Raw genomic sequence first — 111,045 nt, forward strand, 5'->3', positions numbered from 1 at the left:
GGCGGCGGCTGCCGCGGTCGGCGGAGCGATAACCTTTGGAGATCGCTCGATGCCTAATATTCAATAGATAGTTATCGTTGGCTGCGCCAAACTTCTGTCCGTGGCAGCACCTGTGCCGCCTTACGAAAAGCCTGGATCCCACAGGCGTGCGAATCACAAGGAGACAGAATGGACAACCGGTGGACGGCCGTGCTGGTGGAGAAATTCGGCCACAGCTTCAGCACTTACGAACTGGCGGGCGGTGAGCGCCGCTTCAGCGTGCAGTTGCCGGACTATCCCCATGAATTCGTGGTGGACCGCGAGCGCCTGTGCGGCTACGTCGGCCACTATGGCGTGCAGACCTTCGCGCATGCCGGTGACGGCGGCGCCGCGGTGATCGCGGTCGACCTGCTGCGCGGCGCGGTCGGGGCGCGGCTCGATTGCTCACCCTATCACCGCATCCATGGCCTGCAGATCGACCGGCAAGGGCGCGTCTATGCGCTGAGCGAGCGCGACAATATGCTGCTGGTGTTCGAGGCGCCGCTGGAGCGCACGGTGCCGGACCGTGCCGTGCCGGCGGGCGGCGTGAAAAGCCATCTGTTCGTGTTGTCGGCCGATGGCGAGCGGGCCTACGTGACCAACCTGCTGTCGCATACCGTGACGCTGGTGCACCCCTACGATGCCAGCCGAGCACCGCGCGCGGCCAACGCCGGCAGGCGCCCCGAAGGCTGCTGCCTGAGCCGTGACGAAGCAGCGCTCTACGTCGCCAGCCGTGACGATCACACTCTCACCCGGCTGGACGCCCGCACGATGGAAGCGGTGCGTACGGTGCCGACCGGCGAGGACCCCACCCGCATCTACTGGTCGCCGGACGACCGCCTGTTCGTGCTCAACTACGGCGAGCGCAGCATCCGCATTTTCGACCCCGACACGCTCGCCGAAACCGGTCGGGTCGATACCGGCGCGAAGCCGATCGCGCTCGCCTTCCACCCGGCTGACCCGAGCCGCGCCTATGTCGCGCTCAACGACCACACCGTCGGCCAGCTTGACCTGCCTGGCCTGACCCTGCGCCATGCCTTCACCACCGGCAAGGAACCGGACGGCCTTGCCATCCTGGCTTTGCCACCGCGGTAGCACCCAGTCGTTTCAACCGACAAGGCCGCGAAGGCAGCGCAGATGCCGGCGGCCGATACCCAGAAATCAGTACGGAGACAGACTATGAAAGGCTTGGACCAAGCCGGCGCCGGCACGTCCGTCGCCATCGATGCGACACCCGTCACCGGTGCCGCCGGCATTCCCGCCCAGCGCTGGTGGCGCATCATCCCGCCGATCCTGATGGTCTGCATCGTCTCGTACATGGATCGCGTCAATATCGCCTTCGCGATGCCGGGCGGGATGGGCGATGCGCTCGGGATCGGCGCCAGCATGGCCGGCTTGGCCGGCGGCATTTTCTTTGTCGGCTATCTCTTCCTGCAGATTCCCGGCGGCAAGCTCGCCGTGCGCGGCAGCGGTCGCAATTTCATCGCCTGGTCGATGCTGGCCTGGGCCGCCATTTCCGTGCTGACCGGACTGGTGCGCAACGAGGCTGAACTGCTGATTCTGCGCTTTACACTGGGCGTGGCCGAGGGCGGCATGCTGCCGGTGGTGCTGACCATGGTCGGCAACTGGTTTCCCGACCACGAACGCGGACGCGCCAACGCCCTGGTGATTCTGTTCGTGCCGATCGCCGGCATCATCACCGCGCCGCTGTCGGGCCTGGTGATCGCGGCGCTCGACTGGCGCTGGCTGTTTATCGTGGAAGGCCTGATTTCGCTGGCCTGCCTCGGGGTGTGGTGGAAACTGGCCTGTGACCGGCCGGAGCAGGCGCGCTGGATTTCAGCCGAAGAGAAGGCTTATCTGCTGGCCCGCCTGCGCGAGGAAGAGCAACAGGCAGCCGCCGCTGGCGCGGACGTGGGGCAGGGCGCGGGCGGCACGCGGGCGGTGTTGGCGCACATCCTGTCGCAGGACGTGATCTGGCGGCTGATCGCCGTCAATTTTCTCTACCAGATGGGGATCTACGGCTACACGCTGTGGCTGCCCACCATCCTGAAGGGCCTGACCGGAGGCGGCATGGGGCAGGTCGGCATGCTGGCCGTGCTGCCGTATCTGGGCACCATGGCCGGCATCCTCGCGATCTCCTCGCTGTCCGACCGCACCGGCCGGCGCAAGGCCTTCGTGGTCTGGCCGCTGCTGGGTTTCGCCGCCTGCCTGGCCGGTTCGGTGTGGTGGCACGACAATACCTGGCTGTCCTATGGCCTGCTGGTCGGCAGCGGCTTCTTCCTGCAGTCCGCCGCGGGGGTGTTCTGGACCCTGCCACCGCGGCTGCTGGCCGCCGAGCACGCGGGTGTGGCGCGGGGCGTGATCAATGCGCTGGGCAACCTGGGCGGATTCTGCGGTCCCTATGCGGCGGGCGTGCTGATCGAGCGCGTCGGCGCTGGCGCCGGTGTCTACCTGCTGGTCGCCGCGCTGGTGCTGGCCAGTGCCCTGGCCGCAACCTTGCCGGGGCGGTGCCGATGAACCGGGGAGCAAACGGCGCGCTGCCCCCAGGGCTGGCCATCGTCGACGCCCACCACCACCTGTGGCAACTCGGGCACGGCCGCTATCCCTGGCTGCAGGAGGAATACCGGCCGCAGGCTTTCTTTCTCGGCGATTACCAGGCCCTGCGCAGCGATTACCTGGAGGCGCAGTACGCGCATGACACCAGCGCCGTCACCGTACTGGCCACCGTGCATGTAGAGGCCGAACGCGACCGCCGCGAAGCCGTCGACGAGACCGCGTGGCTGCACCGCCAGGCCTGGCGCCCCGGCATGGCTGCAGCGGTGGTGGCCTACGCGCCGTTCGGGACTCCCGGGTGCGCCGAACTGCTGGCGCGCCAGGCGCGCTTCGCGCGGGTCAGGGGGATTCGATGCAAACCGCTGACAGCGGCGGCGCCGGGCGAGTCGGTGGCCGGGCGCTCCGGGTCGATGCAGGACCAGGACTGGCTGGATGACCTGGCGCGGCTGGAACGCCATGGCCTGTCGTGGGACTTGCGGGTACCGTTCTGGCATTTGCGCGAGGCGGCCAAGGTGGCGGCCGCCTTGCCGGGCGTGCCCATCGCGCTCAATCACGCGGGCCTGCCACTGGATCGTTCGGAGGAGGGCCTGACTTGCTGGCGCGCTGGCATGCAGGCGCTGGCTGCCTGTGCCAATGTGTCGGTCAAGCTCTCGGAGTTCGGGCTGGCCGGCGGGCGCTGGGATGCGCAAGGCAACCGCCGCATCGTGCGCGAGGTGCTGGCGATCTTCGGACATGAGCGGGCGATGTTCGGCAGCAACCTGCCGGTCTCGGGCCTGAGCGCGGACTTCGGCACGATCCTCGGCACGGTGTGCGAGGCGCTGCCGGATGCCGTGGCCAGGCAGCGTGTGCTGGCTGGGAATGCGGCGAGGTTCTATCGGATCAGTGTTCCAAATCCCCCCGAACTTGCATAGGCAAACGTGCTCTCCCCCACGCACTAGAAAGGGAAGATTGGTTCAAGTGCTCCAAAGCCGCCCGAGCTGGCCCAAGGAAGGTGTTCTCCCTCTCCCCTCAGGGCCTCAGGGGGAAGGGCCGGGGAGAGGGGTGGGCTAGCAAGGAACCACATCAAGCGAAGCCAATGGTGTTAACCCACCGCCTTCAGCCTTTGACCCCCCTCCACTCTCCCCCGGCCCCTACCCCGCAAGCGTCGCAAGCGGGAGGGGAGCAAAACTGCCGCAATCACAAGCATGCTATAAGTCCCAATCTTCGCCGAAGCCCCGGCCACCATGCCAGACCTCCCCGCCACCCTCTCCAGCGCCGCCACCCTGCGCAAACGCCTGCATATGCGGCATCTGCGCCTGGCCCTGGCCCTGGCCGAGCACCGCTCGCTGCGGCGTGCCGCCGCACAGATGGCACTGTCCCAGCCAGCCGTCACCAAGGCATTGCACGAGCTCGAGAGCGTGGTCGGCACGCTGCTGTTCACGCGCCATGCGCGCGGCATCGAGCCGACGGTATTCGGCGAGGCGCTGATCCGCTATGCGCGCGTGGTGCTGGCCGACCTGGATGCCCTGCATGATGAATTTGCCGCCATTGCCGCGGGCGAGGTGGGCAAGGTGCGGCTCGGCTCGATCCTGGCCCCGGTGCCTTCGGTGCTGTCCGGCGTCATCAACGCGCTCAAGGCGCGCTATCCGCATTTGCATATCGTGATGCAGGTCGATACCAGCGACGTGCTGGTACAGGCGCTGCGGCAGGATGCGCTGGACGTGGTGATCGGACGCATCCCCGAGGGTACGGTGGCCGACGATCTCGACTTCGAGCCACTGTTCGAGGAGTCGCTGGCCATCGTGGCGCGTGCCGGCCATCCGCAGGCAGGCAAGCGCAGCGTCAAGCTGGCTTCCCTGGCTGGCTATCCCTGGATCGTCCCGCCAGCGGCCGTGCCGATGTGGCAGATCATCGACCAGACCTTCCGCGACAACCGCGTGCCGCTGCCGGAGGACATCATCGAGACCTCGTCGATCATGGGCACGCTGCCGCTGCTGGCGGACAGCGACCGCATTGCCGTCGTGCCGGGTGCCATCGCGGACTACTTCGGTTCGCTCGGCGCGCTGGCGGTGCTGCCGGTGCCGATGCGCGGGCGGCTGGTGCCCTATGGGATCGTGGTGCGCCGGCGCCGTGCCGCCACGCCGGCCATGCGCCTGCTGATCGAGGCAGTGCGCGCGGCGCGGCCGGGCAATCCGCATGCGGTGGCTGAATCGGAGGCATTACCTGCGAGGTAATGGTCATTCGCCCCGGCGCATGCTGTAATGCAGCCATGGAAACGCTGACCCCCGCTTCCGAAGCCGCCCTCGACTTCCCCGGCCTGCTGCGCTACTGGCGCGGCAAGCGCGGCTACAGCCAGCTGGCGCTGTCGCTGGCCGCCGGGGTGTCGCAGCGCCACATCTCCTTCCTGGAATCCGGCCGCGCCCGTCCCAGCCGCGAAATGGTGCTGGCGCTGGCCGACCGGCTCGGCGTGCCGCTGCGCCAGCGCAACCGGCTGCTGCTGGCCAGCGGCTTTGCCCCGGCCTACAGCGAACACGCGCTGGCCTCGCCGCCGCTGCAGATGGTGCAGCAGGCGATCGCGCTGATCCTGTCCAAGCAGGAGCCGTACCCGGCCGTGGTGCTGGACCGGTTCTGGAACCTGGTGGACGCCAACGGGGCCTACCGGCGCATGCTCGATACGCTGCTCGACGGCCGCGCGCCGGCGTCGCTGTCGGACGAGGAAAGCGCCGGGCGGCGGCGCATCAACCTGATGCTGACCGTGTTCGATCCCGAGGGCCTGTGGCCGGTGATCGAGAATTCCCGCCAGGTCGGCCGCTACCTGTTGCGGCGCGTCTGGCAGGAGTTGCAGGTGCAGGCCCACGACCAGACCGCGCGCGAGATCTTCCGGCGCATCGCCGCCTGGCATCCCGACATGGTGGGCCCGGGCGGTGTGCTGCTGCCCGAAGACGACGGCGCCGAGGGCCCGCCGCCGCCGGTGCTGCCGGTGGTGCTGCACGCCGGCGCGTTCCGCGCGTCGCTGTTCTCGACGCTGACCACGCTCGGCATTCCGCAGGACATCACGCTGCAGGAACTGCGCATCGAATGCTTCTTTCCGGCGGACGACGGCACGCGCGCCCTGTTTGAAACGTTGGCCGAGGCGGACCGTCCCGCCGTCAGAAGCGGTAGCGCAGGTAGATGACGTGGAAGGTGGTGCCGGGATTGGGCTCCTTGATCCCGGCATTGGACAGGTGCTGGTAGCGGTAGCCCGCGGTAAAGCGGCGGTCCTTGCCGACCGTCACGCCGACGCCGGCATATTCCGAGAACTGGAAGGCCGTGGAGATGACGTGGTCGTCCGAGGTGCGCGTGCCGGTCAGCAGGCGCGGCCCGACCGACAGTTCCAGGAATGGCACCCAGTCGTGGCGCCACCACGCGATGCGCACTACCGGCGAGGCGCCGAACTCCCACAGGTCATGCGGGTTGTGGTCGCTGTTGCTGAACCAGCGCGCGACATTGACTTCCCATTGCAGGTCAACCTGCCAGCCCTGCGGATTGCCCCAGGCCCAGCCTGAATCCCACAGCAGGGCGACCTCGGCCTTCTGTACATCATGGTCATTGTCGAAACCGTAATTCAGCTGCACGGCCGGCGCGGCGCGGGCAGCAGTGCCCAGGCACAAGGGCAGGGCTACCAGCGCCGCGAGGGCCGCGTGGCGCGCCCGGCGTCGCGGCAGCCATCCGGGATGCGCACGCGGGGATGGCGTGGGGTCATAGGAGGAACAACTCGCATGGCGGTCTGGCCTGGCTTCTTGATCTTGTCGGAGCATGGGAAGCACGGAGAAACGATGCTGCGTGGTTGTCAGGCGTGGCATGGGCTGGCCTGCCACCATGGGCGCCGGATGGACATGCTCGGCCGCCTTGACTTATTTGTAGTACACGGGGACGCGCATTGCAGCGCAGAGGGGGTGCTGCGGAGAGCAAATAAAAAAATACAATCGTGCTAACATTCGCGGGCCGGTGCCGGCCGCAGGGCCGCACCGGCACGTTACGTCTTCAGGGCGGGGTGAAAGTCCCCACCGGCGGTATGCCGCGGTGCGCAATGCGTGCCCGGCGAGCCCGCGAGCGCTCGCACTCCCGTGCGAGGTCAGCAGACCTGGTGAGAGGCCAGGGCCGACGGTCATAGTCCGGATGAAAGAAGATGGGCGGAGCTTGCCCGCGTGGCCTGGCGCTTTTGCCCTGGCCCGCGGCCTTGCCGTTGCCTTGCGCCGCGCGCGCAGGGCGGGGCTGTCTGCGCACGTGCCGTGCGCAGCGTGGCAACTCTGTCGACCCTTCCCCTGGAACGCCCAAATGATGCTGAACAAGGAGCGTTTCAATGCCTGGCCATTCCACTGAAGTTGTCGATCCCGATGTGTCCGCGGCCTTTGCCGCCGATACCGATACGCGGGCGCTTGCCGAGCGCATCGCGCAGGCGCTCGACGCAATGCGCGAAGGCCGTCCCGTCGTGCTGCTCGACGATGACGACCGCGAGAACGAGGCTGACCTGATCCTCGCCGCCGAGCGCCTCACCCCCGCCAACATGGCGATGATGATCCGCGAATGCAGCGGCATCGTGTGCCTGTGCCTGACCCCGGACAAGGTGCGCCAGCTGGGCCTGCGGCCCATGGTCGAGCATAACCGCAGCCAGTATGGCACGGCCTTCACGGTCTCGATCGAGGCGCGCGAGGGCGTCAGCACCGGCGTCAGCGCCGCCGACCGCATCACCACCATTCGCGCCGCCATTGCCGAAGACGCGGGCACCGACGCAGTGGTCAGCCCTGGCCACGTGTTCCCGCTGGTGGCACGCGAGCGCGGCGTGCTGGAGCGCCGCGGCCATACCGAGGGTTCGGTCGACCTGGCGCGCATGGCGGGCCTGTCGCCGGCCGCGGTGCTGTGCGAGCTGATGAACCCGGACGGCACCATGGCGCGCCGGCCCGAGGCGCTGGCCTTCGCCGAGATGTACCGGCTGCCGGTGCTGACCATCGAGGACCTGGTGGCCTGGCGGCAGTTGCACGGCTGATGATGGTGTGTCCGCCGCGCGTTCCGGTCTGAAAACGTATCGGGATGTGTCGGAATGCGGCACCCGTGTGCGACAATGCGGATCGCTTTTCCCGTCAATACGAGGGCAATTCCATGACGTTCCGCGTTTTTGGGTACGCAGCCACGCTCGCTGGCTGCGTGCTCGGGCTGGCTGCACCGCTGGCGCATGCCGAAGGCAGCGCCGCCTCCCGCCCGGCCGCTGCCGCCGGGCTGTACGAGTGCCAGGTGCCTGGCGCCGGCACCGTGTTCCGCTCCACCCCCAGGGAAGGCTGCCGCCTGGTGGTGGCGCCCGATCCCGGCGCGCCTGACCCGCAGCGCTGGATTCCGCTGATGGGTGCCAACGGCGTGATCTCCTATTTCGACCAGTCCGCCGTGCGCCGCCAGGGCACGGAGGTGGGCGTGGTGGTGATGCGCAATTCCCCGTCGGGCGTGATCCGCACCGCCAGCGGCGAGCCGATCCGCTCGTCGCTCAAGCGCATGGTGCTGAACTGCGCCAACTCGATGTTCGCGGTGGTCGAGCAGACGCTGTACAGCAAGCGCTTTGCCCGCGGCGACTCGCTCTATACGATCCGCGCGCCGCAGTACGGTACCTTCCAGCCGCCCGGGCCGGGCACCATCGCCGGCGAGCTGCTGCGGCGGCTGTGCCGCTGAGCCGCTGAGCCGGGCAGCGATTCACGGCACACAAGCACATCGTCTCAGGGTTTGTCCCGGTCAACCGCGTACAAACCATCCTCGTTGATGCTGATGACAGGGCGCAGACCAGGGCGCCCCGGTCATTGCAGGCATTCCCACACGCAGGGGCTCACGAGGAGACCGAAATGAAGAAGTGGATCGTCATGCTGTCGATGGCAATGTTTGGCGCGGGCGCGATGGCGCAGACGCCGGCAACCCCCGCAACGCCCGCCACGCCCGCCACGCCGGCAGCCCCGGCGGCGACCAAGGCTGCGCCGGCCAAGGCCGACAGCGGCAAGGCCAAGGCCAAGAAGACCAGCGCCAAGAAAAAGAAGAGCCACGCACCCACCACCAAGGACCCGATGGCGAAGAAAGGCGCCTGAGCGCCGCTGCCACACTGGCGGCGGGCGCACGGCTCCCCGGCAAGCGGGGACGCAAGCGGCGCCCCGCCGCCATGCCGCCACGCATCGATGGCGGGCCGGGCCGGCCGGTCCTGGCACCGCTGCGCGGATGACAGCCTTGTGGCACGCAATGCGTGCCGTCCGGGGGGAAAGGCAGGGCGTGTCAGGCGGATCAGAACGGAGGCTTCGGCCTCCTTTTTTTTCGTCTGCCGCACGCAGCGCCCCTGCCGCGCCGGCTTTGCGCGTGCGCCTGCCCACACTATGCTTGCGGGCATCGTGCCAGGCATGGCGTGTGGCCGTCGCGCTGGCAAGGCGAACTCGGACGGGAGCGTTTATGGCAGCGCTTGCAGCATGGCGGCGGTGGCAGCGGACGGCGGCAGCCTGGGTGGCCGGACTGGCCTGGCTGGTTTGCATGGGCTGGACGCATGCCAGCGTGGCGGCGGCGCCAGCCTCAGTGCCTGGCGCAGCGCCGGCGGCGATTGTCGTACACACCGGCGACGCGGCCGAGTTGCGGCTGATGGACCGGCTGGTCGCCACACTGCGGGCCAACGTCGCGGGCGCCAACCCGGCCGCGCGCGTGGCGCGGGCGCAGCAGGCGTTCGACGAACTCTCCAAAGCCGAACTTGCGCTGCCGTCCGGCCAGGTCAGCGGCACCTTGGGCGATGCCCCGATGATCGCGTTCCGGCAGGGCGACCGGCTGCTGTTCGTGCTCACCGCGCAGGACCTGTCCCCGGAAGACAACCTCATGCTGGAAGCCGCCGCCACGCGTGCCGCGGCCGGGCTGCGCCAGGCCGTCGAGGCGCGGCGCGCGCACCTGCACTGGCCCAACCTCTTGCGCGGCGCCGCGCTGAGCGCGCTGGGGCTGGCGGTGCTCGTCGCACTAGCGTGGGGCGTGGGGCGTGCGGGCATCGCGCTGCGTACCCGGGTGCAGGCGGCCCTGCAGCGGCACCTGGAACAGCGCACCGGCGGGGAGTTTGACTGGACCGGCGCGCTCTACCATTTGATCGCCCGCATCGTGCAGATCCTGACCATCGGCCTGGTGCTGGCGCTCGCCTTTGTCTGGCTGGACTTCGCGCTGGAGCAGTTCCTGCTGACGCAGCCGATGGGCGACCGCATGGGCGCGTTTATCGTCGGGCTGCTGTCGCGCATCGCCCTGTCGATGGTGGCGGCGGTGCCGGGCCTGGTCACGGTGGTGGTTATCCTGCTGATCACGCGCGCGGTGCAGCGGCCGGTGTCGAATATCTTCAAGGCCGTGCAGAAGGGCCAGATCACCGTGCCCGGCATGCACCCCGAAACCACAGGTGCGACGCGACGGGTGGCGGCCGTGGTGATCTGGGCGCTGGGCTTTACCTTTGCCTACCCGTATATCCCCGGCTCGGAGAGCGATGTGTTCAAGGGGCTGTCGGTGCTGCTCGGCTTTATGGTGACGCTGGGATCGGCCAATGTGGTCAACCAGCTGTTGAGCGGCATGGTGGTGGTTTACTCGCGCGCGCTGCGGCGCGGCGACATGGTGAGCATCGGCGAGACCGTCGGCACCGTGGCTTCGCTCGATGCGTTGTCGGTGAAAGTCATCAACCTGCGCAATGAAGAAGTGACCCTGCCCTATGCGGTGGTGGTCGGCAGCGCCATCCACAACTACACACGCCACGGCAGCGTGCGCGACCCGCATGCGCACGAGGGCTGGCAGGCGGCGATGATCTCGACCTCGGTCACCATCGGCTATGACACGCCGTGGCGGCAGGTCCATGCCATGCTGCTCGCGGCCGCCGCCGAGGCCACGCACGTGGCGCCGTCGCCCACGCCGTATGTACTGCAGCGCGGGCTGTCGGACTTTCACGTCGAGTACGAACTGTTCGCCGCGCTGGACCAACCGCGTAACCGCTTCTTCGCGCTGTCGGCGCTGCATGCGGCGATCCAGGACCAGTTCAATGCGCACGGCGTGCAGATCATGTCGCCGCATTTCATGGCGCAGCCGGAACAGACGGTCTATGTGCCGGAGGCCAAGTGGTACGAGCCGCCGGGCGCGTCGGACATCGATCCGGCGGCGCATCCGCACCGGTCACCGTCGCAGCCGGCATGAGCCATGCGCCGCGACACACCGGATCAGCGCGGCTCAGTCACCGACGTGCCGTGACTTCCATTGCCCGCTGGGCTGCTTGCAGAACCAGCCGTTCCAGTGTTCCTCGGCGCTGCCGCGCTTGAGGTCGGACTTCACGCGCCGGCAGGGCTGGCCCTTGTCGGTCTTGCTTTCGATGGGCGTGATGGTGCCGTCGATCTGCTGGCGCCGGCCCGCGGCCGGATAGGTCCACTCGACGGCCTGGCCGTCGGCGGTATCGTTCAGCGCCTTGCGCACCGACTTGGCAAACGACGTGCCTTCCTTTTCGTTCATCGTGCCGATGATGGTGCCGCTCAGGTAGTTGTCGAAGTACGCCTGCGCGGGCGCGGCCATGGCGAGCAGCAGGGTGGCGCCCAGCGCGCCGGCGATGGCGGCACGCAGGGCAGGGCGTGCGGTACGTTGTGTGGGCCGTGGCAGCATGACGATTCCTCTATGGCTTCGTGGTGGCGTTCGGGTGGCATTGTAAGCGCAATGCTGCCGACGACGGCAGCCACGGCGGGCAACGCTGCGGCGGCGAGCGCGCATGCCGCGTCGCGCGGTTGACACATGCAAGGCCCTGACCTAGCGTTGATTGTTGCCCCGACGCTTGCCGCCCCTCACGCGCCGCAACTGCTGCCGCTGCGCCCCTACCTATATAGCCATGGCAAGCGCTATCCCTGCGAGAGGAGATCCCATGAAGCTGCGCTATCTCACCATCGGCCTGGCGCTTGCCTGCGCCTTCGGCACGCTGCACGCCCAGACCGCGGGCAAGACCGACAAGTTCAATCCCTACACCGACGGAGCCAAGCAGGACAAATTCAGCCCATACTCTGATGGCGCAAAAAGTGACAACGTGACCTCGCTGAACCCGGGCGCGCGACCTGATCAACTGGAGCCGATCCAGGACGGCGCGCAGAAGTCCTTTGACTCCTACAGCCAGGGCGGCATGAAGAGCGGCAAGTTTGATACGTACTCCGACGGCGCCAGGAGTGGCAAGTTCGATACGTATTCGGAAGGGGCCAAGAAGTAACACTGTATTAAAGGGTCCGCCGGCCGGCGGACCCGGATATCCAGCGGATACCGATGGGCCGGCAAGCATTGTCTACGCCGGGGTGGGTGGCCGTGTGACCCCGGCGCCCGCAAAGCCTTGCCTGGAGCGGCTTCCGGGCAACCTGGCGAACATTTTGTTTCAAACCTTGCGTGATCGAAACGTGACTTTGGCGTCTCGAATTGTTATGGTTTATTGCGCATCGCAACAAACCGGACACACTGCCTCACGGGCCGATCGCTTCGTCTCCGGGCCACGCCACTTCGCGCCGGGCCCGTCTCTTGCTGTGCCGTCCTTCGTTCCGACCGCCGATGCCGGTCATCCCGATTCAACCGCTCACCCTGGCATACATGTCACCGACCGCCACGCCACACTTGTCCGCAACGCTATTTCCGCCCGCCCGCGCGCTCACCGCCGGCCCGGGCGCTCGCCGCCGCGCGCAGCGCGCAGGCTTGCGGATTGCGGCATGGCTTGGCGGCGGCGCGCTGGCGCTGTGTGCCATGGCCGCGCATGCGTTCGACTTCGACACCGTGGCGGCGCGCGCGCGCCAGCTGGCGGCATCGCCATACAAGGCGCCGCCGCAAAACCTGCCGCGCGAGTTGCGCGAGCTGTCCTACGAACGCTACCGCGAAATCGAATACAAGCCCGAACGTTTCGCCTGGCGCGGCACGCGCTCGCCGTTCGAGCTGTCGTTCTTCCACGAGGGCATGGTGTTCGACCAGCCCGTGCGTATCCATGAAGTGGTGGGCAACAGCGTGCGCGAGTTCCGCTTCGACCCCTCTGCGTTCAACTACGGCCCGCACAAGGTCGATGCCGCCAAGCTCAAGACGCTGGGCTTCGCAGGCTTCCGCATCCTCTATCCGCTCAACGGCAAGCGCAAGGACGAGCTGGCGTCGTTCCTCGGCGCGAGCTATTTCCGCGCGCTCGGCAAGGACCAGTGGTATGGGCTGTCTGCGCGTGGCCTGGCGGTGGACACCGCGCTCAATTCGGGCGAGGAGTTCCCGCGCTTCGTCGAATACTGGATCGAACGCCCCGCGGCCAACACCAAGGAGATCACGATCTACGCGCTGATGGATTCGCGCCGCATGAGCGGCGCGTACCGCTTCACCATCAAGCCCGGCGAGGAGACCGCGATGGAGGTCAAGTCGCGCCTGTTCCTGCGCGAGAACGTGACCAAGCTGGGCCTGGCGCCGCTGACCAGCATGTACCTGTATGGCGAGAACCAGCCGTCGCCGGCGCAGGATTTCCGGCCCGAGGTGCATGACTCGGATGGCCTGTCGATCCACCTGGGCACGGGCGAATGGGTGTGGCGCCCGCTGGTCAACCCCAAGCGGCTGCTGGTCACATCCTTCGCGGCGACCAACCCTCAGGGCTTCGGGCTGATGCAGCGCGACCGCAGCTTCAGCAATTACCAGGAACTCGGCGCGTGGTACGAGCGCCGGCCCAGCGGCTGGGTGCAGCCGCGCGGCAACTGGGGCTCGGGCCGTGTGGAGCTGGTGCTGATCCCGACGCCGGACGAGACCAACGACAACATCGTCGCTTACTGGGTGCCGGACAACCCGCCCAAGCCGAAGCAACCCTTCGACTACGAATACCGGCTGCTGTGGCAGAAGGACGGCGAACAACAGCCGCCGCTGTCGTGGGTGACCCAAACCCGCCTGGGCCAGGGCCAGACCCGCAACAAGGAGGACATGAGCTTTTCGCTGGTGGTGGACTTCGAAGGCCCGTCCTTCCGCAGGCTGCCGGCTGACGTTCGCATCGACCCGGTGGTTTCGGCCGATGCCAACGGTGAACTATTGAAGACGTCGGTACAACGCAATGAGGCGACCGGCGGCTGGCGCATGACCATGGTGATGCGCCGCAAGGACGAAACCAAGCCGGTAGAGTTGCGCGGCTATCTTCGCAACGGCAATACAACCCTATCCGAGACGTGGAGCTACATCTTACCCCCCGGCTAAAGCAGCGACCGGCCCAGGCGGCGGCATGCGAGCGCTATGTCGACCGCCTGCCCGTATCGCCTGAAGTGCGCAGCGAACTGCTGGCAGACGGCCCGAGCGCCGCGGCCACGCCTGCTGCACCCCTCACACCCGTGGCATCCGGTGCCCCCGTGATATCCGTCACTCCGGACGGCCGCGACGCGCAGGACGCGATCGCGCGCCTGCAGTCGCGCCTCGCCGCCAAGGACGCGCCGGCCGCGCAGGGCGGCAGCGCCTACGCCTCCGTCGGCCGCCGTTTCGCGATGGCATACGGCAATCCGCAGGTAGGCGGCGAATCGCTGCTGCAGCGGCGCGAAGACGGCACCGTCAAGGTCGACACCGGCCCCGAGCCCGAGCGCAGCTCGATGGTGCCGCGCCAGTGGCCGCCGCATATCGTCACCGGCTGGCTGCGCAATACCTGGCGCCGCATGCTGGGCCGCCCGCCGGTGCCCGAGACCTGGGACACCCTGCACGACGGCCCCGATGCCGAAGGCAAGTGGCACCCGGCGGGCTCGCACCGCCGCTGGTTCCTGCTGGGCCTGGTCGTGATCCAGACCGTGCTGGCCACGTACTTCATGACCAGCGTGCTGCCGTACCACGGCGCCGACCCGCTCGAGATCGCGATCCTGGGGCTGTTCGCCGTCCTGTTCTCGTGGGTGTCGGCCGGTTTCTGGACGGCCATGATGGGCTTCCTGGTGCTGGCCAAGGGCGGCGACCGCCACCTGATCTCGCGCTCGGCCGCGCCTGACGGGCCGCTCGCGCCGGAGGCGCGCACCGCGGTCATCATGCCGATCTGCAATGAGGACGTGACCCGCGTGTTCGCGGGCTTGCGCGCCACCTATGAATCGATGGCGCGCACCAGCCACCTGGCCAACTTCGATTTCATCGTGCTGTCGGACAGCGGCAACCCCGACCTGCGCACCGCCGAGCACGATGCCTGGATGGAGCTTTGCCGCGCCGTCGGCGGCTTCGGCCGCATCTTCTACCGCTGGCGCCGCCACCGCGTGAAGCGCAAGACCGGCAACGTGGCCGACTTCTGCCGCCGCTGGGGCAGCAAGTACCGCTACATGGTGGTGCTCGATGCGGACAGCGTGATGAACGGCGACTGCCTGGCCACGCTGGTGCGGCTGATGGAAGCCAACCCCGGCGCCGGCATCATCCAGACCGCGCCGCTGGCGGTGGGCCGCGAAACGCTCTATGCGCGCGTGCAGCAGTTCGCCACGCGCGTGTACGGGCCGCTGTTTACCGCGGGGCTGCACTACTGGCAGCTCGGTGAATCGCACTACTGGGGCCACAACGCCATCATCCGCGTCAAGCCGTTCATCGAGCATTGCGCGCTGGCGCCGCTGCCGGGCCGTGGCCCGCTCTCGGGCGAGATCCTGTCGCACGACTTCGTCGAAGCCGCGCTGATGCGCCGTGCGGGGTGGGGCGTGTGGATCGCCTACGACCTGGAAGGCTCGTACGAAGAACTGCCGCCGAACCTGCTGGACGAGGTCAAGCGCGACCGCCGCTGGTGCCAGGGCAACCTGATGAACTTCCGACTGTGGCTCAAGCAGGGCTTCCACGTGGTGCACCGCGCGGTGTTCCTGACCGGCATCATGGCCTACCTGTCGGCGCCGCTGTGGCTGCTGTTCCTGCTGCTGTCCACCGCGATGCTGGCCAAGCACGCGCTGGTGCCGCCGGAGTACTTCACGCAGCAGTACCAGTTGTTCCCGACCTGGCCCGAGTGGCATCCCGAAAAGGCGCTGGCGCTGTTCTCCGCCACCGCGACGCTGCTGTTCCTGCCCAAGCTGGCCAGCGTGGTGCTGCTGATGAAGCAGGCGCGGCGCTACGGCGGCGCGGTGCAGCTGTTCGCCAGCATGCTGATCGAGGTGCTGCTGTCCGCGCTGCTGGCGCCCACGCGCATGCTGTTCCATACCAAGTTCGTGATCGCCGCGTACAGCGGATGGGGTATCTCGTGGAAGTCGCCGCCGCGTGAAGACGCGGAGACGTCCTGGGGCGAGGCCTTCCGCCGCCATGGCTGGCATACCGCGCTGGGGCTGGCATGGGGTGGCCTGGTGTACTGGCTGAACCCGTCCTACGTGCTGTGGCTGCTGCCGATCGTCGGCTCGCTGGCACTGTCGATCCCGTTGTCGGTGATGCTGTCGCGGGTGTCGTTCGGACGTGCCTCGCGCAATGCGGGGCTATTCATGATCCCCGAGGAGACGCTGGTCCCGCGCGAGATCGTCGAGACCCAGCAGCATGTTGAAAATGCCGCGGAAACGCCGGACTTTGTCGATGCCGTGGTCGACCCGGTCACCAACGCACTGATGTGCGCGACCGCCACGCCGCGCACCATCCAGCCGGATTCGGCACGGATGCGCCACGAGGGGCTGGTCGTTCATGCGCTGACCCATGGGCCGCGCGCGCTGACCCCGGCGCAGAAACATCTGCTGCTGGGCAACCCGTTCGCGCTGGCGCGCCTGCATGAACTGGTGTGGGGCTCGCCGCTGGCCGATGCCGGCTGGAAGGACACGCGCGTGCTGATGCGCCGCGCGGCCAACGTGCTGCCGCTGCGTCCGCGCGCGGCCTGAGGCGCGCAGCCAAAAGCGGCAAAAAGCAGCAAGAAGCAGCAGAAACGACAACGGCCCGCGTGAAAGCGGGCCGTTGTCGTTGGCTGCAACCAAATCTCCTGTTGCAACCGATTCTTGTTTATCGTGTCAGCGCAGCGCGGCGGTGCAGATCGGCGAGTTGATATAGACGTCGCCCACGCGGCGCTCGCCCCGGTCCTTGCGCGTCATATAGCGGAACATCAGGCTGACGCCGAGCTTGGTCAGGATTTCCACGTCGCGGTTTGCGCAGATATTGCGCTGCAGCGGCGCGGCGTAATTGACCTCGAAGCTGGCCAGGTCCAGCATCGGCCCGCGATAGTTGGTGAGTTCGAGCTGGAACAGCACGTGCTTGCCCGGCACCGACTGGCAGCGGCGCAGGCGCGTTTCGCCGTCGATCTCGATCGGCAGCGCATCGTTGAGCTGGCGGCAGGCGCGCGCTAGCACGTTGTCCGGGCGCGTGGTGTTGCGCAGTAGTTCGGGCACGCCCGCGGCGCCGGTGTTCTGGCCGGTGGCCGCGCCCTTGAGCATGCGCGACAAGGCGTCGGCTTCATCGATCACTGGGGCGACCGGCGCCGAGGCGGCGGCGTTGCGCGTCAGTGCCGGCGCGGCCGTGGCCATCAATGGCACGGGCAGCACCCACAGCAGCGCAGCCGCGAGTGCGGCCGGGCCAAGCGAAGCGGAAAGCGGCGTTTGTCGTATTCTCATGCAGGCTAACGTTGCCGGGACCGGTACTGTCGTCCGTCTCTGCGTGGCCGCCGGCGCTCTGGCGATCTCTCTCGCGCCGACAGGCTCGCATTGTACTCTCCACCCCGGCGGGCGTGAAAGGTACGGCACACTGCGAGGACGTCCGGATTGCATCGGGAGCGCGCATTTGCTGCATGCATGCAAGCGATTGCCTGACATCACTATCCAACAAAAATGCCAGGCATGCCATCTTCATCGAAGCCGGCGTTGGCGTGGCGTTGCCATGGTGCGCGACCGAGCTTTCCGGCGCTCAACGCCAATTTTCCTGAACGACAGTTTCAAACCGCAGCACGCCCGAGACGCAGCCTTTTCGTTATGCTGTGCAACAATTGCCCCTTTGCACGCGTTGCACGGGCCGGCTGCTTCGCAAGCAGGCCGGCCGCGCGTGACCACCGCCGTTCCCGGATGCCTTCCATGTCTCGTTCCCCGAGCGCTGCCTCGCCGGCGCGTTTTCCCGCCTGGCTGCTGATCTGCGGCTCGCTGATGGCGATCGCGCCGCTGTCGATCGACATGTACCTGCCCAGCTTCCCGTCGCTGGCCGGCGATCTCGGCGTGGACATCGGCCGGGTGCAGCTCACGCTTGGCACCTTCCTGGTGGGGCTGGCGCTGGGGCAGGCGTTCTACGGGCCATTCAGCGACCGTTTCGGGCGCAAGCCACCGCTTTATGTCGGGCTGGGCCTCTATGTGGTGGCCGCCATCGGCTGCGCGCTGGCGCGCAGCGTGGAGTCGCTGATGCTGTGGCGCTTCCTGCAAGCGCTGGGCGGCTGCGCGGGCATGGTGATGGCGCGCGCGGTGATCCGCGACCGGCTCGAGGCGCATGAATCCGCGCGTGCGTTCTCGTCGCTGATGCTGGTGATGGGGCTGGCGCCGATCCTCGCGCCGATCGTCGGCGGGGCGATCCTGACGGCGTCGGGCTGGCGCACGATCTTCTGGGTATTGGCGGCGGCCGGGACCATGATCCTGCTCCTGGTGCACTGGCGCATGGAGGAATCGCTGGACCACAGCCGCGCGGCGCCGCTGCGGCTCGGCACTGTGGCCAGGAGCTACGCCGAGTTGCTGCGCGACCGGGAATTCCTGGGCTATTCGCTGTCAGCCGGCTTCGGCTCGGCGGGCATGTTCGCCTATATCTCCGGCTCGCCGTTCGTGCTGATCGAGCTGCATGGCATCGCGGCGTCGCACTACGGCTTTGTGTTCGGCGCCAATGCGCTGGGGCTGATCGCGATGTCGCAGCTCAATGGCCGGCTGGTGCGCGGCCGCTCGCTCGACCATGTGCTAGGGCGCGCGCTGCTGGGGGCCTGCGCGGCAGGCGTCGGGCTGGCCGTCGCTGCGCTTGCGGGGGTGGCCGTGCTGCCGGTACTGCTGGCCGGCTTTTTCGTCTTTATCGCGGCCCTGGGTTGCGTCACCCCGAATGCGTCTGCGCTGGCGCTGGCGCACCAGGGCCATCGCGCCGGCACGGCCTCGGCGCTGATGGGCACGCTGCAGTTTTCACTGGGCACGCTGGGCGGGGCGGCCGTCAGCGTGTGGCGTGACGGCACCGCGCTGCCGCTGGCGGTGGTGATGGCGGTATGCGGCATCGGCGCGGTGCTGATGCGGCACTACGGCCGCTCCGGCACGCGCTGATGCCGCGCGCCGATGTCGGCTGGCCTCAGGCCGCCGCGGCCTGCTGCACCACCACCATGTGCGCCGGCATGGGCGCGGCATAGCCGGCCTGGCCGAAGCATTCGCGGATGACGCGGTTGGAGTCGAAATAGACCTGCCAGTAGTGGTCGTTGTGGCAGTAGGGGCGTACCGCCAGTACCGGGCCGACCAGCGTGAACTCCAGGATTTCCACGTCGACCGGGGGCTCGGCCAGCACGTTGGGGATCTGCGCGATACGCTCCTTCAGCAGTGCCACCGCCTCGGCCACGTCGGTGCTCCCCGCCAGCTGCGCTTTCAGGTCCACGCGCCGGAACGCATTGGCCGTGAAGTTCTGGATGTTGTCGCTGAAGATCTTGTTGTTGCCGACCACGGTCTGGACGTTGTCGGGCGTGTCCAGCGAGGTCGCGAACAAGCCGATCTCGCGCACCGTGCCGGTGACGCCGCCGATGGTGACGAAGTCGCCGACCTTGAACGGCCGCAGCACCACCAGGAACGCACCCGCCGCGAAATTTGACATCAGGCCCGACCAGGCCATGCCGATGGCCACGCCGGCGGCGGCAATCAGTGCGGCAAAGGTGGTGGTCTGGATGCCAAAGTAGCCGAGGATGCCGATCACCAGCACCACATTCAGCGTCACGGTGACAATCGAGCCGACATAGCGCAGCAGCGTCGGATCGACCTTCTGTTTGCCGAGCGAGTTCTGCACCAGGCGCACGACAAAATGGATCAGCCATCGGCCGATCATCCAGAAGGCGAGGGCGGCCAGGATCTTGACCCCGAACTGCGTGGCATAGGCGACAACCAGGGTCTTGAGGTTGTCCAGCGTAGTGGCTTCCATCGGCGTTTCCTTTCGGTTTGGGGAGTCCGCCCGGCTGCCGGTGGCAACATCCGTACCGATTCAGCCGGCAACTGGGTGCAAGCAAGGGTGCAAGCAACGGGGTGCAAGCCCTGCGCGCTGACGCGGCGCAATACGAGGGCACGGCAATTATTGGGACGCCGTGCGGGGAAGTGCAAGCAAATAATTGTGAAGGCAAGCTGCGTTCGGGCAGCTTGCCTGTCTGAATCTGGCCGTCCCGCCGGGATTACCAGTTGGTTTCACGCTCCGGCGTCGCGGAAATCCGGTGCAGCGTCAGGTCCGCGCCGTTGAATTCGCCCTCGGCATCGAGCCGGATGCCCACCAGCTTCTTCAGCGTGCCGTATACCAGCGTTCCGCCGGCCAGCGCAATCGCGATGCCAAGCACGGTACCGATCGCCTGCGCGCCCAGCGACACGCCGCCCAGCCCGCCCAGCGCCTTCGCGCCGAAAATGCCCGCGGCGATGCCGCCCCAGGCGCCGCACAGGCCGTGCAGCGGCCACACGCCCAGCACGTCATCGATATGCCATTTGTTCTGCGCGAGCGTGAACAGGTAGACAAAGAGCGCGCCGGCCACACCGCCGGTGATCAGCGCCCCCAGCGGGTGCATCAGGTCCGAGCCCGCGCACACGGCCACCAGCCCGGCCAGCGGGCCGTTGTAGGCAAAGCCGGGATCGTTGCGCCCGGCCGCCCAGGCCGCCAGCGTGCCGCCGGCCATCGCCATCAGTGAATTGATTGCGACCAGGCCGCTGATCTTGTCGACCGTCTGCGCGCTCATCACGTTGAAGCCGAACCAGCCCACCGCCAGCACCCAGGCGCCCAGCGCCAGGAAGGGGATGTTCGACGGCGGATGGGCGCTGATGCGGCCATCCTTCTGGTAGCGCCCGCGCCGTGCGCCCAGCAGCAGCACCGCGGGCAGCGCGATCCAGCCGCCCACCGCATGCACGACCACCGAGCCGGCAAAGTCATGGAACGGCGCGCCGGTCACGCGCGTGATCCAGTCCTGGATGCCGTAGCGCTGGTTCCAGGCAATGCCCTCGAAGAAGGGATAGACAAAACCCACCAGCACAAAGGTGGCGACCAATTGCGGATTGAAGCGCGAACGCTCGGCAATACCGCCCGAGATAATCGCCGGAATGGCCGCGGCAAATGTCGCCAGGAAAAAGAACTTGACCAGTTCGTAACCGCTTTTCTGGGCCAGCGTTTCTGCGCCGGCCATGAATTGCACACCGTAGGCGATGGTGTAGCCGATAAAAAAATAGGCGATCGTCGAAACCGCAAAATCCACCAGAATCTTCACCAGCGCATTGACCTGGTTCTTCTTGCGCACCGTACCCAGTTCGAGGAAGGCAAAGCCGGCGTGCATGGCCAGCACCATGATGGCGCCAAGTAGTATAAACATGGCGTCGGTGCCAGTCTTCCAGTTGTCCATAGTCACCTCATGCTCAAAATGGGAGCGTGGGTATGCAAAAAGCATTCCAGCTTTAGCTGCATCCTGGTGCTCGTTGCACCTTCCTGAGTAAAACCGCACCGGAATGCCGCGTGGCGAGCTTGCGGGGGCGGGGTGAAAATCGGAAGCGGCTGGTCGGCGGGGCGGGGAATGCGCCAGAATGGAGCCTTGGTGCGAGGTCTGGCTGATCCGTTGTGGTGCAGTGCCCCAAGAGTGGGCAAATGTTCCATCGCGGGTAGGGACGGCCGTGGCAGTCGCAGCCGAGATTCCCGGGCAAATGCTGCAGCCCGGGAAATCGCGCCGCTGGCAAGCGGAAAAAGAGTGGGAAATTGCCCGCTAACCGGCCTCAATCAAGGATTTGCGGGTTTTTTCGTTGCATTGGTGCCACTGGGGATTGCTCAACGCGCGAAGGGCAGATTAGACTGCGCCGATCGATGGCTTGCCGCCAGGCCAGCTCATCGGTGACGACGACCAACAAGGGAAATCAGCCATGAATAAAGGTGAACTGGTATCGGCCATCGCCGCGGAAGCAGAACTGAGCAATGCCGCTGCCGAGCGTGCGCTCAACGCAGCGCTGGACAGTATCAAGAAGGCAGTGGCCAAGGGTGACTCGGTGACGCTGGTAGGCTTCGGCAGCTTCAGCGCCGGCAAGCGTGCCGCCCGCACCGGCCGCAACCCGCGTACCGGCGAAACCATCAAGATCCCGGCCGCCAAGACGGTCAAGTTCTCTGCCGGACAGGGTTTCAAGGACGCCGTGAACAAGAAAAAGTAAGCGGTCTGCGTCCACAGCTAGAAAAGCGGCCTGGCAGGCCGCTTTTTCTTTTGGGGCCGCCCGGACACACCAGTGCCGCTGCGCTCGGGTTAAACTGCCGGCGCGCCCGGGTCGTCGCCAGTGCCGCCCCGGCCATCCAGCCCCCGCAATCCCCGACTCCGCATCATGAACGACCAGTCCCACCAGCTTTCCATGACCGTGCTGATGACGCCGGACATGGCCAATTTCTCCGGTAACGTCCACGGCGGCACCATCCTCAAGTACCTGGACATGGTCGCCTACGCCTGCGCCAGCCGCTACGCCGGGCGCTACGTGGTGACCCTGTCGGTCGACCAGGTGGTGTTCCGCCAGCCCATCCACGTGGGCGAACTGGTGACCTTCCTGGCCTCGGTCAACTACACCGGCCGCAGCTCGATGGAGATCGGCATCAAGGTGGTGACCGAGAACATCCGCAGCAAGCTGGTGCGGCATACCAACAGCTGCTACTTCACCATGGTGGCCGTGGACGACAACGGCACGCCCGCGGAGGTGCCGCCGCTGGAGCCGCGCGATGAGGTGGAGCGCCAGCGCTTTGCCGCCGCACAGCAGCGCCGCGCGCTGCGCCAGGAAATGGAAAAGCGTCACGACGACATCAAGTCGTCGGTGACCTGAGCCGCGTGGGCCCCGCCATGAAGTCCAACCGCATCCGCGCCATCGTGGCCGCGGCCGCCTGCGTGGCGGCGGCCAGCGGTGCGCAGGCCGAGGAAATCGGCAGCGTCAGCACCAATTTCCGCGTGACCGGCTCCGACAAGGTGGTGATCGAAGCCTATGACGACCCGCAGGTGGACGGCGTGACCTGCTACGTGTCACGCGCCCGCACCGGCGGCATCAAGGGCCAGCTCGGCATGGCAGAAGATCCGCCCGAGGCCTCGATCGCCTGCCGGCAGGTCGGCACCATCGCCTTCAAGGCGCCGCTCAAGCAGCAGGACAACGTCTTCTCGGAGCGCATGTCGATCCTGTTCAAGACGCTGCACGTGGTGCGCGCGGTCGACCGCAAGCGCAATACGCTGGTATACCTGACGTATTCCGACCGCATCGTCAGCGGCAGCCCGCAGAACAGCGTGACCGCCGTGCCGGTGCCGGCCGGCACGGCGATTCCGGTCAAGTAGCCGGGTCAGGGCGCCAGCGCCGCCACATCGCGGCGGGCTTTTTCCAGGTCGGCGCGGAACACCGGGTCGGCATGCAACCGCGGCACTGTGGCCGCGGCAATCATGCTGCCCTCGTTGTCATCGCTCCGTCAGTGCACGATCGGATGCAACGGTGTTCGCTTCAATTGGCCTTGTCGTCGGTTTGCATCGAACAGCTTGCGCAGGTTCGACTTCAGTATCTTGCCATTGGCATTGCGCGGCAGCATCTCCGGAAACACCAGGATGCGCACCGGCACCTTGAACGCCGCCAGCCGTTCGCGCACGAAGTCTTGCAGTTCGGCTTCGGTCGCCTGCATGCCAGGCTTGATGCTGACCACCGCGGCGGGTTCTTCGCCCAGCGTCCGGTGGCCGATGCCGACGACGGCCGCGTCCACCACCGCGGGATGCTCGTACAGCGCGCTTTCCACCTCGATGCAGTAGATGTTCTCGCCGCCGCGGATCAGCATGTCTTTCATGCGGTCGACGATATAGACGTAGCCTTCTTCGTCCAGCCGGGCGATATCGCCGGTGCGCAGCCAGCCGTCGACCAAGGTCTGCGCCGTGGCCTCGGGCTTGTTCCAGTAGCCGCGCACGACATTGGCGCCGCGTGCCATCAGCTCGCCGGTTTCGCCGGGCGCCAGCGCATTGCCGCGTCCGTCGACGACTTTCATTTCTCCGATCGGTAATGCGGGGCCGCTGCTGTCCGGGCGCATCTCGTACTCTTCCGCGCTGTGGCTGGTAAAGGTCGACGAGGTTTCCGTCATGCCCCAGCCAATGCCTGGCGCGGCCTGCGGAAAGACCTCGCGGATACGCCGCACCAGCTCGGGCGAAGCCGGCGCGCCGCCATAGTTGACGTTCTCCAGCGACGACAGGTCGAAGCGCGCGCGTTCCGGATGCTCCAGGATCTGCCACGCGATGGTCGGCACGCCGCCGGCCGAGGTGCAACCCTCGCGCTCGATCAGCGCCATGCCGCGCAGTGCGTCCCAGCGGTGCATCAGCACGATCTTGGCGCCGGTCGCCAGCGCGCCGTTGAGCACCGCCATGCAGCCGGTGACATGGAAAAACGGCACTGCCAGCAGCGCGGCCTTCTGCGGTGCGGCAGGGTCGCGCGTGGGCATCGGCTCGCCCCGGCGCAGCAGGTTGCGGATCAGGCTGAAGCTGCCGGCGGCGACCACCGAAGCGGAATTGCGGTGCGTACCGAGCGCGCCCTTGGGTTTGCCGGTGGTGCCCGAAGTGTAGAAGATGGTGGCGTCGTCTTCCGGATCGATATCGAGCTGCGGTGGCGCCTGGTCCCGCAGCGTCGCCCAGGCGACAGGTGTGCCGATCACGTTTTCCAGCGGCACCACGCGCGCCTCGGCCACGGTTCCGCCGGCGCGCGACACGTAGACGCGTTCCAGCGCGGGGCAGGCTGGCAGGTGCGGCACGATGCGGTCGAGCCGTTCGGCATCGACGATGGCCACGCGGCTGCCGGAATCTGCCAGGCCGTATTCAAGCTCGGGCCCGGTCCACCAGGCGTTGAGCGGGGTCACGATCGCGCCGGTGAGCAGCGCACCGTAGAACGCCACCGGCCACTCCGGCAGGTTGCGCATGGCCACCGCGACGCGATCGCCTTTGCGCACGCCATCGCGCACCAGTGCATGGGCCAGCGCGATGGCGGCGCGCTGGAAGGCATCGTAGGAAACGCGCTCGTCCTCATAGACCACGAAGGTGCGATCGGCAAAGGCGCGCGTTGCCAGGAACAGCTCGCGCAGCGTGTGCGGGCCGTTTTTCCAGACCGTGGTGGGGATGCCGCGGATCGTGCGCGTTTCGGTTTCGAACGGCGCGCCGGGCGCGGTAAGCCGGGCGTGGGCCTCGGCCAGGGACATGACCGGCCAGGTGCCGGCCACTTGCGGATTGCTCGACATGACTGCCTCCCGGAACTGCACTGCAGGTTGAGGGAAATGCAGGAAAGCGGCGGGCGCCGGTCTCGCCGGCGCCCGCGCAGCGCTTGCGTCAGAAGCTCAGATGGTCACGCCGCCGTCGACGACCAGGGCCTGCCCGGTCATGAAGGTGCTGGCCGCGGAGGCCAGGTAGACGGCTGCGCCGGCGATCTCGACCGGCTCGCCGATGCGGCGCAGCGGGGCGCCCTGGGTGGATTGCTTGTAGCGCTCCGGGTCTTCCCACAGCGCGCGCGCGAAGTCGGTCTTGATCAGCCCCGGCGCGATGCAGTTCACGCGCACGTTGTGCGGCCCGAACTCGACCGCCAGGTTGCGTGCCAGCTGGAAGTCGGCGGCCTTGGAGATGTTGTACACGCCAATGGTGGGCGAGCCGCGCAGGCCGCCGATCGACGACACGATGATGATGGAGCCGTCCTTGCGGTCGATCATCTGCGGCGCCACCATCTGGATCAGCCAGTGGTTGGAGATGACGTTGTTGTCCAGCACCTTGCGGAACTGGTCGTCCGACACGCCGCTCATGGGCCCGTAGTACGGGTTGGAAGCGGCATTGCAGACCAGCACGTCGATCTTGCCGAACACGCGGTTGGTCTCGTCGACCAGGTGCTGCAGATCATCCTTGGACGAGATATTGGCGGGCACCGCGATCGCGGTGCCGTCGCCGTGGCGGGCGTTGATGGCGTCCACCACTTCCTGGCAGGCCTCGGCCTTGCGCGAAGAAATGACGACTTTGGCGCCCTGTACGGCCATCTGCTCGGCAATGGCGCGGCCGATGCCGCGCGAGGAGCCGGTGACGATGGCAACCTTGCCCGTCAGATCGAACAATGACATGGAGTCTCCTGTATGGCTGCGCCGGCATCAGCGGCCGGCTTTGTGCAGGCGGCATGTGCCGCGCTGTTGTCCTGGCGATGCGCCACGCGGGCGGCATCGACGGGACATTATGGTGGTGCCTGTGCACCCAGTCCACAGCCCGGAGGGGCGCGCGCGAGCCATATCAGTATTCTTTCTGCGGGCAATGAGCGGCGTGCATGGCAGCGTGCTGCACAGCGAAACGCCGGCGCGGATCAGGCGCTTCAGGCGGCCGTGGAGCCAGCCAGCAGCGGCGGCAGGGCGGCCATCAGCTCGCGGCGCAGCGCATCGTCAAGTTGCAGGCCGAAGCGCGCCGACAGCACCTGTACCACGGCCTCGGGCGTTTCCAGCCGCTGGCGCCGCACGGTGCCGTCCGGCTCGCGCTCGGCCAGGTCGCCATCGGCCAGCGTCACGCGCGTGCCGCCGTCGGTGCGCGCGGCCATCAGCCGGTGCAGGAATATGCTGTCCGGATGCGTCGCCACGTACCAGTTGCGCGGCACGAAATCGATCCACGGCTGCGGTGTCAGGTCGAAGCGGTAGATCTTGATCCAGCCGGCATCGCCGCGCGCCTCGAGGTCATAGCTGTGGAAGGCGGTGCCAGCCGCTTCGGGCGGCGACGAGACCAGCCGGTAGGGAAAGCTGTCATCGGTGGGCGCCGACAACGGCATCGCCCGGAACGGCGTGGGGCCGCCAAAGCCGACATCGGCCAGATAGCTTTGATGCGCCACTTCCACGCGCAGCAGCATATGCGACGTGACGGTCGGCACGTCTTCCGGCACGCCCCAGCGCACGCGCGCGGCCAGCGGTGTCACGGCGTAGCCGAGCGCCGTCAGCGCCGCCGCCAGCAGCGTGTTGAGTTCGAAGCAATAGCCGCCGCGCCGCTGCGTGACGAGCTTGTCGAAGACCGCGTCCGGCTCGATGCGCACCGGCCGGCGCAGCAGCGGGTCGACGTTCTCGAACGGGATGCTGGCCAGGTGCGCGGCCAGCACGGTATCCAGCGCTTCCAGCGTGGGCAAGGGCGGGGCGGCGATGCCCAGCCGCGCGAGATAGGCGTCCAGTTGCGGCGCGTCGAGCGAGATCATGGTGTGCGAGGCTCCGAGGCGAGGGGTTCAGTTGAGCGCTTCCAGCGCGGGCAGGTCGAGCAGTTCGATGCCGCCGTATTCGAGCCGAAGCAGGCCGCGTGCTTCCAGTTCGCGCAGCGCGTGGTTGACGGTCTGGCGCGACAGCCCGAGCATCTGCGCGAGCTGCTCTTGAGGGATGCGCACGCGCTGCGCGGCATGCGCCGGCACCGGCAGGTTGCCATAGCCGCGCGCGATCGCGGCCAGGCGCCGGGCAATGCGTGCCGCCGGCGGCAGCAGCTGCGCTTCTTCGACATAGTCGAAGGCCTGGCGCGTCTTGGCCGCCAGCAACTGGCCAAAGGCCTGCCACCACGCCGGCTGCTGCGCGAGCCGTCGTTCCAGGGGCGCGCGCGGCACGTGCCACAGCGTGGTGGCGCTGACCGCGCGTGCGTCGTGCGTGCGGGGCAGGCCGTCGAACAGGCAGATCTCGCCAAACCAGGTGCCGGGCTCCAGCAGCCCGAGCAGCGCCGCCTTGCCCGATTCGCCGCTGGCGTGGATCTGCACGGTGCCGCTGGCGACACAGTACAGGCCGTCGAAGCGGTCGCCGCGGGCAAACAGCGTTTCGCCCGGCACCAGGCGGCGCAGGGTGCCGTCGTCGAGCAGTGCCTGTTGCAGCGCTGGCGGCAACTGGCTGAACCAGGTGCCGGCGCGCACCGCGGCGAGCGGGTCTGCTTCATGCTGCGATGCGGTGCCGGGCAGCGCGGTGCTGGCGGAATGCGCGTGGGGGCGGTGCGGAGGGGGCGCCAGTCCCATGCCGGTCTCCTGTCTGGTTATCCCGCTTGCGCGGGGGCTTGCGCCGGCGTGTCTGCCAGCACACGCAACGGCATGCGCCGGCGCAGCGGACTGTCAAAAACCTGACAGACCTGGCCGGTACGCGCCCACTACTATAAATCCACATCGCGCACGCCGCGCAGCAGCGGACGGCAGCGACCGGCGCCCACGCCGCGCCGGACGCGCACGCCCGCGCACAAAGGAGACGCCCCCGTGAAAACCCTGATCGAACACCTGGCCAACTACGCCGCTTACCATCGCGACCCGCGCAACGTCTTCACGCATTTCATCGGCATCCCGATGATCGTGTTGGCGGTGACGACGCTGCTGGCACGCCCGGCGATGGCGCTGGGCGACGGTTCGGCCTACCTGACGCCGGCGATGCTGGTGTACATCTTGTGTTGCCTGTTCTACCTGCGCCTGTCGCTGGGCTTCGGGGTGGCGATGGCGGCGATCCTGGCGGCGTTTCTCTATGGCGGTGCGCGGATTGCCGCGATGCCGACCATCTGGTGGCTGGTGATCGGCGTCGGGCTGTTCGTGGTGGGCTGGATCATCCAGTTCGTCGGCCACTACTACGAGGGGCGCAAGCCGGCCTTTGTCGATGACCTGGTCGGGCTGCTGATCGGCCCGCTGTTCCTGGTGGCCGAAACCGCTTTTGCACTGGGCCTGGCGCACGATACGCGCGAGGCCATGGCGGCCCGCACGCAATGAGGCTGCACTAAGGCAGTCTCTAAGCCAATCCCGCCGGCAGCCGCAGCCGCGCCGCCAGCCCGCCCAGCGGGCTCGACGCCAGCGCCAGGCTGCCTTCATACAGCGCGGCGATCTCGGTAACGATCGCCAGGCCCAGCCCGCTGCCGGCGGCCGCTTCATCGAGCCGGCCAAAGCGTGCGTTGGCCAGTTCGCGCGCCTGCGGCGGCATGCCGGGGCCATCGTCTTCCACCAGGATTTCCAGCGCCCCATCCGCTTCGCGCAGCGTCACTTGCACGCGCGTGCGCGCCCACTGGCAGGCGTTGTCGAGCAGGTTGCCGAGCATCTCGACCAGGTCCTGCCGATCCCCGGCAAAGTGTCCTTCGCCAGCCACCGTCAGCTCCAGCGCGCGCTCGCCGTGCAGCCGCGACAGCGCGCGTGTCAGCTCCCGCACCGCCGGGCCGGCGTCGATGCGCACGCCTCGTGCCGCGGCAGCGCCAGCGGCACGGGCGCGCGCCAGGTGGCGGTCGACCTGCCGGCGCATCGCTTCGACCTGCGCCGCCACGGCTTGCGCCGCCGCGCCCGGCAGCGCCGCGGCCTCGTTGGCCAGCACCGCCAGCGGCGTCTTGACCGCATGCGCCAGGTCCGCCGCCTGTCCGCGCGAGCGCTCCAGCGCCTGCGCATTGCGCGTGAGCAAGGCATTGATCTCGGTTACCAGCGGTTCTACCTCAGAGGGCCAGTCGCCGCCCAGGCGCGCCTCGCGCCGGGCCTGCATCGCGCCCAGCGCGCGGCGCAGCCGTGCCAGCGGGGCGAGGCCGAACTTCACCTGCGCGGCCACGGCGAGCATCAGCCCCAGCCCCAACGCCGTCAGCGACCATACCAGCGTGCGGTTCAAGCTGCGGCGCGCGGCGCGCAGTTCGGTGCGGTCCAGCGCCACGGCAACATCCACCGGCGTGTCGGACGATGCCAGCACCAGCCGCCGCGACACCACCAGCAGCGACTGGTGGCTGGGACCGGGACGCACGTCGGCCTGGGTGCCGGTCACGTGCCGTTCCACCGTCACCGGCATCTCCGTATCCCACAGCGAGCGCGAACGCAGCAGCGCACCGGGCGCGCGCGCCTGCCAGTAGGCGCCGGAATAGGGCAGCTCGTAGCGGGGATCGGCAGGGGTGCGCGTGAGCATTAGCTTGCCGTCGGCGCTCCAGTCCAGCGCCGCGGCCAGGCTCGCCAGCTGGTGGTCGAGCTGGCGCACATAGGTCTGGTTGACGTGGCGCTCGAACAGCGTCGACAGCAGCCAGCCGCTGACGCCCAGCGCCCCGGCGAGCCAGATCGCGGCCCCCGCCAGCAGACGCAGCGCGAGGGAGCGGCGCAGGCGGGCGGGCATCTAGGGCTGCATGCCGGCAGGCGGGCGCAGCCGGTAGCCCTGTCCGCGCACGGTTTCGATCACGTCCACGCCAAGCTTGCGGCGCAGCCGGCCGACAAAGACCTCGATGGTATTGCTGTCGCGCTCGAAGTCCTGCGCGTAGATATGTTCCGTCAGCGTGGTCTTGCTGACGATGGCGCCGGGGTGGTGCATCAGGTAGTCCAGCACGCGGAATTCATGCGAGGTCAGCACCACCGGCACGCCGTCCACGGTGACGCTACCCGCGCGCGGATTCATCCGCACGGGGCCGCATTGCAGCTCCGGTGCGGGCATGCCGTGCGCCCGCCGGATCAGCGCACGGATGCGCGCCAGCAGCTCTTCCATGCGGAACGGCTTGGCGAGATAGTCGTCGGCGCCGGCGTCGATGCCTTCGACCTTCTCGGTCCAGCTGTCGCGCGCGGTCAGGATCAGCACCGGCACATTGACCTGCGCGGCGCGCCAGCGGCGCAGCACCGAGAGCCCGTCCAGCCGCGGCAGTCCGAGATCGAGGATGACGGCGTCATAAGGTTCCTGCTCGCCCAGGTGGCAGGCGTCCACGCCGTCGGCGGCCGTGTCGACCGCATAGCCGGCGTCGGCCAGGCTGGCGCGGACCTGCGCACAGAGGGTGGGTTCGTCTTCGACCAGCAAGATGCGCATCTGTGTCTCCCTGCGCTCACCGCTTCTTGCGCGCCTCTTCCAGCCCGCGGCCCTTGGCCTTGAGCAGGGCGGCGGTGCGCGCGTCGTATTCGAGCTTGGCCACCGAGCCGCCCGGCAGCAGCAGCTTGACCTCGTACTGCCAGATGCCGTCGTCGCGGTCCAGCTCGACGCCGATCACGTCGCCCGCGTACTGGCTCGACACGGTCTCCAGGATGCGCGACAGCGGCAGGATTTCGCCCGACTGCACTGCGGCGCGGGCGCGGTCGGCATCCTTGTCGGCATGCGCAGCCGGCACGCTCGCCAGCACCAGCAGTGCGAGCGCTCCGGCCATCAGCACGCGGGCAGGGCGGCGCAGCGGCGCCGCAGAGTATCGCTTCATGGTCCGAAGTTTGCATCAAAAAGCCTGAACGCGGGCTGAACGGAAGCCTCAGGCAGCGTTCAGCTGCCGGTGCCCACAATGCCGCCATCCCAGCCAAGGAGCCCGGCCATGCCGCACCCGCAGACCCCTGCCCGCCATTTTTCATCTCCGCCGACACGACGGCTGCGCACGTTCGCGTTGGCCGTCGGCGCGCCGTTTGCGCTGCTGTCCGTAGCCAGCATCTTCGGCATGCAGGTCGAATTGCCGGCGCTGTGGCACGCATGGCGGCATGCCGATGCGAGCCTGCCGATGATCGCGTTCGGCGCCCTGGTTGCGGGTCCGCTGCTCGCGTTTTGCGTGGGCGAGTGAAGGAAAATCGCTGCGCTACGGCATCGCATCGCACTGCGCGCGGGGCGTTTGCGCGTCCGCCGCAAACGCCAAAACGGGGGGACGTAGGCCTTCTTCGCGTTTCCACTGAGGCAAAGCCGCGACAAAACACGGGGTTTTCACGGGGTTTTGCGTTTCGCATGCACGAAAACCCCTTGACTTACGGCTGTTTCCGCTATGATTCAGTGGGCGCCGACAGGGCGATTCAGCAGCGCTGCCAAGCCATGCAAAACGATCTGCCGGCATCCATTGTTCAACTCACGTATATCGATATGGCGACCAAAGCGAAACCGACCGCGAAGACTGCAACCAAGCCCGCTGCCAAGAAGGCCGCGGCAACCAAGGCACCCGTGAAGGCTGCCGCCAAGAAGGCCGCGCCGGCCAAGAAGGCTGCTCCCGCTGCTGCGCCCGTTGCGCGCCCGCTGAAGGACACCTTCAACAAGTCGAGCCTGGTCGCTCACCTGGTAGCCCAGACCCAGCTGGAAGCCAAGGCCGTGAAGACGGTGCTGGCTCACCTGGAAAACACCATCATCAGCGCGCTGAACAAGAAGGGCGCCGGCGAATTCACGCTGCCCGGCCTGCTGAAGGTCACGGCCCAGCAAGTGCCGGCAAAGAAGAAGCGCTTCGGCAAGGACCCGTTCACGGGCGAAGAGCGTTGGTTCCCGGCCAAGCCGGCCAGCGTCAAGGTCAAGGTCCGTCCGCTGAAGAAGCTGAAGGACGCCGCAGCCTGATCTGCGCCACTTTGTCCTGACGAAAAAGGAGCCGCTTGCCGGCTCTTTTTTTTCGTGCTGGCACAGCCGAATGCGCCTGACCAAAGTAAATCGCCGGCGAAAGACCGGCACCGGAGGAGACAACATGCCCAGTTTGCAATGCCGCCTGTGGCGGCTGGCCTTGCGCCTGGTGCGCCGCAAGCAGCGGTTTGCCAGCGCGCAGGCGCTCCATGATGAAATCCACCGGCGCCGCGAGGCCGGCCGGGCTTTTCCTTCAAAGCGCCTGTGCGCCCGGCATGCGGTCAGCCTGGAGCGGGTGGCGGGGATGGAGGTCTATACCGTGCAGCCCAGGACCGCGACGGCCTCGGGGAAAGCGCGCCACATCCTGTACCTGCATGGCGGCGGCTACGTGTTCGACATCGTCAGCCAGCACTGGGATTTCATTGGCAAGCTGGTCGACGCGCTCGGCTGCGCGGTGACGGTGCCCATCTATCCATTGGCGCCGGAGCACACCCATCGCGACGTGTTCGGCGCGATGCTGCCGCTGTGGCAGGCCATGCAGCAGCGCTATCCGGATGCCGACCTGACGGTGATGGGGGACTCCGCCGGCGGCGGCATGGCACTGGCGCTGGCGCAGGTGCTGCGTGACTGCGCCCAGCCGCTGCCGCGCCGCCTGGTCCTGCTGTCGCCGTTCCTGGACGCCACCGGAGAGAACCCGGGTATCGATGCATTGGAACCGCTCGACCCGATGCTGTCGCGTCCCGGGGGCATCGAATGTGGGCGGGTCTATGCCGGCGCCGACCCAGTGACGTTGCCGCAGGTCAGCCCGATGCGCGGCGTGCTGCGCGGGCTGCCGCCGACCACCCTGTTCATCGGCACGCACGACATCCTGCTGCCGGATTGCAGGCGCTTTCGCGAACTGGCGCAGGGGCAGGGCCTGCCGCTGCAGTATTTCGAATATGAGGGGATGTTCCACGTCTGGATGCTGCTGCCGATGCCGGAGGCAGACGCGGCATTTGCACAGATCGTGCAGGCGGTGCGGCGAGATGACTCGCCCGGCACGGCCGGTGCCGCCCAAGGGGTGCATACCGCCGATGCGGCAAAGGAAGTGATGGATGCGGGATGACGGGGGCTTTGCCATCTGGCGCGGATTTAACCCACGTCAAACTGGGGCCCCGGACGCCCCCATAGAATCGGTCAGGTCATGGGTGCGGGGGCGCTCCCCATGACGCAGCTCCCGGCGTCTTCCCCGGAAGCTTCCGCCCGCGGCCACAATGGTCGCGGGCTTTTTATTTGGCAACCATTTATTTGGCAGCCATTTGCCTGCAGCTCAGGCCACCACCTGCTTGGCGAAGGTCGCGCGTTCCATCTCGCAGACCTCCACCGAGACCTGCACGTTCTGCCTGCCGTCGGCGCCGGTGCGCACCGCTTCGGCAATCACGTCGCACACCGACTGCGCCAGCGCCTGGCGCACGGCGGTGTCGCGGCCGTCAAGGATCGACAAGCGCGCATGGACGAATGCGCGCTCCACGGCATCCACGCCCTGCCGGTAGGTCTGCAGGGTGATGAAGCGCGACTTGATGTCCGCCTCCTGGAACTGCCCCGACGCCAGCAGCGCCGCATTGGCTTCATCGAGCAGCTCGTCCGGCGAGCAGTTCAGGCGGGTGTTTTCGGTGAGTTCGATGACGAGGTGCGGCATGGTGGCGTTCTGGGCAATAGTCGACTGTGGGCGGCGCAAGTGCCGGCGCAAGCCAGCATGATACGGGAACGTTGCGCTGGAGTAAGCTCACATGGTCGTCACACGATCCCGCATGCGTCGGCCAGACACCATGGAAATGTTCAGCCTTGATCTCGTGCTGCGCCTGCTTGCCGGGCTCATGACCGGTGCCCTGATCGGGCTGGACCGCAACCTGCGCGGCAAGGCGGCCGGCATGCGCACGCTCGGTCTGGTGTCGCTCGGCGCGGCCACCGCCGTGTGCCTGGTGACGCTGGGCGGGCATCCGCCGGATGCGCTGTCGCGCGTGCTGCAGGGTGTGCTGACCGGTATCGGCTTCCTGGGGGTGGGCGTGATCGCCAAGCATGGCGCGCACGCGCGTCCGCAGGGGCTCACCACCGCCGCCGCGATCTGGCTGGCTGCGGTGCTGGGGGCGGCGGCCGGGGCAGGGAATTACGTGGTCACGGGAACCGCGCTGCTGCTGGGCATGGCGCTGCTGTGGGTCGGCGGACGTTTCGAAGTGGCGCTGCACCGGGCGCTGGAGGGGCACAACGGCAAAGATCCGCACCACAAGCATGAGGACCGTGCGGAGCGGGACGAGGCCGATCCCGGCAAGCCCCGCGACCGCAGCGGCGAGGAATAGCGACGCAACGCTGCCGTTCAGGCTTATCGGGAACCCAGTGCGGCCTCGATGCGCTGCACGCGCTGGCGCTGCTCGGGCCCCTGGACGGGAGCAAAGGCGAACGGGGCGCCATACTGGCGCCCCGTTCGGACTGCGGTATTAACCTGCAAACGCGCTCAGGCGTGCACCAGCCTTTGTTCCAGCTCGGTGCCGGCGCGCGCCGCGCTGTTGAAGCGCTCGGGGTTTTCGCGAGCCAGTTGCTGCAATTGCGCGAGCTTCGCCTTCAGGTCCGGGTCCAGCCGCGGTGCGGGCGCAACGGTGGAAGGGCAGGCAACGCCCAGGATATCCAGGGCCTGCTGGAAGTTGTCGACGGTCAGGCCGACGGCCGGATCCACGCTCACCAGGTGTGCGCGCTGCGGCTCAGGGATCGATTCGGGCGCCGCGCACGACATGATCACGTAGTGGATCGGGGCGTTGCCCTGGGCAAAATATGCGGCGATTTCAGCGCCGTGGCCACCTGCGGCCGGCGGCGTCATGCCTTCGACCTGCAGATCCAGCTGCTGCAGGATCGCAGCCGGCGTGCCGCGGCGCCAGGCGTCGGACACCACCACGCGCGCACCGGCCACGCCGAACAGCCGGCGGACAAAGCCCAGTGCCACGGGATCGAAAAACCTGACGTCGCGCACTGTGCCCGAATCCGGGATGCCGCCGAGGCGGGCGCGGGAGCGGTCGGAGTACAGGACGCCGGGGATGTCCAGCATGATGATTCGTTCAGCCATGATTTCCTGTGCGGGTGCCAGATCAGTTGGTGTGAAGCAAGATTACCCGCCAGGACCCGGCTGACACGTAACCGGCGCCCGTGGAGTTGAAACATATCTGTAACTTTGTCGAGCAAGACGTAAATGCCGGTTACCCCGGCATGACAGATGTTTCATGCAGACACATCTGCCCGACACATTCCCGACAAAAGACTAGAAGCGGAAGCGCGCCACATCGTCGGCAAGTGCCGCCGCCTGGTGATCCAGCCGCGCTGCCTGGTCCGCCAGTTCGCCGACCAGCGCCGCATTCTGCTGCGCCGTCTGCCGCAGTTGCGACACCGACTGGCCTGCCGCCTGCACGCTGCCGGCCTGCTCGTCGGCGAGGGTGCGCAGCGCTTCGGCAAGTGCGTGGCTGTGCTCGACGGTGGCGGCAATGCGGTCCATCGCCGCCACCACGTTGCCGCTCAGGCGCGCGCCTTGCTCGATCTCGTCGGTGGCGGTGCCGATGATGCCGCCGATCTCGCGCGCGGCGTCGGCACTGCGCTGCGCCAGCGCGCGCACTTCCTGCGCGACCACCGCAAAGCCCCGGCCCGCGGGGCCGGCACGGGCCGCTTCCACGGCGGCATTGAGCGCGAGGATATTGGTCTGGAAGGCGATGCCCTGGATCACGCCGACGACCTCGGCGATGTGGCGCGAGTGGCCATGCAGCGCGTCCATGGCGCCGCGCATCTGCCGCACCACATCGGCGCCGGCGTCGGTGGCCGCGCGTGCCTGGCTGGCCATCTGGCTCGATTCGGTGGCCTGCGCATGGGCGTCTGCCACGCGCGCGGCCAGGGTCTGCATGCTGTCCGTGGTGGCGTCCAGCGCGCGGGCCTGCTGGTTAGTGCGTGCCGAGAGCGCCTGGTTGTCTTCGGCAATCTGCTGGCTGGCGGCGGTGATCTCGTGCGTGGAGGCCTGGATGCGCGCCAGCACGCCGGCGAGCTGGTCACGCATGCCGGCCACGTGGTGCAGCATGCTGCTGCGGTCCGAAGCGCGCAGCGCGATGGTGGCAGTCAGGTCGCCGGCGGCGATACGGCGCGCGATCTCGGCCGCGTCGCGCGGCTCGCCGCCGAGTTCGGCGCGCAGGCTGCGCGCCGCCACCCACGCCAGCGCCGCGGCGGCCAGCAGGCTGGCGCCGAGCAGCGCCACCATCCACGACTGCGCGCGCAGCTGGCTGGCTGCCACGCTGGCCACGGTGGCGGCGGCCTTTTTCTCCTGCAGCCGGCGCACGTCTTCCACCTGGCGGCTGAGCGACTGCAATTGCTCGGTGACAAAGTGCCCGTCGACCGAGACCGCGCTGTCGAACTGCAGCGGATCGAGCGGCTGCTTGCGCAGCAGCGTGACGTAGCCCTGCATCAGTTCGGCGGTACGCTGCCGTTCGCGTGCCAGCACCTGTGGCGGCGCTGCGCCCGCCTGGCGCACGCCGGCGAGCGCGGCATCGAGCTGCGCCAGCGCGCCGGCGATGTCGGCGGCGGCGGCATCGCGCTCGGTGCTGCTGGTGGCCATGGTCAGCGCCAGCTGCGCGCGGCCCAGGCCGGCCAGGGCCGACTGCGCGCGCTCGGCCGAGATGGCGCCGTGCATGTCCTGCTGGTACAGGGTATCGGTGCGTGCCTTGATCGACACCAGGTTGGCAATGCCGGTCAACCCGACGGCGGCGCCGAACAGGTAGACCAGGGCAAAAGCGGCGCACAGGCGCACCACCAGCGGCAGGCGGCCCAGCCGCGCTGCCAGCCGCACGGGCGCGGCGGCCAGGCCCCGGCCGGGCGGGCTTGTCTTGATGACTTGCAACACGGAGATGACTCCAGACGGGCGCGCGAATTCCAGAGGAGGCGCGGCCCGGGGGTTGACCCGAAATGCCGTACGCCCCGTCCTCTGCGCGGGACGGTGGCGGAGCGGCGCACGGATGGTCACGCAGCAATGTGACGCCAGCGTGACATGTTTTAAAGATGGACTGTCATCGTGCTGACATATGGATGTCATGCAATGTGGCCCGCCCACCTCTTGCTCCACTCCCCCGGATTCCCCGTCATGACCGGCAACGCCGCCGCCACGCCCTCGCACGACCGCACGCCTGGCGTCACTGCCGAGCCGGCGTCGGCGCTCGCGCGGATTCCACCGCTGCATGCGGTGTTCCAGCCGATCGTGCAGGTCGACAATGCGCAGATCCTGGGTTATGAGGCCCTGATCCGCGGGCCGGTGGGTTCGCCATGGGCCGCACCCGAGGCACTGTTCCGTCTGGCGCAGGGCGGGGCCGCCACCATCGCGCTGGAGGTACAAGCGGCCCGCACCGCGCTGACCGCCTGGCGCAGCCTGGACCTGCCGGGCAAGCTCTTCCTGAACTTCAGCCCGATGACATTGCGGCACCTGCTGGCCGACCGCGGACGGCTGATGGCAGCGCTGCTGGGGGCCGGCATCGCGCCGTCGCGCCTGGTGATCGAGGTCACCGAGCAGACGCCGATCGGCGATGCCGTCAGCTTTGGCCAGGCGATGTCGGTGCTGCGCGAACTCGGCATGCAATACGCGCTGGATGATTTCGGCTCGGGGCATGCCAACCTCGACCTGCTGGCGCACCTGTCGCCCCAGTTCGTCAAGATCGACAAGTCGCTGGTGCGCGGCATTGCCTCGTGCTCGCGCCGGCTGGAGATCCTGCGCGGCGTGCTGCGCATGATGAGCGCCTTTGGCGGGCGCGTGATCGCCGAAGGCATTGAAAACGAAGACGAGCTGGCGGTGATCCGCGATCTCGGCGTGACCGGCGCGCAGGGCTACTACGTGGGCCGGCCCGTGGTGCATCCAGCCGCGCAGGCGGCGCCGCAGGTGCGCCAGGCGCTCGCGTCGCGGCATATCGCGGTGTTTCCGCAGATGGTGCGTTCGGGCTGGTCGGGCATGACCGCGGGGCGGCTGCTGCGGCCGGCGCCGACGGTATCGCCGGCCACCAGCAACGATGCGGTGCTGCGCACCTTCCAGGACCAGCCCGAGTTGCAGGCCGTGGCCGTGGTCAACGACGAGGGCCGGCCGCTGGCGATCATCGGCCGGCAGGCCTTTATCGATCGCTACGCGGCGCCGTTCCACCGCGAGCTGTATGGCAAGAAGGCCTGCATCGCCATGGCCAACCGCGAGCCGGCCTGCTTCGACCGGCGCGCCAGCCTGGAAGTGATGGCGCAGATCCTGTCGGGCGAAAACACGCGCTCGCTGGCCGACGGCTTCGTCATCACCGACCAGGGCCGCTATATCGGCCTGGGCACCGGCGCGGACCTGATCCGCGCGATTACGGAGGTGCGCATGGAGGCGGCGCGCTACGCCAACCCGCTGACCTTCCTGCCCGGCAATATCCCGCTGAACCAGCATATCGAGCGCCTGATCGCGGCCGCGAGCGAGTTCCGCGCCTGCTATGTCGACCTGAACCACTTCAAGCCTTTCAACGACAAGTACGGCTACTGGAAGGGCGATGAAATGCTCAAGGGCGCGGCCGCGATCCTCGCCGAAGCCTGCGACCCCGCGCGTGATTTCCTTGGCCACGTGGGGGGCGACGATTTCCTGGTGCTGTACCAGAGCGGCGACTGGTGGGCGCGCATCGAGGGCGCGATCCGCCACTTCAACGACGCGGCGTGCGCGATGTACTCGGCCGCCGATCGCGCCGCCGGCGGCATGCAAGGCGAGGACCGCCATGGCCAGCCGGTGTTCTTCCCGCCGGTGTCGATGGCAGTGGGCGTGGTGTGCGTGAGTGGCGATGGCGTGGCCGGGCTGCAGCGGCTGGGCAGCCAGCAGATCGGCGCGGCGGCCGCGGCGGCCAAGCGCGAGGCCAAACGCTCGGCCTCGGGCATAGCCGTGCTCGATTTCCTGTCGCTGGCGGCGACGTTGCCTGCCTAGTGCCCTAGCGGCCCATCAGCCTGCGCACTGTGATCTTGCGCCCCGCAGCGGGCAGGCGCGGCGACGCGTCTTCATCCAGTACATCGAGCCGGTAGCCATGCGCGTAGACCACGGTGATGGTGACGCCGTTCTCGATGCCGAGGCGCAGCGTCTTGCGCAGGCGCGAAATCAGCCCGGCCAGCGCCCGCGACAGCGGCGGCAGTTCCTGCCGCCACACGGTCTGCTCGATGCGGCTGTTGGGCAGCACCCGGCCCACGTTCGAGAACAGCAGCATGGCCAGCTCGAATGCCTTCGGCGTCAGCGCGATGCGTTCGTCGCGCAGCGTGGCAAAGCGGCCCACGCCGTTGAGCTGGTACGCGCCGACACGCACCACCAGCCCCTGGCGCAATCGCTCGCCGGTCACGCGGCGGCGCAGTGCCGCGATGCGCGCCATCAGCACGCGCGGACTGAGCGGGCGACACACGTAGTCATCCGCGCCGGCGTCGAGGGCGTCGACCAGGCGGTCTTCACTCGCGTCGGTCGCCAGCATCATGATGGGCACGTCGCGCGAGCGTGCGCCGCGCACCGCCCGCACGACGTCGATGGCCGGGATGTCGGGCAGATCGTCGCCGATCAGCAGCATGTCGTAGGGCACCTGGGTCACGCTGTGGATCAGGTCGCGCCCGGCCTCGAAGATGTTGTAGCGAAAGCCGGCGCATGCCAGCAGCTCGGAGACAGCCTGGAGCTGGGGCGACTTGCCCATCAGCAACGCAATATTCATCGACGGCGGCATACGAGAACAGAGCAGTGGAACGGTGAACCGCGATCCGAGCGGAGACGGCAGGTGAAGGAGCGATAGACAGAAGGGCCGCGGGCATCGGCGCGAATGCTTGCCACGGCGTTTCAACGAGAGCGGCAAAGAATCCCGCAAGTCGACGAGCACAAAGGGTATAAAAGGTGTGATCCGCAGGACAATCGGACATTTCTGAAAGATCTGCGGTTATTGCTTCTTTTTGCTATTTGGGCGAAGCAGGCGAGGGCGGAGGGCGCCGGCGTAAGGACGCGCCGGTCCGTTGGCGGACGAAAAAAGTTGTCCACAGTTCCTGTGGACAAGGCGGGGATGGCAAGCCGGATGCCGGCCTGGCGCCGTCATCCCATCGGCGTGCCAAAAAAGGAGGCAGCCCGGTGCGGCGCCGTCGCCGTGCTGTCAACAAGCGGACGGCGCTGTGCCAAAATAGTGCACATCGCGTTCCGGTCCGGGGACTCAAGCCCACTGATGCTGCAGAGCCCGAGTGTCATCGCCTTCGTCATCCTGGCCTTTCACGCCGTCGGCGTAGTGGCCGCGCTGCATGCCGTCATGACGGTGCGCACCGCGCCCGGCGCGATCGCGTGGGCGGGGTCGCTGGTGATGATGCCGTACTTCACGCTGGTGCCTTACCTGATCTTCGGGCGCAGCACCTTTGCCGGCTATGTCGACGCGCGCCGCTTCAACGACGACCGCCTGCGCGAGATCCGCCACGGCATGACCCCGCGCGAGCGCGAGGCGCGCAGCGCCTGCGTGGTCCACACCCCGCCGCAGGCCTGCATGCGTGCGCTGCCGCGGCTGACCGGCATGCCGTGCCTGGCCAACAATGACGTCAAGCTGCTGGTCAACGGCGTGCAGACCTTCGAGGCCATCTTCGCCGCGATCGCAGGGGCCCGGCAGGTGCTGATCGTTCAGTTCTTCATCGTCCATGACGATGCGCTGGGCCAGCGCCTGCAGGCGTTGCTGTGCGAGCGTGCGCGGGCCGGCGTCAAGGTGTATTTCCTGTTCGATCGCATCGGCTGCCACGCGCTGCCGCGCCGATATGTGCGCACGCTGCTGCAGGCTGGCGTCGATGCGCGGCCGTTCTCCACGCACCGCGGCTTCGTCAACCGCTTCCAGCTCAACTTCCGCAACCACCGCAAGCTGGTGATCGTCGACGGGCGCGAGGCCTTTGTCGGCGGCCATAACGTGGGCGTGGAATACCTGGGCGAGCGCCCGCCGCTGGCGCCGTGGCGCGACACCCATATCGCGCTGCGCGGCAGCGCTGTGCTGGACCTGCAGATGGCCTTTGCCGAAGACTGGTACTGGGCCGCGCGTGAAGTGCCGCAGCTGCTGACGCCGCCACCGGACGCCGGTGGGCGCATGACCTGCCAGGTGGTGCCGTCCGGCCCCGCGGACTCGCAGGAAACCTGCTCGCTGTTCTTTGTCGAGGCGATCCAGTCCGCGCGGCACCGGTTGTGGATCACTTCGCCATACTTCGTGCCGGACGAGGCCGTGTTTGCCGTGCTGCGGCTGGCGGTGCTGCGCGGTGTGGATGTGCGCATCCTGATCCCGGCGCGGCCCGACCATCTCGTGGTCTATGCCGCCTCCACCCTCTACGCGTACCAGGCCGTGAACGCGGGTATCAAGCTGTACCGCTACCAGCCCGGCTTCCTGCACCAGAAGGTCATCCTGATCGACGACGAGGCGGCCGCGGTCGGTACCGCCAACCTCGACAATCGCTCGTTCCGCCTCAACTTCGAGCTGATGGTGATGACCGCCGACAAGGGCTTTGCCGCCAACGTAGCGGCCATGCTCGAGGCCGACTTCGCGCAGGCCAGGCGTATCGGGCTCGACGAATTCCTGGCCGCGCCGGTGCCGCTGCGGGTGGCGATGCACGTCGCCAAGCTGTTCGCTCCGATTCTCTGATCCCGCCCCTGGATTGCCCCAATTTTCTCGACCGCGACAAACTTGTGACAGTTTGATTGTGTACACTGTTCACTATAAGTCAATATACATAATGAACTGCTATCAGTATTCAAGGAAGTCCGCATGACCCGGGCTGTCCCCGCGCCGCCGGCGCGCGCGACCTACCGCCACGGCGACCTGCGCCGCGCACTGCTCGACGCCGGCATCGACCTGGCCCGCGAAGGCGGCCCTGACGCCATCGTGCTGCGCGAGGCCACGCGCCGCGCCGGCGTGGTACCTAATGCCGCGTACCGGCACTTCGCCAGCCGCCAGGACCTGCTGCAGGCCGTGCGGGCGTCGGCGTTGTCGTCGCTGGCCATCGCCATGGAGGCCGAGATCGGCGGGCTGCGCCCGGGGCGCGGCGCCGCCGCCCATGCGCGCGCCTGCCTGCGCGCAGTTGGTACCGGCTACCTGCGCTTTGCGCTGACCGAGACAGGGCTGTTTCGCACCGCGTTCTCGGTGCCGGATCAAGTGGAAGACGACGCCGACCCGGCCAAGGCCGGCAACAGTGGCCTGAATCCCTTCCAACTGCTGGGCGCGGCGCTCGACAAGCTGGTCGAGGCCGGCGTGCTGCCGCCCGAGCGCCGGCCCGGCGCCGAGTACCTGGCCTGGTCGGCGGTCCATGGCCTCGCCATCCTGCTGATCGATGGTCCGCTGCGCAGCCGCGCCAAGGAGCAGGCGGAGATACTGGGCCAGCGGCTGCTCGACATGGTCGAGAAAGGCCTATAGCGGCAGGGCCTGCGCCTTTCCAAAGACATCGTCCAAAGACAGCGCAAAAAAATGCCACGATGGCGGTGGCAGCCTAAGGGACCAGGAAGGGGGTCAACATGGCTTCAGTCGGGGCACCCGCGGGTCGGGTGCAAGACGACTGTATTCCGGGCTTTCTCAAGTGAAAATCGGACAAGTCCTAAATTTGGACGCGAATTGTCGCGACTTGCGGATTCCGCGTCCGGCTCAAGCCCGGAACCAGGCTGCGCCCGGCCCGTTTTATGCGGAATTGCCGCGAGCCGGATGTGGTCTAACTTTGACAGACGGGCCTTATGCAGGCTGTCGCCACGGTCGGGAGGGGATCATGCGATATGGCGTTGGAGTGGTCCTTGTTGCGGCCCTGGCGGGATGCGTCGCCTATCCCTATCCGTATGCCGGCGACGACTACCTGGCTTACCCGGCTTATCCGGTCAGCTCCGCTTATTACAGCGGCTACCCGGTCGCGGCAGGCTATCCGTACTACGGACCGTGGCCCGGCTACGGCGGTTTCTATGGCAGCTTTGCCTACATCTATGGCGGCGGTGGCCACGGCCACCACTGGCACGGCGGGCATGGCCATGGTGGCTGGGGTGGCTGGCATGGTGGCGGCCGCGGCGGCCGCGGCGGGTGGGGCGGCAGAGGCCACTGAAACCCGCGCACCGCGACGATGACCATGCCGGGCGGCGATGTTCAAGGCCCGGTCATGGTCGGCAGCGGAGCCTGAGGAAGCCCTGAGGGAGCCTTATCGCCATGAGCAAGCCAGCACCGAAGAAGCACCAGACCCACCCGACCCCGGCCGAGCAGAAGGAACGGGACGACGCCCTCGAACGCGAGCTGGATGAGGGGCTGAAAGAGACCTTCCCGGCCAGCGACCCGGTAGCCGTCGACACGCACGCGCCGCACCGGCCCACGCCGGATAAATAGGCCGGCCACCTGGCGCGGCCAGCTGCGCCGTCCCGGGCGCTGTCCGTTCCGCCGCTGTTCGTTCCGCTACGGCAGCTGGCGCAGCTGTCCGATCACGGACATCAGCCGTCCGTGCGCCACGATAACGCCGGATTCGTCCTGCAGGGCTTCCTGGTAACGCTTGCGGAAGGCCGCATCGGCGCCGTCGCTGAAGAGTTTCTCGGCGGCACGCGCCACCGCACGGCAGGTTTCGTCGTGGTGTTCCCTTGATTCCAGTTCTTCGTCGATCTCGATAATCAGGCGCGACAGCGGGTCGAGCCAGCGGAAGAAGTTGTCTTCAGTCACCAGCTGCACGAACAGGCCTGCCGGTATGGGGCCGTTCAGGCGCTCGTACTGGCCCCTGTCGTAGCCGATGACTTCCTTGTGAACCTGCAGCAAGGCCGCCCGCAGGGCTTTCAGCCCGGAGCGGCGCGTTTCCTGGGTGGCGAGGAATTGTTCGTTGGGCATGCCCATCTCCGCGTTTCCACTTGTACGGGCCCAGGCAGGCGGTCGAAAGCGCATCCGGGGCCCATTCTCGACATATCCTGGGCACGTCCGGGCCGGTCGCCATCGCCTGCCCGAACCTCCGGGCGCGGCCGGCCCAGGTCACCTGGCACTGTCCGGCGCGCTGCCAGTATAGGCAGCCCATGCAGCCCGGACCAGCGCCCACGGCTAGCGAAATACCCGTATTTGCGACGGCGCCGGCGCATGCTTGGAGCGAGGGCCGTCATGCATCCTCATTCGTCGATTGCGTTGGCGCGAGCAGGTCTGCCGCACGCGAACGCCGCGCGTCAGCGGCACGGAAATATCGCACCACCGTCGCCACGCTCGCATGGCCGGTCATGGCCATGGTTTCGCCCAGCGGCACCTGCTGGGCCGCGGCTTCCGTGACAAAGCCCGAGCGCAACGAATGCGCGGAGTAGTCGCCTTCCAGTCCCGCCTGCGCGCAACGCGCCTTGACGATGCGGTTGACCGCCGCGTCCGACAATCCCTCTCCCACATGCCCGCCACGGCGGATCCGCCGGAACAGCGGCCCGCTGCTGATGCCCGCGGCGGCCAGCCATGCTTCCAGTGCCTGGCCGGCGGCGCCGGTGACGGGCTTGGCGGTATCTGCGCGTGCGCTGCCTGACTGGTTGGTCTTGGACCATCCCAGCGTGTAGACGAATTCACCGGGACCGAGCCGGGTGAGATGGTCCATGGTCGCGCGCGTGACTTCCGAACGGCGGCGCCCGCCGCTGGCCCAGGCGAACAGCAGCAGCGCGCGGTCGCGCAGCCCGCGCAGCGAGTCGTCGCAGGTATCGAGCAGCCGCAGCAGCGGATCGCGCGTGAGCGCGGCCTTGCGTGCCTGCCGCTGTCCGCGGCGCGCATAGGCGCGGCGAATGCCGGCCATCAGTTCGCGTACGGCGGCGTCGGCACAGGGGTTGGGCAGGTCCTGCAGGCGGTGCGCCTTGGCCACCACCGCGAGCCGGTGCGTCAGCGTGGACAGCGCGGGCGGGCCGGGTCGTGCCTTGTGTCCATGAGCGACCAGCGCCTGGTCGATGGCCGCAGGCATCTCGCAGGCAACACCTTGCGGCGCCTGGCGCGTGGCGTGGTCGACGATGAATTGGATAACGACGGCAGGCGCGAGCGGGAGCTGCACGGGCTGCCGGTAGCGCAGGGCATACCAGGCAGACCAGTACCGCAGGGCCGAGCGGTAGCTTGCCACCGTGTTTTGGGATTCGCCTTCGCGGCGCAGCGCATTGGCGGCCTGTTCGGCAAGAGGATCAAGTTCGGACGGGCGAAGCGGCGCCGGTAGTTCGACATCGGGAGCGATGGGAGGAAAGTAGGCCTCGTGGGCTGGCTTGATCTTGATCATATTAAATATGATGTATGCTGTAATATATCATACGTAGATAGCGAATAACAGCCGATAAGTCTCCCTTATCGAACCTTATTTGTCTCCCTTGGGACTTTTAGCCGGATTCCCCACCATGGAAACCCTCCGCAGCCGTGGCATCACCCGTGACGACGTCTGGCAGGCCGCCGACAGCCTGCTGAAGGCGGGCCAGCGGCCGACCATCGAACGCATCCGCCTGCATCTGGGGCGCGGTTCCCCCAACACGGTCAGCCCGCACCTGGACGCCTGGTTTGCCGCGCTGGGCGGGCGCATCCAGGATCCGCAGGGGTTTGCGCCCGCGCCTGGCTGCCCGCAGCCGGTCACGGAAGCGGCGCGCTACCTGTGGGAGGCCGCGCTGCAGGTGGCCAGGGCATCGGCCGAAGCCGCGCTGACGCAGCGGCAGGCGGCGCTGGCCGAGGAGCAGGCCGCGCTGGCGCAGGAGAGGGAAGCGCTGGCGCAGGAGCGCCAGGTCATGCAGGCACGCCTGGACGGTGCCGAGGCTGCCATGGCGGAGATGACGCGGGCCCGCGACGAGGCCTCCGACCGCGCCGCACGCGCAGAAGCCGCGGCTGCGGCCTTGCAGCGGCAGGTCGATGCGCTGCGCGCCGAATCGGCCGCCGCGCTCGAGGCGCGCGACGCCCTGCAGCGGGACTTTGCGACCCAGCGCGCGGCATGGGACCAGGAGCGCGAAACCCTCACGCAACGCGCCGCCGCCAATGAGCGCCGCATGGCGCTGGAGCTGGATGCCGCGCGCGTGGCGGCAAAGGATGCGCAGAAGCTGCTGGAGGCCGAGCGCAAGGCCGCCATGGAGCGGCTTGCGCACGCCGCTGCGTCGGCCTCCCGGCAGGGCAGCGAGATGACGCGGCTGGGTCAGGCCATCGCCGTGCTGGAAGAGCGGGTTCGGCAGCGGGAGAGCTTGCTGGCCGAATACCGTGACCAGTCGGCCGCGGCCGCCGCTCCCGCACTTGCCAGCCCTGCGCCGCGCCGTGCGCGGCCCGCCCGCGGGACGCTGGCTGGTGGCATGAGCGGCCGGCTCCGCACACGCGGGTCGCCGGGAAGCTGACAGATACCCCTGACTACACGGCCGACGATGCCAGCGGTGCCGGCGCCAAGACCACAGGCGGGCACTGGACCCGCCCGGGCATGCCGTTGCTCTGCCGGTCGGACTGCGCCGTCGCGACTGTGGTCAGTAGGTCTGATCGGCAACAACTCGGGCCACCGTTTCCAGGGATCGCCTGAGCGTGGCCAAGTCGACGGAGCCGAGTGCCAATCGAATCGCGTGAGGCACGTGGGCCGACGTCGAGAACGGAAGGGCCGTCGACACTGAAATCCGCTCCCGCATCAACGCCATCGCGATCGCGTCCGCGCGAACGTCCTGCGCCAGAGGAAGCCAGACGAAGTACGACGCGGGATGGCTGATCCTCTTGAGCTGGCCCAGGACGTCAGCGGCAAGGCCCTGGCGCAGGGTGGCATCCCGCCGCTTGTCGTTTTCCAGCCGGGCCACCGTGCCGTCCTCCATCCAGCCGCAGGCGATAGCTGTCATGGTCGCCGGGGTGTTCCAGGTCGTCGCGCGGATGGCTCGTTCGAGCCTGGGAACCCATTCGCGCGGTGCACAGACGAAGCCGACGCGCAGACCCGTCGCGACACTCTTCGACAGGCTCGACACATAGACCGTCGTCTCCGGAGCAAGCGCTGCCAACGGAGGTGGAGCGCCTTCAGCCAGGAATGCGTAGGCGGCGTCTTCGATGAGTATCAGTCCATGTTCTCGAGCGATGGCGACAAGCTCCCGACGCCGCCTTGCGCTCATCACCCAGCCGAGCGGGTTATGTAACGTCGGCATGGCGTACACAGCCCGTACCCGCCGCCGCCTGCACAGGGCCGCCAAGGCGTCCAGATCAGGTCCGTTCCCAGCGCCGGGAATTGGCGCGAGTTCCAGCCGATTGGCCTCGGCAGCGAGCTTGAATCCCGGGTAAGTCAGGGCGTCCACTGCAACCACGTCGCCGGGCTCCAGCAAGGCCATGGCGGTCGTCGTCAGCCCGTGCTGTGCTCCGCTCACGAGCAAGGTGGTTTCGACCGATGCTTCCACACCCCGGCTGGCCAGGTGGCGCGCCACCGTCGCCCGCTCATGCTCGCGGCCGCCGTGGGGCTGGTATCGAAGCAGGGACTCCAGGTCACCTGCGGCCGCGAGCTGGCGCAGCGCTGCCCTGAGAAGGTCAGGCTGGCCCGGCGAAGACGGATAGTTGAAGCTCAGGTCCACCGTGTCCGCGCTCCAGGCATGCAGGTCAATGCCTTGACCGCGGGGGACCGCTTCCTTGACGAACGTGCCGCGGCCGGTTTCGCCGCTCACCAAGCCCATGGCTTGCAGCTCCGCGTACACACGCGTGGCCGTGACCAGCGCCAGGCCTTCGCGGGCGGCGAGGTCGCGGTGCGTCGGCAGACGCGTCCCCGGACGCAGGCGGCCTGCACGGATGTCGGCCGCGAGCTGGTCGACCAGTTGTTTGTAGCGGGCCTGAGGCATGCCTCAATGTATCCATGACAATTATTTGATTGTATTGATTATCGGTCCTACGATGGCGAGACACAACATCTCCACCCGCACGAGGACGCCATGCACATCGCCATCCTGACCTTCGAAGGCTTCAACGAACTCGACTCGCTGATCGCGCTCAACATCCTTAGCCGGGTCAGGAAGCCTGGCTGGCGGATTTCGATCGCCACTCCGGCGGCCAGGGTGCGTTCGATGAACGGCGTGGTGCTGGAGGCGCAAGCGTCGCTGAAAGACGCTTGCGACGCCGACGCGGTGCTGGTCGGCAGTGGGATACAGACCCGGGACGTCGTCGCCGATGCCGCGACCATGTCACAGTTGAGGCTCGATTCGACGCGCCAGTTGCTGGGCGCGCAATGCTCGGGCACGTTGATACTCGCCAAGCTGGGCCTGCTGGACGGCGTTCCGGCCTGCACGGACCTGACCACCAGGCCGTGGGTCGAGGAGGCCGGCGTGGCTGTGCTCAACCAGCCGTTCGTGGCCAGGCGCAACGTCGCGACCGCAGGCGGGTGCCTGTCATCCCAGTATCTGGCGGCCTGGTTCATCGCACGTCTGGAAGGCGTCGAGGCTGCACGCAGCGCGATTCACTACGTCGCCCCGGTGGGGGAGAAGGAGACCTACGTGGCGCGCGCCATGGCGAACATTGCGCCGTTCCTCTAAGGGGGAAAGCGGCATTACTGTATATTCATACAGTTTCCCCGCTGTCCTCCTTTGTCGTGTCCGCAGCCTTGCCGCCCCCTCCCGCCACCGCCGCAGCGCCGGCCTACGTCGTCGCCGTGCGCGCGCTGTGCGAATTCACCGCCAAGGCGGGCGACCTGGACCTGCGCTTCGTGCCGACGCCGTCGGCGCAGGAGGGCGTGGCCGGGCATGCGGTGGTCACCGGCCGGCGCGGCGAGGGCTACCAGGCGGAGGTCGCGCTGTCTGCCGATTTCGGCCCCCTGCACGTGCGCGGCCGAGCCGACGGCTACGATCCCGCCGCCAACCGGCTGGAAGAAATCAAGACCGTGCGCGGCGACGCCGCGGTGCCCGACAACCACCGCCACCTGCACTGGGCGCAGGCCAAGGTCTACGGCTGCCTGCTGTGCCGCAAGCTGGAGCTTCCCGGTCTGGACATCGCCGTGGTCTATTTCGACATCGTCGGCCAGCGCGAGCACCCAGTCGTGCAGCACTTCACCGCGGCGGAGCTGGAAGCGTTCTTCGTGCAGACCTGCGAGCGCTTCCTGCGCTGGGCGCAGGCAGAACTGGCGCACCGGCAGGCGCGCGACGCCGCACTGGCGCAGTTGGCTTTCCCGCACCAGGGCTTCCGCCCCGGCCAGCGCGAGCTGGCGCAGGCGGTCTACAACGCCAATCGCGCGGGCCGCAGCCTGTTGGCGCAGGCGCCCACCGGTATCGGCAAATCGGTCGGCACGCTGTTCCCGGTGCTCAAGGCCATGCCGGGGCAGGGCATCGACAAGGCCTATTTCCTGTCGGCCCGCTCAACCGGCCGCGGCGTGGCGCTGCAGGCCGCCGACGCGCTGCGCGGCCACGGCGCGCAGCCGCTGCGCGTGCTGGAACTGGTGGCGCGCGACAAGGCCTGCGAGCATCCCGAGCTGGCCTGCCATGGCGAGTCCTGCCCGCTGGCCCGCGGCTTCTACGACCGCCTGCCGGCCGCGCGCGAAGCGGCCCGCGGCGTGCCGGTGCGCGACCGCGCTGCGGTGCGCCAGCTGGCGCTCGAGCACGACATCTGCCCCTACTACCTGGCCCAGGAACTGGTGCGCTGGAGCGACGTGGTGGTGGCCGACTACAACTACTACTTCGACCGCAGCGCCTTGCTGTACGCGCTGACCGCCGCCAACGGCTGGCGCGCCAGCGTGCTGGTGGACGAGGCGCACAACCTGGTCGAGCGCGGCCGCGCGATGTACACCGCGGAACTCGATCCGCAGTCCTTGCGCGAGGTGCGGCGCATCGCTCCTGCAGCCGTGGTGAAGCCGCTGGCGCGGCTGGCGCGCCAGTGGAGCGCGCTGGCCCGGCAGGGCGATGCCGAGTACGAGGTACTGCCTGAAGTGCCGGCCGCCTTCCGGCGCGCGCTGGACGAATGCTGCGGCGCTGCGCTCACGCATATGACCGAGCACCCCGGCGCGCACGACCCAGCGCTGCAGCGCTTCTATTTCGACGCGCTGCATTTCGGCCGCATGGCCGAGCAACTCGATGCCAACTCACTTTTCGACCTGCGCCGGTCGCCGCACGGCGGACGTGGCAACCATACGCGGCTGTGCCTCCGCAATATCATCCCCGCACCGTTCCTGCGGCCGCGCTTTGCCGCGGCGCACTCGGTCACGCTGTTCTCCGCGACGCTCGATCCTGCCGGCTACTACCTCGATACGCTGGGTTTGCCGGCCGATTGCGCACGCGTGGAAGTACCGTCGCCGTTCCGCCCCGAGCAGTTGTCGGTGCGGATCGCCGGGCGCATTTCCACCCGCTATGCGCAGCGCGAGCGGTCGCTGCCCGCCATCGTCGCGCTGATGGCCGGCCAGTTCCGTGAGCGGCGCGGCAACTACCTGGCCTTCTTCAGCAGTCACGAGTACCTGCAGCAGGCAGTCGCCCGCTTTGCCCAGGCGCATCCGGACATCCCGCACTGGGTGCAGTCGCGCGGCATGGACGAGGCGGCGCAGGCCGCCTTCCTGTCCGCCTTTGTCGAAGGCGGCGAGGGCATCGGCTTCGCGGTGCTGGGCGGTGCTTTTGCCGAGGGCGTGGACCTGCCCGGCGAGCGCCTGATCGGCGCCTTCGTCGCCACGCTCGGGCTGCCGCAGTTCAATCCGGTCAACGAGCAGTTCCGCGAGCGCATGCAGGCCGTTTTCGGCCAGGGCTACGCCTATGCCTATCTGTATCCCGGCTTGCGCAAGGTCGTGCAGGCGGCGGGCAGGGTGATCCGCACCCAGCAGGACCAGGGCGTCGTGTACCTGATCGATGACCGCTTTGCCGGCGCTGAGGTCCGGCAGTTGCTGCCCGCATGGTGGGAAATCGGCCCGGCGGCGTAGAAATTACACTTCCGGTTCGACAAGATCGACCGCTTTCCCTTGCCGGCCGGCACCCTGGCGCTGGAACGAATCTGGCAGGCAAGGCGGATGTCCTGAGCGCAACACGGAAACCAGACAAATGACAATGACCAAACACTACGCGGCCAGCGAGCCGCCCCGCACCGAGGTGGACGCCCTGCCGGGCGGCACGGTGGTTGAGTTCGGCGCGCCCTGGTGCGGCTTCTGCCTGCGCGCGCAGCCGGCGCTGGCCGAGGCCTTTGCCGCGCATCCGCAGCTGCGCCATATCAAGATCGAAGACGGCAGCGGCCGCCCGCTGGGGCGCTCGTTCCGCATCAAGCTGTGGCCGACGCTGGTGTTCCTGCGCGATGGCCGGGAAGTGGCGCGGCTGGTGCGGCCGACTGAAGCTGATCCGATCCGGGAGGCCATGCGCCGCATTGCCTGAGCGGCCTGCCTCGGCCCATTTAAGTAGTGCATTAGGCATATTTCGGTTGATTTCGGGAGATCGAGGACCTGGACCCCGCTTTTGGAGGGGATAGCCGGCGACCATTTCTGCCGATTGTGCAGAGAGTCGCGCCCGCGCAATGCCCCCAGCCGTACCCTCTGGCCGCGACCCAGCCCGCCATCCGGGAATCCCGAAGCGGCCCGCGCGCCCGGCGAGACGGACCAACCGCCAACTTCGATCCATGAGCGCTCCCAGCCCCGACCAGCGGCCCACCGTGCTGGTCGTCGATGACGTTCCCGAGAACATAGCGGCCATGGTTGCGCTGCTGCAGGACCAATACCGCGTCAAGGTTGCCACCCGCGCCGCCACCGCGCTGCAACGGGCGCGCGAGGCGCCCCCGGACCTGATCCTGCTGGACGTGTCGATGCCCGGCATGGACGGCTACGAAGCCTGCCGCCAGCTCAAGGCCGACCCGCGCACCGCCAGCGTGCCGGTGATCTTCCTGACCGCCCGTGCCGAGGCCCACGACGAGGCGCTCGGCTTCGAGGTCGGCGCGGTCGACTACATCATGAAGCCGGTCAACGCGCCGGTGGCGCGCGCGCGCATTGCCAGCCAGCTCACGCTCAAGCAGGCGCACGACTTCCTGCGCGACCGCTCAGCCTGGCTCGAGGCCGAGGTGCAGCGCCGCACGCGCGAGATCACGCTGATCGAGGACGCCACCATCATCGCGCTGGCGGCGCTGGCCGAAACGCGCGACAACGAGACCGGCAACCATATCCGCTGCACGCAGCACTACGTGAGCGCGCTGGCGCGCAAGCTGCAGCACGACCCGCACTTTGCCGCCCAGCTCGACGACAACGACATCGGCAAGGTCGGCATCCCGGACCGCATCCTGCTCAAGCCCGGCAAGCTGACGGCCGAGGAGTTCGAGGTCATGAAGACCCACACCACGCTTGGCCGCGACGCCATTGCCGATGCCGAAGCCCAGTGCGGCACCACCAGCTCCTTCCTGCGCTATGCGCGCGAGATCGCCCACCACCACCACGAGAAATGGGACGGCAGCGGCTATCCCGACGGCCTGGCCGGCGATGCCATCCCGCTGTCCGCACGCCTGATGGCGGTGGCCGACGTCTATGACGCGCTGATCTCGCGGCGCGTCTACAAGGCGGCCTTCACGCATGAGGATGCCGTGCGCATCATCGCCGAAGGCCGCGGGCGCCATTTCGATCCGCGCGTGATCGATGCCTTCCTGGCAATCACCGGCGAATTCCACGCCATCGCCCTGCAGTACGCCGATCCCGCGGCCCCCGCGGCTGAGCCGGTCCCGGCACCCGCGCAAAGCTGAGGGCGATGCGCCGACGCTTCGGCACTGGCGGGCGGCTGTTCGGCCCGCTGCTGGCCTATGCCGCGCTGCTGGCGGTGGCAGTGTGGCTGGTGGCTTTTGCCGCCGCCTCGCTGGTGCGCGAGAACGAGCAGGCCAGCGTGGGCGCGCGCCTCGGCGCCACAGTCAACACCACGGCGCGCCTGCTCGAAGTCTGGGCCTGCGAGCAGCGGCGGCGCACCGTGTCGATCGCGTCGCTGCAAGACACGGTACGGCTGGCGCGGCCGCTGCTCGCCGCGCAGGGCGTTGCCGCGATCCCGTGCAGGCTGCCCGGTTCCTGCGCTGGATCACGCCGCTGTACCGTTCGCATGGCTATGTCGGCTTTGCGCTGGTCACGGCCGACGACCGGATCGTGGTGTCCGAACGGCCCGAGCGCAACGGCCAGCTGCTGATGCCGGAGTCCGCCCGCACAGCCCAGCGCGCGCGCCACGACGGCGCCGCGGTGTCGGCGCCGTACCCGGGACCGCCGCCGGTCGCTCCCGACAACGCCGGCCGGGGGGGCGGCTCCCACCTTCCAGGCGGTATTCGCGCGCATTTGGGATGACGAGCGCGTGATCGGCACGCTGTGCCTGCGCATCGATCCGCACGCGGTGATGCTGCAGCTCGTCACCGCGGCGCGCTATGGCCGCAGCGGCGACCTGTACATGATCGACGCCGGCGGCCGGCTGGTGTCACCCGCGCGCTTCGATGAAGAACTGGCTTCGCAAGGGCTGCCGGCGCCCGGCACGCCGTCGATGTTCAACACCTTGGCGCGCGTGCCGGTGGCAGACGGCAACGGCACCTGGCGCCTGCCGCCCGGCGCGCCGCTGACGCGGCTGGCGCAGCAGGTGCTGGGCCACCAGACCCTGCAGCTGGCGTTCGGCTACCGCGACTACCGCGGCAAGCGCGTCGCCGGCGCGGGGCTGTGGGTGCCCGCGCTGGTGCTGGAACAGGACATGGACGAGGCCTTCCACTCGTACCTGTCCACGCGCAACGTGGTGATCGGCATGGCGTTGTCGATCCTGCTGCTGATCGGGCTGGCGGCGTGGGCACTGCGCCGCGGCCAGCAGCGGCTGGCGCAGAGCGAGGAGCGCCTGCGCGCGATGCTCGACCATGCGCCGGCGATCATGCACCTGAAGGACCGCAACCATGCCTTCCTGGCGCTGAATCCCACCACGCAGGCGCTGCTGGGCCTGACCGAGCGCGAGGCGCTGGGCCGCACCGACCGCGAGCTGGCGGTGATGCCGGACGGCACCCAGGAACGCTGGGATATCGAAGAGCGCGTGATGGCCACCGGCCGAGCCGAAGAGCAGGTCTACACGATGCATTCCAGCCAGGGCCCGCGCGAGCTGCAGGTGATGCGCTTCCCGGTTCGCAACCCGGCCACCGACGAAGTGGTCGGCGTAGGCGCGGTCGGCATCGACATCACCAGCCAGGTGCGCGCGCACCGTGCGCTGATGGAGCTGTCGCAGACGCTCGAGCACAAGGTATCTGCACGCACGCGCGAACTGGCGGTGGCCAACGCCGAGCTGGCCGAAGCCAAGCACGCGGCCGAATCGGCGGCACAGGCCAAGGCCAGCTTCCTGGCCAATATGAGCCATGAGATCCGCACGCCGATGAACGCGGTGATCGGCATGGCCCACCTGGCGCTGGGCACGCGGCTCGACCCCAAGCAGCGCGACTATATCGAGAAGATCCAGCGCTCGGGCCAGCACCTGCTGGGCATCCTGAACGATATCCTGGACCTGTCCAAGATCGAGGCGGGCAAGCTCGAGGTGGAAGAGATCGACTTCTCGCTCGAGCGCGTGCTGCCCACCGTGGGTGACCTGGTCTCCGAGCGCGCCGCGGCCAAGCAGCTGGAGCTGATCGTGGAGGTGGCGCCGGACGTGCCCGACGCGCTGCGCGGCGATCCGCTGCGGATCCGGCAGGTGCTGATCAACTTCACCACCAACGCGGTCAAGTTCACCGAGCGCGGCGAGATCGTGGTGCGCGTGGCGCGCTGCACGGGCGCGGATGCGATGCCGCGCGTGCGGCTGCATTTCGAGGTGCGCGACACCGGCATCGGCATCGAGCCCGATGCGATCGAGAGGCTGTTCCAGAGCTTCGAGCAGGCCGACAGCTCGACCACGCGCCGCTAGGGCGGCAGCGGCCTGGGCCTGGCGATCAGCCAGCGGCTGGTGCAGCTGATGGGCGGCACGCTCGGTGTGGAAAGCACGCCGGGCCAGGGCAGCAGGTTCTGGTTCGAACTGTCACTGCTGCCCTGCAGCCAGCGCGCGCCCGCGCTGCTGGTGCGGCCGGAACTGGCGGGCCGCCGGCTGCTGGTCGTGGACGACCACGGCTATGCGCGCCAGGTCATTGCCGCGATGCTGCGCGGCTTCGGTTTCCGCGTGGACGAAGCGGCGTCGGGCGAGGCCGCGCTGGCCGCCATCGCCGAGGCCGATGCGCAGGGCGATCCCTATCACGCCGCATTTATCGACTGGCGCATGCCGGGGCTGGACGGCATCGAGTCCGCGCGCCGGCTGGCCGGCCTGCCGCTGCGCGGCCCGCGCCCGCGGCCGCTGATGGTGACCGCCAACGGCAGTGAGGCGGTGATGCGCGAGGGCGAGCGCAGCGGCTTCGACGCCACGCTGCTCAAGCCGGTGAGCCCGTCGGTGCTGTTCGATGCGACGCTGCGCGTGCTGGCGGCCGATGCGGATGCGCCGCGGCCCGACGAGCCGGCGCGCGCCGCGCCCGGGCCCGGCTGGTCGCTGCCGCAGCGGCGCGTGCTGCTGGTGGAAGACAACGAGATCAACCGCGAGGTCGCGGTACACCTGCTGCAGCAGGCCGGCATCACGCCCGATACGGCGGAGAGCGGCGTGCAGGCGCTGGAGCGCCTGGCGGTGCAGTCCTACGACCTGGCGCTGATGGACATGCAGATGCCGGGCATGGACGGCTTCGAGGCCACGCGCCGCATCCGCGCCGAGGCGCGCCTGGCCGGCCTGCCGGTGGTCGCGATGACCGCCAACGCCTTGCCCGAGGACCGCGAGCGCTGCCTGGCCGCCGGCATGGGCGACCATATCGCCAAGCCGATCAACCCGGCGGTGTTCTTTGCCACGGTGCATTGCTGGCTGACCGGCGGGCGCAAGGTGCCGGCAGCGCCTGGCGCGGCCATCGATATGGAGGCCATGCCAGTAGGCATGGCTGCGCGCGCTGGCGGCCGAAGGGCAGCTCGGTGCCGGCGGCATTGGCGCGTGCCGGCGGTCAGGCCGAAACCTATCGCGTCCTGCTGGCGCGGTTCGAAAACCACTATGGCGATGCCGGGGCCCGCACCGGCGCGCTGCTGGCGCAGGGGCGCCGTGCGGAGACGGGGCAGCTGGCCCATGCGCTGGCCGGTGTCGCTGGCAATCTCGGCGCGATGGCAGTGTGCCGCGCCGCGGTGGGGCTGGAAGGCGCGCTGCGCGAGGCCGGCGATGGTGCGCAGGCGGCGGTGCAGCCGGCGCTGGAGGTGGCGTTGTCGGACCTGCTGGCGTCGCTGCGGCGGCACCTGCCGGCGGCGCCGGCAGCGGTGCCCGTGCCGGGAGGCGCCGGTCCGGCTGCCGGGGTGCTGGAAGTGCTGCGCCAGCAGTTGCGCGAAGGCGCCAGCGAAGCCGGCCAGACGCTCGCCACGCATCGCGCCGCGCTGGCGGCGGCGATGCCGGCCCGCACGCTGCGCCAGCTGGGCGATGCGATCGAAGGGTATGACTACGAGGCCGCGCTGGCGATGCTGGGAGACAGCGCAGCGGCGGACTGAAGCCTGCGTGCTGCCTTTACTTGGCGAACACCTGGCTCATGTCGCCAAAGGCCTTGAACTCGAGCGCGTTGCCCGACGGGTCCAGGAAGAACATGGTTGCCTGTTCGCCGACCTGGCCCTTGAAGCGCACGTGCGGCTCGATCACGAACTGCGTGCCGGCCGCGCGCAGCCGCTCGGCCAGCGCCTCCCACTCGGCCATCGGCAGGATCGCGCCGAAATGCCGCACCGGCACGTCGTCGCCGTCGACCGCGCTGGTGGCGCGATGGCCGCATTCCTCCGGCGACAGGTGCGCCACCACCTGGTGGCCGTAGAAGTTGAAATCCACCCAGGCCTCGGAGCTGCGCCCTTCGGGGCAGCCGAGCAGGTCGCCGTAGAAGCGCCGGGCCTCGGCCAGGTCGCGCACGGGAAATGCCAGGTGGAACAGGGGGATGGAAGCGGTTGTGCTCATGCGGGGGCCTTTGTCGGGGAGGATGCTGTAGGGTAGGCCGAAGCCTGCGCGTTGATTGTAGCCAGCAGGACTCGTAATATGAAGCGAATCATTTCTGCCCTGAGTATCAGAGTTTTCAATAGATGATCCGCTACTTCCAGACCTTCCTGGTGGCCGCCGAAACCGGCTCGTTCTCCGCCGCCGCGGCGCGGCTGGCGCTGACGCAGTCGGCCGTCAGCACGCAGATCCGGCGCCTGGAAGAGGAACTGGACTGCACCCTGTTCGACCGCACCGGCAAGTCCGTGGCGCTCAGCGAGGCCGGGCGGCGGCTGGTGCCGGAAGCGCGCCGCTTTGTCGATCTCTATGCGTCGATGAAAGACCGCGCCGGCACGCATGCCGCCGCCGCGCCGCTGGAGCTGGGCGCGGTGTCCACGGTCCAGGCCACGTTGCTGGCTGATGCGATGCGGCGCTTTCGCGAGCGCTTCCCGGACTCGCACGTCAACGTGGTGCCGGGCATGTCGACGCAGCTGCTGACCCAGGTGGATGCGCGCGAACTCGACATCGCCGTGCTGATCCGGCCGCGGCTGGGCCTTCCGTCGGACCTGAAGTGGGTGCCGCTGGTGCGTGAGGGCTTTGTCGGCATCGGCCCGGCCGGGGCGCCGCCGGACCTGCGCGCGATGCTGGAGACGCTGCCGTTTATCCGCTACAACCGCCATTCCACGGGCGGCCAGCTGGTCGATCGCTACCTGAAGCGCCAGCGGCTATGGGTCAGGGAAGGGATGGAGCTGGACGAGCCGGCGATTATCCTGCAACTGGTGGAAGCGGGCCTGGGCTGCGCCATCATCCCGTCCGGGCTGGTGCCGCTGCGACAGGCAGCTGGCGTGGTGCAGGCGCCGCTGCCGGGCGGGCCGCTTTATCGCGACGTGGGCGTGCTGGTGCGCGAGTCGGCACTGCGCCGCGAACCGGTCGCGGCGCTGATCGATGCCTTCGTGGCGGCCAGCGCCCGCTGGCAGCCGGGCGTGGCGTAGCGCAGGCGGTCAGCGGCCGCCGGGCAAGACCATCGTCACCAGCACCGAGGCATCGGTGAGGGCCGTCACGTCGTAGCGCACGCACGGCCCCAGGTAGAGCAGGTCGCCCTGGCGCAGGTGGCGCTCGGCGCCGTCCACGCGCAGCCGCACTTCGCCTTCCAGGCATTGCACGGTCATCGGGCCATCCACCGAATGCGCCGGCACATGCTTGCCCGCCTTGAGCACCAGGCGCATCACTTCCAGCGGGCCTTCCTTGAACAAGGCCTGGGTGGCGGTCTGGTCCAGCCGCGTGCCCAACGGCAACACGCTGGCGATCTGTCCGGAAGAAAGGTGGGGCAGGGACATGCGCGGCTCCTCGCTTTGTAGTGGGGTAGCTTGTTTGTGGCTTGTCAGGCGCAGCCGGCGCTTGCCGGCCGCACGCCTTCTCAATCTAGCACCGGAGCGCGCATGTCGACAGCGTTCAGCGTGCCGTAGCCGGCGTAGGGGGGTCGGCCGGTTGTGCGCAATGGGCGGCATGGCCTGCGCGGGCCGCGGCGCGGGCGCGCTCGATGACGGTCCAGTCAGGGCCGGCGGCGGCGGGCAGGGATGCCGTGATGGCGCCCAGGCCAAGCAGGGCGAGCAGGATGGTTTTCATGGGGAGGTTGGGCGGCGAGGAAGGAGGTTGACCGGAACCGGGGCAGTTCCGGTCAGCGGTGCTGCCACGGCATGCGTCGTGGCAGCGAGAGAAGCGTCAGGCGGCGTGGGCCGGCGACGCGGATACGCCGCTGCGGTCCATTCCGGCCAGTTCCATGCCGGCGGCTGTGCGGTTGGCACCGTCGGTGAACGGGTCGCGCTTGTCGTTGACGAGGGCCCCGTCGGTGAAGGGATCGCGCTTGCCGTTGACGTGCGCGCCTTCGGTGAACGGATCGCGCTTGCCGTTGTGCATGCTGTAGCCATCACGCTCGGCGGCGACGCCGCGGTCGTTCAGGCCTTGTGCCGCGGCGGCGTTGCAGGCGAGGGCGCCGGCACTGAGTGCTGCGATGGAGATGGCCGTGGCAAGGAGGGCTTTGAGGTCGTTTTTATGCATGTCTGCTGTTTTGGGTTGAAGGACGGTAGATGGTCTGGCAGGGCCATTGCGGATCGGCGGATCTGCGTCCCGCATGCCGTCCGGTTCGCCTTTGGGCGGTGCCGCGCCGTGGGAAGCGTGCGGCACGGAACGAAGTGTAGCCATGCAGATGTATTCCTGTGATGATTTAAACGGCATGAAATCAGTCGCTTTTTTCATCGAGGCCGGATACGGCTGGCGCGGCTTTGCGGCCGGTCTGCCAGCCGCCGCCCAAGGCCAGGAACAGGTCGACCTGGCGCGCCGCTACGTGGCCCTCCGACGCCGCCAGCGCGGCGTCGGCATCGGCCAGCGCCCGTTCCGCGTCGAGGTGCGCCAGGTAGGGAATGCGCCCCGCCTGCTGCAGCCGGCGCTGCTGCCGCGCGGCCTCGCCGGCCTGCTCGCGCGCGGCGTGCAAGGCCTCGTGCCGTTCCAGTTCGCGCGTGTAGGCGGACAACGCCGTTTCGGTTTCCTGCAGCGCGCGCAGCACCGCGCCGTCGAAGCGCGCCAGCGCCGCGTCCGCCGCAGCCTCGTGGCCGTGGATGCGGTGGCGCACCCCATTGGTCGGCAATGACCAGCTCAGCAACGGCCCCACGCTCCAGCGCGCGGTGGGACCGCTGCCGAGGTGGCTGAGCACGCCGGTCAGGCCGGCGCTGGCGCCGATGCGGATCGACGGATACAGGTCCGCGGTGGCCACGCCGATGCGCGCGGTCGCGGCGGCCAGCTCGCGTTCGGACTGGCGGACATCGGGCCGGCGCCTGAGCAGCGCGGCACCATCGCCCACAGGCAGCGGCGCGCGCAGCGTGGGTTCCGCATGGCATTCGACCTCGCCCGGCGGCAATGCCGCGGGCGGCTTGCCGAGCAGCAGCGCCAGGCGGTAGCGCGCGGCAGTGCGGGATGCCTCCAGCGCGGGCAGGGCGGCGCGCAGTGCTTCAGTGCGGGCGCGCTCGCGCGCGACGTCGGCGGGTTCGCCGCGCCCGACCGCCACCAGCCGGCGCGTTGCGTCCAGCGTGCGCTGCTGTACCTCGAGCTGCCGCGTGGCGGCCGCCAGTTCATGCGTGGCCGCGCAGCCATGCACGTAGGCGCGCACGGTCTGCGCGGCCACGCTGATGCGTACCATGTCGAGCGTGGCTTCGCTGGCCTGCGCGCCGGCCAGCGCGGCCTCGTCGGCCCGGGCCAGCTTGCCGAAGAAATCGATGAGATAGGACACGCCCAGGCCGAAGTCGCCGAGATTGAACACCGGTGGTTTCTCGGTCTGCAGGAAGCTCTCGGCCGACAGCTGCGCGCGCGACACGCTTGCGCTGGCGCCGCCCTGCGGCAGGTTTTCGGACTCGACTTCGTGCAGCAGCGCCACCGCGCGGCGCAGGTTGGCGGCGGCGGCGCGGATATCAGTATTGGCGGCCAGCGCCTGTTGTACGAGGCGGTCCAGCCGTTGGTCGTCATAGAGCCGCCACCAGTCGTCCGGCACGGGCGCGATGGCAACGCCGTGCGCAGCGCCGCCCTGCAGCGGGCCGTTGGCGGCGGGCGCCCGTACCGCAGCGTCGCCAGGCACGCGGTAGTCCGGACCCACGGTCGTGCAGGCGCACAAGGTTGCGGCCACGCAGGCCAGCCATCGACGGTGCCTCATCACGAGCGCGGTCCCGCGCGGCGCGGGGCATCATTGCCGCGCTGCTCCAGCACCGCCACGGTGGCCGTGCGGCCCGACACCAGCCGCACATCGGCGGGGACGTCTTCCAGCACGATGCGCACCGGCACGCGCTGCGCCAGCCGCACCCAGTTGAAGGTCGGGTTGACGTTGGGCAGCAGGTTGGAGCCGGCGCTGCGGTCGCGGTCCTCGATGCCCGCGGCAATGCTCTGTACATGGCCACGCAGGTGCCGCGGCTCGCCCATGATATGCACATCCACAGGGCTGCCGATGCGGATGCGATGCAGCTTGGTCTCCTCGAAATATCCCTCCACATGGAACGAGGCGGCGTCGACCATCGACAGCACCGGGCGGCCGGTGGAGACATAGTCGCCCAGCCGCGGCAGCCGGTCGTTGAGGTTGCCCTCGACCGGACTGCGCACGCTGGTGCGTTCCAGGTTCAGCTGCGCCAGCCGCACCGCGGCCTCGGCCTGCGCCAGCGCGGCCTGGCCTTGCTCCACGCGGGCGCGGCCCTGTTCGGCGACCTCGCCGGCGACCAGCCCGTCCAGCGTGCGGTTGCGTGCGGCCTCGCGCCGCGCCTGCGCCAGCGCGGCGCGCTGCGTGGCGGCAGTGGCCTGCGCCTGCTGCAGCGCCAGCGCGTAGCGGTCGCGGTCGATCTCGAACAGCACCTCGCCGCGGCGCACGTACTGGTTGTCGCGCACGCGCACGCGGGTGACCAGGCCCGAGACATCGGGCGCGACCTGGACGATGTCGGCGCGCACATGGCCGTCGCGGGTCCACGGCGCGGCCGTGTAGTAGTCCCACAGGTGGCGCAGCACCAGCAGCGCGGCGAGCGCGGCCAGCAGCGTGGGCAGCAAGGGAAGGAAGTTGCGGAGTCGGAAATTCATGATGGCAGTGCCGGCACCGCGACAAAGACCACGGCCACGGCGCCCAGGACGATCACATAGAGGGAAAGGTTGAACAGCGAGCGGTGCCAGATATGCCGGTACCAGCCCAGTGCCGCCAGCACGTTGCGGATTGCGGTGGTGACGGCGAAGGCGAGCACCATTAGCACCTGCACGCCGGGCACGAAGACGCCGTAGAGATCGATTTCACTGAGCATGGGTGCAAAGAGGCGTTGGAAGTCAGCGGGCCGGCGCGCCGGGTTGCAGCGTGACCTGCAGCACCACCAGCGCGCCCAGCGTGCCGCCATGCGTGCGCCCCGGCAGCGCGGCCACACCGGCGATGGCATCGGCCACCGATGCCGCCAGCCCGGCCGGCACCGGTACCGCATGGCCCGTGCGCAGCCGTGCGCGGAAATGCCGCGCCACGGCGGCCAGCACCCGCCGCACCGCCTTGTGCGCCGCGGGCGGCAATGCCGGCAGCGCTTTTTGCAGCGTCAGCGCGCAGTAGCCGACCTGCAGCGCATGGAAGCCGTCGGACGACGACGGATCGCCAGCGGCGCCCAGCCGCGGCACCAGTTGCCCGAGCCGGTCGAGCATGCGCGCACCGAGCCGCGCATCGCCATCGGCACGCAGCGTGGCGGCCTGCGCCAGGTCCTGCCAGCTGGCACGCACCAGCCGCTGTGCCGCCGCGCGCGCGCCGAACGGACGCACCGCCATCGACCACAGCGGCGCGAACAGCATCGCCGCAGCGCTGGCCAGGCAGGTATTGAAGGTGCCGAGGAAATCCGCTTCGAATACCGTCTGCACATTGGCGAATGAGGCCGTGTTGACCGACAGCAGCATCGCGATCAGCTGGAAGCCCGGCCGCGCGATCAGCAGGCCGATGCCCAGGTAGGGCAGCGCCAGCATCGCTGCCAGCGCCTCGAAGGTGCGCGCATGCGGCACCACCAGGAACAGGTAGCAGGACGACACCAGCAGGCAGACCGCACTCCAGCGCAGGAAGGCCCCAGCCATGCGGCGTGGCTCGTCGATGGCCGCGAAAAAGCAGCACGCGATCGACGCCACCGCCACCGCGCCCGCACCATCCTCCCAGCCGGAGAAGATCCACAGCAGCCCTGCGCAGAATACCGCCAGCCCGCTGGAGACGGCGCCGAACAGCAGCATGCCGTGGTCATGGTGAAGCGCCGCTGCTTCCGGGGCGGCATCCTCACGCACTTGCGGCGGGCGCGCGCTGCGGTCGCCGATGCCTTGCTGCAGCGTGCGGCATTCCGCGTACACGGTGCACAGGCGTTGCAACTGGTCGGCGGCGGTTGCCGCCAGCCCTGCATGCCAGTCGATCGGCTGCCCGCTGTGGTCAACAGGCCAGCCACCCGTGATCAATGGCGCGGGCTCGACCGCCCCATCCCCGAGCCACGCCGCCGTCGCAGACAGCGCCGCGTCAAGTTCGACGGGCACGCCTTGCGGATGCCCGCGCAGCGCCTGCAGCACGCTCTCCAGCGACGACAGCAGCGGCATCAGCATGGTCATGCGCTGGCGCAGCGCGCGGGCGTGGCGCAGCGTGTGGCTGCCCCCGGTGTCGTAGGCCAGCTGGCTGGCGAGCTGGTCGAGTGCGAGGATATCGGCGGCCAGCCGGTGCCGGCCGTCGTCCGCGCGCGGGCTGCCGGTCAGGATGTCGGTGGCCCATGCCGCCGCATCGGCCAGCCACGTGGCCGCGCGTGCGCGCAGCGCCGGCGCCACCTTGGCCGGAAAGACCACCGAGCCCACCAGCCCGGCGCAGACGATGCCAATCACGATCTCCTCGATCCGCGCCACGGCGATATCGAAGATCTGCGCCGGCTGGCTGACCGCCGGCAGCGCAACGATCGGCAGGGTGTAGGCCGCCAGCAGGAAGACATAGCTGCGCGGCGTGCGCTGCAGCAGCGACAGGTAGACCAGCGCGGTAATCCACAGCGCAATCGCGCCCATCAGCACGATCGGCATATTGACCAGCTGCGGCACGGTCGCCACCGCGGCGGTCGCGCCCAGCACCGTGCCGGCCACCCGATATGCCGCCTTGGAGCGCGTCGCGCCGGTGAGCGGGTGCGAGACGAAGTAGACCGTGGCCATCGCCCAGTACGGCCGCGGCAGGCCCAGCGCCAGTGCGAGATAGAGCGCCAGCATCGCGGCGGCGAATGCCTTCAGCGAGAACAGCCACTGTCGTGCATTCGGCCAGCTAGCCATGGGGTGGGGGTCTTGGTGACGAGGGTTGGGGGCGCGCATCGCCACCTGCCGCTCCGGGCTTCATAGGGGGGCGCGGTTGGGCAGGGGCAATGCGTGGAAGCGAAGTGTAGCCAAACCTTTCGCATTCCATTCATGATTTAATATTGGCCTGTCCATTCCATTTGTTCATGGATGCGAGCGCCTGGGCACCCGGGCTGCCGCAAGCCATCGCCACCATGCCCATCGATATCCGCGCCCTGCGCTATTTCGTCGAGACCGCGCGCCTGCGCAGCTTCACCCAGGCCGCCACCTCGCTCTTCGTAACCCAGTCGACCATCAGCAAGATGGTGAAACAGCTGGAGGATGAGGTCGGCCAGCCGCTGCTGATCCGCGAAGGCAAGAGCGTGCGCCTGACCGACGTCGGGCGCGTGGTCTACGAGCGCGGGCAGGAGGCGCTGGGCGTGGTGCACCGGCTGACGCTGGAAGTGGCCGACCTGTCCTCGCTCGGCCGTGGGCAGCTGACGGTGGGGATCCCGCCGATGGTCAACCTGTTTTTCTCGCCCGCGGTCAGCGCGTTCCGGCTGCGCTATCCCAACCTGTTATTGACGCTGGACGAGCACGGCGGGCAGGTGGTGGAGCAGCTGGTGGCCAGCGGCGAACTGGAAGTCGGCGCCACCGTGCTGCCCGGCGACAGCGGCCTGGCGCTGGAGACGCGCCAGTTCGGCCGCTACCCGATCTGGGCCGTGGGCCCGCGCAAGTCCAGCTGGGCGCGCGGTCGCACGGTCTCGCTGGCCGCGCTGCGCGACGAGCCGCTGGTCATGCTGACCGACGACTTCTCGCTGACGCGCAAGCTGCGGCAGGCCTTCCTGGAGGCGCGCATCGAGCCGCGCGTGGTGGCGCGCAGCGGTCACTGGGACTTCCTCGCCTCGATGGCGGCGGCGGGGCTGGGCACCACCTTCCTGCCGCAACCGCTGGCCGAGCGCCTGCAGGGCCAGGACACGCTGGCGATGGCGCGCCTGACCGAGCCGGCGGTGGACTGGACGATGGCGCATATCTGGTCGCCGGGGCGCTACCTTTCGCACGCGGCGCGGGCCTGGCTGGCGGTTTGCGAAGAGATGCTGGGCGAAGGCTAGACTCCAGGCTGTGCACGTTCCCGAGGCAAATGCACCGATGCGGTACCTGCCGGCCGCGCGCGCCGTTCACTTGCGCATGCAGTAGTCCGGCGGAATATCCAGCAACACCAGCGACTGCCGTCCCGCCACATAGTGATAGTGCAAGGTCACGCCGAGTTTGCCGAGCACCGGCACATCCGGGTTGCGGCAGATGCCGCGCTCCAGGATCGGCTTGGCCGAGGCCATGAACTCGCGCGTGTCGTCGCGCGAGGCATCCACGCCCGATACCTTCAGCTGGAACTCAACGACCTTGCCCGGCCTGGTCACGCAGCCGTCGAAGCGGGTGGTGTCGTCCAGGTCGACCGGGCCGGCCCGCTTCAGCTCCTGGCAAGCCATGCGCAACTGCCGCTCGGCATCGCCGGCGGTCAGGCGAGTGACGCCGGTCATGCCGGTGGGCTTGCCGCGCACCGTGCCCAGCAGCAGGGTGGCCAGCCCTGACAGCTGCGAGGGTTCGGCAGGCGTTGCCGCCATGGCGGCCGGGACCGCCAGCGTGGCGGCAAGACAGGTCAGGCACAGACGCGTGGCGGCATCGGGGAACGAAAGTCGGGCGGGGGCGGCAGGATCTGGGGGCATGGGGAAACGGAAACGGGTGCCTGGGGTTTGCGCTGCTACTGTAGCCTCGGCCCCTTGCAACCGTTGTCAGGCGCTGTCCTACAGCGCAACGGGGGCTTGCAAAACGGCGGGGGCCTGCCGCGGCACACCTGGCGTGGCGCAATTGGCCACGGCGTGTTGCCTTGCGGCCACTGCCGGTCGCGGCCTGGTGGTCCCGACAGCTGTCCGGCCGCGGCGCGCTAGAATCGCCCTCTTGGCCGAATCAGGCCAGCCAAGACCTTGTGCCATGTCCCTGGATATCCGTCCTGAAGTACCGTCTGACGCCGACTCCATCGCACAACTGACCACTGCAGCCTTCCGCACGGCACCAGCCAGCCAGAACGAGGCGTTTATCGTCAACGCGCTGCGCCGCGCAGGCCAGTTGACGGTATCGCTGGTGGCGCAGGATGGGGAGGTGCTGGTGGGGCACGTCGCGTTTTCACCGGTGTCGGTCTCGTCCGGCGCGGCGGGCTGGTTCGGGCTGGGCCCGATCTCGGTGGCGCCTGGCCGGCAAGGGCAGGGCATCGGCTCGCAACTGATGCACGACGCGCTGGCCGAGCTGCGGCGCGTGGGTGCGGCGGGCTGCGTGGTGCTGGGCGATCCGGGGTACTACGGGCGCTTCGGCTTTGCGGCCCGGCCCGGGCTGGTGCTGGAAGGCGTGCCGCCCGAGTATTTCCAGGCGCTGTCGTTAGATGGCAATTATCCAGCTGGCGCGGTGCAGTACCACGACACATTTAACGCTACCGACTGACGCTTGACGGGGCGGGCAATTTCCTTCAGCCCACCGCGCTCACAGTTCCAGCACCAACCGCCCCCCACCGCAGGCGCGCGAGCAGCACGCCATCATGCGGCGATTGGCCTCGCGCTCGCTGCGCGTCAGCACCACGTCGCGATGGTCGACCTGTCCCGCCAGCACGCGCACCTCGCAGGAGCCGCACAGGCCTTCCTCGCAATCGCTCTGCACGTCGATGTTGGCGCCGCGCAGCACTGTGAGCAGCGTCTGGTCGGCCGGCACCTCCATCACCAGGCCGGAGTCCTTCAGCTCCACGGTAAAGGGCTGTTCCTTCGACGCATCCAGCGTGCCGAGCTTCGACACGAAGTGCTCCACGCGCAGGGCGTCTTCGGGCCACGCTTCGCAGCAAGCGGCCAGCGCATCGAGCATGCGCTGCGGGCCGCAGGCGTAGATATGCGTGCGGTGATCCGGCTGCGCCAGCAGGCTGGCGAAGTCGGCGCGCCGGCCTTCGTCGCCGGCGTACACATGCAGCCTGTCGCCGTGCAATGCCTGAAGGGCGTCCAGCATCGCCAACGCGCGCCGCGAGCGGCCGCAGTAGTGGAATTCGTAGTCGATGCCAAGCGCGCGGGCGCGCCGCGCCATCGCACTGACCGGCGTGATGCCGATGCCGCCGGCAATAAAGATTGCGCGCTGGCAGCCCTCGTCAAAGCGGAAGTGGTTGCGCGGCCCGCGGATGCGCAGGCGGTCGCCCACGCTGACGCTGCCGTGCACCCAGGCCGAGCCCCCGCGGCTGTCGGGATCGCGCAGCACGGCGATCTCCAGCGCACCGGCGTCCTCAGGATCGCCGCACAGCGAATACTGGCGCGACAGTCCCGTATCGCCACACTCCACGTCGATATGCGAGCCCGGCGCCCAACGCGGCAGCGGCTTGCCGTCCGGCGCTGCCAGCCGCAGCTGGACCACGCCCTCGGCGGCTGGCGTGACGCGCTCGACCACCACGGTGCGGGTGATGGTGTGGGTGGACGGCTCGCCGATGCGCACCGGCTGGCGCACGTCGAGCAGTGCCGGGTTGCGGCGCTCAGGGTTCTGCGCCGGGTCCCACTCCACCAGCAGGTGCTCCGGACCGCGGAACGAGGTGTTGGGCACGTAGGTAAAGGTCTGCGCGGCCAGCCGCATATGCGGCAACCGGCGCGTCAGTTCTTCCAGGAAGACCTGCATCTCCATGCGCGCCAGGTTCTTGCCCATGCACTGGTGCGAGCCGTAGCCGAAGGTCAGCTGTTCGCTGGCGTTGTCGCGGCGGATGTCAAACAGGTCGGCATCGGCGAAATGCCGCTCGTCATGGTTGGCCGACGAGGTCACGATCAGCAGCTTGCTGCCCGCCGGCAGGCGGATGCCGCCAACTTCCGCGTCGCGCGTCACCAGCCGGCGCCATGCCGCCACCGAGCCGTTGTGGCGCAGGCATTCCTCCACCGCGTTGGGGATCAGTGACGGATCCTCGCAGAGATCGCGCCAGGCATCCGGATGCTGCAGCAGCAGCTTGATCGCGTTGGCCGAGGCATTGGCCGTGGTTTCGTGTGCGGCCACGATGCCGGCCATCATCATCGAATGCAGGTATGAATCCGTGACGACCTCGGGCAGTTCCTTCTGCTTGCGCAGGCCGTATTGCATCCAGCCCGGGCCTGAAGGATCCTCGCGCATCTTGTCGAGGATGCGGCCGGCCAGTTGCCAGAAGTTGCCGACGGCGTGCGCCACGGCGACCTGCTCCTCGGGCCTGGGCCGGCCCCAGGTGTTGACCGTATGCGCGATGGAGTACTGGCGCAGCAGGTCCATGTCCTCTTCCGGCACGCCCAGGAAGTGCAGCGCCACGGTCAGCGGCACTTCCCACAGCATCTGGTCGACCAGGTCGGCGCGGCCGTCGTCGATAAAGCGGTCGACGTACTCGCGCGCCAGGCGGCGCACCATCGGCTCGTGGTGGGCCAGTTCCGCGGGCGTGAACGGGTCCATCAGCGCGCGCCGGCGTGGCATGTGCGCGGGCTCGTCCTCGTTGACCAGCGTGCGGTTCATCGCGTAGCCGTAGGCGGCCAGCACGGCATTGGCCTCGTCGCCGGTGGGCGTGATCTTCTCCAGCGCGATCGATGGGCTGAAGGTTAGGTTGTCGCGGAAGATCGCCTTGATGTCGGCGTAGCGTGTGACCACCCAGTAGCCCAGCTTCGGGCTGTAGAACACCGGCTCCTGCTCGCGCGACCAGCGAACGTACTCGGGCGGGTCTTGCTGGTAGTCGTCGCCGAACGGATCGAATTCCGCCGCGTTGTGGCTGACGGGACAGCCGTTGGGCGCCTTGAAGGCGGAATGGTCGACGGGGCAGCCGCCGCGCGCGGCACCGGGGGAGGGGTTGGCCATACTGCGAACTCCTGGCTAAAGCACAGCCGTCCGGTCGGTGCCGGACGGGCTTTGGGTCAGACGGTTGCCGGCCTCAGTTGTCCAGCGTGATCTTCAGGTCGCGGATCAGCTTGCTCCAGCGGTCAGACTCGGTGCGCAACAGCTCGCTGAACTGCGCCGGCGTGTTGCCCACCGGCTCCACGCCGAAGTCCACCAGCCGCTTGTTGACGGCCGGCTCGCGGATCGCCGCGACCACGTCCTTGTTCAGCGTATTGACCACCTCCGGCGGCGTGCCGGCGGGCACCACCATGCCTACCAGCGCCGCGGCTTCCACGCGCGGGAAGCCCAGTTCGGCAAAGGTCGGCACGTCGGGCAACTGCGGCAGGCGCGTGGCGTTGGCCACGGCCAGCGGGCGCACCTTGCCGCCCTTGATAAAGCCGGCGCCGGCGGCGTAGTCCACCATCATCGCCGCCACCTGGCCGGCGGCCACGTCGGAGAGCGCGGGTGCGGCGCCGCGATAGGGCGCGTGCGTCATCGGCAGGCCGGCTTCCACCTTGAGCAGCTCCATCGCCAGGTGGTGGGGGCTGCCCGCGCCGGCCGAGCCGTAGTTGATGCCGCCTTGCGTGGTCTTCGCCTGGGCGATGAATTCCTTGGCGCTCTTGACCGGGCTGGCCGCGCCCACCACCAGGATCATCGGGAAGCGGCCCAGCAGCGTGACCGGCGCCAGGTCCTTGCCCGGGTTGTAGGAGAGCGTCTTGTACAGCACCGGGTTGAACACCAGCGTGCCGTTATCCGCCGACAGCACGGTGTAGCCATCCGCCGGCGAGCGCGCCGTCTCCGCCGCGCCGATGGCGGTATTTCCGCCAGGCTTGTTGTCCACCACCACCGGCTGGCCGACCTTGGCCGACAGCCCCTGCCCGATGGTGCGCGCCAGGAAGTCCGAGCCGCCGCCGGCGGCGTAGGGGACGATCCAGCGGATGGGCTTGGCGGGGTAGGTGTCGGCGGCGTAACCGGGCACGGCGGCCAATATGGCCAGCGCGCCGAGGCTGAGGCGCTTGAAAACGGGGCGGGGCATGGGGCTTGTCTCCTTTTGAATGGGCCCGGTGTACGGCACCGGTGTCGCTGTTTTGCGTAAATCATATACGCATTGCGTAATGATTGAATGCGGGTTAACCTTGAAGCGGCGCTGGGGCAGCGGGACGATTTGACTGACTGAAAACGTCTGGATGAGTCTGCCCCCCGTGGCGAACGCTCCCCTCTCCCGCTTGCGGGAGAGTTTCCCGCAAGCGTGCCAGCCGACTTGGGGTGGGGGAGAGGGCAGGAGCCTCAACGAAGTGATGCGCGTCGGTATGCCAGCGCCTGCCCTCTCCCCCGGCCCCTCTCCCGCGCGCGGGAGGGGAGCAAACAGGCGCGATTTGAGACGCACTTACAAGCTCGCACCAGACAACACAGCTCACCGACAACCCCAGCCATGGCCGCATCCCGCTCAAAACCCGCCGCACCCACCACCAAGGCCGCCGCCGCCGACACCCCGCGCCCGCGCGAACGCCGCCAGCGCGTACAGTCGGCCGTCACCGGCATGGCGGTGCTAAAGGGCCTGGCAAGACTGGGCGGCCGCGCCAGCCTGACCGCCCTGGCCGCGCAGATCGACGAAAGCCCCGCCAAGGTCCACCGCTACCTGGTCAGCCTGGTGGAAGAGGGGTTCGTCGCGCAGGAGGCGGGCACGCAGCAGTACCACCTGGGCTTCGAGGCACTGCAGATCGGCATGGCCGCAATGCGCCAGGCCGACCCGATCCGGCTGTCCGAGTCCGCGCTGGTGCGGTTGCGTGAAACGCTGGAAGTCACGTGCTTTGTCGCGGTGATGGGCAACAAGGGGCCGACCATCATGCGCTTCGAGGAACCGGGCCTGCCGGTGACGGTGAATGTGCGCGCCGGGTCGGTGATGCCGCTGCTGTGGTCGGCCACCGGCCGCGTGTTCCTGGGGCTGCTCGACGAGAAGCGCGTGCAGGCGCAGGCCGAGGAAGAGCTTGCCGAAGCCAGCCCGGCGCGGCTGGCGCTGCTCGATCGCAAGGATCCCATCGGCGCGCTGCGCCGCATCGTGCAGGCCGATGATTGCGCCTGGGTGCGCGACACCAACCTGACCGGTATCAGCGCGGTGGCCGCGCCGGTGCGCGACTACACCGGCCGTGTCTGCGCGGTGCTGACCGCGCTGGGCGCCACCGGCGGCTTCGACCCGTCCATCGACGGGCCCATCGGCAGCGCCGTGCGACGCGAGGCGCGCACGGTCAGCACGGCGCTGGGGTTCGCGGCGCCCGGCGCCTAGGCCACCTCGCGCACCGCGGCCTCGCGCGGCAGCGATTCCCCGTCAGCCACACGCTGCGTCGAAGGATAGCCCGCCGCAAACACCAGCCGCCCGCCCGACCAGGTGTGGGTGACCATTGGCTGGCCCGCCACGCTCGACACCGCAATCACGTCGGCCCGCAGTCCGGGCGCCAGGCGGCCGCGGTCGCCCAGCAGGCAGGCATCGGCGGGGTTGGCGGTGACCAGCGCCAGCGCCTCGTTCAGCGGCAGGTCGGCCTGCCGCGCCGCGGTATACGCGGCGGCGATCAGCGTGGAGGGCTGGTAGTCCGAGCACAGGATGGTGCCCACGCCCGCGTGGATCGCGTCGATGGCGCGCATGGAGCCGCTCTGGCTCTTGCCCCGCAGCACATTGGGGGCGCCCAGGATGGTCGGCAGCGCCTGCGCGCAGGCCACTTGTGCGGTCTCCAGGTTGATCGGGAATTCGCTCATGCGTACACCCAGCGCCTGCATGGCGGCGATGCGTTGCGGCGAATCGTCGTCATGGCTGGCCGTGGGGATGCCGAGTTCATGGGCCATGGCCACCAGCCGGTTGACCCGTTCGTGCGCGCCTTCCAGCGCCGCCGCCTTCTTGCCGGCGGCCTCGGCAGCTTCTTCGCGGCTCATGCCGTGGTTGCCCATCATGTAGGCCAGGTAGGCATCCAGCGTCTTGAACTGGCCCTGGCCCGGCGAGTGATCCATCACGGACAGCAGGTCGACCACGCCCTCGGCCATCAGCATCTCCAGCACCAGCACGGCGCCGGCGTCGGTGACTTCATAGCGGCAGTGGATGCGGTTGTCGACCAGGCTGTGGCGGCGATACGCGGCCACGGTGCGCACCAGCGTGGCCGCCGTATCGACGTTGCGCACGCCAAAGTGGTTGCCCGCGAAAGACAGCGCGTGGTACGGCGTGGTGATGCCGGCTGCGGCATTGCGACGGTCCACCTGCGCCACGGCGAAATCCAGCGGAAACAGCACGTTGGCGCGCGGCTCGACCTCTTTCTCGATGGCGTCGCAATGCACGTCGACCAGGCCCGGCATCACGGTGTGGCCGTGCAGGTCGATCTCGGTGGCGTGGGCCGGCACCGCGGCCGGTTCGATGGCGGCGATGTGGCCATCCTCGATCAGCAGCGCGCTGTCGTGCAGCACGCGGTCGGGCAGCACCAGGGTGGCGTGGGTCAGGTAGGTAGCAGGCATGTGCGGGTTCCTGTCAGGCGAGGGCGGTGGCCGGTTGCAGCGGCAGCAGGCGCGTGGCCACGGCATCGCGCACGGCGTCGTCGTGGAAGATCCCGATCAGCGCGCGGCCTTCGGCGAGCGCCTCGCGGATCAACGCGATCACCACCGCGCGGTTGTCTGCGTCCAGCGATGCGGTCGGCTCGTCGAGCAGCAGGATGGGGTGGCCGCCGATCAGGCCGCGCGCGATATTGACGCGCTGCTGCTCGCCGCCGGAGAAGGTGGCCGGCGGCAGGTCCCACAGGCGGCGCGGCAGGTTCAGGCGCGCCAGCAGCACCTCGGCGCGGGCCCGGGCTTCTTCATGGCTGGCGCCGCGCTGTTGCAGCGGATCGGCCACCACGTCCAGCGCCGACACGCGCGGGATCGCCCGCAGGAACTGGCTGACGTAGCCGATCACGTCGCGGCGCAGCTTCAGCACGCGTTGCTCGGGGGCGTTGGTCAGTTCGATCCACGGCTCGCCGTCGGCGCTGGTGTCGCGCAGGCGGATGCTGCCTTCGGTGGCCAGGTAGTTGGCGTACAGGCAGCGCAGCAGTGTGCTCTTGCCGGTGCCCGACGGGCCCGACAGCACCAGGCATTCGCCGCGGGCTGCATCGAAATCGATCACGCGCAGCACCGGCAGGCGGATGCCGCCCTGGTTGTGCAGCGTAAACATCTTGCCGAGGCCGCGCACCTCTACCAGCTTCTTCAGCTTCTGTGCATTCTCTGCTTGCATCGTCGTCAGCCTTGCAGGATGGAGGAGACCAGCAGCTGCGTGTAGGGGTGCTGCGGGTCGTCGAGGATCTGGTCGGTCAGGCCTTGCTCGACCACGCGGCCGCCCTGCATGACCAGCGTGCGGTGTGCCAGCAGGCGCGCCACGGCCAGGTCGTGCGTGACCAGGATGGCAGCGAGGCCCAGGTCGGACACCAGACGGCGCAACAGGTCCAGCAGGCGCGCCTGCACCGAGACGTCGAGCGAGGCCGTCGGTTCGTCCATGAACACCAGACGCGGGTGCGTGACCAGGTTGCGCGCGATCTGCAGGCGCTGCTGCATACCGCCCGAGAAGGTGCCGGGCACGTCGTCGAGGCGGGCCAGGTCGATTTCCATCTTCTCCAGCCAGGCGCCGGCGACTTCGCGCAGGTTGCCGTAGTGGCGCTCGCCCACGGCCATCAGCCGCTCGGCGATATTGGCGCCGGCGCTGACCTGCATGCGCAGTCCGTCGCGCGCGTGCTGGCGCACGAAGCCCCAGTCGGTGCGGGCCAGCAGCCGCATGCGCGCGCTGGACAGCGTGGCCAGGTCGGTCAGGCCGGACTCGCGCATATCGTAGCTGACGCTGCCGCGCTGAGGCGGCGCCTGCATCGACAGGGCCTGCAGCAGCGTGCTCTTGCCGGAGCCCGATTCGCCCACCACGCACAGCACTTCACCCGGGTAGAGATCGAAACTGACGCCATGGCAGCCATGCACGCCGTCCCAGGTGCGCGTCAGGTTGCGCACCGACAGCAGCGAGTTCGCGCTCATCGGGCACCTCCCGCGGCAGTCTCGACGGCGTGCGCCGCCTGGCGGTCGGCGCAGTACTCGGTGTCCGAGCACACGAACATGCGCGTGCCGGCATCGTCGGTGATGATTTCATCGAGATAGCTGTCGGTCGCGCCGCACTGGGCGCAGCAGCTCGACCACTTCTCGACAGTGAAGGGGTGGTCGGCAAAGTCCAGGCTCCTGACCGAGGTGTATGGCGGCACGGCATAGACGCGCTTCTCGCGCCCGGCGCCGAACAGCATCAGCGCGGGGCTGCGGTCGAGCTTGGGGTTGTCGAACTTGGGGATCGGCGACGGCCGCATCATGTAGCGCTGGTTGACGATCACGGGATAGTCGTAGGTGGTGGCGATATGCCCGTGATGGGCAATGTCTTCATAGAGCTTGACGTGCATCGCGCCGTACTCGGACAGCGCGTGCATGGTGCGGGTCTCGCTCTCGCTCGGCTCCAGCCAGCGCAGCGGCTCGGGGATGGGCACCTGGAACACCATGGTCTGGCCCGCACGCAGTGGCGTTTCCGGAATACGGTGGCGGGTCTGGATGATGCTGGCTTCGGCGGTGCGCTCGGTGGTCTGCACGCCGGTCACGCGGCCGAAGAAGCGGCGGATATTGATGGCATTGGTGGTGTCGTCCGAGCCCTGGTCGATCACCTTGAGCACGTCCGGCTTGCCGATGATGGCGGCGGTGACCTGGATGCCGCCCGTGCCCCAGCCGTAGGGCAGCGGCATTTCGCGGCTGCCGAACGGGACCTGGTAGCCGGGAATCGCCACGGCCTTGAGCAGCGCGCGGCGCAGCATGCGCTTGGTCGATTCGTCGAGATAGCCGAAGTTGTAGTGGTCGTCGCGGGCAATGCCCGCGGTGGGGGATGCGTTCGCGGCGGTCATGCCAGCGTCTCCTCTTGCGGCTGGGGCTGCGGTGCAACTTGCGGCGGCACGGCGGCAGGGCTGGCGGTTTCCTGCTCCGCGCGCAGGCGGCGCAGCAGTTCCAGGTTGGCCTGGAAATCGACGTAGTGGGGCAGCTTCAGGTGCTGCACGAAGCCGGAGGCCTCAACGTTGTCGCTGTGGTACAGCATGAATTCGATATCGTTGGCGGGGGCGTCGGCGGCTTCGCCAAGCTCACCGGCGCGCATCGCGCGATCCGCCAGCGCCATCGACATCGCCTTGCGCTCGTTGTAGCCGAACACCAGGCCGTAGCCGCGCGTGAAGCGGGGCGCTTCGTCGGCGCTGCCGCCGAACTGGCTGACCATCTGGCATTCGGTCAGCTCGATCTCGCCGATCGTCACCGCGAAGCCGAGTTCTTCCACGCACAATTCAACTTCCGCCGTGCCATAGCGGATCTCTGCCGCGAACGGGTGCGAGTTGCCGTAGCCGCGCTGCGTCGAATAGCCCATCGACAACAGGAAGCCTTCATCGGCGCGCGCCAGGTTCTGCAGGCGCGCGGCGCGGCTGGCGGGGAAGGTCAGCGGTTCGCGGGTCAGGTCCGGCGGGGCCGGGTCGCCGGCGGGGATCTCGTCGGCTTCGACCAGTTCTTCCGCTTCGAGCAGGCCCGTTACGCGCGGCATGCTTGCAGCGAGGGGCTCGGCAGCGGGCGGCAGCGGGGCGGGCTCGCGGCCCGCTTCGAGCGAGAAGTCCAGCAGGCGCTGCGTGTAGTCATAGGTCGGCCCGAGCACTTGGCCGCCCGGCACGTCCTTGAAGGTGGACGAGATCCGGCGTTGCAGGCGCATCGCGCCGGTATCGAGCGGCTCGGTATAGCCGAAACGCGCGAGCGTGGTGCGATACGCGCGCAGCAGGAAGATCGCCTCGATCTGGTCGCCGGCGGCCTGCTTCAGGGCCAGCGCGGCCAGGTGTGGGTCGTACAGCGAACCCTCGGCCATTACGCGCGACACCGCCAGCGGCATCTGTTCGCGGATCTGGGCCAGCGTGAGTTCCGGCACCGCGGTGTCGCCGCGGCGGTATGTATCGAGCATCTGGTAGGAGTTCAGGATGGCGCGTTCGCCTCCCTTGACGGCTACGTACATGTCAGTCCTCCACGTGCGTGGTGCGCGTCAGCGCGCAGAATCGGTCACCGCTGGCCAGCAGCAGGTCCACGCCGAGCGGAAAGCCGGCGTTGTTGGCGCGCCAGCTGGCACGGAAGTCCGCGGCCAGGCCGGCAACGCGCAGCGTCTGCGTGGTCTCGATGCCGGGGCCGCGCAGCGTGAGCGTGTCGCCATCCGTAAGCGAGGCGACTTCCACCAACAGCGTGGCCGAGCGGTCCGGGAAAGCCGGCTGGCCCTGCGAACAGTCAGCCAGCGCGGGCATGGCGTGTCCGGCGGGCACGCAGACAAAGGGGGCGGCGCCGAGGTCGTCGGTCAGCGGGCAGCCACAGTGAAAGCGCAGGAACGCCCGCGCCGCGGCGGGGACGCCGGCCGGCAGCCAGACCGGGGTATCGGGATCGGCCAGCGTCAGCAGCAGCGCCACCAGCGCCGGCGACAGGCCCTCGGGCACGCCGCTGGTCACTGGCATCGCTTGCAGCTGGCCCGGATGGGCAAACGCATGCAGCGTGGCGCGGAACACCTGCTGGGCATCGTCGACGGGGTTGTCGAAGCCCGGCAGCAGCGAAGTGGCCGGGGCCAAGAGGATCGATTGAGCGGATGTCATCAGTCCTCTCCCCGGACCATGGTGAAGAATTCGACGCGCGTCTGGGCAGCGGTGGCCGCCTCATGCGCCGCGCGCGCGGCATGGGCGCTGGCCAGCGGCGCCAGCACGATTTCCTGCACGCGCTGGTGCCAGGCGGGGCGCTGCAGCAGCGCGTCCAGGACGGCCGCCTGCTCCGCGTGGCGCGCGCTGCGGCCCTGGATATAGGCCACGCCCGCGGTGCCGGTGGCATCGCCGTCTTCCAGCACGACCGCGCAGCGCGTGACCGTGATTTCCCCCAGGTTGAACCGGGCGCCGGTGCCGCCGGCACGGGCCCGCACCATCGCCATGCCGGATTCCGGCTTGCGCAGCAGGCGCCAGGCGGGCAGGGCCGCGGCCTGGCCAAGCCGCGTGTAGGCGGCATCGAGCGCTTCCGTTGGCGCTGTCGCCAGCACCCGCAACCAGGCGGCGCGGGCCGCGTTGGCTTCGATGCCGGCTGGACCGGCGGTTTCGCTTTGCATCATCACCCCTATACGTCTATACGTTTAGATGTTTATTGCCTGAACACGCCGCTACTAGACCATAGGCAGATGAACGTTTGATGACGGATCGGGAATGTGGTCAGGCACCCCAACAGGGGAGCGCAACTGAGGCACAATCGCATGGCATTGGTGAACGCTTGATGACAAGAGGGCAGGGCAAGCATGTCTGATCGGGAAGTAGAACGGGGTTCCGGCGTGGCCGTATGGCGCCAGATCGGGGAGGCGCTGGCGGACGACATCCGCAAGAAGCTGTACCTGCCCGGGGAGCAACTGCCGCCGGAGCCGGAGCTGGCCACGCGCTTTGCCGTGAACCGCCACACCATCCGGCGCGCCATGGGCGAGCTGGAGCTGAGCGGGCTGGTGCGGATCGAGCAGGGCCGTGGCACCTTTGTGCAGGAGCACGCGATCGACTACGCGATCGGGCGCCGCACGCGTTTCTCGCAGAACCTGGCCGCGCAGGGCATGCGCGGGCACACCGAGATCCTCGACAGCCAGGTGGTGCGCGCGCCCGAGGTGGCGAAGCACCTGGGACTGCCGCGCACGGCCGAGATCCTGCACGTGCAGATGCTCGGCAAGGCCGAGGAGCGCACCATCGACGTGGCCGAGCACTACTTCGACCTCAAGCGCTTTCCCGGCATCGACGCGGTGCTGCGCGACATGCAATCGGTGTCGCGCGCGCTGGCGCATTTCGGCATTGCCGACTACACGCGCAAATGGTCGCGCATTACCGCCGCGATGCCCAGCGCGCCGGTCGCGCGCTTGCTGAACCAGCCGAAGACGCGGCCGGTATTGCAGGTCGAGGCGCTCAACGTCGATATCGACGGCGCACCGGTGCAGTACAGCGTGACGCGGTTTGCCGGCGACTGGGTGCAACTCACGGTGTCCGACAGCGACTGAGGACAGTTGTTGCCGGGCGCATTGGTCTAGACATCTGTCTGTCATCTGCCGGCGCTAACGTCACGCCCATGCACACGAACGATCAAACTCAATCGCCGCCGCTGGCCGGCATCACGGGCCGCCGCGTGCTGGGCGCCGCCAGCATCGGCCCGGCAACGCTGGGCTTCCGCGACGGCCACGTGGCGCAGCAAGCGCCGCTGTCCGGCCCGTGCCTCGACGCCGGCGACCTGCTGGTGCTGCCGGGCATTGTCGACATCCACGGCGACGCGTTCGAACGCGCCGTGATGCCGCGCCCCGGCGTCAGCTTCCCGTACCCGGGCGCGCTGCTCGACGTGGATCGCCAGTTGCTGGCGAACGGGATCACCACCGAATTCCACGGCGTGACGCTGTCCTGGGAAGGCGGTCTGCGCGGCGAGGCCTATGCGCTGCGCATGTTCGATGCCATCGCGCAGCTCGGCCCGGTGCTCGGCGCCGCGCACAAGGTCCACCTGCGCTTCGAGGCCTACCACCTGGCCGGCGTGGAGACCGCGCTGTCGTGGATGGCCGCCGGACGTGTCGACCTGCTGGCCATCAACGACCACCTGCCGACCATGGCGCGCCGCATGGGCGACGAACGCAAGATGCAGCAGTACGCCGAGCGCGCCGAGTGCGACGTCGAGACCTTCCGCACCCGCCTGCGTGCGGCCAGCGCCAATGCGCAGGAGGTGCCGGCGGCGATGGCGCGCCTGATCGCCGCCGCGCGCGACGCGGGGCTGCCGGTGGCGTCGCATGACGATCCGGACCTGGCCACGCGCCAGCACTACCACCGCCGGGGCTGCCGCATCGCCGAGTTTCCGCTGACCATCGAAGCCGCGACGCTGGCCCGGCAGCTGGGCGACGATATCGTGTTCGGCGCGCCCAACGTGGTACGCGGCACCAGCCATACCGGCGCGCCCAACGCTACCGAGATGGTGGCCGCCGGCCTGTGCACGGTGCTGGCGTCCGACTACAACTATCCCGCGCCGCTGCAGGCCGCGTTCCGGCTGGCGCAGCTGGGCGTGTTGGACCTGCCGGGCGCCTGGCAGCTGGTGTCGCGCAACCCGGCGCGTGCCGCCGGCCTGCGCGACCGCGGCACCCTGGCCCCGGGCCTGCGCGCCGATGCCATCCTGGTCGATGACCGCCAGCCCGGCCTGCCGCGCGTCTGCGCCACCATCGTCAATGGCGAACTGAAGCATGCAGCCGCGTTCCTGCCGCAGGTTGATCTCGCCGATGCCGGCACCCTGGCCGCATGAGCATGCAAGCGCACCGTTACGCCATTTACCTCTCGCCGGCCGAACCGTTCCGATCCTTCGGCAGCCAGTGGCTGGGCCGCGATGGCGATACGGGGGCAGCGCTGTCCATGCCGCAAGACATGGCGCCGCCGCCCGCCGAGTGGGTCAAGGCCCCCGCCCACTACGGCCTGCACGCCACGCTGAAGCCGCCGTTCCGGCTCGCGGATGGCACCGATGCATCGATGCTCGACGCCGCCGCCCGAGACTTTGCGCGTGGCCGCGAGGCGTTCGACGCGCCGCTGGCGCTGCAAGCGCTGCGAGGCTTTATCGCCTGGTGTCTCGCCGACGTGGGCTCGCGCGATATGCATGCGCTGGCTGATGCCTGTGTGCTGGCGTTTGACCGCTTCCGCGCACCGGCCACCGCGGAGGAACTCGCCAAACGCAAGCCGGATCGGCTCACGCGCGACGAGCGCCGCATGCTGGATGCATGGGGCTACCCGTACGTATTCGAGACTTTTATCTTCCACATCACGCTGACCGGCATGCTCGACGCCGCCAGCGAAGCCGCCGCGCTGGCGCGCCTGTCCGCAGCCAGCGGCAAGATGCTGGAATCGCTGCTCCATGTGGACGGTATCAGTGTGTTCGTGCAGCCAGCGCCGGGCGATGACTTTATCGCCGCGCGCCACTACGGCTTCAACGGCAGCACCACGGATGGCGCCGGCACGGCGTACCTCGAAGCATGAGCGCCCGCACCGCCACTGACGGGCGCGGCCTGTTCTACGTCATGGGGCCTTCCGGCAGCGGCAAGGATTCGCTGCTGCGCGCGCTGCGCGAGCGCCTGGGCCCGGACGACCCCATCGTGGTTGCACATCGCTATATCACGCGCGACGCCGACGCCAACGAGGCCTCGGTCGCGCTTACCCCCGATGAATTCCAGCGCCGCAAGGTCCTCGGCTGCCTGGCGCTGAACTGGCACAGCCACGGCCTGCACTACGGCATCGGCGTCGAGATCGAGCAGTGGCTCGCCAGGGGCCTGACGGTGATCGTCAACGGTTCGCGCGAATACCTGCCGCAAGCCGTGGCACGCTACCCGAAGCTGTGCGCCGTACACGTGCGCGTGAAACCGGAAGTGTTGGCCGCACGCCTGCGCCAGCGTGGTCGCGAGTCGGAAGAGGCGATTACCAGGCGGCTGGACCGCGCGGGGCAGGCGTTCGACGTGCCGGCAGGGTGCAGGCTGGTCGAGATCGACAACAGCGGCACGCTGCAGGCATCGGCCGACGCCTTTGCCCAGTTGGTCGGCGCCACCTCCGCGCTGGCCTGAATCTCAGAGCTCGATACTGAAGCTGATGCCGTGCTCGGTGAATCCGAGCCGGCGATAGAACTGGTGCGCCTGCAGCCGGCGCGCGTTCGACGACAACGCCAGCTTGGCCGCGCCGGCTTCACGCGCCAGGCGCATCGCCTCGCGCATCATCGCCTTGCCGACGCCCATGCCGCGCGCCGACGGCGCCACCACCACGGCCTCGACAATCGCCTCCGGGCGGCCGTCGTGGACCATCACGGGAAATACCAGCAGGCTGAAGGTGCCGAGCGGCACCTCGTTCTCGTCCACCATCATGTAGCAGCGATAGTCCGGGTAGCGGCGCATGGTCGCATAGCGCTCGCGCATCGTCGCCAGCGGCAGCGGCGGCTCGTCATCCATCGCGGCGAGCAGGATGGACAGATGCCGCAGCTCCGCATCGGAGCCGCGTACCTCGCGCAGGGCCAGGACGGCCTCGGTCATGTCTTGCAATCCGTTCATGCCGCTTATGCCACACATTCGGCTACTCACACGGCAAGGCGCGCGCAACGCGCGGCCATTTCAAGGTAGTGCGCCAGCGGCGGCGTGGCAAGGTCGACCACCTTGGCCCGGTCATCGTAGCGGCGCAGGCGCACCGCGGCATCGGCATAGGGGCTGGCTGCGAAGGCATCGGCCTGTGCCTCGTTGTACGGGCCGCCCTGCAGTGCCAGGCTCTGCACGGAAGCCGGCGACAGCGTGCCGAAGTAGTCGGGATCGACGGCGCACAGGAAGCGCTTGGCCGCCACGTGCAGGCGTATGGGCTCGGTGACGTCGTCGCCGAAGAGCCCCGCCAGCGCGTCGGCGGCGGCCTCGTGGTGGCGCATGTCGGTGGTGGTGCTTTCGGCGAGCAGCAGGTGCCCGACGTCGTGGAGCAGGGCCGCGACGATCAGCGGCTCGGGCTCGCGAGCCTGTTCGGCCAGCTGCGCGCACTGGAGCGCGTGGGCCGTCTGGCTGATGGACTCGCCGCCGTACCAGGCGGTGCCGTTGTTGGCAAACAGGGTTTCGATGCGGGAGAGCGTGAGCATGGGGTCAGACGAGTACCTTGCGGATCTGCGCGGAGAGGATGTCGATGGCCGAGACAAACAGGATGATGATGATCATCACGGCACAGGTCTGCCCGTACTGGAAGCTGCGGATGATCTCCCACAGCACGGTGCCGATGCCGCCGGCGCCGACAATGCCCACGACCGAGGCCGAACGCACGTTCGACTCGAAGCGGTACAGCGCAAACGACAGCCACAGCGGCAGCACCTGAGGGATCACGCCATAGACGATCTCCTCGATCGGGCCGGCGCCGGTGGCGCGCACGCCTTCGACCGGGCGCGGATCGATGGCTTCCACGGCTTCGGCAAACAGCTTGGCCAGCACGCCGGTAGTGTGGATCCAGATCGCCAGCACACCCGCGAACGGGCCCAGGCCGACGGCCACGATAAACAGCATCGCAAAGACCATCTCATTGATGGCGCGGCAGGCGTCCATGACGCGGCGCGCCGGCTGGTAGACCCATGCGGGGACGATATTGGCCGAGCACAGCAGGCCCAGCGGTACCGCCATCGCCACGGCCATGGCCGTGCCCCACAGCGCGATCTGGACGGTGACCAGCATCTCGTCCAGGTAGTGCCGCCAGTCGCGGAAGTCTGGCGGGAAGAAATCGGCGGCAAATTTCGCCATGTTGTCGGAATCGCGCAGCAGGTCCAGGGGGCGCATGTCGGCGCCTTGCCAGGACATGGCGAGCAAGGCCAGCACGACCGCCCAGGTCAGCAACACGGCAAGGGACGTGCGCGGCGGCCGGACGTTGCTTTGCGGCGAGGGAGGGAGGCCGGGCGTGGCGGTGACAGTCATGGGCAATCCGAATCAGGCAACAGAAAAAAGACGACGCGGGGCCGGCAGCGCGCCGGCCCCTGCGGGGTGAGGCCTATTGAGCGCTGGTGGCAGCGGCCTTGTCCAGCTCGGACAGGCGGCGGCTGACGTCGGCCAGGCGCTTTTCCTTGTCGGCGGCGGCCAGGGTGGTGTCCGTTTCGATCTTGGCCTTCTCGCGGGCCAGCTCGATCTGGCGGATCGGCACCAGCTGCGCGTCGCTCGAAGCGCGGAAGCCCTGGTAGGTCAGCGTGGCCAGCACCTGCTTCTCACGCGCAGCGTCGGCGCCCTTGCCGTAGTTGACGAAGAAGGCCTGGATCTTCTTCTTCAGCTCCGGCGACAGGTCCTTGCGATAGACCATCGGATCGGCCGGGATCAGCGGCGACTTCCACAGCACGCGCACCTGGTCATAGGCATTCTTGCCCGTGTTGATGCGGTAGCGCTCCAAGTTCTCGGTGTTGTTCACCGCCACGTCGACCTGCTTGTTCAGCACCGACAGCAGGTTGGTTTCGTGGTTGCCGATGCGCACCGCCTTGAACAGCGTCTTCGGATCCACCTTGTGCGCGGTCCACAGGTAGTAGCCCGGCACGGCCGTGCCCGAGGTGGAGTTGGGATCGCCGGCGCCGTAGCTCAATTCCTTGCCGCGCTTGATCACGTCTTCGACGCTCTTCAGGTCGCTGTCCTTGTTGACGATCAGCAGCGACCAGTAGCCCGGGTTGCCGTCCTTGTCGATCACGGAGGCAAAGACCTCGCCGTTGGCGCGGTCGACCGCTTCCATTGCGGACTTGTTGCCGAACCAGGCGATTTGCACCTTGTTAAAGCGCATGCCTTCGATGATGCCAGCGTAATCGGACGCGAAGAACGGCTTGACCGGCACGCCCAGCGTCTTGCTGAGATCGTCGATCAGCGGCTGCCAGGCGCTCTTCAGGTTGGACGACGATTCGGTCGAGATAAAGCCGATGCTCAGGCTCTTGGCGTCTTGCGCAAACGCGGGCAGGGCGACCACGCCCGATGTCACGACGGCGAGAAAAGTTCTGCGAAGCATGGACAACTCCGGTTGGGAAAGGCTTGGGGGTAAGGCGTGGGATTCGGCGAAGGGCCGCTCAGGCCGCCGCCAGATTCATCGTGACCATCGCCGGCACCGGCATGGCCGAGGCGGCTTCGTCTTCGGGCACGGAATCGTGCAGCAGTTCGTCGGCCTCGGTGCCATAAAGATCGCGCAGCATGGCCGGCGTCAGCGCCGCGGATGGGCCGTCGTAGACCACCTTGCCGTGGCGCAGCGCCACCACGCGGGGGCAGTAGCGCATCGCCACATCCACCTGGTGCAGCGACACCAGCACCGCTACCTTGCGGGTGCGATTGATCTGCGTCAGCAACGACATCACGCGGCGCGACGATTCCGGATCGAGCGAAGCGATCGGCTCGTCGGCAAGGATCACGTGTGCGTTCTGCACCAGTGTGCGGGCGATGGCCGCCCGTTGCTGCTGGCCGCCGGAGAGCGTCGAGGCGCGCTGAAACGCATAGTCGTCTATACCAACTTGCGCAAGGGCATCGAGCCCGGCCTGCACTTCATCGGCCTTGAAGATGCGCAGCAGGCTGCGCCATTTGGGGACGCGGGTCAGCATGCCGACCAGCACGTTGGTGATGACCGGAAGGCGGCCCACCAGGTTGAACTGCTGGAACACAAAGCCGATCTCGCCCCGTACCTTGCGCACATTGCCGGCCAGCCGGCCATTGCGCTGCACGTGGCGGCCATTGACGAGGATCTCGCCAGTGCCCGCGTCGCCTGCGACAAACCCGGCTACGTGGCGCAGCAGTGTGGACTTGCCCGATCCCGATGCACCCAGCAGGGCGACCATCTCGCCTGGCGCGATGTGCAGCGTGACATCGTCAAGCGCCTTGCGGTCCGCGCGGAACGTTTTGGAAAGCCCGCGGACTTCAATTGCGTGCGTCATGTCGACTCCCTGACTTGAATGACCTGCGCATTCTGGCCGGGATGGATGACAGAACGATGACGTTGAGGGCAGATAAAGCTGCCGCTGGGATGATCAGTAGCCCAGGCAGCCGGCAAAGCGCTCGGCCAGCCGTTGAAGGCGGGCCAAGCCCGGATGCCAGGCCGCCACCGCTCAGGTACGCGTGATCGACACCCCGCCATCCACCAGCGATGCCGTGCCGGTGACGAATGACGAGTCATCCGACGCCAGGTACAGCACCGAGCGCGCCAGTTCTTCCGGCGTGGCCACGCGCTTGAGTGCATGCAGGGTGGTGATGAATGCCTGGGACTCGGAGGTGTCGTTCATGCTGCGGTACATGTCCGTATCCACGGCGCCCGGCAGGATCGCGTTGACCCGGATGCCCTGCGGCCCGAATTCGGCCGCAAGCGCCTGGGTCAGGCCGATCAGTCCGGACTTGCTCGCCGCATACGCTGCCACCCCCGGGAACGCAACCGTATAGCCGACAAAGGTGGACGTAAAGATCACCGAACCGCCGCCGTGCCTGAGCATCTGGCCGATCTGGTGCTTGGCCCCCAGGAAGGCGCCGGTCAGGTTGATGGCAAGGGTGTCGTTCCAGCCGTCTGCCGAGACTTCGGTGCTGGCACCGCCTTCGCCGAGCGTGCCGGCGTTGTTGAAGGCGATGTCCAGGCGCCCGAAGCGTTCCACTGCCAGCGCTACCAGCGCGCTGGCGTAGTCCTCGCCGCGCACGTCGCCGGCCAGGGCCACGGCTTCGCCGCCGGCGTCACGGATCTGCGCCACCAGGCTTTCCAGTTCGGCCTGGCGCCGGGCACCGACCACCAGTTTCGCGCCTTCAGCGGCAAACAGCAGTGCGGTCGCACGGCCAATGCCGGAGCTGGCGCCGGTAATCAAGGCAACTTTTCCAGACAGACGTCCCATGTTCGATCTCCAGTAAGGCGCGGGGAAGGCAGCCAGGACCGTTCCCGCTGCCTCATGAACCCAGTATGGGCAACGGTGTGGGTTCTCACTAGACTGAAGATCGCGGAACAACTTTCCGGATATGCCGAACAATGATCAAGCTCGAAGGTATTGGCAGCTTTGTCGCCGTTGTGGAGGCAGGCTCCATCAGCGACGCCGCCCGTCGCCTCAATCTCTCCAAGTCCGTCGTCAGCGAACGCCTGGCTGAGCTCGAGAAAGCCATCGGCGCGAACCTGCTGCGCCGTACCACGCGCCGGCTGACGCTGACCGAGGACGGTGCCGCGTTCTTGGAGCGCGCCACCCGCATCCTGCATGAGGTGGAAGCGGCCGCCACTGACGTGGCCGAGCGGCGCGGCAGCCTTGCGGGCGCGCTGCGCATTTCCGCGCCGGTCACGTTCGGCCGCATGCACCTGGGGCCCGCGCTCTATCCGTTCCTGGCCCGGCATCCGGAGCTGGAGCTGACGCTTGACCTCGACGATCGCCGCGCGGACGCCGTCACCGACAGCTATGACGCCGTGGTCCGTCACGGCCCGCTGGAAAGCTCGCGGCTGGTGGCATGGCAGCTAGGGCCGAGCCGGCGCCTGCTGGTGGCGTCGCCCGGGTATCTCGCGCAGATGGGTGCCCCGCGCACGCTCGCAGAGCTTCAACAGCACCGCGGCATCTTCTACGCCCACCGCGGCGCGGCCGACTGGCGCCTGCAGGGCCCCAATGGCGCCGCCATCGCCCGCGCCGCCGTGGCGCTGCGGGTGAACAACGGCGACATGATGCGCGACGCGGCCGAGGCCGGCGTCGGCATCGCGCTGCTGCCGACCTTTATCGCCGGCGACGCGATCCGGCGGGGCGCGCTGGCAGTGATCGATATCGGCCTGCAGGCGGAGCCGGAATCGATCTACATCGCCCATCCCGAGGGCCGACGGGTGTCGGCGCGGCTGCGGGCGTTTGCGGATTGCGTGCGCGAGGCGATCGGGAGCCCGCCGTATTGGGATATCTGGGCGGGTGGACATGGGGCAATCTAGGACGGACCATCCCAATACCCAAATTTTTCTAATAGCTCGCGCAAGATATTGTCGTTTGTGGAAGATGTACAGCCCTCGTTATATTCGCTCGCGCCTGTTCGTCATTTCCCAATCGCAGCCGGCCCCAGCCGAGATCATCCACGGCGCACGGACGGGCAATCCGGCAAATCGACGGCGCAGTCCGAACCTAAGGTCTAACTGTCTAATATGAAAAAGTTTTTCACCACAAGCATCAGCACCCTGGTCGCCGCTTGCCTGCTCTGCGGGGCCGCCGCCCACGCCGCCGGCAGCAGGGAGCCGGGCCAGCTCCAGCGCACCGTCGACGCCGCCATCCGCCCCGCCATGAAGGCCAGCAACGTTCCCGGTATGGCCGTCGCGGTCACGGTCGGCGGCAAGCGCTACTTCTTCAACTATGGCGTCGCGGCGAAGAAAGGCGGCAAGAGCGTGACCGAGAACACGATTTTCGAGATCGGCTCGGTCAGCAAGACCTTCACGGCGACGCTGGCCTCCTATGCCCAGGCGCGCGGCAGGCTGTCTCTCTCCGACAAGGCCAGCAAATACCTGCCTGCGCTCGCCGGCAGCAGCTTCGACAGCATCAGCCTGCTGGACCTGGGCACCTATTCGGCGGGCGGCTTGCCGCTGCAATTCCCGGACGCCGTTACCGACCCGGAAAAGATGGTCGCCTATTTCAAGAGCTGGCGCCCGGACTACGCCCCCGGCACCCATCGGCGCTATTCGAACCCCAGCATCGGCCTGTTCGGCTACCTGGCTGCCCAAAGCATGGGCCAGCCGTTCGATGACCTGATGGAGAAGACCCTGTTTCCGGGGCTGGGCCTGAAGCACACCTATATCAGGGTGCCGCAGGCCAGGATGGCCGACTACGCCACTGGCTACACCAAGGACGACAAGCCGACCCGGGTATCGCCCGGCGTGCTGGATTCAGAAGCCTACGGCGTGAAGACCACGGCGGCCGACATGATCCGTTTTGTCGAGGCCAATATGAACGGGGCAGGGCTGGACGACACCCTGCAACGTGCAATTGCCGGCACGCATACCGGGTACTTCAAGGTGGGCGACCTGACGCAAGGGCTGGGCTGGGAGATGTATGACTATCCGGCCAGGCTCGACAGCATGCTGGCCGGAAGTTCTGCGCAGGTCGTCTTCGAGGCCAACAAGGTCACCAGGCTGGATCCGCCGCGGCCGGCGAAGGCCGATGTGCTGGTCAACAAGACCGGGTCGACCAACGGATTCGGGGCCTACGTGGTCTTTGTTCCCGCGCAGAGAATCGGCATGGTCATGCTGGCGAACAAGAACTTCCCCGTGGCCGCCCGTATCAAGGCCGCGTACCAGATCCTGACGGCTCTCGACGGCAAACTCGCGGCGGCGGAAGCGCGTTAGCACGCCTCAACCTTCAGCCTGCCTGGACGCCCGCACACCGGCAGCATGTTTGCGCCGCCATGCCACCGGCGACGCCCCGAACTGGGCGGAGAACCATCGCGTAAAAGAACTCGCCGAGCCATAGCCCAGCAGCGCGGACACGTTCAGCAACGAGTATTGCGGGTTCTCCACATAGCGCCGCGCCAGCTCGCGGCGGACTTCATTGAGGATGTCCGTGAAGGTCTCGCCGGCTTCATCGAGCTGGCGCTGCATGGTACGCAGGCTCAGGCCAAGTCCCTGGGCCACGGCTTCAGAGGTGGCGCGGCCCATCGGCAGCATCAGGTAGACCGCATTGCGCACGTCACGGCCAATGGACGGCTCGTTCACGCGCGGCAAGGTATCGACAAAGCGCTGCGCATAGCGTGCCATGGCCGGATCCCCAGTCGGATTCGGCGCGTCCAGGTCCGCCGCCAGGCAGACGATGCCGTTGAACTCGCTGTCGAACGCCAGCGGGCAGCCGAACAGTCTGCGGTGGACGCGCAGGTCGGCAGGCGCCCGGTGCGTGAAGTTGACGCTGAGCGGCTGCCACTGGGGGCCCAGCAGTGCCCGGCAGAGCCGGAACACTACCCCGATGGCGAGCTCGGTGCCCTGCCTCGAGGGTGCATCCAGCACGACTTCCTGCCGGATGGTGACGGACTTTCCCGTCTCTTCCAGCAGGATGGCGACCGACTCGTTGACCAGGTGCCGGTAGCGGATGATGGTGGCCAGCGCGTCGCGCAGCGTGGCTTGCTGGCTGATCAGCAGGCTCATCACGCCAAAGTCGGACAACTGGCGCGATTCGGCCATGCGCAGCCCGAAGGTCGGGCAGGCGGTGGCCTCGGCGGCGGCTTCCAGCAGCTTGGCACAGGCATTGACCGGAATGCGCTGGTCGGGGTCGGCCAGCAGGGCGCGGGTCAGTTTGGCCGCGCGCAGCAGTGGCTGTGTGTCGAGGCCGATTTCTGCAGCTACTTCAAAAAAGTTGGTCAGTGCAGCAGCACGCACCAGCGTCTCCAAACCTGTCTCCTTGTTCTTGTCGCCGGCTGCCCGCAAAGGTGCGCCAGCGTTGTCTCGCAGCGGATGATAGGCCCGGTTGGCATGAAATGCAAAGTGGATGGAAGCTATTGCAAAGCGCCGCCTCGCTCCTGGTCCTACATTGCTTCCATACGCGGCGCACCTTGCGCCGCGCCTGACCAAGGAGACCAAGGCTGTGGAAAAAATTGTACGGATGCACGAGATCGGCGGACCGGAAGTACTGCGCTATGAAAGCACTGAAGTAGGCGAGCCCGGCCCCGGCCAGGTACGCATCCGCCACGTGGCGGTCGGCCTGAACTATGCCGATACGTATTTCCGCAACGGGACTTACCGCGTGCCGCTGCCCTCGGGCATGGGCGTGGAAGCGGCTGGCGTGGTGCAGGCGATCGGCCCGGACGTCACCAATGTTGCCGTCGGCGATCGCGTGACCTACACCGGCTTCGTCAACACGCTCGGCGCGTACAGCACCGCCCGCGTGGTGCCCGCCGCACCGCTGATCCGCCTGCCGGAAACGATCAGCTTCGAGACGGCCGCCGCGATGACCATGCGCGGGCTGACCTCGGCTTACCTGATGCGCCGCATCCATGCCTTCAAGGAAGGCGACAGCATCCTGCTGCATGCGGCTGCCGGCGGCGTGGGCCTGATCGTTTCGCAGTGGGCCAAGCTGCTGGGCCTGACCGTGATCGGCACGGTTTCCTCCGAAGCCAAGGGCGAGGTGGCGCGCGCACACGGCTGTGACCACATCATCAACTACAGCCATGAGGACGTGGCCGAGCGGGTGCGCGCGCTGACCGACGGTGTCGGCGTGTCGGTGGTATTCGACAGCGTGGGCAAGTCGACCTTCATGGCGTCGCTGGATTCGCTCAAGCGGCGCGGCACGATGGTGTGCGTAGGCACCGCCTCGGGTCCGATCCCTCCGTTCGACCCCGTGCTGCTGGCCATGAAGGGCTCAGTGTTCCTGACCCGGCCGGCGCTGGCCGACTATATCGTCGACCCCGCTGAGAAGGCCGAACTGGCCGGGGAACTGTTTGATCACGTCGGCGCGGGCCGTATCCGCATCGAGATCAACCAGCGCTATGCCCTGCAGGATGCGGTGCAGGCACACCAGGACCTGGAGTCGCGCAAGACCACGGGTTCGTCGATCTTCGTTATCTGAGGCAACGCCATGCAAGTCCAACAACTCACCTGCGCGCTTGGCGCCGAACTGACTGGTGTCGACCTGGCCGATGCGATCCGCGACGACGGCCTGTTTGCCGAGATCCGCGCCTTGCTGCTGAAGCACCGCGTGCTGTTCCTGCGGAACCAGCAGTTCAGCCGTGCCGAGCATGTCGCCTTTGCGCAGCGCTTTGGGGACCTGGAAGACCATCCCGTCGCCGGCAGCGATCCCGAGCACCCGGGCCTGGTCCGCATCTACAAGACCCCGGACCAGCCCAACGACCGTTACGAGAATGCCTGGCACTCGGACACCACCTGGCGCGAAGCCCCGCAGTTCGGCGCCGTGCTGCGCTGCGTGGAATGCCCGCCGGTAGGCGGGGACACCATGTGGGCAAACATGGCGCTTGCCTATGAACGGCTGCCTGCGCACATCAAGGAGCAGATTGCCGACCTGCGCGCGCGCCACAGCATCGAGGCCTCCTTCGGCGCGGCGATGCCGATCGAGAAGCGCCTGGCGCTGAAGGCCCAGTATCCCGATGCGGAACACCCGGTGGTGCGCACGCACGCGGATACCGGCGAGAAGGTCCTTTATGTGAACGCGTTCACCACGCATTTCACCAACTACCACACGGCTGACCGCGTGCGCTTCGGCCAGGACGCCAATCCGGGCGCGGGCGACCTGCTGCGCTTCCTGGTCAGCCAGGCATATATCCCCGAGTACCAGGTGCGCTGGCGCTGGGAACCCAACAGCGTGGCGATCTGGGACAACACCGCCACCCAGCACTACGCCGTGATGGACTATCCGCCGTGCCACCGCAAGATGGAGCGTGCAGGCATTATCGGCAGCAAGACGTACTGACTCCCTGGCCAAGGCAACGCAAGACAACACAGCAATGCAAGACAACCTGATTACGGCCGCACAGTCGGCTTACGCTTACCCGCTGCTGGTCAAGCAGCTCCTGATCAACTCGGTCAGCCTCTACGGCGACCAGGAAATCAGCTACCGCGGCCAGATGCGCTACACCTTCCGCGATTTCCGCGGCCGCATCGGCAAGCTCGCTTCGGCGCTCACTTCGCTCGGCGCTGGGCACGGGACCACCGTGGCGGTGATGGACTGGGACAGCCATCGCTACCTGGAATGCTATTTCGGCGTTCCCATGATGGGCGCGACGCTGTTCACGGTGAACGTGCGCCTGTCGCCCCAGCAGATCCTGTACACGCTCAACGACGCCGGCGCGGACATCGTGCTGTTCCATCCGGATTTCGCGCCGGTGCTCGAACAGATCCGCGGCGAGCTGACCTGCAACCCGCGCTTCGTGCTGATGGCTGACGGCCAGGACGCACCCGCGCTGACGCTGCCGCTGGCGGGCGAGTATGAGGCGCTGGTGGAAGCCGCCTCGCCGGATTTCGTGTTCACGGACTTCGACGAGAACACCAAGGCCGCCACCTTCTACACCACCGGCACCACCGGCGACCCCAAGGGCGTCTGCTACAGCCACCGCGACATCGTGCTGCACACGCTGGCATCGGCCACGAGCCTGTGTTCGCCCCGCGAGGGCCAGCGCATGCACCGTGAAGATGTCTATATGCCGATCACGCCGATGTTCCACGTGCTGGCATGGGGCATCCCGTACATCGCCATGATGCTGGGCCTGCGCACCGTGCTGCCGGGCCGCTACGCGCCGGATATGCTGCTCAAGCTGCGCGAGACCGAGAAGGTCACGTTCTCGCACTGCGTGCCGACCATCTTGCAGATGCTGCTGCAGTCCGCGCAGGACGGCGCGCAGGACCTGTCGGGCTGGAAGATCATCATCGGTGGCTCGGCGCTGCCGCCCGCGCTGTGCGAGGCGGCGCTGGCGCGCGGCATCGATATCTTCGCCGGCTACGGCATGTCGGAGACCGGCCCGATCGTGTCGCTGGCCCAGATTCCGCCGGGTTGCACGCCCAAGGACCGCGCCGAGGAAGTCCGCATGCGCTGCTCGACCGGCCGTCCGGTGACGATGGTGGACTACCGCATCGTCAGCGAAGACATGCGCGACTTGCCGCGCGACGGCAAGAGCCGCGGCGAGATCGTGCTGCGCGCGCCGTTCCTGACCAAGGGCTATTTCGGCAAGCCGCAGGCGTCGGAAGAGCTGTGGGCGGGTGGCTTCCTGCATACCCAGGACGTTGCGGTGATGGGCGAGGACGGCTTCGTGCAGATCGTGGATCGCATTAAGGACGTCATCAAGACCGGCGGCGAGTGGGTGTCTTCGATCGAGGTGGAGAACCTGATCACGGAAGTGCCCGGCGTGCAGGAATGCGCGGTGATCGGCGTGCCGGATGCGAAGTGGGGGGAGCGGCCGATGGCCTTCGTGGTGCGCAAGGCGGGTGCCGAAGTGAAGCCCGAGCAGATCCGCGATCAATTGATGACGCATGTAGATTCGCGCCGTATCAGCAAGTACGCGGTGCCTGAGGCGGAGCGCATCGCGTTCGTCAAAGCGATCCCGAAGACCAGCGTCGGCAAGATCAACAAGAAGCAGCTGCGTGAGGAAGCAGCCTGAAGGGTAGGAAAGGGAATTTGCGCCAGTCCTCGGGCGGGGACTGGCGTTTTTTTGGGGGGAGGGCTCAGGGTGGCCCGCGGCGGATCGGGGCGTCCGCCACACGAGAACAGTACAATGCCGGACGCGTTTCCCACCCCGATTTGCCGTTCCCGCCACTTCCCCGCCTCACCCATGTCCAACCTCATCGTCCACGGTGGCACGCCCCTGCGCGGCCGCATCATTCCCTCGGCCAACAAGAACGCGGTGCTGCCGGTGCTGTGCGCTACGCTTCTGACCGACCAGCCGCTGCGGCTGCATGGCGTTCCGGACATTACGGATGTCCGCAAGATCCTCGATATTTTCCGCACGCTGGGCAGTGAAGTTCACCTGGACGACGCGACCGGCACGCTGGACCTGCACCATCGCGACACCGCATTCGACGCCGCCACGCACCGGCTGCCCGAGGAAATGCGCTCGTCGATCATGCTGGTGCCGCCGCTGCTGGCCCGCTTCGGCGTGGCGCGGCTCGAGGACAACGTCAAGGGCTGCACGCTTGGCGTGCGCGAGATCGATCCGCACGTCGACATCTTCCGCTCGTTCGGCGGCGAGGTGGAGCGCGCCAGCGGCTCGCTGCTGGTCCGCAGCGGCGGCCCGCTGAAGCCGACCCACCACTGGCTCGACTATGCGTCGGTGACCACCACCGAAAACTTCGTGCTGTGCGCGGCCGCCGCGGAAGGCGAATCGACGCTGACCAACGCCGCCTCGGAGCCGCATGTGCAGGAGTTCTGCCGCTTCATGGCGATGATGGGCGCCGACATCGACGGCATCGGCACCTCGCGGCTGACGGTGCGCGGTGGCGCCCGGCTGCGCGGTGGCGAGTTCACCTTCGAGGAGGACTTCCACGAGATCACCACCTTCCTCGCGCTCGGTGCGATCACCGGCGGCGACGTGGTGGTGCGCAACAGTACGCCCGGCAACTTTCCGCTGATCGACCGCACCTTCGCCAAGTTCGGCGTGCAGGTGGTGCACGAAGACGGCTGGTCGCGCGCGCTACGGCCGGGTCCGCTGAAGGTGCAGACGCCCTTCACCAGCAATGTGCTGACCAAGGTCGAGGCGGCGCCGTGGCCGTATTTCCCGGTCGACCTGCTGCCCATCTTCATCGCGCTGGGCGTGCGCGCGCAGGGCAATGCGATGTTCTGGAACAAGGTCTACGACGGCGCGCTCGGCTGGACCGGCGAGCTGTCGAAGTTCGGCGCGCATGTGTTCTCATCGGACCCGCACCGGCTGATCACCTTCGGCGGCAATCCGCTGACGCCGGCAGTGGTCGAGAGCCCGTACATCATCCGGGTCGCGATCGCGCTGTTCATGGTCGCGGCCAGCATCGATGGCCGCTCCGAGATCCACAACGCCACGCCGATCCGCCGCGCGCACCCGCGCTTCGTCGAGAACCTGCGCAGCCTCGGCGTGCAGGTCGAGTGGACCAGTGGGGATTAAGGGGCGGTTGGCCCTAAGTGACGTGCCACCTGGCACGAGTCAGGTCGCACGGCTACCGCTTTGGCTGGTCAGCCCGTGCGTGTCACTTGCCTTCCAAGAGCTCCGCTTCGCCCTTTAGGGCGGGACCACTGGCGGGTGTCCTCGCGGCCGGCGCTAGACCAGGGACGAGTCGTCATCCAGGAATCCGACCGAATCCAGTCCGTCATCGTGGGAGCTGTCGCCGGATGCCGAATTGGCTGGAGAGAGTGAAAGCGGATCACTCGTTATCGTAGTAGTTGTCGGCCGGCATTCGATCCAGGCATGATCCACCGGCTACATTCCGGACCCGGCCCCTGCCCCGCCGGCGCCTGCACCACCACCACCGCCGCCCCCGGGGCCTGGCGTAGGCTGGAATCCTGGAGCGCTTCCCGACACGGCGCCGCCCGTCATGCCCGCCCCCGACCCGGCCGTGGTGACGGAATCGTCCTCGCCTCCACCGCAAGCCGCAAGAAGGAACGCGGCAAGCAACGCCGCAACAATTCGGGTCGACATGATGTTCTCCTGTGTTGCATTGGGGAAAAAACCCCTGGTTCTGCCCGGCGCTTCAAGGTCCATGCACGAATTCCACCTGGATATTCACGTGCACGGCATCGCCCACAGTGGGGAACCATGCTGACAGCCCAAACTCCCGGCGGCTGACTTCCCCGGCCGCGGAGAAGGCAAGCGTGCCGTCGCGCCTCGGACTTCCGATGGCGCCGCCGGGTGTCACAAGAAGGCTGACCGGGCGCGTAGTGCCGTGGATCGTAAGGTTGCCGAAAAGCCACCCACTGCCTTCCCCGGTCCGTACAAAGCGGGTACTGACAAAGCGGATCTCAGGATAGCGGGCCACATCGAGCATGCCGCCGCCCCGGATGATCAGGGACAGAAAGCGCGGGTGCGCCTCAACGCTTGAAGCATCGATCGTCACCGTCACGCGGCCTGAGTCCAGGCCGGCCTGCGTCCCTTCAAGCTGGGCATGCATGCGGTGAAAGCGCATCTTGATATGCGAGTCCGAGAAGGCGTCGACGTCGAACGTGACGCTCGAGCGTAGTGGCTCCAGCACGTACCGATCTGGCCACCCGTCCGCCTCGGCTGGCTGGGCCTGGCAGAGGGCACCCGCCAAGAATGTGAAAGTGGCGAGCACAAATCTGGCAATCGCGTGTCCGCGAGTGGCCAGGAACCGGTGTGGCGAATCGCGCATGACCCCTCCTTGGCAGAAAAATGATGGTCCATTTGACTAAACGCCTGGGGGCCATGATTTATTCCATTGCGCGCAGCGTCATTTCCAGAACTTCATCATCGCCGCCATCCGGCGCGCATCCGACACCCGCAGTCCGATGGCGTACAGCAGCGGCAGCGCGACGTGCAGTCGCTGGTTGATGGAGGTGGCCGGCAATCGCGCGAGGCAGCCAGTGACAAGGGTCCACTGGTCCTCGGTCAGGCTGCGCCCCACGTCGCTCGCGCGATCCCGCCTGCGTCGCCGCGACGGGGCTACATAAATATGTAATTGCGCGATTCCTTCACGCCATCGTAGTTTGGCCCTCCATACTCAACGTAAGCGATGCAATGAGGTGGTCCGCATGTCTGGTATGAACTGGAACATCAATCGTCAGAAAACAGAACAAGAGAACCTGCGGCAAAGAATTCGAACCTTGGAAGCGATGGGTGCGCTATTCCCTGGTCATGTTTGGACTGCTCGCCCTGACGGCTCGCCCGAATATCTCAGCCAAAGCATCCGCGAATACACGGGAATCCAGGTAAGTAACACTTCCGCTAATTATGACGATGTCATCCATCCCGACGACGTCGCAGCAAACGAACATTACTGGGAGGAGTTGGCTGCAGGCCGGGACCCCGGCGAACTCGAATTCAGGATTCGCCGCGCTGACGGTGTCTACCGATGGTTCCTGTGCCGGATGCGGGCCGTCCGAGGTTTGAACGGCGCACTTGTCGGTTGGGTTTGTCTGAACTGGGACATTAACGACCGCAAGATTGCGGAGTCGCGTCGTCGGAGCGAAGGCCAAAACTACAGGCGAATAGTTGACTGCGTCCCAGCTTGCGTGTGCGTTGCGGATCCCGCCGGCAATCTCGTTTACGTCAACAAGGTCGGGCTTGCCGCATTGGGCCGTCCAAGCGAAGAGGTTGTCGGTGACCTATGGATGAACTACATCCACCCCACCGAGGTAGAAGCTGCCCGTGCCCAATGGGCGCAATGTATCGAAGCAGGTCGACCCGTCGATGTCGTCGTCCGGATGCAGCAATACGATGGTGCGTACAGATGGCAACACCTCATCGCTGAACCGTTTTACGACGAAGGGGCCATAGTCAACTGGTACCTGGTCGTTATCGAGGTCGACGACGCAGTAAAGGCTCAGGAAATTTTGAAAAAAAACGAGAGGGAAGCTCGGGAAATCGTAGATGCCGGTCATGATCTGGCGCGCCACCCCAAGCGGGGAAATCGACCGATGGAATCGCCGCATGCTTTCGTTCATCGGAAAGACCTGGGAGGAAATTGACGGAAAGCCCTTATTCAGTCTCGTTCCGCCTGACGAGCGGGAGCGTGTCCACAAACATTGGCAGCAATGCGTCCTCGAGGGCTCATCTTACCAGGACACTTATCAGATTACGGGAGCTGATGGGAAGCTACATTGGTATCTTGTCGGCGGTGAACCTTTCCGCGATGAGACGGGTGAAATCCTTCATTGGTATGGCGTTTGCGCGGATATTGACGACCTGAAAGAAACGGAAGTCGCACTCCAGCAGCGCGAGCACCAATTGCGGGAGATTACCGAAACAATCCCGGCGATGATTTGGTGCGCCGATGCTGACGGGCAACCGACCTACTACAACCGGAGACACACAGAATACGCCGGTACGGACATATCGGAAACTCGCGACCTCGGATATAAGAAGCTTATCCACCCAGATGACTGGGAGAGCGTCATTCAAAGATGGACACACTCAATTCAGACTGGTGAACCCCACACCGACGTCTTCCGTATGCGCGGTATGCGCCGCGAGGACGGGCAATACCGCTGGCATCAGGTACGCGCCGAAGCCATGCGCGATGCGGATGGCAACATCGTTCAATGGTACGGCCTGAACATCGACATCGACGAACAAAAATGTACTGAAGACAGCTTGCGAGAAGTACAAACCCAACTCGCTCGCGCGACCCGGATTGCAACGGTTGCTGAATTATCGGCCTCGATAGCGCACGAGCTCAATCAACCACTTACGTCTGTTATCGCCAATGCTCACGCCTGTCGGCGCTGGCTTGCGACCAACCCGCCCAATCTCGATGAGGTGCGCTCGTCCGTGGAGTGCATACTCCGAGATGGCCATGCTGCCGACGAAACGATGCAGAGCATCCGTACGCTGTTCAAACGAGAGTCCCTCAAGAAGTCTCAATGCAGTATCCCTGACATGGTCCGGGACGCGGTGAAGTTGTTGAAAGAAGACCCCACTATGCGAGATGCCGCCATAATGCCGGAATTTCCCAACAATCTTCCAGACGTGAACGTCGACCAGATACAGATTCAGCAGGTCCTTATCAACCTGTTGTCGAATGCAATCGAAGCAACAGAAAATACCGGCCGCACACCACAAGTCGGCATCACCGGCGCTTTCCTCGATGAACTATTGGCTACAATCGAAATTTCTGACAACGGAGATGGTATCGCTGAGCTCGATACTCTTTTCGAGCCGTTTGTCACCTCAAAGGCAAAAGGCATGGGTATAGGTCTGGCAATTTCACGCTCAATTATCGAAGCACATGACGGTACACTGACCGCCAGGAACAACCTCGACCAAGGTGCGACGTTTTCTCTAACGCTGCCAATTTTTGCCCTTTCCGGAAATCGGTGAAGCATTTCTTTGTCAGTGCCGCATGAAATATGCAAAACGCCTCCCGAAGGAGGCGCACAGGCTGCCGGCGCGCAGCCGGGATCAGGGCTGGATATTGAATGTCTTCACGATCCCCGCATTGCGCTCGAACTCCGCATTCAGCGACTGGCTGAGTTCCGTCAGCGACTGCTCACGCATCGGCTCATAGCTCAGCGCCTGCATGCGTTCCTGCACCTTGGGCGTGGCCGCCGCCTTGTAGGTGGCAGCCTGGATCTTCTGAGCGAGCTCTGCCGGCACGCGGGCCGAGGCAATCACACCCACCCAGTTGCTGAACTCCACCTCCGGATAACCCAGTTCCGCGAAGGTCGGCACTTGCGGCAGCAGCGGCGAGCGGTTCTTCGAGGCCACTGCATAGGCCTGCAGCTTACCGGCCTTGATCATCGGCAGCGAGGTCACCATGCCGTCGTACATCACCGCGATCTGGCCGCCCATCACCTGGGTCAGCGCCGGTGCGGAGCCGGCAAACGGAACGTGCGCTAGGTCCAGGCCGGCCTTCTGGTTCATGATCACGCCGGCATAGTGCGATGCGGTGCCGGCGCTGTAGGAGGCAAAGCTCAGCTTGCCGGGGTTGGCATGCACGTAGCTGACCAGGCTCTTGAGGTCCTTGGCCGGCAGGTTCGGGGCGCCGACCAGCAGCAGGCGCGAGCGTGCCACCGCGGCCAAGGGCCGGATGTCCTTCATCGTGTTGTACGGCGTCTTGAGCACGTGCGGCACTTCGGTCAGCACGTTGGTGGCCGTCACCATGATGGTCTGGCCGTCGGGCGGCGCGGCCAGCATGGCGCTGATGGCGATGCCGCCGCCGGCGCCCGGCTTGTTGTCGACCACGACCGGCTGGCCCAGGTCATGCGAAAGCTGGTCGGCCAGCAGGCGGGCGATCACGTCCATGGTGCCGCCGGCGGGGGCGGGCACCAGCATGCGCACGGGCTTGTTGGTCCACGCCATCGCGGCCGGCATGGACAGGGCCATGACGGCGCTTACGGCGGCTAAGGCGGCGTGGCGTAGGCGAAATAGGGCGGGGCGTTGAGGCATCTGTGTCTCCGTTGAAAGTCTAGGGTATGTAAAGCCCATGCCAGCCTTCTTGTCGGGGGCGGTACACGGGATATTGCAGAAAAATCGAGGCTTCGGCGCAAGGCCACCGTCGCCAGGGTGTTCAGGCGGCCGCCCGGGTGGCGCGCTGTTTCGCGCGCGCCAGCGCGTGCAGCATGGCTTCCAGCAGCGCGGCGGGAGGCCGCGCGCCAGACACGCTGCGCGTGCCGTTGAAGACAAAATGCGGCACGCCAAGTCCGGTGCGCAAGAGCGGTTCTTCGGGGCCGCCAAGTGGTGGCAGCCAGTCCAGGTCACGGTTCCCGCTCGTATCGCCCCGATCGGGGATCGCGATGCCGCATGTCGCCGCGGCCTGCCGCAGCACGAGCGGATCCCCGATGTTCTCGCCGCGCAGGAAGTAACGCGTGAACAGCTCGTCGATCAGCGCAGTGGCGGCGTCAGCGCCGGCCTGCTGCCTGGCAAGGCGTACCAGGCGATGCGCCAGCAGGGTGTTCGGGAAGGTCTCGATGCGATCCAGTGCCAGCGTCAGGCCTGCGTCCTGCGCCGCGGCACAGACCTGCGCCTGCCGTACTGCCACCGCCTGGGGACTGCCCAGGCGCGCTACGTAGAATTCGCGATAGGGCAGGCCGGCGGGCGGCGTGGCAGGGATCAGCGGATACGAACGCCATTCCACCTGCACGGCAACGTCCGGGCGCTCCCGCCCGAGCATGTCAATGGCGGTTTCCAGGTGCTTCTTGCCGATCAGGCACCAGGGGCAGATCAGGTCGAAATATGCGTCGACCGTGAGCGTGGACAGAGGATTCATTGCAGCAGCTTCAAGACGCCAGCCGGCTAGCCCGGCGCAGGCCGCAGCAGGCTGTGGAGGATCAGAGGGTTGGCGCCGGCGCCGCGCGGCTGCGCCACGACTGGCGCACCGGCAGCGATGCCATGACCTCGGCGCGCTCGGCGTCAGTCATCTGCGGCCAGCGGCCGATCTCGACCGGCGTCCTGCCGCAGCCCTGGCAATACTTGCCGGCGTGGTCCATGCGGCAGATGTTCAGGCACGGATTGGCGACGGAGGGGGACGGGTTCATGGCTTTCAACAAAACTTGGCGGGACGACAGTCCGGCCACAGGCTCGCTCGCCCGCGGCCGGACCAGTGCACGTCAGGCCGCGCGCAGGGGCAGGTTCTTCTGGCCGGCCTGGCGGTTCGGCGCCATGCCGTGTGCGGCCAGCGTCTCGTCGGCGCTGTCATACCAGGTGCCGATGCGGTAGATCTCGCGGGCTTCCTTGCCCGAGGCGATCTCGCGGCCCAGCTCCTTGGCCACGCGCACGCACTGCTCGATCTGCTGCACGGAGGTCATGCGGTTGCCGTGCTGGTCGATGATGGTGTCCTCGATGCCGCAGCGCGGGTGCAGGCCCATGGACATCGCCATCATGTTGAACGGCAGCACGTTCTTCAGCAGCGATTCCGCGGTCAGCGTGCAGCCGTCCGGCGCGCGGTGGACGAAGTTGAAGAAGTTGAACGGGTTGGGGCCGTCAAAGCCGCCGCCGATGCCGATCCAGGTCAGGTTCAGCGGGCCCTTGTAGATGCCGGCGCGCACCATGCGGTCCAGCGTCTCCATGGCGTGGATGCCGGTCAGCTGGAAGTGCGGCTGGATGCCGGAGGCCTGCAGGCGGCGCAGGTGCTCTTCCACCCAGCCCGGGCCTGCCGGCACGGTCATTTCGCGGTAGGCCTGCTGGTAGGCGGGGTGCTCGAGCGACGTACCCTTCAGGTATTCGGGGTACAGCAGCTCCATGATGTTCATCTGCGTGGTGTTGATCGCCACGGTCACCTGGTCCGGCTTCGGATCCAGCTCAGCCAGCATGTGGCGGGTGTCGTCCGACAGCCACTTGGCGGCCTGGCCGTCGTCTTCCGGCGCGAACGAGATCGAGCCGCCCACCTGGATGATCATGTCGGGCACCGCGGCGCGCACGCCTGCGATCAGCTCGTTGAACTTGGACAGGCGCTTGGAGCCCTTGCCGTCCAGTTCGCGCACGTGCAGGTGCAGCACGGTGGCGCCGGCGTTGTAGCAATCGACGGCCTTCTGGACCTGTTCTTCCATCGTCACCGGAATGTCTTCCGGGAAATCTGCGGGCATCCACTCGGGGCCGTACGGGGCCACGGTGATGACCACCTTGTCCATGTTCTCGGGGTGCAGGGAATCGTCGAGGAATTGCATGCTTTTGCTCCTGGTATGTTGTGAGCGAAGCGCCATGGGTACCGCCTGCATGGCGGCGCCGGACAGTCGCGTTCGCGGTATCAAGTTCGGTGGCTGAAGTATCGTGTAACGGCGCGCAGCGATTTGACGATCCGGGACGATCGATTTACATTTCGGGACAGTCAGGGAAAACGCGATGTCCTACTACCTTCGCAGCGCCAGCCTCACCAATTTCGTGGAAGTCGCCCGCGCGGTGGGGCTCGATCCACACCAGCAGCTGCGTGCGGCCAAGATCAGCCGCGACGTGCTGCTAGACCCCGACATCCGCATTCCTGCGGGGCTTGTCGGCCGCTTGCTGGATGCCTCGGCGCACGCGTCGCAGGTGGACGACTTCGGCCTGCGCATGGCCGAGCTGCGCCAGTTCTCCAACCTCGGGCCGCTGGCCTTCGTGGTGCGCGAGCAACCGACGCTGCGCCGGGCGCTGGAGTCCATGGTGCTTTACATGGGCCTGCAGAATGAGGCGCTCGCGATGCGCATGGAAGAGGGCGAAGGCCTGGTGATGATCCGCCTGCAGCTCCTGAGCGAGCAGCCCGGCACGCTGCGCCAGGCCACAGACCTGGCCGTCGGGGTGATGTACCGCATGCTCAGCCTCTTTCTCGGGTCGTCGTGGCGCCCGCGCGGGATCTGCTTCACCCATGCCGCACCGGCCAGCCTGGCGACATTCACGCGGGTGTTTGGCATGCCGGCGCTGTTCAACCAGGACTTTGATGGCATCGTCTGCGTGGCCGCGGACCTGGATGCGCCGCTGCCTTCCTATGATCCGGTGATGGCGGGGCAGGTAAAGCGCTACCTGGGCACCTTGCTGGCGCAGGCCAATACGACCATGCCGGACAAGGTGCGCAAGCTGGTCTACGTGCTGCTGCCCACCGGCATGTGCTCGGTCGACCGCGTGGCGCAGCACCTTGGCGTGGATCGCCGCACCGTGCACCGGCGCCTGTTGCAGGATGGCAAAACGTATTCGGAGATCCTTAACGACGCTCGCGCCAGCCTGGTGCTCGGCTATATCGAAAACCCTGAGCGCCCGCTTTCGGAAGTGGCGACGCTGCTGGGGTTCTCATCGCTGAGCGCGTTCTCGCGCTGGTTCAGCGGGCAGTTCGGCTGCAGCGTGTCGAAGTGGCGCACGCAGCAGCACGCGTAGGAGCGCGTGCCGGACGCTGCGGAGCCCGTGCAAGGACTGCTCTAGGCATCCTTACGCATTTCCATCGCGCACACGCTGTGACAGAATGCGACGTCACCTCCTCTCCGGCATGCATTGCCTGCGCCCCGCGTGAACGGCCTGTCCGCTACTGTCCCCATCTCTGTCGTCAACGGCTTCCTGTCCGGCGCCGATCCCACCGCGATCGCACGGCTGGCGGAGTGCTCGGGCATCGCCAGCGAGCTGCTGGCCGAGCCGGCGGCGCGCGTCACGCAGGAACAGTTCTCCACGCTGTACCGGCTACTCGCAAAGGAAGTCGACGATGAAATGCCCGGCATCTTCAGCCGGCCGCTGCGCAATGGCACGCTCAAGTACTTGTGCCTGAGCTTGCTGGATGCGCCAAGGCTGGAGGTGGCGCTGCATCGCTTCGGCCAGTTCTTCCACCTGATCCTCGATGACTTCCGCATCGAGTCGCGGCGCGACGGTGCGTCAGGCTACGTGGAGCTGGTCGACAACCCGGTCGGCCCCGCCGTCAGCGTGCTGGGGCGGGAACTGATGCTGAAGCTCGTGCACGGCGTGGCGTCGTGGCTGATCCGCCAGAAGATCCCGCTGCAGGCCGTGGAGTTCCAGTTTCCCCGCTCGCCGCTGGCCGGCGACCATCTCTACCTGTTTCCGGGCCCGGTGCATTTCGGTTGCGGCCATTCCCGCATCGGCTTCGATGCGGCTTACCTGGATATGCCGGTGCGCCAGCGCAAGCCCGACCTGGAGAAGTTCCTGTCGCGCGCCCCCGAGGACTGGATCTTCGTTTCCTTCGCCGAGCAGATGACCTCACACCGGGTCAGGCAATACGTGGCCGATTGCCTGCCGGTGTCGCCCACCATCGAGGCAGTGGCCCATGCGCTGCACTGTTCGGTGCGCACGCTATGCCGCCGCCTGTCGGCGGAAGGCACTTCGTTCCAGGCGATCAAGGACGACGTGCGGCGCGATATCGCCATCCAGCGCCTGACGCGCTCCGAGGATCCCATCGCGGCCATTGCCTTCGACGTGGGCTTCGACAATCCCACCGCCTTCCATCGCGCCTTCCGCCACTGGACCGGCAGCACCCCGAACGCCTACCGCCGCGCGCTGTAGGTCCGCCGGTGCGGCTGGCAAAGCTGGCCGCCGACTGACAAATCCTGCCAGACCACAGGCCTTCCGCGGCGCACGGCGCGCGCGCCAGGCCGCCGCCGCGCAAAGCGGCAGGATTTGTCAGTGAATGGGCAAGTTTGGGTAACCGCCTTTGTGCCCGCCGCCACTAGGATTGGCACATAACGTTACAGTGCCACCGGTTAGTGAATCGGATGCCGGCGCTGTGGACATCGCACAGAGGCCGAAAGTGAGCTATACCGCACCTACCAAAGACATCCTGTTCGTCATCCGTGAACTGGCCGGACTGACAAAGATTGCCAGCCTGCCGGGCTATGAAGACGCCACCCCCGACACCGTCGAAGCCGTGATCGGCGAGGCCGCGAAGTTCCACGGCGAGGTGATCGCCCCCCTCAACGTTGCCGGCGACAAGCAACCCAGCAGCTGGCACGACGGCGAAGTCAGGACGACCGCCGGCTTCCCGGAAGCCTTCCGCCAGTTTGGCGAAGGCGGCTGGCAGGGCATCGTGCACCCGGTCGAGTTTGGCGGCCAGGGTCTGCCCAAGCTGGTCGGCGCGCCGTGCATGGAAATGATGAACGCGGCGAACCTGTCGTTCGCGCTGTGCGCGATGCTGACCGACGGCGCGATCGAAGCGCTGCTGACTGCCGGCTCCGACGAGCTGAAGCAACGCTTCCTGCCGCGCCTGATCGCCGGCGAGTGGACCGGCACCATGAACCTGACCGAGCCGCAGGCCGGTTCCGACCTGGCGCTGCTGCGCACCCGCGCCGAGCCGCAGGCTGACGGCAGCTACAAGGTGTTCGGCACCAAGATTTTCATCACCTACGGCGAGCATGACATGGCGGACAACATTGTCCACCTGGTGCTGGCGCGCACGCCGGGCGCGCCCGAAGGGATCAAGGGCATCTCGCTGTTCGTGGTGCCGAAGTTCCTGGTCAACGACGACGGCTCGCTGGGTGCGCGCAACGACGTGCAGTGCGTGTCGATCGAACACAAGCTCGGCATCAAGGCCAGCCCGACCGCGGTGCTGCAGTTTGGCGACCATGGCGGCGCCATTGGCTACCTGGTCGGCGAGGAGAACCGCGGCCTGGAGTACATGTTCGTGATGATGAACGCCGCGCGCTTTGGCGTGGGCGTGCAGGGTATCGCCATCTCCGACCGCGCCTACCAGCAGGCCGTGGCTTATGCGAAGGACCGCGTGCAGAGCCGCCCGGTGGATGGTTCCGCCCGTGAGGCCGTGACGATCATCCATCATCCCGACGTGCGCCGCATGCTGACCGAAATGCGCGCACTGACCGAAGGCGCGCGTGCGCTGGCGTTGGTGGCGGCCGCCTACTCGGATATCGCCCACCATGCGCCGGATGCGGACACACGTGCGCAGTTCAGTTCGGCCTATGAATTCCTGGTGCCGGTCATCAAGGGCTGGAGCACCGAGATGTCGCTGGACGTGACCAGCCTGGGCGTGCAGGTGCACGGCGGCATGGGCTTTATCGAGGAAACCGGTGCCGCCCAGCACTTCCGCGACGCGCGCATCCTGCCGATCTACGAAGGCACCACCGCGATCCAGGCCAACGACCTGGTGGGTCGCAAGACCGTGCGCGACGGCGGCCTGGCCGCCCGGGCCATCCTGGCCGAAGTGGACAAGACCATCGAAGCGCTCAGGGACTGCGCCGGCAGCGGCGCGGACGCCGCGTGCAGCGCCATGTTCCTGCAGCTCGGCTACGCGCGCATGGCGTTGGGCCGGGCCGTTGACTTCGTGTTGGAGAACACCGCCAAGGATCCCAACGCCGTGTTCGGCACCAGCGTGGCGTACCTGAAGCTTGCCGGCATCGTGCTGACGGGCTGGCAGATGGCGCGGGCGCTGGTCGTGGCGACGAAGAAGCGCAGCGAGGATGAAGCCTTCTACGCGGCCAAGATCGCGACCGCCGAATACTTTGCCAAGCACATCCTGCCGCGCGCTTCGGCGCTGGAGTCTGCCATCACCGGCACGGCGGGCACGGACGGCTTCCTGACCCTGGACGAATCCCGGTTCTGAAGCGGAAGCCGCCAAAACGATCAATCAATGGAGGAGGCCGTATGGCAATCGAAAACTACAGCATGGCGACGCTTGGCGCGTTTGTCGGCAAGGAGCTCGGCGTGTCCGAGTGGGTGGAAGTGGACCAGGCGCGCATCGATGCGTTCGCGCAATGCACCAACGACAACCAGTGGATCCACGTGGACGTGGAGCGCGCCAGCAAGGAAAGCCCGTTCGGCGGCACCATCGCCCATGGCTTCCTGACGCTGTCGCTGGTGGCGGGCCAGCTGCTCGACATGGGTGTGTTCCCGGCCGATGCCAGCGCCGCGGTCAACTACGGCCTGGACAAGACCCGTTTCCTCACGCCGGTAAAGGCGGGCGCGCGCGTGCGCAATCGCGTCAGCCTACTGGCCGCCGACAACAGGGGCCAGGGCCGCGTGCTGCTGCGCACGGAAAACACGATCGAGATCGAAGGCGAGTCCAAGCCCGCGCTGGTGGCGGAAGCCCTGGCGCTGCTGGTCGCCTGAAGCACGAGCAAGACAGAAGAAGCAAGGAATGAGGCAGGAGAAGTGAGATGACAAGGGTCAACAGTGCGAGAGAGCACGCCGGCAAGGCCGGTAAGGCTGCAGCCGTGATTGCGGCGACAGCGGTGGAGTCCATCGACCTTGCGCCGGACATGATGGCCGGCCCCAACCCCTTCGTGGGGCTGCGCCCGGAAGACCTGGTCAGCACCGCGCAGCAGATCGGCGCGCAGTGCATGCAGGAGCCCGTGCTGGTGCTGGAGCAACAGGCACAGCTGGCGCAGGACCTGGTCAGCGTGATGGCCGGCTCGGCACCGTTGCCGTCGGCGCGCGACCGGCGCTTTGGCGACCCGGCCTGGCAGGACAACCCGCTGTACCGCATGTCGCTGCAGGGCTACGAAGCCTGGCGCAAGGCAGTGAGCGGCTTTGTACAGCGCTCGGTGATGGACGAGCGCAGCAAGCATCGCGCAGAGTACTTCACCTCGCTGGTGGCCGATGCGCTGGCACCGACCAATACGCTGCTGGGCAACCCGGCGGCACTCAAGAAGACCGTGGAGTCTTGCGGCACGAACCTGATCAGCGGGATGACCAACCTGGTCACCGATACCCTGGTTAACCGCGGCATGCCTGCGCAGGTGGACAAGGAGGCGTTCAGCGTTGGCAGGAACCTGGCCACCACGCCCGGCGCGGTGGTGTTTCGCAACGACGTGCTGGAGCTGATCCAGTACACCCCGACCACCGCGAAGGTGCACGCCCGGCCGCAGCTGATCGTGCCGCCGCAGGTCAACAAGTTCTACGTGTTCGACCTGGCGCAGGGCAAGAGCATGGTGGAGTACCTGCTGAGCCAGGAGCTGCAGGTATTTATCGTGAGCTGGCGCAATCCCACCGCGGCGCACCGCGAATGGGACATGGATACCTATGTCGGCGCGCTGATCGAGGCCATCCATGCCATCCGCGACATCACCGGCAGCCCTGACGTCAACCTGCACGGCGCCTGCTCCGGCGCGATGACGATGTCGGCGCTGATGGGCTACTGCGCCGCGAGCGGCGAGCAGCTGGTGCATGCGGCCACGCTGATGGTGTCGGTATTCGGGCTGGATGCACAGTCGCAGCTTGGGCTGTTCAGCACGCCGGAAGCCATCACGGCCGCCCGGCAGGGCAGCCAGGCACGCGGCGTGCTCGACGGCGCGGAGCTCGGGCGGGTCTTTGCCTGGCTGCGCCCCAATGACCTGGTGTGGAATTACTGGGTCAACAACTACCTGCTGGGCAATGCGCCGCCGGCGTTCGATGTCCTCTACTGGAACAACGACACCACGCGGCTGCCGGCTGGGCTGCATGGCCAGTTCCTGGACATGCTGACCCTGAACCAGTTGGCCACGCCGCGCACGCTGCGCGTGCTGGGCCACGCCATCGACCTGTCCGAGGTCCAGTGCGACAAGTACGTGCTGGCCGGCATGACCGACCACATCACGCCGTGGAAGGCTGTGTACCGCTCGGTGCGCGCCTTTGGCGGACGCACGGAGTTTGTGCTCAGTTCCAGCGGGCATGTCCAGAGCCTGATCAACCCGCCCGGCAACCCCAAGGCCAAGTTCTTCCGCAACGACGAGGCCGCGGCCGATCCGGAAGCCTGGCTGGAAGGCGCGACTGCCACGCAGGACTCGTGGTGGGTGCACTGGAGCCAGTGGCTGAAGAAGCGGTCCGGGCCGAAGCGCAATGCACCCGCCAGCCCCGGCAGCCTGCAATACACGCCATGCGGCGAAGCCCCTGGCGTCTACGTGACTGAAGCGTAGTTTCCTGGCCCCGCGGGGCCATCGTTTTCTGCAACCCAACCTGTCAGGAGAAATAAAGATGGAATCGACCAATACCGCGGGCACCTCGGCCCCGCACAAGAAGCTGTTTGACTTCGTCAAGCAGAACCGCCTGGATCCGGTGGCTATCCTCGAATCGCGCCGCAAGGACATCGAGGCGCTGGCCAGCATCAACATCGCGCTGCTGGCAGGCCTGCAGTCGCTGGTGCGCCAGCAGGGCGAATACCTGTGCGACACCGCCGCCGACCTGCAGGCGCTCGCCCGCGGCGGCAAGGGCGCGGACGGCCAGTCGGCCAAGGTCTCTGAAGTGCTGCCGCGCTCGCTGCATAAGGCTGTGAACGGCCTGCGCGGGCTGACCGACACCGTGTACAAGGCACAGGCTGACAGCATTGCCACAGTCGGCCGCCGCGTTGCGGAAAACGTTGAGGAAGTGAAGGGCATCCTGCGTTCCCGGACGTAAGCACCAGGGGGCACGGCCGCCTCCGGCCGTGCCTTCGCGTCAACGACTCCAGGACAACTTGATGACAATAAGCGATGCCGGCATCAAGGCCGGCCACATGCATGTCCAGACGGTAGATCTGGACGGGCAGCAACTCAGGGTCGGCATCCGACCCGGCAGCGACGCGGGTCCGCCGCTGCTCATCTTCAACGGTATCGGCGCCAACCTCGAACTGCTCGAGCCCCTCGTCGATGCGCTGGCGGGCGTGGAAGCGATCATCTTCGACGTCCCCGGCGCCGGCGGCTCCCCCGCGCCGCTGATGCCTTACCGCTTCTCCAACCTTTGCGTGCTTGCCGACAGGCTACTGTCGCACCTTGGCTACGTGGGCCAGGTCGATACGCTCGGCGTGTCGTGGGGTGGCGCGCTCGCCCAGGAATTCGCACGGCTCTATCCGCAGCGTTGCCGCCGCCTGGTGCTGGCGGCGACCTCTCCGGGCGTGATCATGGTGCCGGGCAGGCTGTCGGTGCTGTCGAAAATGATCGGCGTGCGCCGCTATACCGATCCCGAGTACCTGCGACGCGTCGGCGCCGACCTCTACGGCGGCGCCTTCCGTGACGATCCTGCGCTGCTCGACGAACATGGCCGCCACATGCAACCGCCGCGCGGGCGCGGCTACCTCTACCAGCTGCTGGCGGCCTGGGGCTGGAGCAGCCTGCCCTGGCTGGGCGCGGTAAAACAGCCCACGCTGGTGATGCACGGCGCGGACGATCCCATCGTGCCGCTGGTCAATGCCAGGATCCTCGCGGCCCGCCTTCCCAATGGGGAACTGCACGTGCTCGACGACGGGCATCTCTTCCTTGTGACCGGCGCGGAGAACGCCGCGCGCGTCGTCGGCGCCTTCCTGCGCCGCTAGACCTTTCCGCTAGACCCCTCCTCAAGCCGCGGCGCGCCCGCGGCATTTTCTTTTTGCGCCTCCCTCGCAAAAAGAAGGCTCTTCACCGATTTCCGGGGTGAACGCAGGTCTCTTGTCGACCCACACTTATGCTTTTGCCTAACGGTAGCCGCAGTCACTCCGGCTCCCCACATGTCAGAGCCGGGCACATTGGCGCAGGCGCGCCAGTGCGTTGGGTCTCCTCATGTCCGGCTACGTCGGGAGGCTCTGGCCCCTTACCTCGTTGCTGCCTCTGCAGGACTTCGAAGCTGCGACATGCCGAGAGATTGCATCGCCAACCTCGGCCGTACACGCAGAACCTTTCAGGTCCGGAGTCTTTGGCCCGTCCCTCAGCACCGCTTCGATAGCATTGACGATGGCGTCGTGAGCACTGCGGTGCCCCAGAAAGTCAAGCATCAGTGCGCCCGACCAGATCATCGCGATGGGATTCGCCAGGCCCTTTCCGGCGATATCCGGAGCGGACCCGTGCACGGGCTCGAAGAGTGAGGGGAAGCGGCGTTCAGGATTCAGGCTCGCCGAAGGCGCGATGCCGATAGTCCCAGTGGTAGCCGGACCGAGATCGGAGAGAATATCTCCGAAGAGGTTGGTTGCAGCCACTACGTCGAACCGCTCCGGCTGCAGAACAAAGCGCGCAGACAGAATGTCGATGTGCTGTTTGTCCGTAGTGACTTCGGGGTATTCAGCAGCGATTTCTTCCGCCCGTTTATCCCACCATGGCATGCTCACGGCAATCCCGTTGGACTTTGTAGCCAACGTGACATGCTTTCGGGCTCGACTCCTGGCGAGGTCGAATGCATATCTCAACAGACGATCGCTGCCGCGGCGCGAGAATACGGCCTGTTGTAAGACAACCTCGTGAGGCGTCCCTTCATACATGACCCCTCCAATGGACGTGTACTCGCCCTCGGTGTTCTCCCGGACGATCAGGTAGTCAATGTCGCCTGGCTTGCGGTTAGCGAGAGGACACGCAACGCCATCGAAGAGCCTGACGGGACGCAAGTTGATGTACTGATCGAACTCCCGACGGAACTTGATGAGGGAGCCCCACAGTGAGACGTGGTCAGGAACCAGGGCAGGCCAGCCCACGGCGCCGAAGTAGATCGCATCATAGGGCTGCAGGATCTCCTTCCAGTTCTCCGGCATCATCGTGCCGTGCGCGGTGTAATAGTCGCAGCTTGCCCAATCAAACGTATCGATTTCGAGCTCGATGCCAAACGCCGTTGCAGTCACTCGCAGGACTTTGATCCCTTCCGGCAGAACTTCCTTACCGATTCCATCGCCCGCAAGGGCGGCAATTTTCAGAGGCGTCTTCATTTGGCAGGCCGATGTGTCGTGAAACGAGCCCGTAGTATAGGTAGCATTTGGCGAGCATAATCATGGCCTCCGTCAAGTTTCAATTTACGAATCGTGAACAATCAGCTCCCCAACCTTGAAGACCTTCGGGTCTTCGTGCACGTCGCCCGAAGATCGAGCTTCGCTGCTGCGGCCGTAGATCTCGGCGTATCGGCCGCCTATGTGACGAAACGAGTCAAGGCGTTGGAGACTAGCGTTGGCGCGAAGCTGCTTAACAGAACAACGCGGCGTGTCGTGGTGAGCGAGGATGGCGAGCGCACATATCAGTGGGCGCAGAAGATCCTCGATGACATTGATCATCTGTTGGATGACATCACGGCGAAGAGGAAGGAGCCGCGGGGCGCCTTGCGCATCTGTAGCAGTATCGGGTTCGGCCGGAATGTCGTCGCCCCGGCCTTGTCCGCGATGGCGCAGCAGTATCCGGCGCTGATGATTCGCTTCGAGGTGTTTGATCGCCTGGTTGACGTAGGGGCAGAAGGATTTGATTTGGATATTCGGGTTGGGGACGAAATCGCTCCACACCACATTGCAAAGAAGCTTGCGCCCAACTACCGGGTCCTGTGCGCGGCGCCGTCTTACCTGAAGGCCGCCGGCACACCCAAGGCGATCGAGGACCTTCCAAACCATGACTGCCTGGTCATCAAGGAGCGCGATCATCCCTTTGGTGTGTGGCAGCTCCGTGGCCCTGCTGGCGAACAGTCGGTGAAAGTCCGTGGGCAACTCTCGACAAATCACGGAGAGATTGCCTTGAGGTGGGCCGTCGAAGGCCGTGGAATTCTTCTGCGATCTCTTTGGGATGTGCAGCCTCTCATCCGATCCGGCGAACTCGTGCAAATCTTGCCAAACTACTTCCAAGAGGCAAACGTATGGGCTGTCTATCCGGAGCGGTTAGAG

The 111,045-nt window shown here is 67.5% G+C and carries 108 protein-coding genes, 1 pseudogene and 1 riboswitch (1 of these 110 only partly in view); of the genes and pseudogenes, 58 read left to right on the forward strand and 51 right to left on the reverse strand.

Going from position 1 to position 111,045, the window contains the following annotated elements; translation table 11 throughout:
- Window positions 1-168: 168 nt before the first annotated feature.
- From K307_RS11395 to K307_RS11415, 5 genes are all read left to right on the forward strand, one after another.
- The gene (locus tag K307_RS11395; RefSeq protein WP_042878289.1) at window positions 169-1,113 is read left to right on the forward strand and encodes a YncE family protein; all 945 of its coding nucleotides are present in this window, start codon (window positions 169-171) and stop codon (window positions 1,111-1,113) included.
- Between the two features lie 84 nt (window positions 1,114-1,197).
- Entirely contained in the window at window positions 1,198-2,535 is a 1,338-nt protein-coding gene (locus K307_RS11400; RefSeq protein WP_230625637.1) for an MFS transporter, read from the forward strand.
- The gene (locus K307_RS11405) at window positions 2,532-3,482 is read left to right on the forward strand and encodes an amidohydrolase family protein (protein ID WP_042878291.1); all 951 of its coding nucleotides are present in this window, start codon (window positions 2,532-2,534) and stop codon (window positions 3,480-3,482) included. Before K307_RS11400 ends, K307_RS11405 begins: the two co-directional genes overlap by 4 nt.
- A gap of 312 nt (window positions 3,483-3,794) precedes the next feature.
- Complete coding sequence (locus tag K307_RS11410; protein ID WP_042878293.1) at window positions 3,795-4,784, forward strand: LysR substrate-binding domain-containing protein; 990 nt, start codon at window positions 3,795-3,797, stop codon at window positions 4,782-4,784.
- A 35-nt stretch (window positions 4,785-4,819) separates the two neighbouring features.
- Window positions 4,820-5,725, forward strand: a complete 906-nt coding sequence (locus K307_RS11415) for a helix-turn-helix domain-containing protein (RefSeq protein ID WP_042878295.1) — start codon at window positions 4,820-4,822, stop codon at window positions 5,723-5,725.
- Here the strand turns inward: K307_RS11415 and K307_RS11420 are convergent.
- The gene (locus K307_RS11420) at window positions 5,700-6,347 is read right to left on the reverse strand and encodes an acyloxyacyl hydrolase (RefSeq protein WP_080745125.1); all 648 of its coding nucleotides are present in this window, start codon (window positions 6,345-6,347) and stop codon (window positions 5,700-5,702) included. The genes K307_RS11415 and K307_RS11420 overlap by 26 nt on opposite strands.
- Before the next feature lie 218 nt (window positions 6,348-6,565).
- Window positions 6,566-6,724: riboswitch (FMN riboswitch) on the forward strand.
- A 168-nt stretch (window positions 6,725-6,892) separates the two neighbouring features.
- On the opposite strand from K307_RS11420, the gene ribB reads away from it, so the two are divergent.
- The 4 genes from ribB to K307_RS11440 all read left to right on the forward strand — a co-directional run bounded on the left by ribB (window position 6,893) and on the right by K307_RS11440 (window position 10,749).
- On the forward strand, window positions 6,893-7,576 hold the full coding sequence (gene ribB / locus K307_RS11425) for a 3,4-dihydroxy-2-butanone-4-phosphate synthase (protein ID WP_042878297.1): 684 nt from the start codon (window positions 6,893-6,895) through the stop codon (window positions 7,574-7,576).
- A 113-nt stretch (window positions 7,577-7,689) separates the two neighbouring features.
- Window positions 7,690-8,247 carry a surface-adhesin E family protein gene (locus tag K307_RS11430; RefSeq protein WP_042881846.1) on the forward strand — a complete coding sequence of 186 codons (558 nt, stop codon included), beginning with the start codon at window positions 7,690-7,692 and terminating at the stop codon, window positions 8,245-8,247.
- Window positions 8,248-8,414: 167 nt separating this feature from the next.
- Window positions 8,415-8,651 (forward strand): hypothetical protein, encoded by a 237-nt coding sequence (locus K307_RS11435; RefSeq protein WP_042878299.1) that lies wholly within the window; start codon window positions 8,415-8,417, stop codon window positions 8,649-8,651.
- A gap of 352 nt (window positions 8,652-9,003) precedes the next feature.
- Window positions 9,004-10,749, forward strand: coding sequence for a mechanosensitive ion channel family protein (locus K307_RS11440; RefSeq protein ID WP_042878301.1), 1,746 nt, complete (start codon window positions 9,004-9,006; stop codon window positions 10,747-10,749).
- 33 nt (window positions 10,750-10,782) lie between these two features.
- Here the strand turns inward: K307_RS11440 and K307_RS11445 are convergent, their stop codons facing one another.
- Window positions 10,783-11,205: an RT0821/Lpp0805 family surface protein gene (locus K307_RS11445; protein WP_042878303.1), complete on the reverse strand. Its 423-nt coding sequence runs from the start codon at window positions 11,203-11,205 to the stop codon at window positions 10,783-10,785.
- A 253-nt stretch (window positions 11,206-11,458) separates the two neighbouring features.
- Between K307_RS11445 and K307_RS11450 the strand changes: the two genes are divergently transcribed.
- The 3 genes from K307_RS11450 (at window position 11,459) to mdoH (ending at window position 16,361) form a co-directional block, all read left to right on the forward strand.
- On the forward strand, window positions 11,459-11,794 hold the full coding sequence (locus K307_RS11450; RefSeq protein WP_042878305.1) for a hypothetical protein: 336 nt from the start codon (window positions 11,459-11,461) through the stop codon (window positions 11,792-11,794).
- 368 nt (window positions 11,795-12,162) lie between these two features.
- On the forward strand, window positions 12,163-13,770 hold the full coding sequence (locus tag K307_RS11455) for a glucan biosynthesis protein G (protein ID WP_042881848.1): 1,608 nt from the start codon (window positions 12,163-12,165) through the stop codon (window positions 13,768-13,770).
- Window positions 13,743-16,361 (forward strand): glucans biosynthesis glucosyltransferase MdoH, encoded by a 2,619-nt coding sequence (gene mdoH / locus K307_RS11460; RefSeq protein ID WP_080744992.1) that lies wholly within the window; start codon window positions 13,743-13,745, stop codon window positions 16,359-16,361. The genes K307_RS11455 and mdoH overlap by 28 nt, the downstream gene beginning before the upstream one ends.
- A gap of 126 nt (window positions 16,362-16,487) precedes the next feature.
- On the opposite strand, the gene K307_RS11465 is transcribed toward mdoH, so the two are convergent.
- The gene (locus tag K307_RS11465) at window positions 16,488-17,084 is read right to left on the reverse strand and encodes a hypothetical protein (RefSeq protein WP_042878309.1); all 597 of its coding nucleotides are present in this window, start codon (window positions 17,082-17,084) and stop codon (window positions 16,488-16,490) included.
- Between the two features lie 453 nt (window positions 17,085-17,537).
- Here K307_RS11465 and K307_RS11470 point away from each other — a divergent pair, with 453 nt between their 5' ends.
- Complete coding sequence (locus K307_RS11470; RefSeq protein WP_042881851.1) at window positions 17,538-18,743, forward strand: Bcr/CflA family multidrug efflux MFS transporter; 1,206 nt, start codon at window positions 17,538-17,540, stop codon at window positions 18,741-18,743.
- 25 nt (window positions 18,744-18,768) lie between these two features.
- On the opposite strand, the gene K307_RS11475 is transcribed toward K307_RS11470, so the two are convergent.
- Window positions 18,769-19,599, reverse strand: a complete 831-nt coding sequence (locus K307_RS11475; RefSeq protein WP_042878311.1) for a mechanosensitive ion channel family protein — start codon at window positions 19,597-19,599, stop codon at window positions 18,769-18,771.
- A gap of 244 nt (window positions 19,600-19,843) precedes the next feature.
- Entirely contained in the window at window positions 19,844-21,046 is a 1,203-nt protein-coding gene (locus K307_RS11480) for an ammonium transporter (RefSeq protein WP_042878313.1), read from the reverse strand.
- A 508-nt stretch (window positions 21,047-21,554) separates the two neighbouring features.
- On the opposite strand from K307_RS11480, the gene K307_RS11485 reads away from it, so the two are divergent.
- The 3 genes from K307_RS11485 to K307_RS11495 all read left to right on the forward strand — a co-directional run bounded on the left by K307_RS11485 (window position 21,555) and on the right by K307_RS11495 (window position 22,984).
- Window positions 21,555-21,836, forward strand: a complete 282-nt coding sequence (locus K307_RS11485) for an HU family DNA-binding protein (protein WP_010814166.1) — start codon at window positions 21,555-21,557, stop codon at window positions 21,834-21,836.
- Window positions 21,837-22,001: 165 nt separating this feature from the next.
- On the forward strand, window positions 22,002-22,487 hold the full coding sequence (locus K307_RS11490) for an acyl-CoA thioesterase (protein ID WP_042878315.1): 486 nt from the start codon (window positions 22,002-22,004) through the stop codon (window positions 22,485-22,487).
- Window positions 22,488-22,504: 17 nt separating this feature from the next.
- Window positions 22,505-22,984, forward strand: coding sequence for a CreA family protein (locus K307_RS11495; protein WP_042878316.1), 480 nt, complete (start codon window positions 22,505-22,507; stop codon window positions 22,982-22,984).
- A 128-nt stretch (window positions 22,985-23,112) separates the two neighbouring features.
- Here K307_RS11495 and K307_RS11500 read toward each other — a convergent pair whose 3' ends face one another.
- From K307_RS11500 to K307_RS11515, 4 genes are all read right to left on the reverse strand, one after another.
- On the reverse strand, window positions 23,113-24,906 hold the full coding sequence (locus K307_RS11500) for a class I adenylate-forming enzyme family protein (protein WP_051974818.1): 1,794 nt from the start codon (window positions 24,904-24,906) through the stop codon (window positions 23,113-23,115).
- 96 nt (window positions 24,907-25,002) lie between these two features.
- On the reverse strand, window positions 25,003-25,767 hold the full coding sequence (locus K307_RS11505) for an SDR family oxidoreductase (protein ID WP_042878317.1): 765 nt from the start codon (window positions 25,765-25,767) through the stop codon (window positions 25,003-25,005).
- A gap of 242 nt (window positions 25,768-26,009) precedes the next feature.
- Window positions 26,010-26,867 carry an arylamine N-acetyltransferase family protein gene (locus tag K307_RS11510; RefSeq protein ID WP_042878318.1) on the reverse strand — a complete coding sequence of 286 codons (858 nt, stop codon included), beginning with the start codon at window positions 26,865-26,867 and terminating at the stop codon, window positions 26,010-26,012.
- Window positions 26,868-26,894: 27 nt separating this feature from the next.
- The gene (locus tag K307_RS11515) at window positions 26,895-27,656 is read right to left on the reverse strand and encodes a Crp/Fnr family transcriptional regulator (RefSeq protein WP_042878320.1); all 762 of its coding nucleotides are present in this window, start codon (window positions 27,654-27,656) and stop codon (window positions 26,895-26,897) included.
- 231 nt (window positions 27,657-27,887) lie between these two features.
- Here K307_RS11515 and K307_RS11520 point away from each other — a divergent pair, with 231 nt between their 5' ends.
- The gene (locus K307_RS11520) at window positions 27,888-28,385 is read left to right on the forward strand and encodes a DUF962 domain-containing protein (protein ID WP_042878322.1); all 498 of its coding nucleotides are present in this window, start codon (window positions 27,888-27,890) and stop codon (window positions 28,383-28,385) included.
- 19 nt (window positions 28,386-28,404) lie between these two features.
- On the opposite strand, the gene K307_RS11525 is transcribed toward K307_RS11520, so the two are convergent.
- The 3 genes from K307_RS11525 to K307_RS11535 are packed head-to-tail and all read right to left on the reverse strand — an operon-like array spanning window position 28,405 to window position 30,799.
- On the reverse strand, window positions 28,405-29,745 hold the full coding sequence (locus K307_RS11525) for a sensor histidine kinase (protein ID WP_042878324.1): 1,341 nt from the start codon (window positions 29,743-29,745) through the stop codon (window positions 28,405-28,407).
- Window positions 29,746-30,420 carry a response regulator transcription factor gene (locus tag K307_RS11530; RefSeq protein ID WP_042878326.1) on the reverse strand — a complete coding sequence of 225 codons (675 nt, stop codon included), beginning with the start codon at window positions 30,418-30,420 and terminating at the stop codon, window positions 29,746-29,748. It abuts the gene before it with no gap.
- 16 nt (window positions 30,421-30,436) lie between these two features.
- Window positions 30,437-30,799, reverse strand: a complete 363-nt coding sequence (locus K307_RS11535) for a PepSY domain-containing protein (RefSeq protein WP_051974819.1) — start codon at window positions 30,797-30,799, stop codon at window positions 30,437-30,439.
- Window positions 30,800-30,907: 108 nt separating this feature from the next.
- On the opposite strand from K307_RS11535, the gene K307_RS11540 reads away from it, so the two are divergent.
- From K307_RS11540 to K307_RS11550, 3 genes are all read left to right on the forward strand, one after another.
- Window positions 30,908-31,147, forward strand: a complete 240-nt coding sequence (locus K307_RS11540) for a hypothetical protein (RefSeq protein WP_042878328.1) — start codon at window positions 30,908-30,910, stop codon at window positions 31,145-31,147.
- A gap of 290 nt (window positions 31,148-31,437) precedes the next feature.
- Window positions 31,438-31,896, forward strand: a complete 459-nt coding sequence (locus K307_RS11545; protein ID WP_042881856.1) for an HU family DNA-binding protein — start codon at window positions 31,438-31,440, stop codon at window positions 31,894-31,896.
- A 124-nt stretch (window positions 31,897-32,020) separates the two neighbouring features.
- Window positions 32,021-33,001 (forward strand): alpha/beta hydrolase fold domain-containing protein, encoded by a 981-nt coding sequence (locus K307_RS11550; RefSeq protein ID WP_042878329.1) that lies wholly within the window; start codon window positions 32,021-32,023, stop codon window positions 32,999-33,001.
- Between the two features lie 204 nt (window positions 33,002-33,205).
- On the opposite strand, the gene K307_RS11555 is transcribed toward K307_RS11550, so the two are convergent.
- Window positions 33,206-33,574, reverse strand: a complete 369-nt coding sequence (locus K307_RS11555; RefSeq protein ID WP_042878331.1) for a 5-carboxymethyl-2-hydroxymuconate Delta-isomerase — start codon at window positions 33,572-33,574, stop codon at window positions 33,206-33,208.
- Between the two features lie 130 nt (window positions 33,575-33,704).
- Between K307_RS11555 and K307_RS11560 the strand changes: the two genes are divergently transcribed.
- Window positions 33,705-34,232: an MgtC/SapB family protein gene (locus tag K307_RS11560; protein WP_042881858.1), complete on the forward strand. Its 528-nt coding sequence runs from the start codon at window positions 33,705-33,707 to the stop codon at window positions 34,230-34,232.
- A 155-nt stretch (window positions 34,233-34,387) separates the two neighbouring features.
- Here the strand turns inward: K307_RS11560 and K307_RS11565 are convergent, their stop codons facing one another.
- Window positions 34,388-34,990 (reverse strand): HAD domain-containing protein, encoded by a 603-nt coding sequence (locus tag K307_RS11565; RefSeq protein ID WP_042878333.1) that lies wholly within the window; start codon window positions 34,988-34,990, stop codon window positions 34,388-34,390.
- Window positions 34,991-35,182: 192 nt separating this feature from the next.
- The gene (locus tag K307_RS11570; RefSeq protein WP_042878335.1) at window positions 35,183-36,799 is read right to left on the reverse strand and encodes a methyl-accepting chemotaxis protein; all 1,617 of its coding nucleotides are present in this window, start codon (window positions 36,797-36,799) and stop codon (window positions 35,183-35,185) included.
- A gap of 237 nt (window positions 36,800-37,036) precedes the next feature.
- On the opposite strand from K307_RS11570, the gene K307_RS11575 reads away from it, so the two are divergent.
- Entirely contained in the window at window positions 37,037-38,875 is a 1,839-nt protein-coding gene (locus K307_RS11575) for an EAL domain-containing protein (protein ID WP_042878336.1), read from the forward strand.
- Window positions 38,876-38,879: 4 nt separating this feature from the next.
- Here the strand turns inward: K307_RS11575 and K307_RS11580 are convergent, their stop codons facing one another.
- Complete coding sequence (locus K307_RS11580; protein WP_051974820.1) at window positions 38,880-39,635, reverse strand: response regulator transcription factor; 756 nt, start codon at window positions 39,633-39,635, stop codon at window positions 38,880-38,882.
- A gap of 495 nt (window positions 39,636-40,130) precedes the next feature.
- Between K307_RS11580 and cls the strand changes: the two genes are divergently transcribed.
- The 4 genes from cls (at window position 40,131) to K307_RS48510 (ending at window position 43,277) form a co-directional block, all read left to right on the forward strand.
- Window positions 40,131-41,567, forward strand: a complete 1,437-nt coding sequence (gene cls / locus K307_RS11585) for a cardiolipin synthase (protein ID WP_042878338.1) — start codon at window positions 40,131-40,133, stop codon at window positions 41,565-41,567.
- 123 nt (window positions 41,568-41,690) lie between these two features.
- A complete protein-coding gene (locus K307_RS11590; RefSeq protein WP_042878339.1) occupies window positions 41,691-42,335 on the forward strand; it encodes a TetR/AcrR family transcriptional regulator in 645 nt (214 codons plus the stop codon).
- A gap of 343 nt (window positions 42,336-42,678) precedes the next feature.
- The gene (locus K307_RS11595) at window positions 42,679-43,002 is read left to right on the forward strand and encodes a hypothetical protein (RefSeq protein WP_042878340.1); all 324 of its coding nucleotides are present in this window, start codon (window positions 42,679-42,681) and stop codon (window positions 43,000-43,002) included.
- Window positions 43,003-43,103: 101 nt separating this feature from the next.
- Window positions 43,104-43,277, forward strand: a complete 174-nt coding sequence (locus tag K307_RS48510) for a hypothetical protein (protein WP_196251545.1) — start codon at window positions 43,104-43,106, stop codon at window positions 43,275-43,277.
- Between the two features lie 66 nt (window positions 43,278-43,343).
- On the opposite strand, the gene K307_RS11600 is transcribed toward K307_RS48510, so the two are convergent.
- Both K307_RS11600 and K307_RS11605 read right to left on the reverse strand, forming a co-directional pair.
- The gene (locus K307_RS11600) at window positions 43,344-43,769 is read right to left on the reverse strand and encodes a hypothetical protein (protein WP_042878342.1); all 426 of its coding nucleotides are present in this window, start codon (window positions 43,767-43,769) and stop codon (window positions 43,344-43,346) included.
- Between the two features lie 253 nt (window positions 43,770-44,022).
- On the reverse strand, window positions 44,023-45,150 hold the full coding sequence (locus K307_RS11605; protein ID WP_042878344.1) for a site-specific integrase: 1,128 nt from the start codon (window positions 45,148-45,150) through the stop codon (window positions 44,023-44,025).
- Between the two features lie 115 nt (window positions 45,151-45,265).
- On the opposite strand from K307_RS11605, the gene K307_RS11610 reads away from it, so the two are divergent.
- Window positions 45,266-46,234 carry a DNA-binding protein gene (locus K307_RS11610; protein WP_042878346.1) on the forward strand — a complete coding sequence of 323 codons (969 nt, stop codon included), beginning with the start codon at window positions 45,266-45,268 and terminating at the stop codon, window positions 46,232-46,234.
- A gap of 123 nt (window positions 46,235-46,357) precedes the next feature.
- Here K307_RS11610 and K307_RS11615 read toward each other — a convergent pair whose 3' ends face one another.
- Window positions 46,358-47,689 carry a PLP-dependent aminotransferase family protein gene (locus K307_RS11615; protein WP_042878348.1) on the reverse strand — a complete coding sequence of 444 codons (1,332 nt, stop codon included), beginning with the start codon at window positions 47,687-47,689 and terminating at the stop codon, window positions 46,358-46,360.
- 90 nt (window positions 47,690-47,779) lie between these two features.
- Between K307_RS11615 and K307_RS11620 the strand changes: the two genes are divergently transcribed.
- The 7 genes and pseudogenes from K307_RS11620 (at window position 47,780) to K307_RS44390 (ending at window position 56,304) form a co-directional block, all read left to right on the forward strand.
- Window positions 47,780-48,376, forward strand: coding sequence for a DJ-1/PfpI family protein (locus K307_RS11620; RefSeq protein ID WP_042878350.1), 597 nt, complete (start codon window positions 47,780-47,782; stop codon window positions 48,374-48,376).
- A gap of 68 nt (window positions 48,377-48,444) precedes the next feature.
- Complete coding sequence (locus tag K307_RS11625; protein WP_042878352.1) at window positions 48,445-50,733, forward strand: ATP-dependent DNA helicase; 2,289 nt, start codon at window positions 48,445-48,447, stop codon at window positions 50,731-50,733.
- A 118-nt stretch (window positions 50,734-50,851) separates the two neighbouring features.
- The gene (locus K307_RS11630; RefSeq protein ID WP_042878354.1) at window positions 50,852-51,175 is read left to right on the forward strand and encodes a thioredoxin family protein; all 324 of its coding nucleotides are present in this window, start codon (window positions 50,852-50,854) and stop codon (window positions 51,173-51,175) included.
- A gap of 241 nt (window positions 51,176-51,416) precedes the next feature.
- Entirely contained in the window at window positions 51,417-52,520 is a 1,104-nt protein-coding gene (locus tag K307_RS11635; protein WP_042878356.1) for a response regulator, read from the forward strand.
- A 5-nt stretch (window positions 52,521-52,525) separates the two neighbouring features.
- On the forward strand, window positions 52,526-52,948 hold the full coding sequence (locus K307_RS11640; RefSeq protein WP_042878359.1) for a hypothetical protein: 423 nt from the start codon (window positions 52,526-52,528) through the stop codon (window positions 52,946-52,948).
- A gap of 594 nt (window positions 52,949-53,542) precedes the next feature.
- A pseudogene (locus K307_RS51035) lies at window positions 53,543-55,570 on the forward strand (response regulator); the annotation flags it as partial.
- Window positions 55,571-55,746: 176 nt separating this feature from the next.
- The gene (locus K307_RS44390; protein WP_051974824.1) at window positions 55,747-56,304 is read left to right on the forward strand and encodes an Hpt domain-containing protein; all 558 of its coding nucleotides are present in this window, start codon (window positions 55,747-55,749) and stop codon (window positions 56,302-56,304) included.
- A 16-nt stretch (window positions 56,305-56,320) separates the two neighbouring features.
- Here K307_RS44390 and K307_RS11650 read toward each other — a convergent pair whose 3' ends face one another.
- Window positions 56,321-56,752 carry a VOC family protein gene (locus K307_RS11650; protein WP_042878361.1) on the reverse strand — a complete coding sequence of 144 codons (432 nt, stop codon included), beginning with the start codon at window positions 56,750-56,752 and terminating at the stop codon, window positions 56,321-56,323.
- A 122-nt stretch (window positions 56,753-56,874) separates the two neighbouring features.
- Between K307_RS11650 and K307_RS11655 the strand changes: the two genes are divergently transcribed.
- Entirely contained in the window at window positions 56,875-57,759 is an 885-nt protein-coding gene (locus K307_RS11655; RefSeq protein ID WP_042878363.1) for a LysR family transcriptional regulator, read from the forward strand.
- A gap of 9 nt (window positions 57,760-57,768) precedes the next feature.
- Here the strand turns inward: K307_RS11655 and K307_RS11660 are convergent, their stop codons facing one another.
- The 7 genes from K307_RS11660 to K307_RS11685 all read right to left on the reverse strand — a co-directional run bounded on the left by K307_RS11660 (window position 57,769) and on the right by K307_RS11685 (window position 63,589).
- On the reverse strand, window positions 57,769-58,104 hold the full coding sequence (locus K307_RS11660; RefSeq protein ID WP_042878366.1) for a cupin domain-containing protein: 336 nt from the start codon (window positions 58,102-58,104) through the stop codon (window positions 57,769-57,771).
- Window positions 58,105-58,219: 115 nt separating this feature from the next.
- Window positions 58,220-58,393, reverse strand: a complete 174-nt coding sequence (locus tag K307_RS47750) for a hypothetical protein (RefSeq protein WP_155301128.1) — start codon at window positions 58,391-58,393, stop codon at window positions 58,220-58,222.
- Between the two features lie 96 nt (window positions 58,394-58,489).
- Complete coding sequence (locus tag K307_RS11665; protein WP_042878368.1) at window positions 58,490-58,825, reverse strand: hypothetical protein; 336 nt, start codon at window positions 58,823-58,825, stop codon at window positions 58,490-58,492.
- A 181-nt stretch (window positions 58,826-59,006) separates the two neighbouring features.
- Window positions 59,007-60,467, reverse strand: a complete 1,461-nt coding sequence (locus K307_RS11670) for an efflux transporter outer membrane subunit (RefSeq protein WP_042878370.1) — start codon at window positions 60,465-60,467, stop codon at window positions 59,007-59,009.
- Window positions 60,467-61,372, reverse strand: coding sequence for an HlyD family secretion protein (locus K307_RS11675; protein WP_042878374.1), 906 nt, complete (start codon window positions 61,370-61,372; stop codon window positions 60,467-60,469). The genes K307_RS11670 and K307_RS11675 overlap by 1 nt, the downstream gene beginning before the upstream one ends.
- Window positions 61,369-61,587 carry a DUF1656 domain-containing protein gene (locus tag K307_RS11680; protein ID WP_042878376.1) on the reverse strand — a complete coding sequence of 73 codons (219 nt, stop codon included), beginning with the start codon at window positions 61,585-61,587 and terminating at the stop codon, window positions 61,369-61,371. Before K307_RS11680 ends, K307_RS11675 begins: the two co-directional genes overlap by 4 nt.
- Window positions 61,588-61,609: 22 nt before the next feature.
- Window positions 61,610-63,589, reverse strand: a complete 1,980-nt coding sequence (locus tag K307_RS11685) for an FUSC family protein (protein ID WP_042878378.1) — start codon at window positions 63,587-63,589, stop codon at window positions 61,610-61,612.
- A gap of 215 nt (window positions 63,590-63,804) precedes the next feature.
- Between K307_RS11685 and K307_RS11690 the strand changes: the two genes are divergently transcribed.
- Window positions 63,805-64,701 carry a LysR family transcriptional regulator gene (locus K307_RS11690; RefSeq protein WP_042881860.1) on the forward strand — a complete coding sequence of 299 codons (897 nt, stop codon included), beginning with the start codon at window positions 63,805-63,807 and terminating at the stop codon, window positions 64,699-64,701.
- Between the two features lie 66 nt (window positions 64,702-64,767).
- On the opposite strand, the gene K307_RS11695 is transcribed toward K307_RS11690, so the two are convergent.
- Complete coding sequence (locus K307_RS11695; RefSeq protein WP_042878380.1) at window positions 64,768-65,313, reverse strand: hypothetical protein; 546 nt, start codon at window positions 65,311-65,313, stop codon at window positions 64,768-64,770.
- A gap of 265 nt (window positions 65,314-65,578) precedes the next feature.
- On the opposite strand from K307_RS11695, the gene K307_RS11700 reads away from it, so the two are divergent.
- Entirely contained in the window at window positions 65,579-66,082 is a 504-nt protein-coding gene (locus K307_RS11700; RefSeq protein WP_042878383.1) for a GNAT family N-acetyltransferase, read from the forward strand.
- A 39-nt stretch (window positions 66,083-66,121) separates the two neighbouring features.
- Here K307_RS11700 and K307_RS11705 read toward each other — a convergent pair whose 3' ends face one another.
- Both K307_RS11705 and K307_RS11710 read right to left on the reverse strand, forming a co-directional pair.
- Window positions 66,122-68,464, reverse strand: coding sequence for a cytochrome P450/oxidoreductase (locus K307_RS11705; protein ID WP_042878385.1), 2,343 nt, complete (start codon window positions 68,462-68,464; stop codon window positions 66,122-66,124).
- 73 nt (window positions 68,465-68,537) lie between these two features.
- Window positions 68,538-69,518: a Bug family tripartite tricarboxylate transporter substrate binding protein gene (locus tag K307_RS11710; protein WP_042878386.1), complete on the reverse strand. Its 981-nt coding sequence runs from the start codon at window positions 69,516-69,518 to the stop codon at window positions 68,538-68,540.
- Between the two features lie 396 nt (window positions 69,519-69,914).
- Between K307_RS11710 and K307_RS11715 the strand changes: the two genes are divergently transcribed.
- Window positions 69,915-70,766, forward strand: a complete 852-nt coding sequence (locus tag K307_RS11715) for an IclR family transcriptional regulator (protein ID WP_042878387.1) — start codon at window positions 69,915-69,917, stop codon at window positions 70,764-70,766.
- Here K307_RS11715 and K307_RS11720 read toward each other — a convergent pair.
- From K307_RS11720 to phnG, 7 genes are read right to left on the reverse strand one after another with little or no spacing between them, the layout of a single operon-like run.
- Window positions 70,763-71,977, reverse strand: a complete 1,215-nt coding sequence (locus K307_RS11720) for an alpha-D-ribose 1-methylphosphonate 5-triphosphate diphosphatase (RefSeq protein ID WP_042878388.1) — start codon at window positions 71,975-71,977, stop codon at window positions 70,763-70,765. The genes K307_RS11715 and K307_RS11720 overlap by 4 nt on opposite strands.
- A 13-nt stretch (window positions 71,978-71,990) precedes the next feature.
- Complete coding sequence (gene phnL / locus K307_RS11725) at window positions 71,991-72,725, reverse strand: phosphonate C-P lyase system protein PhnL (protein WP_042878389.1); 735 nt, start codon at window positions 72,723-72,725, stop codon at window positions 71,991-71,993.
- A gap of 5 nt (window positions 72,726-72,730) precedes the next feature.
- On the reverse strand, window positions 72,731-73,507 hold the full coding sequence (phnK, locus tag K307_RS11730; RefSeq protein ID WP_042878391.1) for a phosphonate C-P lyase system protein PhnK: 777 nt from the start codon (window positions 73,505-73,507) through the stop codon (window positions 72,731-72,733).
- Window positions 73,504-74,406: an alpha-D-ribose 1-methylphosphonate 5-phosphate C-P-lyase PhnJ gene (locus K307_RS11735; protein ID WP_042878393.1), complete on the reverse strand. Its 903-nt coding sequence runs from the start codon at window positions 74,404-74,406 to the stop codon at window positions 73,504-73,506. Before K307_RS11735 ends, phnK begins: the two co-directional genes overlap by 4 nt.
- Entirely contained in the window at window positions 74,403-75,539 is a 1,137-nt protein-coding gene (locus K307_RS11740; protein ID WP_042878394.1) for a carbon-phosphorus lyase complex subunit PhnI, read from the reverse strand. The genes K307_RS11735 and K307_RS11740 overlap by 4 nt, the downstream gene beginning before the upstream one ends.
- Window position 75,540: 1 nt before the next feature.
- Window positions 75,541-76,158, reverse strand: a complete 618-nt coding sequence (gene phnH, locus K307_RS11745; protein WP_042878395.1) for a phosphonate C-P lyase system protein PhnH — start codon at window positions 76,156-76,158, stop codon at window positions 75,541-75,543.
- Window positions 76,158-76,658, reverse strand: coding sequence for a phosphonate C-P lyase system protein PhnG (gene phnG / locus K307_RS11750; protein WP_042878397.1), 501 nt, complete (start codon window positions 76,656-76,658; stop codon window positions 76,158-76,160). The genes phnH and phnG overlap by 1 nt, the downstream gene beginning before the upstream one ends.
- A 180-nt stretch (window positions 76,659-76,838) precedes the next feature.
- On the opposite strand from phnG, the gene phnF reads away from it, so the two are divergent.
- The 4 genes from phnF to phnN all read left to right on the forward strand — a co-directional run bounded on the left by phnF (window position 76,839) and on the right by phnN (window position 80,144).
- The gene (gene phnF, locus K307_RS11755; RefSeq protein WP_042878398.1) at window positions 76,839-77,573 is read left to right on the forward strand and encodes a phosphonate metabolism transcriptional regulator PhnF; all 735 of its coding nucleotides are present in this window, start codon (window positions 76,839-76,841) and stop codon (window positions 77,571-77,573) included.
- Between the two features lie 68 nt (window positions 77,574-77,641).
- Window positions 77,642-78,844, forward strand: coding sequence for an alpha-D-ribose 1-methylphosphonate 5-triphosphate diphosphatase (locus K307_RS11760; protein WP_042878400.1), 1,203 nt, complete (start codon window positions 77,642-77,644; stop codon window positions 78,842-78,844).
- Window positions 78,841-79,566, forward strand: a complete 726-nt coding sequence (locus K307_RS11765; protein WP_042878403.1) for a DUF1045 domain-containing protein — start codon at window positions 78,841-78,843, stop codon at window positions 79,564-79,566. Before K307_RS11760 ends, K307_RS11765 begins: the two co-directional genes overlap by 4 nt.
- Complete coding sequence (phnN, locus tag K307_RS11770) at window positions 79,563-80,144, forward strand: phosphonate metabolism protein/1,5-bisphosphokinase (PRPP-forming) PhnN (protein ID WP_042878407.1); 582 nt, start codon at window positions 79,563-79,565, stop codon at window positions 80,142-80,144. Before K307_RS11765 ends, phnN begins: the two co-directional genes overlap by 4 nt.
- Window positions 80,145-80,147: 3 nt before the next feature.
- Here phnN and K307_RS11775 read toward each other — a convergent pair whose 3' ends face one another.
- The 6 genes from K307_RS11775 to K307_RS11800 all read right to left on the reverse strand — a co-directional run bounded on the left by K307_RS11775 (window position 80,148) and on the right by K307_RS11800 (window position 84,907).
- Window positions 80,148-80,621, reverse strand: a complete 474-nt coding sequence (locus K307_RS11775; protein ID WP_419187113.1) for an N-acetyltransferase family protein — start codon at window positions 80,619-80,621, stop codon at window positions 80,148-80,150.
- 26 nt (window positions 80,622-80,647) lie between these two features.
- The gene (locus tag K307_RS11780; protein WP_042878409.1) at window positions 80,648-81,184 is read right to left on the reverse strand and encodes a phosphonate degradation HD-domain oxygenase; all 537 of its coding nucleotides are present in this window, start codon (window positions 81,182-81,184) and stop codon (window positions 80,648-80,650) included.
- Window positions 81,185-81,188: 4 nt separating this feature from the next.
- Window positions 81,189-82,001 (reverse strand): phosphonate ABC transporter, permease protein PhnE, encoded by an 813-nt coding sequence (phnE, locus tag K307_RS11785; RefSeq protein WP_042878410.1) that lies wholly within the window; start codon window positions 81,999-82,001, stop codon window positions 81,189-81,191.
- A gap of 73 nt (window positions 82,002-82,074) precedes the next feature.
- On the reverse strand, window positions 82,075-83,061 hold the full coding sequence (phnD, locus tag K307_RS11790) for a phosphonate ABC transporter substrate-binding protein (RefSeq protein ID WP_042878412.1): 987 nt from the start codon (window positions 83,059-83,061) through the stop codon (window positions 82,075-82,077).
- A gap of 58 nt (window positions 83,062-83,119) precedes the next feature.
- Window positions 83,120-83,971: a phosphonate ABC transporter ATP-binding protein gene (phnC, locus tag K307_RS11795; RefSeq protein ID WP_042878414.1), complete on the reverse strand. Its 852-nt coding sequence runs from the start codon at window positions 83,969-83,971 to the stop codon at window positions 83,120-83,122.
- 171 nt (window positions 83,972-84,142) lie between these two features.
- Window positions 84,143-84,907 carry an SDR family oxidoreductase gene (locus tag K307_RS11800; protein ID WP_042878416.1) on the reverse strand — a complete coding sequence of 255 codons (765 nt, stop codon included), beginning with the start codon at window positions 84,905-84,907 and terminating at the stop codon, window positions 84,143-84,145.
- 131 nt (window positions 84,908-85,038) lie between these two features.
- Between K307_RS11800 and K307_RS11805 the strand changes: the two genes are divergently transcribed.
- Both K307_RS11805 and ampC read left to right on the forward strand, forming a co-directional pair.
- On the forward strand, window positions 85,039-85,962 hold the full coding sequence (locus tag K307_RS11805; protein ID WP_042878418.1) for a LysR family transcriptional regulator: 924 nt from the start codon (window positions 85,039-85,041) through the stop codon (window positions 85,960-85,962).
- A 207-nt stretch (window positions 85,963-86,169) separates the two neighbouring features.
- On the forward strand, window positions 86,170-87,360 hold the full coding sequence (gene ampC, locus K307_RS11810) for a class C beta-lactamase (RefSeq protein ID WP_042878419.1): 1,191 nt from the start codon (window positions 86,170-86,172) through the stop codon (window positions 87,358-87,360).
- 6 nt (window positions 87,361-87,366) lie between these two features.
- On the opposite strand, the gene K307_RS11815 is transcribed toward ampC, so the two are convergent.
- Complete coding sequence (locus K307_RS11815) at window positions 87,367-88,392, reverse strand: AraC family transcriptional regulator (protein ID WP_042878420.1); 1,026 nt, start codon at window positions 88,390-88,392, stop codon at window positions 87,367-87,369.
- 193 nt (window positions 88,393-88,585) lie between these two features.
- Here K307_RS11815 and K307_RS11820 point away from each other — a divergent pair, with 193 nt between their 5' ends.
- The 4 genes from K307_RS11820 to K307_RS11835 all read left to right on the forward strand — a co-directional run bounded on the left by K307_RS11820 (window position 88,586) and on the right by K307_RS11835 (window position 93,578).
- Entirely contained in the window at window positions 88,586-89,566 is a 981-nt protein-coding gene (locus K307_RS11820; protein WP_042881862.1) for a quinone oxidoreductase family protein, read from the forward strand.
- A gap of 9 nt (window positions 89,567-89,575) precedes the next feature.
- Window positions 89,576-90,424 (forward strand): TauD/TfdA dioxygenase family protein, encoded by an 849-nt coding sequence (locus tag K307_RS11825; RefSeq protein WP_042878421.1) that lies wholly within the window; start codon window positions 89,576-89,578, stop codon window positions 90,422-90,424.
- A gap of 34 nt (window positions 90,425-90,458) precedes the next feature.
- Window positions 90,459-92,105, forward strand: a complete 1,647-nt coding sequence (locus tag K307_RS11830) for a fatty acid--CoA ligase (protein WP_042878422.1) — start codon at window positions 90,459-90,461, stop codon at window positions 92,103-92,105.
- Between the two features lie 171 nt (window positions 92,106-92,276).
- On the forward strand, window positions 92,277-93,578 hold the full coding sequence (locus K307_RS11835; protein WP_042878423.1) for a UDP-N-acetylglucosamine 1-carboxyvinyltransferase: 1,302 nt from the start codon (window positions 92,277-92,279) through the stop codon (window positions 93,576-93,578).
- A gap of 583 nt (window positions 93,579-94,161) precedes the next feature.
- Here K307_RS11835 and K307_RS11840 read toward each other — a convergent pair.
- Together K307_RS11840 and K307_RS47755 are read right to left on the reverse strand one after the other, a co-directional pair.
- A complete protein-coding gene (locus K307_RS11840; RefSeq protein WP_042878424.1) occupies window positions 94,162-94,797 on the reverse strand; it encodes a YceI family protein in 636 nt (211 codons plus the stop codon).
- A gap of 78 nt (window positions 94,798-94,875) precedes the next feature.
- Window positions 94,876-95,049 carry a hypothetical protein gene (locus K307_RS47755; protein WP_155301129.1) on the reverse strand — a complete coding sequence of 58 codons (174 nt, stop codon included), beginning with the start codon at window positions 95,047-95,049 and terminating at the stop codon, window positions 94,876-94,878.
- Between the two features lie 127 nt (window positions 95,050-95,176).
- Here K307_RS47755 and K307_RS46060 point away from each other — a divergent pair, with 127 nt between their 5' ends.
- On the forward strand, window positions 95,177-96,112 hold the full coding sequence (locus K307_RS46060) for a PAS domain-containing protein (protein ID WP_080744994.1): 936 nt from the start codon (window positions 95,177-95,179) through the stop codon (window positions 96,110-96,112).
- Window positions 96,075-97,463: a PAS domain-containing sensor histidine kinase gene (locus tag K307_RS11850; protein ID WP_042878428.1), complete on the forward strand. Its 1,389-nt coding sequence runs from the start codon at window positions 96,075-96,077 to the stop codon at window positions 97,461-97,463. Before K307_RS46060 ends, K307_RS11850 begins: the two co-directional genes overlap by 38 nt.
- 81 nt (window positions 97,464-97,544) lie before the next feature.
- On the opposite strand, the gene K307_RS11855 is transcribed toward K307_RS11850, so the two are convergent.
- The 4 genes from K307_RS11855 to K307_RS11870 all read right to left on the reverse strand — a co-directional run bounded on the left by K307_RS11855 (window position 97,545) and on the right by K307_RS11870 (window position 100,747).
- On the reverse strand, window positions 97,545-98,531 hold the full coding sequence (locus K307_RS11855) for a Bug family tripartite tricarboxylate transporter substrate binding protein (RefSeq protein WP_042878429.1): 987 nt from the start codon (window positions 98,529-98,531) through the stop codon (window positions 97,545-97,547).
- A 121-nt stretch (window positions 98,532-98,652) separates the two neighbouring features.
- Entirely contained in the window at window positions 98,653-99,351 is a 699-nt protein-coding gene (locus K307_RS11860; RefSeq protein ID WP_042878432.1) for a DsbA family oxidoreductase, read from the reverse strand.
- Window positions 99,352-99,412: 61 nt separating this feature from the next.
- Window positions 99,413-99,619: a DUF1289 domain-containing protein gene (locus K307_RS11865; RefSeq protein ID WP_042878434.1), complete on the reverse strand. Its 207-nt coding sequence runs from the start codon at window positions 99,617-99,619 to the stop codon at window positions 99,413-99,415.
- Window positions 99,620-99,691: 72 nt separating this feature from the next.
- Complete coding sequence (locus K307_RS11870; protein WP_042878437.1) at window positions 99,692-100,747, reverse strand: 3-keto-5-aminohexanoate cleavage protein; 1,056 nt, start codon at window positions 100,745-100,747, stop codon at window positions 99,692-99,694.
- Window positions 100,748-100,922: 175 nt separating this feature from the next.
- On the opposite strand from K307_RS11870, the gene K307_RS11875 reads away from it, so the two are divergent.
- From K307_RS11875 to phaZ, 7 genes are all read left to right on the forward strand, one after another.
- Complete coding sequence (locus K307_RS11875; protein WP_042878438.1) at window positions 100,923-101,924, forward strand: AraC family transcriptional regulator; 1,002 nt, start codon at window positions 100,923-100,925, stop codon at window positions 101,922-101,924.
- A gap of 129 nt (window positions 101,925-102,053) precedes the next feature.
- Window positions 102,054-103,052 carry an AraC family transcriptional regulator gene (locus K307_RS11880; RefSeq protein WP_155301130.1) on the forward strand — a complete coding sequence of 333 codons (999 nt, stop codon included), beginning with the start codon at window positions 102,054-102,056 and terminating at the stop codon, window positions 103,050-103,052.
- 244 nt (window positions 103,053-103,296) lie between these two features.
- Window positions 103,297-105,099, forward strand: a complete 1,803-nt coding sequence (locus K307_RS11885; protein ID WP_042881867.1) for an acyl-CoA dehydrogenase — start codon at window positions 103,297-103,299, stop codon at window positions 105,097-105,099.
- A gap of 41 nt (window positions 105,100-105,140) precedes the next feature.
- A complete protein-coding gene (locus K307_RS11890; RefSeq protein WP_042878439.1) occupies window positions 105,141-105,605 on the forward strand; it encodes a MaoC family dehydratase in 465 nt (154 codons plus the stop codon).
- 47 nt (window positions 105,606-105,652) lie between these two features.
- Window positions 105,653-107,389 carry an alpha/beta fold hydrolase gene (locus tag K307_RS11895; protein ID WP_419187114.1) on the forward strand — a complete coding sequence of 579 codons (1,737 nt, stop codon included), beginning with the start codon at window positions 105,653-105,655 and terminating at the stop codon, window positions 107,387-107,389.
- A gap of 58 nt (window positions 107,390-107,447) precedes the next feature.
- Entirely contained in the window at window positions 107,448-107,867 is a 420-nt protein-coding gene (locus K307_RS11900; RefSeq protein WP_042878440.1) for a phasin family protein, read from the forward strand.
- 61 nt (window positions 107,868-107,928) lie between these two features.
- Window positions 107,929-108,759 (forward strand): poly(3-hydroxyalkanoate) depolymerase, encoded by an 831-nt coding sequence (phaZ, locus tag K307_RS11905; protein ID WP_042878442.1) that lies wholly within the window; start codon window positions 107,929-107,931, stop codon window positions 108,757-108,759.
- Between the two features lie 231 nt (window positions 108,760-108,990).
- On the opposite strand, the gene K307_RS11910 is transcribed toward phaZ, so the two are convergent.
- Window positions 108,991-110,112 carry a tartrate dehydrogenase gene (locus tag K307_RS11910; RefSeq protein ID WP_051974825.1) on the reverse strand — a complete coding sequence of 374 codons (1,122 nt, stop codon included), beginning with the start codon at window positions 110,110-110,112 and terminating at the stop codon, window positions 108,991-108,993.
- Window positions 110,113-110,202: 90 nt separating this feature from the next.
- Here K307_RS11910 and K307_RS11915 point away from each other — a divergent pair, with 90 nt between their 5' ends.
- Window positions 110,203-111,045: the 5' portion of a LysR family transcriptional regulator gene (locus K307_RS11915; protein WP_042878444.1), read on the forward strand. Its footprint extends 102 nt past the window's final position; only the first 843 of its 945 coding nucleotides appear in the window; its start codon is at window positions 110,203-110,205; its stop codon lies beyond the right edge, outside the window.

This window comes from Cupriavidus necator A5-1, from assembly GCF_000744095.1.
Lineage (GTDB): Bacteria > Pseudomonadota > Gammaproteobacteria > Burkholderiales > Burkholderiaceae > Cupriavidus > Cupriavidus necator_A.

Excerpts from the sequence above, each read along its gene's own strand:
- K307_RS11395 (WP_042878289.1), top strand. The coding sequence starts at position 169 with ATGGACAACCGGTGGACGGCCGTGCTGGTGGAGAAATTCGGCCACAGC.
- K307_RS11400 (WP_230625637.1), top strand. The coding sequence starts at position 1,198 with ATGAAAGGCTTGGACCAAGCCGGCGCCGGCACGTCCGTCGCCATCGAT.
- K307_RS11405 (WP_042878291.1), top strand. The coding sequence starts at position 2,532 with ATGAACCGGGGAGCAAACGGCGCGCTGCCCCCAGGGCTGGCCATCGTC.
- K307_RS11410 (WP_042878293.1), top strand. The coding sequence starts at position 3,795 with ATGCCAGACCTCCCCGCCACCCTCTCCAGCGCCGCCACCCTGCGCAAA.
- K307_RS11415 (WP_042878295.1), top strand. The coding sequence starts at position 4,820 with ATGGAAACGCTGACCCCCGCTTCCGAAGCCGCCCTCGACTTCCCCGGC.
- K307_RS11420 (WP_080745125.1), bottom strand. The coding sequence starts at position 6,347 with ATGCTCCGACAAGATCAAGAAGCCAGGCCAGACCGCCATGCGAGTTGT.
- ribB (WP_042878297.1), top strand. The coding sequence starts at position 6,893 with ATGCCTGGCCATTCCACTGAAGTTGTCGATCCCGATGTGTCCGCGGCC.
- K307_RS11430 (WP_042881846.1), top strand. The coding sequence starts at position 7,690 with ATGACGTTCCGCGTTTTTGGGTACGCAGCCACGCTCGCTGGCTGCGTG.
- K307_RS11435 (WP_042878299.1), top strand. The coding sequence starts at position 8,415 with ATGAAGAAGTGGATCGTCATGCTGTCGATGGCAATGTTTGGCGCGGGC.
- K307_RS11440 (WP_042878301.1), top strand. The coding sequence starts at position 9,004 with ATGGCAGCGCTTGCAGCATGGCGGCGGTGGCAGCGGACGGCGGCAGCC.
- K307_RS11445 (WP_042878303.1), bottom strand. The coding sequence starts at position 11,205 with ATGCTGCCACGGCCCACACAACGTACCGCACGCCCTGCCCTGCGTGCC.
- K307_RS11450 (WP_042878305.1), top strand. The coding sequence starts at position 11,459 with ATGAAGCTGCGCTATCTCACCATCGGCCTGGCGCTTGCCTGCGCCTTC.
- K307_RS11455 (WP_042881848.1), top strand. The coding sequence starts at position 12,163 with ATGTCACCGACCGCCACGCCACACTTGTCCGCAACGCTATTTCCGCCC.
- K307_RS11465 (WP_042878309.1), bottom strand. The coding sequence starts at position 17,084 with ATGAGAATACGACAAACGCCGCTTTCCGCTTCGCTTGGCCCGGCCGCA.
- K307_RS11470 (WP_042881851.1), top strand. The coding sequence starts at position 17,538 with ATGTCTCGTTCCCCGAGCGCTGCCTCGCCGGCGCGTTTTCCCGCCTGG.
- K307_RS11475 (WP_042878311.1), bottom strand. The coding sequence starts at position 19,599 with ATGGAAGCCACTACGCTGGACAACCTCAAGACCCTGGTTGTCGCCTAT.
- K307_RS11480 (WP_042878313.1), bottom strand. The coding sequence starts at position 21,046 with ATGGACAACTGGAAGACTGGCACCGACGCCATGTTTATACTACTTGGC.
- K307_RS11485 (WP_010814166.1), top strand. The coding sequence starts at position 21,555 with ATGAATAAAGGTGAACTGGTATCGGCCATCGCCGCGGAAGCAGAACTG.
- K307_RS11490 (WP_042878315.1), top strand. The coding sequence starts at position 22,002 with ATGAACGACCAGTCCCACCAGCTTTCCATGACCGTGCTGATGACGCCG.
- K307_RS11495 (WP_042878316.1), top strand. The coding sequence starts at position 22,505 with ATGAAGTCCAACCGCATCCGCGCCATCGTGGCCGCGGCCGCCTGCGTG.
- K307_RS11500 (WP_051974818.1), bottom strand. The coding sequence starts at position 24,906 with ATGTCGAGCAATCCGCAAGTGGCCGGCACCTGGCCGGTCATGTCCCTG.
- K307_RS11505 (WP_042878317.1), bottom strand. The coding sequence starts at position 25,767 with ATGTCATTGTTCGATCTGACGGGCAAGGTTGCCATCGTCACCGGCTCC.
- K307_RS11510 (WP_042878318.1), bottom strand. The coding sequence starts at position 26,867 with ATGATCTCGCTCGACGCGCCGCAACTGGACGCCTATCTCGCGCGGCTG.
- K307_RS11515 (WP_042878320.1), bottom strand. The coding sequence starts at position 27,656 with ATGGGACTGGCGCCCCCTCCGCACCGCCCCCACGCGCATTCCGCCAGC.
- K307_RS11525 (WP_042878324.1), bottom strand. The coding sequence starts at position 29,745 with ATGCCCGCCCGCCTGCGCCGCTCCCTCGCGCTGCGTCTGCTGGCGGGG.
- K307_RS11530 (WP_042878326.1), bottom strand. The coding sequence starts at position 30,420 with ATGCGCATCTTGCTGGTCGAAGACGAACCCACCCTCTGTGCGCAGGTC.
- K307_RS11535 (WP_051974819.1), bottom strand. The coding sequence starts at position 30,799 with ATGAAGCGATACTCTGCGGCGCCGCTGCGCCGCCCTGCCCGCGTGCTG.
- K307_RS11540 (WP_042878328.1), top strand. The coding sequence starts at position 30,908 with ATGCCGCACCCGCAGACCCCTGCCCGCCATTTTTCATCTCCGCCGACA.
- K307_RS11545 (WP_042881856.1), top strand. The coding sequence starts at position 31,438 with ATGGCGACCAAAGCGAAACCGACCGCGAAGACTGCAACCAAGCCCGCT.
- K307_RS11550 (WP_042878329.1), top strand. The coding sequence starts at position 32,021 with ATGCCCAGTTTGCAATGCCGCCTGTGGCGGCTGGCCTTGCGCCTGGTG.
- K307_RS11555 (WP_042878331.1), bottom strand. The coding sequence starts at position 33,574 with ATGCCGCACCTCGTCATCGAACTCACCGAAAACACCCGCCTGAACTGC.
- K307_RS11560 (WP_042881858.1), top strand. The coding sequence starts at position 33,705 with ATGGAAATGTTCAGCCTTGATCTCGTGCTGCGCCTGCTTGCCGGGCTC.
- K307_RS11565 (WP_042878333.1), bottom strand. The coding sequence starts at position 34,990 with ATGGCTGAACGAATCATCATGCTGGACATCCCCGGCGTCCTGTACTCC.
- K307_RS11575 (WP_042878336.1), top strand. The coding sequence starts at position 37,037 with ATGACCGGCAACGCCGCCGCCACGCCCTCGCACGACCGCACGCCTGGC.
- K307_RS11580 (WP_051974820.1), bottom strand. The coding sequence starts at position 39,635 with ATGAATATTGCGTTGCTGATGGGCAAGTCGCCCCAGCTCCAGGCTGTC.
- cls (WP_042878338.1), top strand. The coding sequence starts at position 40,131 with ATGCTGCAGAGCCCGAGTGTCATCGCCTTCGTCATCCTGGCCTTTCAC.
- K307_RS11590 (WP_042878339.1), top strand. The coding sequence starts at position 41,691 with ATGACCCGGGCTGTCCCCGCGCCGCCGGCGCGCGCGACCTACCGCCAC.
- K307_RS11595 (WP_042878340.1), top strand. The coding sequence starts at position 42,679 with ATGCGATATGGCGTTGGAGTGGTCCTTGTTGCGGCCCTGGCGGGATGC.
- K307_RS48510 (WP_196251545.1), top strand. The coding sequence starts at position 43,104 with ATGAGCAAGCCAGCACCGAAGAAGCACCAGACCCACCCGACCCCGGCC.
- K307_RS11600 (WP_042878342.1), bottom strand. The coding sequence starts at position 43,769 with ATGGGCATGCCCAACGAACAATTCCTCGCCACCCAGGAAACGCGCCGC.
- K307_RS11605 (WP_042878344.1), bottom strand. The coding sequence starts at position 45,150 with ATGATCAAGATCAAGCCAGCCCACGAGGCCTACTTTCCTCCCATCGCT.
- K307_RS11610 (WP_042878346.1), top strand. The coding sequence starts at position 45,266 with ATGGAAACCCTCCGCAGCCGTGGCATCACCCGTGACGACGTCTGGCAG.
- K307_RS11615 (WP_042878348.1), bottom strand. The coding sequence starts at position 47,689 with ATGCCTCAGGCCCGCTACAAACAACTGGTCGACCAGCTCGCGGCCGAC.
- K307_RS11620 (WP_042878350.1), top strand. The coding sequence starts at position 47,780 with ATGCACATCGCCATCCTGACCTTCGAAGGCTTCAACGAACTCGACTCG.
- K307_RS11630 (WP_042878354.1), top strand. The coding sequence starts at position 50,852 with ATGACAATGACCAAACACTACGCGGCCAGCGAGCCGCCCCGCACCGAG.
- K307_RS11635 (WP_042878356.1), top strand. The coding sequence starts at position 51,417 with ATGAGCGCTCCCAGCCCCGACCAGCGGCCCACCGTGCTGGTCGTCGAT.
- K307_RS11640 (WP_042878359.1), top strand. The coding sequence starts at position 52,526 with ATGCGCCGACGCTTCGGCACTGGCGGGCGGCTGTTCGGCCCGCTGCTG.
- K307_RS11650 (WP_042878361.1), bottom strand. The coding sequence starts at position 56,752 with ATGAGCACAACCGCTTCCATCCCCCTGTTCCACCTGGCATTTCCCGTG.
- K307_RS11655 (WP_042878363.1), top strand. The coding sequence starts at position 56,875 with ATGATCCGCTACTTCCAGACCTTCCTGGTGGCCGCCGAAACCGGCTCG.
- K307_RS11660 (WP_042878366.1), bottom strand. The coding sequence starts at position 58,104 with ATGTCCCTGCCCCACCTTTCTTCCGGACAGATCGCCAGCGTGTTGCCG.
- K307_RS47750 (WP_155301128.1), bottom strand. The coding sequence starts at position 58,393 with ATGAAAACCATCCTGCTCGCCCTGCTTGGCCTGGGCGCCATCACGGCA.
- K307_RS11665 (WP_042878368.1), bottom strand. The coding sequence starts at position 58,825 with ATGCATAAAAACGACCTCAAAGCCCTCCTTGCCACGGCCATCTCCATC.
- K307_RS11670 (WP_042878370.1), bottom strand. The coding sequence starts at position 60,467 with ATGAGGCACCGTCGATGGCTGGCCTGCGTGGCCGCAACCTTGTGCGCC.
- K307_RS11675 (WP_042878374.1), bottom strand. The coding sequence starts at position 61,372 with ATGAATTTCCGACTCCGCAACTTCCTTCCCTTGCTGCCCACGCTGCTG.
- K307_RS11680 (WP_042878376.1), bottom strand. The coding sequence starts at position 61,587 with ATGCTCAGTGAAATCGATCTCTACGGCGTCTTCGTGCCCGGCGTGCAG.
- K307_RS11685 (WP_042878378.1), bottom strand. The coding sequence starts at position 63,589 with ATGGCTAGCTGGCCGAATGCACGACAGTGGCTGTTCTCGCTGAAGGCA.
- K307_RS11690 (WP_042881860.1), top strand. The coding sequence starts at position 63,805 with ATGCCCATCGATATCCGCGCCCTGCGCTATTTCGTCGAGACCGCGCGC.
- K307_RS11695 (WP_042878380.1), bottom strand. The coding sequence starts at position 65,313 with ATGCCCCCAGATCCTGCCGCCCCCGCCCGACTTTCGTTCCCCGATGCC.
- K307_RS11700 (WP_042878383.1), top strand. The coding sequence starts at position 65,579 with ATGTCCCTGGATATCCGTCCTGAAGTACCGTCTGACGCCGACTCCATC.
- K307_RS11705 (WP_042878385.1), bottom strand. The coding sequence starts at position 68,464 with ATGGCCAACCCCTCCCCCGGTGCCGCGCGCGGCGGCTGCCCCGTCGAC.
- K307_RS11710 (WP_042878386.1), bottom strand. The coding sequence starts at position 69,518 with ATGCCCCGCCCCGTTTTCAAGCGCCTCAGCCTCGGCGCGCTGGCCATA.
- K307_RS11715 (WP_042878387.1), top strand. The coding sequence starts at position 69,915 with ATGGCCGCATCCCGCTCAAAACCCGCCGCACCCACCACCAAGGCCGCC.
- K307_RS11720 (WP_042878388.1), bottom strand. The coding sequence starts at position 71,977 with ATGCCTGCTACCTACCTGACCCACGCCACCCTGGTGCTGCCCGACCGC.
- phnL (WP_042878389.1), bottom strand. The coding sequence starts at position 72,725 with ATGCAAGCAGAGAATGCACAGAAGCTGAAGAAGCTGGTAGAGGTGCGC.
- phnK (WP_042878391.1), bottom strand. The coding sequence starts at position 73,507 with ATGAGCGCGAACTCGCTGCTGTCGGTGCGCAACCTGACGCGCACCTGG.
- K307_RS11735 (WP_042878393.1), bottom strand. The coding sequence starts at position 74,406 with ATGACCGCCGCGAACGCATCCCCCACCGCGGGCATTGCCCGCGACGAC.
- K307_RS11740 (WP_042878394.1), bottom strand. The coding sequence starts at position 75,539 with ATGTACGTAGCCGTCAAGGGAGGCGAACGCGCCATCCTGAACTCCTAC.
- phnH (WP_042878395.1), bottom strand. The coding sequence starts at position 76,158 with ATGACATCCGCTCAATCGATCCTCTTGGCCCCGGCCACTTCGCTGCTG.
- phnG (WP_042878397.1), bottom strand. The coding sequence starts at position 76,658 with ATGATGCAAAGCGAAACCGCCGGTCCAGCCGGCATCGAAGCCAACGCG.
- phnF (WP_042878398.1), top strand. The coding sequence starts at position 76,839 with ATGTCTGATCGGGAAGTAGAACGGGGTTCCGGCGTGGCCGTATGGCGC.
- K307_RS11760 (WP_042878400.1), top strand. The coding sequence starts at position 77,642 with ATGCACACGAACGATCAAACTCAATCGCCGCCGCTGGCCGGCATCACG.
- K307_RS11765 (WP_042878403.1), top strand. The coding sequence starts at position 78,841 with ATGAGCATGCAAGCGCACCGTTACGCCATTTACCTCTCGCCGGCCGAA.
- phnN (WP_042878407.1), top strand. The coding sequence starts at position 79,563 with ATGAGCGCCCGCACCGCCACTGACGGGCGCGGCCTGTTCTACGTCATG.
- K307_RS11775 (WP_419187113.1), bottom strand. The coding sequence starts at position 80,621 with ATGAACGGATTGCAAGACATGACCGAGGCCGTCCTGGCCCTGCGCGAG.
- K307_RS11780 (WP_042878409.1), bottom strand. The coding sequence starts at position 81,184 with ATGCTCACGCTCTCCCGCATCGAAACCCTGTTTGCCAACAACGGCACC.
- phnE (WP_042878410.1), bottom strand. The coding sequence starts at position 82,001 with ATGACTGTCACCGCCACGCCCGGCCTCCCTCCCTCGCCGCAAAGCAAC.
- phnD (WP_042878412.1), bottom strand. The coding sequence starts at position 83,061 with ATGCTTCGCAGAACTTTTCTCGCCGTCGTGACATCGGGCGTGGTCGCC.
- phnC (WP_042878414.1), bottom strand. The coding sequence starts at position 83,971 with ATGACGCACGCAATTGAAGTCCGCGGGCTTTCCAAAACGTTCCGCGCG.
- K307_RS11800 (WP_042878416.1), bottom strand. The coding sequence starts at position 84,907 with ATGGGACGTCTGTCTGGAAAAGTTGCCTTGATTACCGGCGCCAGCTCC.
- K307_RS11805 (WP_042878418.1), top strand. The coding sequence starts at position 85,039 with ATGATCAAGCTCGAAGGTATTGGCAGCTTTGTCGCCGTTGTGGAGGCA.
- ampC (WP_042878419.1), top strand. The coding sequence starts at position 86,170 with ATGAAAAAGTTTTTCACCACAAGCATCAGCACCCTGGTCGCCGCTTGC.
- K307_RS11825 (WP_042878421.1), top strand. The coding sequence starts at position 89,576 with ATGCAAGTCCAACAACTCACCTGCGCGCTTGGCGCCGAACTGACTGGT.
- K307_RS11830 (WP_042878422.1), top strand. The coding sequence starts at position 90,459 with ATGCAAGACAACCTGATTACGGCCGCACAGTCGGCTTACGCTTACCCG.
- K307_RS11835 (WP_042878423.1), top strand. The coding sequence starts at position 92,277 with ATGTCCAACCTCATCGTCCACGGTGGCACGCCCCTGCGCGGCCGCATC.
- K307_RS11840 (WP_042878424.1), bottom strand. The coding sequence starts at position 94,797 with ATGCGCGATTCGCCACACCGGTTCCTGGCCACTCGCGGACACGCGATT.
- K307_RS46060 (WP_080744994.1), top strand. The coding sequence starts at position 95,177 with ATGTCTGGTATGAACTGGAACATCAATCGTCAGAAAACAGAACAAGAG.
- K307_RS11850 (WP_042878428.1), top strand. The coding sequence starts at position 96,075 with ATGCTTTCGTTCATCGGAAAGACCTGGGAGGAAATTGACGGAAAGCCC.
- K307_RS11855 (WP_042878429.1), bottom strand. The coding sequence starts at position 98,531 with ATGCCTCAACGCCCCGCCCTATTTCGCCTACGCCACGCCGCCTTAGCC.
- K307_RS11860 (WP_042878432.1), bottom strand. The coding sequence starts at position 99,351 with ATGAATCCTCTGTCCACGCTCACGGTCGACGCATATTTCGACCTGATC.
- K307_RS11865 (WP_042878434.1), bottom strand. The coding sequence starts at position 99,619 with ATGAACCCGTCCCCCTCCGTCGCCAATCCGTGCCTGAACATCTGCCGC.
- K307_RS11870 (WP_042878437.1), bottom strand. The coding sequence starts at position 100,747 with ATGCAATTCCTCGACGATTCCCTGCACCCCGAGAACATGGACAAGGTG.
- K307_RS11875 (WP_042878438.1), top strand. The coding sequence starts at position 100,923 with ATGTCCTACTACCTTCGCAGCGCCAGCCTCACCAATTTCGTGGAAGTC.
- K307_RS11890 (WP_042878439.1), top strand. The coding sequence starts at position 105,141 with ATGGCAATCGAAAACTACAGCATGGCGACGCTTGGCGCGTTTGTCGGC.
- K307_RS11895 (WP_419187114.1), top strand. The coding sequence starts at position 105,653 with ATGACAAGGGTCAACAGTGCGAGAGAGCACGCCGGCAAGGCCGGTAAG.
- K307_RS11900 (WP_042878440.1), top strand. The coding sequence starts at position 107,448 with ATGGAATCGACCAATACCGCGGGCACCTCGGCCCCGCACAAGAAGCTG.
- phaZ (WP_042878442.1), top strand. The coding sequence starts at position 107,929 with ATGACAATAAGCGATGCCGGCATCAAGGCCGGCCACATGCATGTCCAG.
- K307_RS11910 (WP_051974825.1), bottom strand. The coding sequence starts at position 110,112 with ATGAAGACGCCTCTGAAAATTGCCGCCCTTGCGGGCGATGGAATCGGT.